Here is a 111,545-nt window from a genome sequence, read left to right as displayed (position 1 = left end):
TGCGTTGATTACCCTGATCCAGATTCTGCAGGTACTCGTCCAGGTCGTCTGGTGGATCCTCATCATCCAATTCATCCTGTCGGTGCTGATCGCGTTCAACGTCGTCAACATGCAGAGCGAGTTCGTGCGTTCGGTCGCGATGGCGCTCGACCGCTTGACGGAGCCGATGTACCGGCCGATCCGCCGCTACTTGCCGCGCACCGGCGCGATCGACCTGTCGCCGATGGTGGTGATCGTGATCCTCATCATCCTAGATATTGTGCTCGGCAATCTCGCCAGCCACCTGCGCTACGGCACGCCGATGTGAACGGAGCGGCGTGGACGACGCGCGACGACGGCATCCAGATCGCCGTCCGCGTGACGCCGCGCGGCGGGCGTGAGGCGCTGGTGCCGGGTACTGTGGAGTATTTCGCCGCGCGGGTCGCCGCACCGCCCGTCGACGGCGCCGCCAACGCCGCGCTGGTCGTGCTGGTGGCGCGGACGTTCGGGGTGGCGAAGCGTGCGGTGAGCGTGATCGCGGGGGAGAGCGCGCGGCTCAAGCGGCTGCGTATCCTTGGCGATCCGGTCGCGCTGGCGGCACGCGCAAACACGCTGTACGGGGTAGCACCATGAGCGCGAACATCATCGACGGCAAAGCTTTTGCCCTGGCCCTACGCGAACGCATCGCGGTGCAGGTCGCCGACTTCGTGACTGCGGCGGGGCGCAAGCCTGGCCTTGCGGTGGTGCTGGTCGGCGAGGATCCGGCCTCCTCGGTCTATGTCCGATCCAAGGGCAAGGCGACGCTTGCGGCGGGCATGGAAAGTTTCGAGCACAAGCTACCGGTCGATGTGTCGCAGGACGATCTGCTCGCGCTGGTCGATCGGCTCAATGCCGATCCGGAGGTGGACGGCATCCTTGTGCAGTTGCCGCTGCCCAGCCACCTCGACGAACTGGCGGTGACGACGCGGATCGACCCGGACAAGGATGTCGACGGCTTCCACCCGGTCAACGCCGGGCGGCTCGCCACCGGGCTGCCTGGCTTCGTGCCGTGCACGCCGCTCGGCTGCGTGATGCTGCTCAAGGATCAGCTCGGCGATCTGACCGGCCTCGACGCGGTGGTGATCGGCCGGTCGAACATCGTCGGCAAGCCGATGGCGCAGTTGCTGCTGAAGGAAAGCTGCACCGTCACCGTGGCGCATTCGCGCACGCGCGACCTGTCGAGCGTGGTCAAGCGTGCCGACATCGTCGTCGCGGCGGTGGGCCGGGCGGAGATGGTCAAGGGCACGTGGATCAAGCCCGGCGCGACCGTGATCGACGTCGGCATCAACCGCACCGCAACCGGCCTGGTCGGCGATGTCGATTTCGCCGGCGCGGCGAGCGTGGCGGGCGCGATCACGCCGGTGCCGGGTGGAGTCGGGCCGATGACGATCGCGGTGCTGTTGCGCAACACGCTCGTCTCGGCGGCGCGGCGTGAGGGCGTGGCGATCGACGAGGCGGCGCTGTGACCTTGGCGCCGCTGCTCGGTTGGTCGGGGCCGAAGACCGCAAGGGATGCGGAGATCGCCTTTTCGCAAGCCGCGCAGACGGCGGGAGAATGGGCAACGGGGTTCAACGTGCGCGCGCGCAATGGCTTCGGCGCGTCGGGTGGCGAGACGCTGCGCTGGCATGTCGCCGCCGATAACGATCGCACGCTCTCCGTCGAGGTGCGGGATGGAAAGCGCTATACCCGCGTGATCGCCGATGTCGTGGTGGCGCCGCGATGATCGAGCTGTTCGTCTCCACGCTCATCACGCTGTTCGTGGTGATCGATCCGTTCGGTTGTGCGCCGATCTACGCCGGTCTTACCGCCAACGCGACGCCGGTACATGCGCGTGCGATGGCGATCCGCGCGGTGGTGGTCGCGGCCGCCATTCTGGTGACGTTCGCACTGTTCGGTGAGGCGTTGTTGCGCGGGCTCGGCATCAGCCTTGCCTCGTTCCGCATCGCCGGCGGGATCATGCTGTTCCTGATCGCGCTGGAAATGGTGTTCGAGAAGCGCACCGAACGCCGCGAAGACCGCGCCGCCAAGGTCGCGGCCTCACCCGAGGTGGAGGATGTGTCGATCTTCCCCATGGCGATGCCGATGCTTGCCGGGCCAGGGTCGATCGCATCGGTGATGCTGCTGATGAGCCGTAACGAGGGCATCGAGCGGACCCTGGTGATCCTTGCGGCGCTTGGTACGATCCTGTTGCTGACGCTTGCCGCGCTGCTCGCGGCGGGGCCGCTGATGCGCGTGCTCGGCGCCAAGATCGAGGCGGTGGTGACGCGGATCCTCGGCGTGCTGCTCGCGGCGCTGGCGGTGCAGTTCGTGATCGACGGGGTGAAGATCAGCCTGGGGTGAGGGCGCGAAAGTCGCCCTCACCGGAACCTCAATAGGTGATCCGCCAGAGCCGCAGCGGCGATTTCGCCGGCAGCGGCAGTTGCTCCAGCCACGCCGGCACCTTGTTGTGCGCCAGCTGGTCGTAGAACCCGCCGCGCGCGCGCGCGCGGTACACGGTCGATTCCGCCATGTTCGGGCACACCAGCAGCAGCGTCGCGCCGTGACGCTTGGCGATCGCGCGGAACTCGGCGGGGCTGCGCGTAAAGGCGTGCTGCACGTCGAGGATGGCATCGCCGTTGCGGTGGTAGGGCCCGGCAACGGCATCGTGATGCGTCAGCACGATCAGCCGTGGCCCGAGATCGACGAAGGTGAAGATCGTCGCGGCCGGATAGCGGTCGAGCGGGCGCAGCGCATAGTTGCTGCTGCACGATCCGCCCGCGCGGTTCACCCTAGTGTAGCGCGCCGACGGCTTGGCGATCGGCAGGTAGTTGATGAGATAGCCCGCGAACGTACCCGATACGATCAGGAACGCCGCGACCGTGCCGGCCACCCGCACCAGCACCCAGCGGCTGCCGAGCAGATGCGGGAAGATCAGCCATCCCAAGGCCACCGCGCCCGGAACCGCGAGCAGCTGCGCGCCCGGCCCGGCGCGCGCCTGCCACAGCAGCATCAGCGCGGCGAAGGTGGTGAACAGCAGCACCGTTACCCAATTGACCAGCTTGCGGTCCCGCCGCGCCAGCCATGTTGCGACGATCGCGCCGATCACGCCGATGATCGGCAGCGTGACGACGGTGATCGCGTTGCGGAGCGGATGCTGGTAGATCGGCTTGGCCTCGCGAACATTGGCGAGCCAGGTCCGCGCCAGTTCGGGCGAGACCTGTTCGGGCCGGCCGAGGCATTGCGGGAATACCAGCGCAAAGCCGGCGGCGATCACCAGCGCGGCAACGATCGCCAGCGCCATCCGGACCGCACGGTTCTGCGGGGAGACCCGTGCGAGCAGGAACAGCAAGGCGCCAGCGACGATCATCACCGACAGCCATACCGGCGTCAGCGCGTCGCAGCGCAGTACGCTGTTGGCGTAGGAGGCGAACCCGGCATAGCCGAGCGCGGAGCCGCCCGACAGGCTCAGCGCATAGGTCGCCATGCGTGGCGCCTCGGCGCGATCCCACACCCAGCGCAGCGCGATGATGCCGCCCGCGCCCGCGCAGAATGGCAGCATTTCCAGCCCGATCGTCAGCGACACCGCGCTGGCGAGGCCGACGATCAGCCCCCCGCGCGGTCCCTTCGGGTCGGACAGGCCCGCCACCGTCAGGCTCAGCATCGCAAGTTGCCAGCCGTGATGGTCGATGCGTTCCGGCATGAACATCAGCATGGTCGCGGGGCAGCACAGCAGGAACACGATCGCCAGCGGCCACGCCAGCGGGCTGACCAGCCGCCGCACGGTGGCGGCAAGCCCGAGCATCGCGATCGACAGCGGCAGCAGCGGTGCGATGCCGCAGGCCAGTTTCTCGGCGAAGGGTACGCCGAAGAATGGGCGGAACAGCAGGATCATACCCGCGATCGGCAGATCGACGATCCGGCTCCAGTGGATGTTAAACCCGCCCGGCGGGTTCATCCGATATTGCCGCAGATCGTACCAGCCCTGGCCGTTCAGCAGCGCACGCACCTGCATCAGCCGCATGTTGTCGTCCGTGTCCGGCAGCAACAGGAACTGCATCTGCGCCCATCGATCGTGGAGGAACCACAGGCTCGTCAGCACCCACGCGAGCAGCGTCAGTCGCACCCAGTAGCGGTCGAGCAGAGTATCGGAGCGTGCGCTAACCATGCAAAAAGCTTTCCACGTCTATCTCTGCGCTCTACCGGGGGCGGCGCAAAGGGCAAGTGAACGTAATGACATTGGCAGGGCGGGTGGAAAGCGTGACGTCGAACCCGGTGTTCGGGCAGTTGATCCGCTTCGGCATCGCCGGGGCCGTATCGACGCTGATCTACTCGGCGGTGTACCTGCCGTTGACGATCTGGGTGTTCTCGCGTCACCACGCCGTCTACGCGGTGCCGTTCGCATTCGCGGTGGCGGTCACGGCGGGCTATTTCCTGCACAGCCGGTGGAGCTTCAAGGGCCACGGATCGGGCGAGGGCGGCCCTGCCAAGCAGGCCAAGTTCGTGATGGTGCAGGGTTCTGGCGTGTTGCTGAACGCCGCGATCACCTGGATCGGCACGGCGGTACTGGGCTTTCCGGCGTGGGTGCCGTTGCTGCCGGCGGTCGCGTGTGCGACGGTCTTCACCTTCATTCTCAATCGCTGGCTGGTATTCGGATAATGGATCGCATCGTTTACGACCGCATGGCGGCGCATGATTCCACCCACTGGTGGTATCGCGCCAGGCGCGACATCCTCGCCGATTATCTGACACGCGAGGGGCAGCTGCCGGCGCAGGCGCGCATTCTCGAGATCGGTTGCGGCACCGGGCACAATCTGCCGATGCTGGCCAAGTTCGGAAGCGTCGAGGCGATCGAGATCGATCCCGCCGCGCGCGAGATCGCCAGCCAGCGTCTCGGGCAGCCGGTGGGGAGCGCGCCATTGCCCACGCTGACCGGCGTCGAGCGGGGCGCATACGATCTGATCGCGGTGCTCGACGTCGTCGAGCATATCGAGGACGACGTGGCGGCGCTGAAGGCGATGGCGGAGTGCCTCAAGCCCGGCGGCAAGATCCTCATCACCGTGCCCGCGCATCAATGGATGTGGAGCGCGCACGATACCGTCAACCACCACCACCGCCGCTATTCCAAGGCGACGCTGGAGAAGGCGATCGCGGCGGCGGGTCTGAAATCGCGCAAGCTCGGCTATTTCAACTCGCTGCTGTTCCCGCTCGCCGCTGCGTCGCGGATCGCCGGGCGGCTGCGCGGCAAGGACGACAGCGACGATTCGCCGCCGCCCAAGCTGGTCAACAGTGTGTTCGAGACGATCTTCCGGTGGGAACGCCACCTCGTGGGGCGCGTGCCGCTGACGCCGGGCGTGTCGATCGTGACGCTGGCCTCGCCCCGGTAACGCGCGGGCAATCGCCCCACCCGGCGAAATGTGGTAGGGCGGCGGATGATTCCAGAAAGCACGATGTCCATGACCGACCAAACCTGCGGCCTCGTCGCCGTGCTCGGCGCGCCCAATGCCGGCAAGTCCACGCTCGTCAACGCGCTGGTCGGGCAGAAGGTCGCGATCGTCAGCCCCAAGGCGCAGACCACGCGCACCCGGCTGATGGGCGTCGCGATCGAAGGCGATGCGCAGATCCTGCTGGTCGACACGCCCGGCATCTTCGAGCCGAAGCGTCGGCTCGACCGGGCGATGGTGAGCGCCGCATGGGGCGGCACCGAGGGCGCGGATATCCTCGCGCTGGTGGTCGATGCCAAGGGTGGGCTGAAGGACAAGGTGACCGAAATCGCCGAGGCGATCGCCACCCGGCCGGAGCCGAAATATCTGATCCTCAACAAGGTCGATCTCGCCGACAAGGCCAAGCTGCTGCTCCATGCCGAGCGGCTGAACGGCCTCGCGCCTTTTGCCGAGACGTTCTTCGTCAGCGCTTCAACCGGCGACGGGCTGCCGGAGTTGAAGGCGCATTTCGCCAGGGCGATGCCGGCCGGGCCGTGGCATTACCCGGAGGATCAGGTCTCCGACGCAACCGAACGCGCGCTCGCCGCCGAGGTGACGCGCGAGCAGCTCTATCTCCAGCTCCACGCCGAACTGCCCTACGCCAGCGCGATCGAGACCGAGCAGTATAAGGAACGCGAGGATGGCTCGGTCGAGATCCACCAGCAGATCATGGTGGAACGCCCGACGCAGCGGGCGATCGTGCTTGGCAAGCAGGGCACCCGCATCAAGGAGATCGGCGCGCGCGCGCGGGCCGAGTTGAGCAACATCATGGGGCGGCCGGTGCACCTCTATCTCCACGTCAAGGTCCGGCCCGGCTGGGACGACGAGCGCGACATGTACCGCGAGATGGGGCTCGACTGGGTGGAGTGATCCAGGCGGTTTAGGGTGGTTCCACATCGGTCCGTTCCGCGCTAAACCCCTCAGATGACGGCTCCGCGTTTCGAGTTCACCATCAGCGCCACCGACGGCAAGGCGCGCACTGGCACCATCCAGATGCGGCGCGGCGAGATCCGCACTCCCGCCTTCATGCCGGTCGGCACCGCCGCCACGGTAAAGGCGATGAAGCCCGCCGACGTGCGCGCGGCTGGTGCCGACATCATCCTCGGCAACACCTATCACCTGATGCTGCGCCCCGGCGCGGAGCGGGTGGCGCGGCTGGGCGGCCTGCACGGCTTCATGGGCTGGGACCGGCCGATCCTCACCGATTCGGGTGGTTATCAGGTGATGAGCCTGTCCGATCTCACCAAGCGCGATGAAAACGGCGTCACCTTCAAGAGCCACCTCGACGGCACGCGCCACACGCTCAGCCCGGAGCGATCGATCGAGATTCAGCGGCTACTCGGCTCGGATATCGTGATGGCGTTCGACGAGCTGGTGCCGACCACCTCGACGCCGGAGGTGCAGGCGGCGGCGATGGCGCGTTCGATGCGCTGGGCCAAACGCAGCCGCGATGCCTTCGACGGCGGCGGGGCGCATGCCGAGAATGCCGCGATCTTTGGCATCCAGCAGGGTGCGCTCGACCAGACATTGCGTGGCGACAGTGCGGCGGCGCTGATCGACATCGGCTTCGACGGCTATGCGGTCGGCGGTCTCGCCGTGGGGGAGGGGCAGGCGGCGATGTTCGGCTGCCTCGATTTCGCGCCCGATCAATTGCCGCAGGACAAGCCCCGTTACCTGATGGGCGTCGGCAAGCCCGACGATATCGTCGGCGCGGTCGAGCGCGGCATCGATATGTTTGACTGCGTGCTGCCGACGCGCTCCGGGCGGACGGGGCAGGCGTTCACGCGCGAAGGGCCGATCAACCTGCGCAACGCCAAGTTCGGCGAGGATCAGGGCCCGCTCGATCCCGCCTGCGGCTGCCCGGTTTGCGCCACCTGGAGCCGCGCCTATATCCACCACCTCGTGCGTGCCGGCGAGATCCTCGGCGCGATGCTGATGACCGAGCATAACATCTGTTTCTATCAGGCGTTGATGGCCGATCTGCGCAGCGCGATCGCGGACGGACGGCTCAAGACCTTCGCTGATGCGTTCAGAGCGGCCTATAACCGGCAAAGGGAGAGTGTATCATGACCGACGAATCCGAGGAACTCAACGAAATCGCCGCCGCCGCCCGCGATGCCAAGCGCGCCCGAGAAGCGGCGGCGGATGCGACCGTCTACAACCGCGACCACTGGCCGATCGTACCGATCGCGATCGGTGTCGGGTCCGCGGCGATGACGGCGGCGTTCCTGTACGTGAACCGCACCCGCAAGAAGTGATGCCGCGCCCCGATTGACAGAGCCGCGCGCCGGGCCAAGGGTGCGCGCCTGACTTTCGGAGATGTCGATGCGCCTGTTTCGTGCCGCCCTCATGCTGGGCGCCGCCCTGCTCCCGCTCGCCGCGCATGCTCAATCCGCCGGGGGCGAGAGCGCAAAACCGAACCCGCCCTCGGCGACGCTGAAGCCGCTCGACTTCACCGAACGCACGCTGCCCAACGGCCTCAAGGTCTACGCAATCCGTGATACCGGCACCTCGAACGTGTCGGTGCAGGTGTGGTACAACGTCGGCTCGAAGGACGATCCCGCCGGGCGCTCGGGCTTCGCGCATCTGTTCGAACATTTGATGTTCAAGGCGACACGCAACCTGCCGCCGGAAACGTTCGACAGGCTGACCGAGGATGTCGGCGGGAACAACAACGCCTCGACCAGCGATGATTACACCGAATATCACGAGACGGTTCCCGCCAACCATCTCCAGCGGCTGCTGTTCGCGGAAGCCGACCGGATGGCGAACCTCGTGGTCGATCCGACCAACTTCGCCTCCGAACGCGATGTGGTGAAGGAAGAGCTGCGCGGCGACTTCGCGCGTCCCTACGGCAAGCTGTTCTCCGCCTACACTGCGGCGGCTTCGTACAGCCGGCACCCCTATGCGCGCTCGACGATCGGCAGCATCGCCAATCTCGACAGCGCCAGCATCGACGACGTGCGCGCCTTCCATGCGGTCTATTACCGGCCCGACAATGCCGTGCTGGTGGTGTCGGGCAATTTCGACCCGGCGCAGCTCAACGCCTGGGTGAACCAGTATTTTGCCCCCATCAAGCGTCCCGCCGGCAAGATCCCGCGCGTCACCGTCACCGAGCCGCCGCGCGCCCACGCGACGCGCTACACCGTGTACGAACCCAACACGCCGCTGCCGGCGGTGGTGATCGGCTATCCAGTACCGGCGGACAACGACCCCGACAATCCGGCGCTGACCGTGATGAACGCGATCCTGTCGACCGGCGAAAGCTCGCGGCTCTACCAGAGCCTCGTCTACCGCGATCAGCTCGCCGCGCAGGCGCAGAGCTTCGTGGATACCAAGCAGGGGCCGGGCAATCTGTTCGTGTTCGCGATGATGGCGGGCGGAAAGCCGGTCGCGGCGGGCGAGGCGGCGCTGCGGGCGCAGATCGCCAAGCTGCGCGATGCGCCGGTTACACCTGAGGAACTGACCGAGGCCAAGAACCAGATCCTCACCGCCGCCTTGCTTGGCCGCGAGACGGCGGAGGGCAAGGGCCGCGCGCTCGCCTCCTCGGCGATCATCGACGGCGATCCGCGCACGTCCGACCGGCAGCTCGCTGCGATCCAGAAAGTCACCGCCGCCGACGTGCAGCGGGTCGCGCGCAAATATCTGCGCGACGATGCGTCCGCGACGATCGTCTACGAATCGCCCGAGATGGCGCCCGCCGGTGCCAAGGGCGACACGATCGCCGTTGCCAATACGGTGCAGGTCGCCAACCTCGTCCCGCCCGCACATATCGACACGCCGGAACTTGCGCCGCTCGCCGACCGCATCGCCCCGCCGAAGTCCGGCACGCCAGTCGCCGCCGCGATCCCCAACCCGAACGAGTTCCGCCTCGCCAACGGTCTGCGCGTGGTGGTGGTCGAGCGGCATGCCCTGCCGCTTCTCAGCGCCGCACTGGTGACCACCGGCGGCGGCGCGGACGATCCCGCCACGCGTGCCGGCCTCGCCGACCTCACCGCCGATGTGATGACGAAAGGCACCACCACCCGCTCCGCCACGCAGATCGCGCGCGAGATCGAGGCGCTGGGCGGCTCGATCTCCTCCGATGCGGGCTGGGACGGCTCGGACGTGGCAGTGACGATCAAGTCCGATCAGGCGGGACCGGCGCTCGCCATCCTGGCCGACGTCGCGCAGCATCCTGTGTTCGCGGCAGAAGAGGTCGAACGCGCGCGTGTGCAGGCGATCGACGGTGTCAGCGTGACGATGAAGGATCCCGGTGCGCTCTCCGGTCTGGTGTCGGCGCGCGCGGTGTTCGGGAATGCGCCCTACGGCCATCCGCTGTCCGGCACGCCAGGCTCGCTCAAGGCGATCACGCAGGGTGACATTCGCCAGGCCTATGCCAAGGCATGGCACCCCGATACGGCTACGCTGATCATGGTCGGCGACATCACGCCCGCGCAGGCCAGGACGCTCGCCGAGAGCAACTTCGCCGCATGGGCGGCACCGGCGGCGGTGATCGCCCCCGCGCCGGTCGTGAGCGCATACCCCGCGCCGCGCGTCATCGTGGTCGACATGCCGGATGCGGGGCAGGCGGGTGTGGTGGTCGCACGGCCGGGCATCGCGCGCAGCGACCCCGAATATTATCCGGCAAGCGTGGCCAACGCGGTCTTGGGCGGCGGCTATTCGTCGCGATTGAACAGCGAGATCCGCATCAAGCGCGGCCTCGCCTACGGCGCGAGCAGCAGCCTCAACGCGCATCGCGGCCCCGGCACGCTGTCCGCCCGCACGCAGACCAAAAACCCGACCGCGCCCGAGACGGTGGCGATCATGATCGAGCAGATGAAGCGACTCGGTGCCGAGCCGGTGCCCGCCGCCGAACTGGAAACGCGCAAGGCGGTGCTGATCGGCGGGTTCGGCCGCGCCAGCGAGACCACCGGCGGTATCGCGTCGGTGCTCGGCCAATATGTGCTGGAGGGTGTGCCGCTCGATGAATTGAAGCGCTTTGTGCCGGCGGTGACGGCGGTCGATTCGGCGGCGGTGCAGAAGGCGGCACAAGACGTGATCGACCCGGCGCGGGCGAGCGTCGTGGTGGTCGGCGATGCCAAGCTGTTCCTGCCGGCGCTGAAGAAGGCGTATCCGCAGGTCGAGGTGATCCCCGCCAGCACGCTCGATCTCAGCAAGGCGGCGCTGAAATAGGCGTCACCTCGAATGAAAGGGGCGGGAGTTATCCCGTCCCAACCCTTACCCGCACCACCCCAGTGTTTCGCCACGGGACAGGTGCGAAATCGCAGCAGTCCGGTAACGCCTGATCGGCTAAGCGCAGCTGCGTGAGAGTTCGCCCCTTCCTCGATTCGCGGCGCGTGACGTGGGGGCATCTCGTCGGGGTGGTGCTGCTCGTGTGCTTGGCGGTGTCCGCGCACGCCGCCTACCGCGCGATCGCGGCGCAGGCGGCGCGGGCCGCACCGGCCACCACTCCGCCAGCCGGATACGAGGCGGAGGATCACTTTCCCGGCGCCGCGCTGATCTACGCCGCCGACCCCGTATCTGATCCGGCCGCCGCGCTCGCCGCACCGGGGAAGGGCACCACCGGCACGATCGCATTGCCCGACCTGCCGCTCCCACCCGAGGCGGCAACGACGCCCGCCACCGACGGCACCATCCACCCCGCCGCGCCGTTCAACATGCGCCGCGCCACCGCACTCGATCGTGGCCGCGCGCTCGATTGCCTGACCACCGCTATTTATTACGAAGCCGCGACCGAGCCCGATGCCGGGCAGCAGGCGGTCGCACAGGTGATTCTCAACCGCGTACGCCACCCTGCTTTCCCGGCGACGGTGTGCGGCGTGGTCTACCAGGGGTCCGAACATGCCGGCTGCCAGTTCAGCTTCGCCTGCGACGGCGCGATGCTGCGCGGGCAACCCTCGCGCAGCTACTGGTTGCGGGCGATGCGCGTGGCGGCGGCGGCGCTCGGCGGGTACGTCTGCGCGCCGGTCGGCCTTGCGACGCATTACCATACTTTCGCGGTAACGCCGGCGTGGAACCGCAGCATGGTGATGACGGCGGCGATCGGCGCGCATTTCTTCCACCGCTGGCAGGGCTGGTGGGGTACGCCCGCCGCCTTCCGGCAGATCTACGCGGGTGGCGAACCGGTGCCGGGGCCGCATCCGCGCACCGATCCGCTTCCGCTACCGGGTGTGGCGGCGCCAATCACGCTCGCCACCGCGAGCGCGCCGTTACCGCTGGCGCCTACGCCGGTGCCGCGCACGCCCGCCGCCGTGATCCAGCCGGCCTATGCGCAGAGCGGAACCCCCGTCGCGCCGGTGCCGAAGGAGGCGCAGCCGGGCGATTCGCAGATCCTCGACAAGTGGAAGGATTCGGGCAAGCCGCTGCAATAGCGGTTGCGCGTGTCGTCCGACCGGACCGTCAGCCCAGCAATCCGAGCAGCCGCACGCCCGCGTCGAAGTCCTGCCGCCGCACCGCCGCCGCCGCCTCGGCGAGCGGGTCGCGGCCCCAGCGATCCGCCTGAAAATCCTCGTCGACCAGCGCCGCGCTCCACACCGCCTCGGCGCTCGCCGCGCCTTCGGCCAGCGCCAGCGCCGCCACCAGCGACCCCCCGATCGTCACGACCGGCGATAACGCGGCCAGCTCGAATGGCCCCCGCGCCGCCACTGCCTCGCCCAGCCGTGCAAGCGTGGCGAGCGGTTGCGCGCGGTGCATGATGCCAATGACGATCTCGAAATGCACATCGTAGCGGTGCCGCGCCCAATCGAGCAGCGGGTCCCAAGCCGCCCGTTGCCGGTCGGCCAGCTCCTCCGGCGCGTCGGCGCGGTAACACAGCAGGTCGCTCTCCGCGTAGGCGGCCAGGCCGGCGGCGAAGGTGGCGGGGTCGGGTGCGATCCGGTCGATCGCGGCGTTGGACAGGCCGGTCAGCGGCATGCCGCGCGGGTCGACCGTCTCGCCGGACGCGCGCCATTCGTCCGCCACCGCGTCGGCGAGCGCACGCGTCGGCAGCAGCAACGGTGTGCGGCCGGGCGTGCGCAGCGGCTTGCCGTCGAGCCGCACGCCAAGCTCGGCATCGACCGATACGTCTTTCCAGAAGCGTTTCATCGCAGGTCGCCTTCCTCGGGCGGCGTGCGCCAGCGCCGCGCGAGCGCACGCGGCACCACCGCCATCATCACCAGCGCCGACAGCACCAGCGCAGTGCCGATCACCTTCGGCGGTAGCGTCGTCGCGCGCGCGATCAGGATCAGGCCGAGCACCGCGCCTGCCGCGCCGGCGATGCGGGTGCCGACCATCGCGAAATACCGTGCCGCGACGCTCACGCCGTCATCATCCCGACCAGCTCGGGCACACGCAGCGCCACCGCATGTGCACCGGCCGCGTGGAGATCGTCGGGGGTGTGGTAGCCCCAGCCGACGCCGAGCGCGCGCGTGCCGGCGTTCCGCGCCATCAGCATGTCGTAGCTGGTGTCGCCGATCATCACCGTGGTTTCGGGCGTCGCGCCCGCCTCGGCCATCGCCTGCTCGATCATCGAGGGGTGTGGCTTGGAGGGATGGCAGTCGGCGGTCTGGAGCGTGAGGAAGCGTGGCGTGAGACCATGCGCGGCGAGGATGTGGGTAAGGCCGCGATCGGACTTGCCGGTCGCCACGCCGAACAGCCAGCCATCCGCCTCAAGCTGGTCCAGCACGCCGACGATCCCCTCGAACAACGGCTCCTCGGCAAGCGTGCCGTTGCCGCGCATCGTCTGGAACGCGGTCTTGTAATCGGCGGCGAGCGCGTGGTGGTGCGCCGCCTCGGCCTGCGGCACCAGTGCCGCCATCGCCTCGACGAGGCTGAGGCCGACGATGCGCCGGATCGCGTCGCGGCTCGGAATGTCGAGCCGGTGCGCCGTGAACGTATCCTCCACCGCGCGGCAGATATTGGCCTGGCTGTCGACCAAAGTACCGTCGCAATCAAACAAGGCGAGCCGGTTCATGCGGAAAAATATCGCATCAGGGCCGCGCCGGAAACTGCATCAGCGTGGTCATCGTCAGGACCGGCTCGTCATGCTGGTTGGTGACGGAGGTGCGCATGGTGACCGTGCCCACCGGCTTGCTTGCCGAGCGGCGCACGGTGGCGATCTCGCGCCGCGCGAGCAGCGTATCGCCCGGCCGCACCGGACGCAGCCAGCGCAATTCGTCGATGCCGATGCCGAGCAGCGGCGTGTCCCCGAATGGATTGTTGGTGATGAAATCGCGCATCACCAGCGATGCGACGTGCCAGCCGCTGGCGATGATCCCGCCGAAGCGGCCGACCGCCGCAGCCGCCGGGTCGATGTGCATCGGCTGTGCGTCGTAGCTTTGCGCGAAGGCGATCACGTCCGCCTCGTCGATCCGGAACGGCGTGCCGGGCCAGGCATCCCCCGGCGTCAGATCGTCTAGGTACAGGCCGCTCACTTCTCCGGGGCACCCCGACGGCGGCGCTCGCCCTTGCGCTCCTTGCGGAAGGTCTTGGCGTGCTGCTTGGCCTGCTGCTTCTTCACCGCCTTGGAAGGTGGCGGCGGCGTGTCGAGCGGCATGTTGTCGCCGAGCATCTCCTCAAAGCCGAAATGCTTGAGGCTCTCGGCGAAGTGGCGTGGCAGTTCCGCCTTGACGTCGATCGCGCCGCCGTCGGGATGGTCGATGCGGAGGTTGCGGGAATGGAGGTGCATCTTGCGGCTGACGCCACCGGTGAGGAACGCCGCCTGACCGCCGTACTTGCCATCGCCGACGATCGGATGGCCGATCGCCGCCATGTGGACGCGGAGCTGGTGGGTGCGGCCGGTGTACGGGATCAGTTCGACCCAGGCGCAGGTGGTGCCGGCCAGTTCGATCACGCGGTAACGCGAACGCGCCGGGCTGCCTTCCGCCTCGTCGACATGCATCTTCTCGCCGCCGGTGCCGGGCTGCTTGCCGATCGGCAGGTCGATCGTGCCGTCCTCGATCGAGGGCACGCCGACCACCAGCGCCCAGTACGTCTTCTTGGCGGTACGTGAGGAGAACGCCTTGGCAAAGAACGCCGCCGCGCGGCTGGTGCGCGCGATCAGCAGCGCGCCGCTGGTATCCTTGTCGAGCCGGTGGACGAGTTTCGGCCGCCCCTCATAATCGTCCTGCAACGCGTCGAGCAGGCCGTCGACATGCTCGGTGGTCTTGGTCCCCCCTTGCGTGGCGAGGCCGGGCGGCTTGTTGAGGACGATCGCCTGCGCATCGCGGTGAATGACGAGTTCGCGCGCGAAGGCGATCTCGTCGTCGCTCAGCACCGGCCGTTCGCGCACCTTCGGCGCATCGGGCTTGGCGGCCTCGGCGGGCGGCACGCGGATCGCCTGACCCGCCTTGATGTGGTCGCCCGGCTTGGCACGCGCACCGTCCAGGCGGAGCTGCCCGGTGCGCGCCCATTTGGCGACGGTGGTGAAGCTGGTTTCAGGCAAATGCCGCTTGAACCAGCGATCGAGCCGGATGCCATCGTCATCCGCGCCAATGCGGAAGGTGCGGACGTCGTTCTCGTACTTCGGGTTCGCAAGTTTCGGCGTATCGCTCATGCCACGGCCCTTACCAGATAAAGCCCCGCAAACAGCGCGCAGACCGAGCCGATCACCGACACCAAAGCATAGCCGAACGCGAGCGCAAGATCGCCGCGCTCGATCATCGTCACGGTATCGAGCGAGAAGCTCGAAAAGGTGGTGAACCCGCCCAGCACGCCGATCGCGACGAACAGCCGCAGATGATCGGTCGCACCGCTCACGCGCGCCAGCATGGCGACGACCAGCCCCATCGCGAAGCCGCCGATCAGATTGACAGCGAGCGTGCCATACGGAAACCCCGCGCCGAACAGCGCGGTCATGCCGCGGCCGGCCAGCCACCGCCCGGCGCTACCGATCGCGCCGCCCGCCATTACCAGAAACACTTGTGTCATGGGCGTGCCGTTAGCGCGGATCGGCGGCAAAGAGAACCGTGGCGACAACCGCAGGCGTTATTTCAGATAGTGGTCGAACCACGCGACCGTGCGCTTGCGCAGATCGGTGACATGCGCGGGCAGGCGCACGCCGTGGCCTTCGTCCGGGTAGATGACGAGGCTGGTCGGCACGCCGAGATCCTTCAGCGCGTGCCAATATTCGGTCGATTGCGTCGGCGGCACCTCGATATCGCGCTCGCCGGCCCAGATGAACGTCGGCGTCTTCGCGTTCTTGATGAAGTAGATCGCCGAGGCATCCTCATACGCCTTGTAATCCTGGTACAGCGTCTTGCCGAAGAACGGCAGCATCCACTGGTCGATGCCGTTGGTGCCGTAATAGCTCACCCAGTTCGACAGGCCGGCGCCCGCGACGATCGCCTTGAAGCGGTTGGTCTGGGTGTTCGCCCACATCGACATAAAGCCGCCGTACGATCCGCCGGTGAGGCCAAGCCGCGCGTCGTCGACAGGCGCGACCTTCTCCACCGCATCAATGCCGGTGAGGATGTCGCGCAAGTCGCCGCCGCCGAAGTCACGCTTGTTGGCGGCGGTGAACGCTTCGCCCTGGCCATAGCTGCCGCGCGGGTTGGGCAGGAACACGTAATAGCCCGCAGACAGCAGGTTGCCCGGGCCGCCGTCCGCCGTCTGATAATAGGGCACGTTCGCCGCCGCCGGGCCGCCGTGGACGATCGTCACCATCGGCGCCTTCTTCTGCGGGTCGGCTCCGGCGGGGGCGAGCAGCCAGCCCTGTACGGTGAAGCCGTCGTTCTTCCACGTCACGCTGCGCACGGTGGCGATCGCGGGGGCGGCATCGTTATCGTGGGTGATCTGAACGGGTGCTGCGGCGGGGCCGGTGTAGATTGCGGGCGCGTGGGTGAAATCCTGTACGACCATAGCCACGGTGCGACCGTCCGCGCTGTAGGCGACCTTGGCGTCACCCGCGCTGAAGCTCGCCGGGCGTTTCCAGCCAATCGCGTCGGCGCGACTGCCGCCCACCATCAGCAAGCCGAGGTCCGCGCCACGAAGCGCGGTGCCGCGCAGGCCCGCGGGGGTCGGAACCAGCGAGGTGACGGTGTAGTCGGTGCCGGCGGTGAGATCGCGCGGGGTGCCGCCGGCGAGCGGTACGCTCCATACGTCGCCACCGACCGAGCCGAAGTCACTCATCAACCCGCCGATGTACGAAACGGTGCGCCCGTCCGGCGAAACGCGCGGGTAGTTGATCTGCGTGGTGGGCTTGGCGATGTTGGTCACCGCGCCGGTCGAGGCGTCGACCCGGTCGAGCGTCGCCACCCACCAGTTGTTGTCGCCGTTGCCGATCGCACTGGTCACGACGAAGCCGCTGCCGTCCGGCATCCAGTCATATTCGTAGATATAGCGGTTGGCCGGCGACAGCGGCGTCACCGCCGTAGCCGCGACGGCCGGGCCGGCCACTTCGAACAGGGCGATACGCTGCTCATCGCTCTTTTCGCCGATCTCGCCGACCTGCCGCACGCCCGCCTGCGCCGCGCCGGTCTCCTTCTGCGCGCCGGGCGTGACGAGCAGCGCGATCCGCCTGCCATCGGGTGAGAAGCGCGGATGCCCGGCGATGCCCGCGATCGTCGCAACGGTGTGCGGCGTCGCGCCGCCCTCCACCGCCAGCGTCACGGTGCCCGCCTTCTTGTCGCGCGCCAGCCACGCCAGCGTGCCGTTGGGTGCGAAGGTGAGGTCGGTATAGCTGCACGCCGGGCACGGATCGATCGTCCGCACCACCTTGCCGTCCTTTGCCGAACGGACCGTGATGACGCCGTGTGCATCGCCGACCGACTCGATCGACGCCACCCGGTCGCCGCGCGGTGCGAGCGCAAGGTCGGCATATTGATGGATCGGCGCAGCGGCGAACGCGGGGGTGGCGACGGAAGCCAGCAGGGCGGCGGCGAGAACAAGGCGCATGCGGAACTCCGGAAACAGCAGGGTTGGGCCAGCGGTGTAGGCGACCGTACGGTGGGCGTTTGCGCAGCGATCGACCGTTTCGCGCCGACAATCAAGCGGCTAGCGCGCTAATAGTCCTTGGACACGCGGACGTTGCCGCTCTGCCGGCCGAGCGTCGAAATCGTGGAGAGCACCGACAGCCAGCGCGTCACCTGAAACTCGACCTGCGTGGCGCTATAGCCCTGGCCATCGGTGATGATCTCCGCGAACAGCCGCCGCGTCACGTACTTGCCCGCCGCGACCGAGGTGCCGGCACCCGTCTGCGGATCGGCGGGCAGGATGCGCAACCGGTCCAGCCCCGCCACGCGGCGCACCGCGTTGATCGGATCGAGCCCGCCCTTGCCGTTCTGGAGCGCCGCCACCGCCGAGGCCAATTGCAACGCCTCGGGCGCGGACAAATTGGTGATCGACGTGCCAAACAGCAGGCGGGAGAGCAGTTCGTCCTCTGGCAGCGCCGGGTTGCTGGTGAACGAAATCTCCGGCTTCAGCGCCGGCCCGGTGACGCGGATCGTTGCCGACAGCCCGGTCGAATCGGCGTTGGCGGCAATGTCGAGCGCCGGGTTGGCGGGCACTTCGCCCTGGAACAGGATCTTGCCGCGATCGAGCTGAAACTCGCGCCCGGCAAACTGGTAATCGCCGCGCACCAGATCGGCGCGACCGGTGATGGCAGGGTTGTCGGGCGCACCGCCAATGTCGAGATCGGCCGACCATTCGCTGCGCAGGCCGAGACCCGTCACCAGCAGATTGTCGGCGGCATGGGCGTGTACCGCGAGCTTCCACGGCTTGGGCGGAGCGTCGTCCTCCTCACCGCCGCCGGGCAGGTTGATCTCACGGATGTTGAGTTGCGGCACCGCGCTGGCGGCGGTCGCCTGTCCCAATCGGTAGCGGCTCTTGGTCAGCGTGACCTTGCCGGCGATGGTGCCGCCGGCACCGTCCGACTTGAAGCTCAGCGGGCCGGTGACGGTGGCGGCGATATCGTCGCGGTTGATGAGCAGCGCGTTCTGCGCCTGCACCGCCAGATCGATGCCGAAGCCGTGGGCGGCGGCAAGATCGAAGCTGCCGGTACCGGTCACGCGCCCGCCCTTGCCGGCATCGGCGGTGAGTTTGTCGAGCACGAGGCGCGACCCGCCGAACCGCCCGCTCGCGACGACGTTGGTGAGCACGGTGCCGGTGGTCGCGCTCTCGATCTTGGCGCCATTCGCCTGCACCACGCCGCGAATGCGCGGGCTGTCGAGCGTGCCGCCCACGTCCGCGCCGATCGCCACCGGTCCGCTGAGGTCGAACAGTTCGATCCCGGTCAGCCGCCACAAAGTATCGGCGGGACCGTCGTAGCGAAGTTGCGCGAACAGCGGCGCCCGCGCGACGCGGGCGGCGAGGTCCGCGCCGGGGGCGAGCGTCAACTGCATCTGCGCGCGGCCGACCGTCCGGCCGCCGCTCGCCGCCACCGCGCGTGCCGCCGCCTTGCCGGGTTCGAGGATCCCGGCGATGCCGACATCGACCGGACGCGACGACAGAACGAGACCGGAGCGGGTGAGGCCGCGCACCGTCATGTTGATCCTGCCCGTAGGCGCGGCACCGTTCGACTGCACGAACGACAGCTTACCCGACGCTTCGCCGCCAAGGCCCAATCCCGGATAGCCGATGTCGAGCACCGACAGCGGCATCCTCGCAAGCGTGGCATCGACCGCGCTGCCGGTGCCGGTGAAAGTGCCGGACACATCCGCCGCGCCACCGGCGAACGCGAGTTTCGTCGGCGCGAGCCGCCAGCCATCCTCGGCGCGGGTGAACACGGCCGGGGTGACGAGTTGCAGCGGCTTGCGATCGACCGTGCCCTGCGCGGAGACGCTGTACCGATCGGGCGAAACCGCGATCACGCTCTGGATGCTGAACGCACGTCCGCGCGATCCGGCGATGGAGGCGCGGATCTCGCCGGTGCCGCCGCGCAACGCCGCGTGGATCGCGGTACGGCCGATCGTCAGCGCGCCGCGCCGGATGCCCGAAGCCGTCGCTGTCGCATCGATCGAGGTGCCTGCGGGATCGAGCAGCGCGACGAGATCGAGGTGGCCGCGTCGCACGCTCACCGCCTGCGCCAGCCGGGCGGCGGTGGCGTCGAGATGCGCCTCGATACGCTGGTGCGTATCCTGCGGGTGGAACAGCAGGTCGCCGCCGATACCGCCGCCGGTCACGCTCAGCTTGCCGTCGAAGCCGCCATCGACGATCGCGAGATCGCCGTGCGCATGCGTGTTGCTGACGTTGAGCTGCGCGATCGAGATGACCGCCTGACCGCCTTGCGGCAGCAGGATCATGCCCGCGCCGTCGAACGGCCCGAGCCGCGATCCGCCATGCGCGGAAAACGCGAAGCCCGCCGGCACCGGATCGAGATGCGCGACGACGTTTGACAGCCCCATCGCCTCGTTGGGACTTTGGAAGACGAGGTCGAGCGTCGGCTTGTCGATCTTGCCGTCGAGCTTGAGCGTGAGCGGGCCGTAGCTGTCCTGTCTGCCGACGCCTTCGAAATGGAAGGTGCCGTCGCGCCGCCGGATGCCGGCGCCGGTGATGCGGATCTGCGGTCCGGTCAGCACCAGATTGGTGAAGTGCAGCACGCCGTCGGTGGTGCGTTCGAGGTTGGTGACGATGGTCGGCAAGCCCCCGGCCAGCGAGCGGAAGAAGCCGTTGTCGAGCCGCAGCACCCGTGCGGACCCCTTGCCGATCACGCGGGTGCCGTGGCCGTCCGGGCCGGGCACGACGTGGAGCATGGAATTGACCTCGACCAGGCCGAGGCCGGGAATGAGATAGCGCGACAGACCGCCGTTGAGGCCGATTTCGAAGTGGCCGTTGGTGAGATCCACCACCAGCGACGCGCGGCCGTTGAGCTTGTCGGAGACCAGCCGCAGATCGTCGCCGGTGACGAGCTTGGAGGTGACGCGCAGAATGCCTTCGATCGACAGGTTGCGCAGGATGCCGCCCGCCACATCGCCAACCCCGGTGACGCGCGCCGCCGCGAGCCGGATTGGTACGATCACCGGTGCTTTCGAGAAATGCCCCTTGCCGGCGGCGCGGACAGTGTCGAATCCGGTATCGCCGAACATCATACGCTCCGCCGTCAGGCGGTACTCGAACGCGGCCGTTGCGAACGCACCGTCGAGGATCATGCGCAATTCGATGGCACGGCCGGACATGTTGGCGAACAAGACGGCGGGTTGCAGCAACCGCGCACGCACCCGCACGTCGCGGAACGCACTGGCCGCCAAGTCGAGCGCGCCCTCGCCGTGGATCGCAAGCGCGGCCGAGTGCAGGTCAAGCGCGCCGGTCAGCCGCCGGTCGGCGAGCGTGGCATCGCCGTTGACCGCGATGCGTGGCGCGGTCAGCCGTTGCACCTTGCCGTGTGCGAGCGGCGCGACGGTAAGCGTGCCAGCCAGCGTATAGGCGCCGCTGCGATTGCCAAGCGTGAGGTCGGCCAGCCGCGTCGTACCGACATCGGCAACCGCGCGCCCGCGCCACGCGCTCCAGCGACCGGCCCCATGCACGTCCGCCGCGATCGGTTGCGCGAAACCGATCGCCTTGGCGAGCACTCCGCTGGCGGTGCCGCGCGCGTGGAGGTCCATGCCGAATCGGTCGCGGTCGGGTTGCGCGTCGAGTTTGAGTCGCAGCGTGTCGCTGCCCGCTACCACCGCATCGAGATCGACCAGCGCGCGGCCGCCGCGAATGTCCGCATGGCCGAACAGACGGCCACGCCGCGGCGTGCCGGTGATGGCGGGCGCGACGCTCAACCGATCGACGCGCAGCGTGCCGATGTGGATGTCGAAGCCAGGCAGGATCGGGCCGGTGCGTCCGGTCGGGGTCGGCTGCGGCAGCTTGAACAGGCGCGCCTGCGGGATGATGAGACTGGTGATGTCGAGCCGGTTGTGCAGCCAGGCGAGCGGCGTCCAGTTCAGCTCAGCGCGCGGCACGTAGAGTACCAGCCCTTTCGGGTCGCGCAACCGGACATCGACCAACCGTGCGCGGCCGAACAGCGAGCCGTCGATCCGCCCGATGCTGTAGCGCAGCCCGTTGGCAGGGCGCAGCGCGCCGATTCTGTTGACGACGAAGCGATGGCCGATATCGGAATCGAGCGTGACGATACCCAGCGTCAGCACCGCGAGCAGCAGCGCCAGCGCGGTCACGATCCGCCGCTGCCAGCTTTGCCGTGGGCGCGGGGCGGGGGGCTCGTCCGATTCGATCGGAACGCGATCTTCGCTCAAAACGCCTGTCCCAGCGAGACGTACACCGCGATGCGTGGATCACCCCTCGCAGGGTTGACCGGCGTGCCGACGTCGATCCGGATCGGGCCGAAGTTGGAATAATAGCGCACGCCCAAGCCGGCGCCATAGCGGAAGCCGGTCAGCTTCGGCAGCGGCGTGGTGTAGATGTTGCCGCCATCGAAGAACGGCACCACGCCGAACGCGCCGAACGTCTTGACCCGCGCCTCAAGCGAAAACTCGCTGAGCGAGCGTCCGCCGATCGGATCGTTGTTCGGGTCGCGCGGGCCGATATCCTGATAGCCATAGCCGCGCACCGACGCGCCGCCGCCCGAATAGAAGCGCCGCGACGGCGCGATCGCATCGCGCGGCGCGCCGGCGATCGTGCCGAGTCGGATGCGGCCCGCCACCACCACACCCTTGGCCGCCTGCTTGTACGCGCTCGCATCGAATTGCAGCCGCGCATAGCCGAATACGTGATTCTCAAGCGACACCTCCGGCGACAACCGCCCAGCCAGCCGGAACCCGCGCGAAGGATTGAGCAGATCGTCTGACCCGTCGTAACTGAGCGTCGTCGGCAATGCGCCGATGAAATAGGTGCGCCGGCGCGGTGCGCCGGTCGAGAGGATCACGTCGCGTTCGTCCGACGCGGTGAGTTCGGACCCGATCGACCATGTCCATTTCTTCTGAAAGAAGATGTTGGTCTGCCGCTCCAGCGTACCGGTCAGCGATAGCGCCTTTGCCTCATAGGCGGTGCGCTTGAGGTTGGAGGCGGTCGCCTGGAACGTCAGCACCCGGTCGCGGCCGTGGAAGTTGTTGCGGCGATAGGTCGCGCCCGCCAACTGCTCCTGCGTGCCGAGTACCCCGCGCAGGATCAGCGCGCCTTCCGGCGGGAACAGGTTGCGGTGCGTCCAGCTCACTTCCGCGCGCGCGCCTTCGCCGGTGCCGTAGCCGAGTTCGCCCGCAACCGTGCGTGGCGGCGCCGGTTCGGTCGCGACAGAGATGTCGACGAGCGCGGGATCGACGTCGTCGACCGGCTTGATCGTCACGCTCGACACCAGCGAGGTCTGGATCAGTGCGCGGCGCAGATCGGCGAGCGCGGTATCGTCGAAGGGTTTGCCGGGCTCGAACCGGGCGATCTCGGCGATATGTGCGGCGTCGAACACCTGTTTGCCTGGCGGCACCACGACCTTGCCGAACAGGCGCGACGTTCCGGGCGCGACCGTCATCGCCAGCGTCGCGGTGTGGGCGGCATGATCCACCACGATCGCCGGATCGCCGACCACCGCGAACGGGAAGCCGCGTCTGCCGATGGTGGTCCGCAGCGCCGTTTCGCCCGCAGCGATCTTGTCTGCGTTGACCGGATCACCCGCCTTGATGCCGAAGGCGGCGCGTAACGCTTCCGCCTTGTCGCCGGTCGCATCCAGTCCGGTCAGGCTGACGCCCCCGAACGTGTAGAGCGCGCCCGGGTCTGCGTCGAGGATGACGAGCGGGCGGCTGCTTCCCGCTTCGACGCGGGTGGTGACGGCGGCGTCGTAATAGCCCTCGGCGCGCAGCAGACCCGTGAGCAACGCGGCATCCTCGCGCGCGCGCCGATCGAGTTGCGCGGCGTTGGCGGGCTGCCCGTCATGGGTGTTGAGCGTGGACAGCTGGTCGAAGCGTTGGTGGAGCAACGTCGAGGCGATGCCGTCGATGCCATCGATGCGGTACGTGTAGCGCGTATCGCCGGTCACCGCCTGTGGCTTGACATTGCTGTCGCCGCTGCCCGCGCCGAGATCGGGCCAGTCGACGCCGAGCCCCGGCAAGGGTGCAAGCGGCGAATGCGGATCGAGCGTTGGATCAGTTGGCGGTGCCGGGTCGGGCGGGGTTTGCTGCGCACGGGCGACCGGGCAGGCAAGCACCAGCAAAAAGGCGGTAGCGCCACACGCCGCGCCCCGCTGCCCGAGCGACAACGTCATGTCGGTTGTCCTAGCCCGGCAATCGTCCGCCCAACAAGGGCTTATCGCCCCGGATCCGTCTGGATCAGTGGACCGTGCCGACGGCGCGTTCAACCGACATCAAAACGATCAAACGCTCGATCTGGCGCCAGCGGCAGAAGTGGATGTGGTTGCCGAGATCGCGGCTGCGATCGGCACGCGCGGCCGCCTGAAACCCGGCATCGTCCCCGAACGCGGCGATCAGCGTTGCGGCATCGACGACATCGCGGCGATCCTCCAGCCATGGCAAATACGACATCGAAGATCCTTTTCGCAACCAACGCGCCGAACGCCCGTAACACGCGGCGTGCCAAGCGCGCTGAAACACGGCCGCGCGCGTGCGACGATGGTAAACGGCTCGATGCCGCGCCGTTCCGCCGGTCCCACGACGAGACTCTGGCGTCCGGCGACGGGACATGGCAGGGCGGTGCGATGACACCGGAACCCTCCAACAATCCTGCGGCGGGCGGCGTGCTGATCGCGATCGGTGCGATCGGGGGCGCGATGGTCGGGTTGTTCCTGGGCGAGCCGACCAAAGGTTTCCTGCTCGGCATCGGTGCGGGGATCGGCATGGCGATCGCGATCTGGGTGATCGACCGTAGACGGTGAGCTAGCGTAACGCGCGCGATAGCCAGACGACGCGGCCGACAATGTCGATTCGGTCGCCAGCCTGGTAGGCGACCGTCGGCGCGTCCGGATTGTCGCTGGTAATGTGCAATATCGTGCCGACGCGAGCGACCCGCTTCACCATCAGTACGCCGTCGAGCCGGATGACGAACACCGCCGCCTGATCCTGCACGCGCCGATCGCGCTGGTCGACCAGCATCAGGTCACCATCCTGGATCAGCGGCGCCATGGATGTCCCGCGCGCCCGGATCTCGGCCGCGTCTTCCGCCCGCACGCCGAGTTGCGCGAGCAGCCGCGTGTCGAAATATGTCGCGCCGAGCGCGCGATCCTCCTCGACAAGCGCGCCCGGCCCGGCCGAAGCCTCTACATCGAGCCGCCGTATCGTCGTCGTCTTCACCGCAGGGGGGTGCCCGCCAAGTTCGGTCTCGTCGACCCGGAAGAACGCTGCGAGCCGGCGTCGGTCGCTCTCGGCCAGAACACGCGGTGAACCCCGTTTCACATATTGCTGGAGATATGCGTCGTTGCGGCGAAGCATCCGCGAGAGCGCGGTATAGCTCTGCCCGTGTTCGGCGACCAACGCTGCCAATCGCGTCCGGGGATCCGGCGTCATCATGCCCGACCATACCCTAGGAAATTTCCTAGACAAGTTGGAAATGCAAGAACAGAACAAGAACATAAGCTGAGTCGAGGAGGCGGGCAGTGATGATTTTGCGAAAGATCGATCGGTATCTCAAGGCGACGTCAATGGCGCCGACGCGGTTCGGGCGCGAAGCGGTGCGGGACCCACGGCTAGTGCACGATCTGCGGCGTGGTCGCGAACCCGGCGCGCGTATGATTGCCCGGATCGAGGCATATATTGCGCAAAGCGATGCACGATGAGCCGCGGTCCCGATGCAGGTGCGCGGCTCGAGCGCGGGCTGCTCGCACACGCGGCCGGCGCCGGCTGTGCGGTGACGATCGTCGATGCAACCTGGGTGCGCTGGGCGAGCGCGACCTTCGCGGGTGCGCGACACACACTGTGGTTACAGGCAGCGACGAGTGCCGCGCTCGATCGCTGGCTCGCGGATGTGCCGGAGGCAGAAATCGCGCTGCGCGATCATCTCCTCGCCGATCTGGTGGTAACGGACATTGTGCAGACCGACGGCGTGGCGCGGATCACCGTCGAGGCGCTGACCGTCGAGGCGTGACCCTAATCGTGCCGGATCGAGATCGCACCGGTCCGGCACAGCACCTCCATGGTGCGTGCGAATTCGGTCATCAGGCCTTCCAGGATCGGCTCGAAACCGCCGCTCGTGATGATATCGGGTTGCGGTGTGACCCCACCGCGCGGATCGTCCACCAGCAGGCCGCGCGCTATCATCTTGGCCACCTGGCGACGCACCGTCTCGCGCGGCAGGCCGGTCGCCGAGGCGATCGCGTTGCGTGAGATCGGCACGACCCATTCCCGCGGAAGCGGCTCGATACCGCACATTTGCGCCGGAATGGCGCGTTCTCGCATTAGGCGTTGCACGTTCGCGACGGAAATCGTAAGGAAAATCAACGTCTCCGTCGGACCGAGGCTGGCGACTTCGGACACGGCACGGTGCATCGTCAGGAACTGGTTGCACAGTGCCGTCATCGCCACACGCCAGTTTTCGGCCATTTTAGCCGCATTGGTCGTAACGGTCGTTCCCATATGTCCCCAGCTACGCATTACGCCGGAGTACGTCCGGATCGGCCTAATTCCCCAGTCTGCGTAATCGTGATCGATTCGTAAACTAGGGGATTCTACGCAGCGTGTAACCTTGGCCAAGAACGGCAGGTGTCATCGGGACTTGCATAGGATCGCAGCTGCCGGAAGGCACTCTGCGATCCTATGCGCATCATCTGGGCGTAGCCGCGCTCACGCGCCAGACCGTGTTGCCGACGTCGTCCGCCACCAGCAACGCGCCGGTCTGGTCGGTGATCACGCCAACCGGCCTGCCATGCGCACGACCTTTCGCGTCGAGGAAGCCGGTCAACAGATCGACCGGCCGTACGCCCTTGGCCGGGAAGCCGTTGTCGCCGAACGGCACGTAGACGACCTTGTAGCCCGATGGCGGTACGCGGTTCCACGAGCCATGTTCACCGACGAACGCGCCGTTGGCGAAGTTCGCGCCGAGCTTGGCATCCCCGGCGAAGGCGAGGCCGAGCGCCGCCACATGCGGCCCAAGCGCATAATCCGGGCGCTTGGAATATTCCTGCAACGCCGGGTTCTCGGGCTGAACGCGCCGATCGGGATACCCGCCCCAATAATACCAAGGCCAGCCGAAGTGATCGCCAAGTTCGATCTGGCTCATGTAATCGGGCGCCAGGTCGGACCCCATCATGTCGCGTTCGTTGACGACCACCCACAGGCCACCACCCTTCGGCTCGAATGCCATGCCCTGCGGGTTGCGCAGGCCGGCCGCGTAGATGCGGAATGCCTTGTGGACCGGATCGACCTGGAGGATGTTGGCGCGATTGGTTTCGGCGTCGATGCCGTTGTCCGCGATGTTGCTGGACGAACCAACCGACACGTACAGCGATCCGTCCGGCGCGGCGAGCAGACCGCGTGCCCAATGGTTGCCGCCGCCGGGGTAGGTGACGACCGTCTCCGGCTTCGCGGTGATCTTGCTCTGGCCGGGGGTGAACGGCACGCGCACCAGCGCATCCGTGTTCGCTACGTATAGATAGCCGCCGGTCAGCGCCATGCCGAGCGGCGAGTTCAGCCCCGACAGCAACACGCTGCGGCTGTCCGCCACGCCGTCGCCGTTGGTATCGCGCAACAGCGTGATGCGGTTGGCCGAGCCGCTGTCCGCGCCGGCCGATCCGATCAGCAGGCCCATGATCCAGCCCTTGATCCCGCCACCTTTACGCGGCGGTGAATCCGTTTCCGCCACCAGCACGTCGCCGTTGGGCAACCGGTACAGCCAGCGGGGGTGTTTGAGGTCGCGCGCGAACGCCTGCACCTTAAGCCCCGCCGCCGGGGTCGGCATCGCGCCGCCGGTCCAGCCGATCGGCTTGGCGATGTCCGTCGTCGGGAACGTCTGGTTGCGCGGCGGCGTGATATCTGGCCGCCTGCCGGTCACCGCGTCGAGCGGCAGCTTGGCGACGTCGGGCCGGCTGATCCAATAGCCGACCGGGATCGCGACGACGATCAGGATCAGGACGATACGCAGGATGTGCTTGAGCATGGCCAATAGGTAAGCCGTGGGAGCGGCGCACGGAAGAGGCAAATCACCGCTTCCGTGCGCCGCCGTCCGCCCGGCATCCTGCGATCAGGTGAGATCGAACCGATCGAGGTTCATCACCTTCGTCCAGGCCTTCACGAACGCCGCGACGAACCCACCCTCGGCATCGTCTGTCGCTTAGGCTTCCGACAAGGCGCGAAGCTGCGAGTTCGACGCGAAGATCAGGTCGGCCCGTGTCGCAGTGTAGGTCTCCGCGCGGGTCGCCCGGTTGCGACCGATGAATGTGCCGTCTTCGCCCGCGCTCCACGTCAGTGTCGTGCTACTTTTGAGCAGATTGACGAAGAAGTCGTTGGTCAGCACGCCCGGCCAATCGGTAAACACGCCATGCGCGGCATCGCCGTGATTGGCGCCGAGCACGCGCAGACCGCCGACCAGCACCGTCATCTCCGGCGCGTGAGGGTGAGCAGTTGCGCGCGATCGACCAGCAGTTCCTCGCTAGACTGGGGATGCGTCTCGCCGTCGTAGTTGCGGAACCCGTCGACCTTCGGCTCCAGCGGCATGAAACTGTCGGCATCGGTCTGCGCTTCGCTCGCGTCGGTACGGCCCGGTGTGAAGGGAACGCTCACGGCATGGCCCGCCGCCTTCGCCGCCGCCGCGCAGGTAAGACCCGCTGCCGCTCAGGCGTCCTCATGTACCGGTTGCGGCGGATGCAATCGCAGCCGCTCGACCCGGCGGGTGTCCGCCTCAATCACTTCGATCGTCCAGCCGCTCGGGTGGGAAAGGCATGTCCCGACCTCGGGCACATGCCCTGCCAGCACCGCTGCCAGCCCGCCGATGGTGTCGATATCGCCATCGACCTCGGCCAGGCGCGGGTCGATCGTCTCGCCGACATCCTCCAGTTCGGCGCGGGCGTCCGCCTCCCAGCCGCCGCCGTCGATCGGCACCAGCAGCGCCGCGGGCGCCTCGTCATGCTCGTCCTCGATATCGCCGACGATCTCCTCGATCAGATCCTCGATCGTCACCAGCCCCTCGGTCCCGAAATATTCGTCGAGCACGATGGCGAGATGCACCCGTTTGGTGCGCATATCGGCGAGCAGATCGAGCGCGCCGCGCGACATCGGCACGTAGAGCGGTTCGCGCAGCAGGCCGGTGATCGTTTCCGGGTGGGGCGCGCCGGTGGCGAGGATGTTGAACACATCCTTGATGTGGATCATGCCGACGATCGTATCGAGTTCTGCCTTGTAGACGGGCAGGCGGCTGTGCCCGGCCTCGGCGAACAGCTTCACCACATCGGCGAAGCTGGTGCCTTCCTCGACCGCGATGATATCGGCGCGCGGCACGCCGATGTCGCCCGCGTCACGCTCCCCAAAGTGGAGCAGGTTGCGCACCATCTGGCGTTCCAGCGGCGACAGATCGCCGCTCGCGTCGGGCGCGGGATCGTCCTCGTGCGCGTCGATCGCATCCTCAAGCTGCGCGCGAAGCGATTCGTCGCCGGCATCGCCGAAGATCAGCGTCTTGAGGTTCTTCCATATGCTGCCCTCATGCTGGGCAGCGTCGCCGGCCTGCGCGCCGGTGTTGGTGCTACTATGGCCGGAACTGGGGCCGGAGCCGTTGGTACTTGAGCTGCTACTGGGGCCGTCAGCCATGGCGGTCGTTTCAGTCCTCGCGAATGAAATAGGGGTCGGCAAGGCCCAGCGACTTCAGCGCATCGATCTCGATCGCCTCCATCGCCTCGGCTTCGTCTTCCACCATGTGGTCATATCCTAGCAGATGCAGCGTGCCGTGCACGATCAAATGCGTGGCATGGTCCGCAAGCGTGATGCCGCGCTCCGCTGCTTCCGCCGCGCAGACGCCGTGGGCAAGCACGATATCGCCGAGCAGCACCTCGCCATCGTCGCTGTTCTGCCCGACCGATTCGAGCAGATCGGCCTGTATCATCGGGAAGGACAGCACGTTGGTCGGCTTGTCCTTGTGGCGGTATTGCGCGTTGAGCTGCTGCACCTCGGCATCGTCGGTAAGGCGCACCGACACTTCGTACAACGCCGGGGTGGTGAGGATATCCCCATTGGGCGTGCGCTCGATCGCGGCGGTGGCGGCGCGCAGCGCGAGCGTCTCCCAATCCTGCGCAGGCCAGACATCCTCGGCGGAGAGTGCGACGTCGATCATCAGCCGTCCACACCCTCATACGCCTCGACGATGCGGCCGACGATCGGGTGGCGCACCACGTCGCCCGCGCCGAAGCGCGAGATCGAGATGCCTTCCACGCCCTCCAGCCGTTTGACCGCGTCGTTCAGCCCGCTCGCCGCCATGCCGCCGGGCAGATCGGTCTGCCGGGGATCGCCGCACACCACCATGCGACTGTTCTCGCCGAAACGGGTGAGGAACATCTTCATCTGCGCGGGCGTGGTGTTCTGCGCCTCGTCGAGGATGATGAACGCGTCCGCCAGCGTGCGGCCGCGCATGAAGGCGATTGGCGCGATCTCGATCTCGCCCGAGGCGATGCGCCGTTCGACCTGTTCGGCGGGGAGACAGTCGTTCAGCGCATCGTACAGCGGGCGCAGATACGGATCGACCTTCTCCTTCATGTCGCCGGGCAGGAAGCCCAATTTCTCGCCCGCCTCCACCGCCGGGCGCGACAGGATCAGCCGCTGCACGCTGCCGGTGATGAGCTGCGCCACCGCCTGCGCGACGGCGATATAGGTCTTGCCGGTGCCTGCCGGCCCGAGCGCGAAAATGACATCGTTGTTCAGCAGTTCGCGCATGTAATGCGCCTGCGCGATGGTGCGCGGCACGATCGTCTTCTTGCGCGTGCGAATCATGATCTGCGGCGGGCTGCCGCGATCCTCGGCACGGATGATACCGGTGAGGGTGGGTTCCGCCGACATCGCGATCACCGCCTCGATCAGGCCGCTATCGACCATCTCGCCATGGGCGATGCGGTTGTAGAGCGCGTGGAGCACGTCGCGCGCGGAGGCGACCGATTCGGCGGTGCCCTCCAGCCCGACCTTGTTGCCGCGGGCGGTGATGTACACGCCAAGCCGGCTTTCCAGCAGCAGCAGGTTCTGGTCGAACTGGCCGAACAGTTGCGCCATCAGTTGCGGGCGGTCGAACACGACCTCCGCGCGGCTGCGTTCGCCGGCTTGGGCGGGGACTGGCTTTCGACTCATGCGGTTCCTTGGATTACGAGAGTGATGCGCGCGGTACGCCAGCGGGGGCTGCGATCGCCCAAGGCGGACCGGGGCTGGCGGCGGGGAGGGCGGTTACGCTGCATCCAGGCGGGAGTTTGGCAGATCACGACGCGGGGCGACAGAGGGAAAGCGCCACAATCGCCGCTGTTCGTGTTGAGCGAAGGCAGCGTTCGCCAGGCCACGGCAGACGCGAACCGTTATTTGGGTGCTGCTGCCGGCGTGACGACCTTTACGGCTTGAGTCTTGATCGGGGTAAGCAGGAAGATCGCCGCGCTGCCGAGGCCGATCACCCCCGCCATATAGTTCTTGCGCCGGATGTCGCCGATCCCGCGAACGATGCAATATCCGGCGGCAATGATCGCGCCGATGCTCCACAGCGCAAACGCCAGCATCAGCGGCGGAGCAATACGATCGACATGCCCGACAGGATGATTCGCACGCATCCCAGTCCAGCATAGAACCACAGCCCGATCGGCGTGCGACGCCAGCCGGCACGGCCATCGTCGGCAAGGAACAGCGCCTGGCTGTCTTCAGGCGGCAACATCGAGCTTTGCCCGCTGGCCGGTTTCATTCGCACCCTCATCCTTCACAATGACGCCGGTCACCGAATTGGGCCAGGCGGCGGCGATTTCCACGTCGACCAGATCGCCGATCGCGGCATCGCCCACCACGTGAACCGATTGCAGCCACGGGCTCTTCCCGATCAACTGACCCGGCAGCTTGCCGTTGCGCTCCATCAGCACGGTGCAGCGTGCGCCGACGGTGGCGGCGTTGAACGCGGCCTGATCGCGACCCAGCGTGGCTTGCAGGCGCTGGAGCCGCTCGTCCATCACTTGCGGAGCGACCTGATCCGCCATCGTCGCGGCCGGCGTGCCGGGGCGGGGCGAGTATTTGAAGCTGAACGCCTGCGCGTGGCGCACTTCGTCAAGCAGGCTGAGCGTGTCGGCGAAATCCGCCTCGCTCTCGCCCGGAAAACCGACGATGAAATCGCCCGACACCGCGATGTCCGGCCGCACCGCGCGCACCCGCTCGATCAGCCGCAGATACGATGCGCGGGTGTGGCTGCGGTTCATCGCGGCGAGGATGCGGTCGCTGCCCGCCTGCACCGGCAGATGCAGGAACGGCATCAGCTTGGGGATGTCGCGGTGCGCCTCGATCAACCCCTGCGTCATGTCGTTGGGATGACTGGTGGTGTAGCGGATGCGGTGCAGCGCGGGCAGATCTGCGAGCGCGGCGATGAGATCGTGCAGACCCTTGCCGTCGTCTTCCCAGGCGTTGACGTTCTGCCCCAACAGCGTGATCTCCTTGGCGCCCGCCTCAACCAGCGCCTTGGCCTCGTCCACCACCTGGCCCCAGCCGCGCGACACTTCGGCGCCGCGCGTATAGGGCACCACGCAATAGGTGCAGAACTTGTCGCAGCCTTCCTGCACGGTGAGGAACGCGCTCGGCGGCACACGGCGGCGTGCCGGAAGGTGACCGAACTTGAGATCGACCGGCATATCGGTGTCGAGCGCCGATTCGCCACGTGCCGCGCGCGCCACCAGCCCCGGCAGGTTGTGATACGCCTGCGGGCCGACCACCACGTCGACATGCGCGCGCCGCACGATCTCCGCGCCTTCCGCCTGCGCGACGCAGCCGGCCACCGCAATCATCGGATCGCTACCGTGGTCGCGTAGCGCGTGTTTGCGGATGCGCCCGATGTCCGAATAGACCTTTTCGGTCGCCTTCTCGCGAATGTGGCAGGTGTTGAGCACGACGAGATCGGCGGCGCTGGCATCATCGGTCGCGGTCATGCCCTGTTCGGCCAGCGTCTCGGCCATGCGGTCGCCATCGTAGACGTTCATCTGGCAGCCGAACGACTTGACGTGGAAGGTCTTGGGTGGAGATTTCATGATGGCCGCTTCATACTCCTGCGCAGCCTTACGCACAAATCATGGCAGGACAGGGGCTTGCTCAGCGCGTTGCGCCCAGGCGTCGTGGCCGATGAACGCGGGCACCGGGCCGCCGATGATGCCGCTCAACGCGACCTCAATCCGCCGCCGGCTTTCCGCCGCGATCGCCTTGCGGCCCGGAAAGTCGCGCGGGTGGAACGGTTCGAGGAAATGCACCACCACCGGGAAACTTCCCGCCCGCGCCAGCACGCGCGCGGCGTTGCTCTTGCCGCTTTCGTGGCCGAGCCAGCCGATCTCCTCGCCGACCGCGCCATAATCGATCAGCACCGGCTGCACCATAACGCCCGGCGGCGGCGGTTCGAGCACCTTGAGCATCGAGGTCTTGAACGGCAGCAGCGACCGGCCATCCTCGGTGGTGCCTTCCGGGAACACCGTGACCGACCAGTTTTCAGCGAGCGTATCGCGCAGCGTGTTGATCTGCCCCGCCACGCCCAAGCGGTTCTCGCGTTCCACGAACACGGTGCGGTTGAGTGAGGACAGCCAGCCGACCACCGGCGCATCGCGGATTTCGGCCTTGGCGACGAAGGCGGTGCCGCTTGCCCCGGCGATCGCGGGAATGTCGATCCAGCTCACATGATTGGAGACGTAGAATACGTCGCGTTTAAGCGGTACGCCCTGCACCGACACCCGCGCGCCGCTGATTCGCCCGGCGCCGCCCAGGAACAGGCGCGGCCACGGCGACGACAGCCGGAACAGCCGCCACAGATAATGCAGCGGCACGAACATCGCCGCGAGCCCGGTCAGCATCGCGATGCGCAGCCATAGCCGCAGCCTACCGGTGGCGGTCAGCGTCGGCGGGCGTCCGGCGGCGGCTGCAAGGCGGTCCTCACGCCGCAAGGCGGTCAGCCCTTGCGGTCGAGCGCGACGCCGTACAATTCCATGCGGTGATCGACCAGCCGAAAGCCCAGACGCTCGGCGATGGTCTTCTGGAGCAGTTCGAGCTCCGGATCGACGAACTCCAGCACCTTGCCGGTTTCCACGTCGATGAGGTGATCGTGATGCGCCTCGGGCGCGGGCTCGTAGCGCGATCGTCCGTCGCCGAAATCGTGCCGGTCGAGGATGCCCGCCTCCTCGAACAGACGCACGGTACGATACACGGTGGCGATCGAGATGCCGGAATCGATCGCGGAGGCGCGTTCGTACACGCGTTCGACATCGGGATGATCGTCAGCTTCGGAAAGAACGCGCGCGATAACACGGCGTTGTTCGGTGATGCGAAGGCCCTTTTCGTTGCAGAGGGCTTCGATATCAATCTTGCGCGGCATAATGGCGTTCTACGCGCTTCACCGCGCGGGATAAAGGCGCTTCTTCCGCGCGCATATGAAAAGAGCGGCTCCGACCGGTGCCGGTGCCGCCCGTTTCGGGTCGATCAGCGTGTCGCGGTCTTGCGACGCTTGGTGCCAAGACCGATCTTCTTCGCCAGCGAGCGGCGCTGCTCGGCATAGCTCGGCGCGACCATCGGATAGTCGGCGGGAAGATTCCACTTGGTCCGATACTGTTCGGGCGTCATCTGATAATGCGTCATCAGGTGACGCTTCAGCATCTTCAGCTTCTTACCATCTTCAAGGCAGACGATATAGTCCGGCTTGATCGAAGAACGCACCGAAACGGCAGGCTCCTGCTTCACTTCCGGCGCCGGCGCAGTGCTGCCGAGACCGGTCAGCGCACCATGCACGTTCGCGATCAGGACCGGCAGATCCGATACGGCTACGCTATTGTTGCTGACGTGTGCCGCGACAATGTCTGCGGTGAGCGTGATGAGCGTTTCTTGAAGTTCCAATTGTGCGTCCATTATTGACCTTTCGACCCTTATCTAAAGCTACTGTTGCCGTAGCCATCACAAATCTATTGACCCGTGCTCAAACGAGCGCAAGCAACAATTTGTTCATTAACTTCTCGTTTCAGGCCAATTCGCGACGGAAGGTAAAAGCATCAAAGGCTTGGCCGTCCGCGCCGCGATAGTATCGCTTGCGTTCCCCGACCTTGTTGAAGCCCGATTGGCTGTACAAAGCGATCGCGCCATTACCGTCGCGGACTTCGAGATGCAGGCTGATCGCGCCGCGCATGAGACTATCCGCCATCACCGACCGTAAGATCGCCGAACCAACCCCGCGGCGGCGCATCGTCGGCGCGGTGGCGAGCAACAGCAACTCGACCTCGTCGGCAACGATCCGCGCGATCGCAAAGCCGGCCGCTTCACCGTCGACCGACGCGATCGTCAGCCACACGCCGGGCATGGCGAGGATGCCGAGACACTGGCTGCGCGTCCATGCCTCGCCAAAGCGTGGGTCGAATGCTGCCTGCATGATCGCGTCGACCGTGCCGAGATCGGCGGCGCCACCGCTGCGCAGGTCGATGCGGTTCAGCGTCGTACTCACGCGGCGGCCGGCTTTGCGTCGGGTGGGCGACCGTACAGCGGCACCGCTGCGAGCGCTGTGAACGCGGCCGGCAGCAACAGCGCGTCGGCGGCGCACGGCAGCGCTGCGCCATCCGCGTGCGCCGGATCAAGCCCGGCGATCAGCCGCACGCCGCTGCCGACCGCGAAACGCGAGTCGATCCGCGCGAGTGCGACGTCGGGACGCAGCGAGGCGAGTTGGCTGGTCGCGCACAGCGGCGCGTCGAAGGTCTGCATGAAGACCTCGCCATGCCCGCCCTCGATAACGCTCGCAAGTGTTGCAATACCCGAATTGGCCCGGAACGCAGCGGCGGCAAGCAATGACAAAGAAGAATAGCCGGCAATACTTGCAGTCCAACCGAACGCGAGTGCGCGCGCCGCCGCCAGCCCGACGCGCACGCCGGTGAAGCTGCCCGGCCCGCAATCGACCAGAATATGCTGGGCGCGTCCGCCGTCCGGCAGGCCGGCGATCATCGGCAGCAGGCGCTCGGCATGACCGCGTCCGACCACTTCGTGCGCGGCGGCGACGACCGCGCCGTTCTCGATCAGGGCCGCCGAACAGGCCGCGGTCGCGGTTTCGATGACGAGCGTACGCAAACCGGCTTCAGACAATCCGGTTGAAAGTATCGAACGGCGGGCGCGGTGACCGGCCGTGCAGTGTTGCCGGATCGCCTACGCCGAGCGTGGCGATGAAGTTCGAGCTAACGTTGGGGGTGTCGGCGAAGAACGCCTTGTCGACGGCGGCGTTGTCGAAGCCGGACATCGGCCCAGTGTCGAAGCCGAGCGCGCGCGCGGCGATGATGAAATACGCGCCCTGCAACGAGGAATTGCGCAGCGCCGCGTCCCGACGCGCGGTCGCCTTGTCATCGCCCAGGAACCAGGCACGCGCATCGACGTGCGGAAACAGCGTCGGCAGTTGCTCGTGCCATTCGGCATCCATGCCGATGACGACGGCCGCCGGCGCCTTGCGGATCTTGTCGGCATTGGTGCCGCTCGCCAGCGCCGCCAGCTTTTCCTTGGACGCATCGCTCAGGCACCAGACCATACGCCCGGGCAGCGAATTGACCGATGTCGGCCCGAACTTCATCAGATCCCAGATCGCGTGAAGATCGGCCTCGGTCACCGGCGTGTCGGTATAGCCGTTATAGCTGCGGCCAGACCGGAAGATCGTGTCCAGCGCCTCGTCGGACAGCTTGGCGGCCATGAGATTTCCTTTCAAACGCAACCGCAGATCACGTGGCGGTCAGACCGCGCGCACCTCGGTGACCTCGGGAACGTAATAACGCAGCAGTTGCTCGATACCGTTCTTCAGCGTCGCCGAAGAGGACGGGCAGCCCGAGCATGCGCCCTGCATCTGGAGGAACACCTTGCCCTTGTCGAAGCCGCGATAGACGATGTCGCCGCCATCGTTGGCGACAGCGGGGCGGACGCGCGTTTCGATCAGATCCTTGATCTGCGCGACGATGTCGGCGTCCTCCGGGTTCTCGGCGAAATCGTCTTCGGCTGGAACGGAGAAACCGGCGGTTCCGACGGCGCGGAACAGCGGCATGCCAGCGCTGAAATGGTCGAGCAGCAGCGCCAGCACGTCCGGCTTCAGCATCCCCCAGTCGCTGCCGGGGCCGGCGGTTACCGAAATGAAGTCACGGCCGAAGAACACGCCGGTCACATCGCCGAGATCGAACAAAGCCTCCGCAAGCGGCGAGGCTTCCGCCTCTTCGGGCGTCGCGAAATCACGCGTGCCGGCATCCATGACGACCCGGCCGGGCAGGAACTTCAGCGTGGCCGGATTGGGCGTCGTTTCGGTTTCGATCAACATGGGCGACATGTGGCGCTGCGTGATGGCGGGATCAAGGCGTATTCGGGAAAGCTTGTCTTTCGCGGAGATGCCTCACGGCGGCATCAGCGCTCCGTTTGCTTGACCGTTTCGTTCCACATCCGGATGTTGTCTCGCGCGTCCTGAACGAATGCGGAGCGCCGGATCGCCCCCAGGCAGACGTCGGCGATGATCTTGCCCGGGTTGCGCAGCGGCCGGCGAAACTGGATCAGCAGCACGACCTGCGTGCCGCTCGTGTCGTTCCAGACTTCATGGGGATAGGTATCGTCGAACACCAGGGTCTCGCCTTCGGCCCAGCGCACCACCCGGCCACCGACCCGCATCCGCACGTCGCCGTCGCGCAGCACGATCAGCGCGAGGTGGCAGGTGATCAGCCCCTTGGTGACGCCTCGGTGGTCGGGGATATGCGCGCCGGGCGCGAGGATCGAGAAGAAGGCGGTGGCGAGACCCGGGATTTGCCGCACCGCCGCCGCCGTGGCCGGGCAGCGTGCGATATTCTCCTCGATCGGGTAGCCATAGCCCCACAGGAAGAACGTGCGCCACATATTGGCGCGCGCGATCGCCCGGTGGTCCGGCGAAATCGCTGCGAGGCAGGGTGCGGCCTGCCCCTGAAGTGCTACGCCGAGGGCCTCGTCACGGATCGCCTGCCATTGATCGCGGAGATGCGCGGTCCAGGCGAAGTCGCGCACATCGAGCACGGCATCGTTCGACACCAGCGAGGACGCCGCGATCACCCGGTCGAATATGCCGCGCAGGCGTTTGCCGAGCCGGATGACGAACGGTCGGTCGCGTTCGGCGCGAAGTGGGACATCGTTCGCCGGTGGCACGAGTGTCAGCACCCGCTCTCGGCGCGCCGGAATGGCATCGGCAGGATCGGCCATCGTCTGCCGCATCGCGTGACCGGGATCTGACTGTACGCGCACCACGCCTTCCGAAACCTCTCTCACGTTTCCCGCCTGCGCGGCGCGGCTGCTTTGCCGCCGATAGCGTTGCGGGATATTGCCGTTGTGGGTCGAAATCATGGCGTAGCGGGTGATTTGCAGGGGCGATTATGGTGCAAACGGGGCCGCTGGCGGTGATGCGCGAACGGCGCTAGGATCACGCCCATGAAGTTGCTTACGCGCGCCTCGCGCCTTCCGCTGATCGCCAGCCCCGTAATCGCCGGCATCCTCCTCGGCCTTTCCCCGGTCATCGCCGGCCAGACGCCACCTGCGGCGGCACCCGCTTCCGCCGGCATCGCGCCGGCAGTCGATCCGGCAAGCGCGATCGCCAGCCGCGATGCGTGGCTCTACAAGGGCAGCGATATCGCGCCCGATCCGGCTTGGCATTTCGGCACGCTCAAGAACGGCCTGCGCTACGCGATCCGCCGCAACGGCGTGCCGCCAGGCCAGATCTCGGTGCGGGTGCGTATCGACGCGGGTTCGCTGTACGAGACCGATGCCGAGCGCGGCTATGCGCATCTCATCGAGCATCTATCGTTCCGAGGTTCGAAATACGTGCCGGACGGCGAGGCCAAGCGCATCTGGCAGCGCATGGGCACCACCTTCGGGTCGGACACCAACGCGCAGACCACCACCACGCAGACGGTGTTCAAGCTCGACCTGCCCTCCGCCACGCCCGCCGGCATCGACGAGAGCCTGAAGATCATGTCGGGCATGGTGTCCGCGCCTAATATCACGCCGGAAGCGCTCAATGCCGAGCGCCCCGCCGTGCTGGCCGAACAGCGCGAACAGCCCGGCGCGCAGGTGCGCTATATCGACGCGCTCAACCACACGCTGTTCGCCGGGCAGCCGCTCGCCGACCGCTCGCCGATCGGCAACATCAAGACGCTGGAGGCAGCGACCGCAGCCAGCGTGAAGGCGTTCCACGACCGCTGGTACCGCCCGAGCCGCGTGATGATCTCGGTCGCTGGCGATGCCGATCCCGCCATGATCGAGTCGCTGATCGCCAAATATTTCGGTGGCTGGCAGGGCATCGGCCCCGCGCCCGCCGATCCCGATTTCGGCAAGCCCGATCCCAAGCAGCCGACCACCGCCACCATCGTCGAGCCGAGCCTGCCGCCGCGCATTACCATGGCGGTGGTGCGGCCGTGGGAGTTTCACGACGATACCATGCTGTTCAACCAGCAGCGCATGGTCGATCAGGTCGCACTGGCGATCATCAACCGTCGGCTGGAGGCGCGTGCCCGCGCCGGTGGCAGCTATATCGCCGCGCAGGCGGGCCTCGACGACCCGTCGCGTTCCGCCAACGTGACGATCGTGTCGATCCTGCCGGTCGGCGCCGATTGGGAGGCTGCGTTGCGCGACGTTCGCTCCGTGATCGCCGCCGCGCAGGACCATGCGCCGACCCAGGCCGAGATCGACCGCGAGCTCGCCGATCTCGAGGTCAGCTTCCGTACCAGCGTCGACACCGCCCGCGCCGAAGCTGGATCGAAGGAAGCGGACGACATGGTGCAGGCGCTCGACATCCGCGAGACGACCACCGCCCCCGATACGATCCTGAAAGTGTATCACGATGCGGTCGCCAAGAAGATGTTCAATCCCGCAGCCGAACTCGCCTCCACCAAGAAGGTGTTTCAGGGCACCGCCACGCGCGCACTGCTAAGCCTGCAATCGCCTGACGATAGCGCCACTGCAAAGCTTGCGACAGCGCTCAAGGCCAAGGTCTCGCCGGCTACTCTGGGGCGCGCCCAAGGGGCCGTGTCGTTCGACAAGCTGCCTGCGCCCGGCGGCAAGCCCTCCACCGTCGTATCGCGCGAGAAGGTGACGCGGTTCGGGCCGGACATGGACCTGACCAGCGTGAGCTATTCCAACGGCTCCAAGCTGATGGTCTATTCGACCAATGCCGAGGACAATCGCATCTATGTACGGGTGCGCTTCGGGCGTGGCTATAACGCGTTCCCCGCCGACAAGGCGACGCCGGCGTGGGCGGCTGACCTTGCGCTGGTGGAAGGTGGCATCGGCAAGCTCAGGCAGGGCGATCTCGACCAGATGACCGCCGGGCGGCGCATCGGCCTCGACTTCGATATCGAGGATGATGCTTTCTCTCTGTCCGGCCAAACCTCGCCGAGCGACTTTGCCGATCAGATGAAGCTGCTCGCCGCCGAACTGGCCGCGCCGGGGTGGGATCCGAACCCGGTGTTGCGTGCGAAGAGCGTCGCGCTCTCCGGCTATGCCGGCCTCGGCGCGTCGCCGGGCGGGGTGTTGACGCGTGATCTCGAACGGTTGCTGCGCGATGGTGACAAGCGCTGGGGCTCGCCCAGCCGCGAGCAGATCATGGCGCTGACCCCGCAGAGCTTCCGCGCCTTCTGGGAACCGCTGATGAAGTCGGGCCCGGTCGAGGTGCAGGTGTTCGGCGATATCCCCGCTGACGTCGCCATCGCCACCGTCGGCAAGACGATCGGCGCGTTGCCACCGCGAACCGCCAGCACCGCGACCCCGCCGCCGGTGCGTTTCCCCGCGCACGATACAACGCCGGTGGTGCTGACGCACGACGGCCCCGCCAATCAGGCGGCGGCGGTGATCGCCTGGCCAACCGGCAGCGGTATCGAGGGGATGACCGACTCGCGCCGGCTCGACGTGCTGGCCGCGATCTTCAGCGACCGGTTGTTTGACCAGCTTCGCTCACAGGCAGGCGCGAGCTACAGCCCCAACGTGTCGAGCACCTGGCCGATCGGGTTGCCAGGCGGTGGTCGCATGGTCGCGATCGGGCAGGTCGCGCCGGAGAACGTGCCGCTGTTCTTCAAGCTGTCGCGGGAGATCGCCGCCGATCTCGTCGCCAAGCCGGTCAGTGATGACGAACTGAAACGCACGATCGGGCCGATGCTGGAGGCGATCAAGCGCCAGTCGACCGGCAACCAGTTCTGGATGCTGCAACTGACCGGTGCATCGTATGACCCGCGCCGGATCGACGCGCTGACGCATCTGTACGGCGACGTTACGCGAATGACGGCGGCGGATTTGCAGGCGACGGCGCAGAAATATCTGGTGCCGGGCAAGGACTGGACGATGGACGTGGTGCCAAAGGCTGCGGCGGCGAAGTAAGGGGCGAACGGACATCCGCGCTGCCTTCCCGTTCCTGGCCCCTCCGGCGCAAGGGGGGGCTGTACCGCAGGTGCATGTACGGGACGAAGCGCATACCGCCGACGTTGCGTAACTGATCCCGGCTGCGGCGGGGAAGGGCTGATGACTAGGGGGGCGAGCGGTCTTAAACCGTAAAGCTCTCGCCACACCCGCACGCGCCCTTGGCATTGGGGTTCTGGAACACGAAGCCGGCGGCGAAATCGTCTTCAACCCAGTCCATGCGGCTACCGATCAGGTACAGGATCGAGCCACCATCGACGAACAGCGTGCCGCCTGGCGTGTCGATGCGTTCGTCGAACGGTTTGGCTTCCGTCACGTAATCGACCGAATAGGCGAGGCCGGAACAGCCGCGCTTCGGTGTCGACAGCTTGACGCCGATCGCACCCTCAGGCGCCTTCGCCATCAGATCGGCGATGCGGCCCTCAGCGGACGGCGTGAGGTTGAGCGCGGCGGGGCGGGGGCGTGCGACCGTGGCCATTACAGCATCCCCAGTTCGAGCTTGGCGTCGTCGCTCATCTTCTGCGGGTCCCATGCCGGATCCCACACCAGATTGACCTCGGCCGAGCCGACGCCCGGCACGGCGCCGACGCGCATCTCGACCTCGCCCGGCATCGATTCGGCGACCGGGCAGTGCGGCGTGGTCAGCGTCATCGTCACGACGGCGTGGCCCGCTTCGGTCACCTCGACGCCGTAGATCAGCCCGAGATCGTAGATGTTGACCGGTATTTCGGGATCGTAGATTTCCTTCAGCGCCTCGATCACGCCTTCATACAGCGCGCCGCCCGGCTCCCCCGGTGCGTCACCCTGCGGCTTCTGCGCGAGGAACCCGTCGAGATAATCGCGCTCGCGCGGCGGAGGCGTGGCATCGTCGACGCGCGCGCGCGGCGGCGTCTCGACCGCATCGACCTGTTCCACCGCGATGTTGCTCTGCTCGTTCATGCCGAAAACCTTACCCAAAAATCCGCGCAACACGCTCGATACCCTTCACCAGCGCCTCGATATCGGCCGCGCCGTTATAGACGCCGAAGCTCGCCCGCGCGGTGGCGGCGACGCCCAGCGTCTCCATCAGCGGCTGCGCGCAGTGATGCCCGGCGCGGATCGCCACCCGGCTCTCATCCAAGATGGTGCCGATGTCGTGCGGATGCACCCCCTCGATGCTGAACGAGACGATCCCCGCCGCATCCTCCGGGCCGAACAGCATCACCGAATTGATGCCGCGCAAAGCGTTACGCGTCTGGCGGACCAGCGCGGTTTCGTGCGCGTGGATCGCGTCGAGCCCGATGCTTTCCACATAATCGATCGCGGCATGCAGGCCGAGCGCACCGACGATGTGCGGCGTGCCCGCCTCGAACCGGGTCGGCGGCGGCGCATAGGTGGTGCGTTCGAAAGACACGCGGTCGATCATCGAGCCGCCACCCTGATAGGGCGGCATCGCGTCGAGCAGGTCAGCGCGGCCCCACAGCACGCCGATCCCGGTCGGGCCGTACAGCTTGTGGCCGGAGAAGACGTAGAAGTCGCAGCCAATCTCCGCGACATCGACGGCGATGCGCGGCACCGCCTGGCACCCGTCGATCAGGATCTTCGCGTCGACGCTGTGTGCGATCTCGGTGGCGCGCTTCGCGTCGAGCACCGAGCCGAGCACGTTGGAGACATGCGCGAGCGCGACCAGCTTGTGTTCGGGCCGGATCATCGCCGACATCGCGTCGAGATCGATGCGGTGATCGTGGGTGAGCGGAATCACGTCGATCGCAGCACCGACCGCTTCCGCCGCCATCTGCCACGGCACGATATTGCTGTGATGTTCGAGCATCGACAGCAGCATACGGTCGCCCGGCTTGAGCTGCTCGCGCGCCCAGTTACTCGCGACGAGGTTGATCGCCTCGGTCGCGCCGCGCACAAACACGATCTCGCCTTCCTGCGCGCCGATGAAGCTGGCGACGCGGCGACGGGCCGCCTCATAGGCGAGCGTCATGTCGGCGCTGCGCTGATACACGCCGCGATGCACGGTGGCGTAGCTGGTGTCGTAGCCGTGGCGAATCGCGTCGATAACCGCTTGTGGCTTCTGCGAGGTGGCGGCGGTGTCGAGATACGCCCAGCCCTCCGGGATCGCGGGGAAGTCGGCGACCACGTCGAGCGGGCGGGTGTCGGTGAGGACGCTCACAACATCCGCTCCAGCGCGGCCTGCGCGGCGGCCTCGACCGATTCGCGTTCGGCATCGTCGGCGATGCCGTCGAACACCGATCCGATGAAGGCGCGCAGCAAAAGCGCGGCGGCATCGGCGGGGGAGAGGCCACGGCTTTCGAGATAGAACAAAGCGGTCTTGTCGAGTTCGCCGACGGTGGCGCCGTGCGCGCACTTCACGTCGTCCGCGAAGATCTCCAGCTCGGGCTTGGCGTTGGCGGTGGCGGTGCGGGTGAGCAGCATCGCCTTTACGCTCTGCGAAGCATCGGTCTTCTGCGCATGGCGCGCCACCGCGACCTTGCCGAGATAGCTGCCGGTCGCCTGCCCGCCCAGCACCGAGCGGACCGTCTGGTTCGATGTCGCGTTCGGCTCGATATGGTTGAGCGTGGTGACGATCTCGAGCGTCTGGTCGCCGGTGCCCAGCATCGCCGCGCCGAGCTCGAAGTGCGATCCTTCGTGAGCCGTCACGTCGATCGCCACGCGACCGAGCTTGCCGCCGGTGTTGAGGACGTGGAACGTCGCGGTCGCGCCGGCGCGGAGGATCACGCGGTAATCACGGATCGCGGCGACGTCGGTGGCGGCATCCTGCACGATGACGCGGGTGATGCTCTCACCGGCGGGCACCTCGATCAGTTCGGGCGCGGGCAGCGGCCAGACCGTGGCGACCGCTTCAAGATCGCTGTAGCGCCACGCTTCGTCGCGGCGGGTGGGGAGGGCAAGCGCGTCCACTATGCCGCAACCTCGGCATAGCCCGCCGCTTCGAGTTCGAGCGCCAGTTCCGGCCCGCCGGTCTTGACGATGCGACCACCGGCGAGGACGTGCACCACGTCCGGCTTCACGTAATCGAGCAGCCGCTGGTAATGCGTGATGAGCAGCACCGCCTTGTCGGGCGCGCGCATGATGCGGTTGATGCCGTCGCCGACCGCACGCAGCGCATCGATGTCGAGGCCGCTGTCGGTCTCGTCGAGGATCGCGAAGCGGGGGTTGAGAATGCCCATCTGCACCATCTCGTTGCGCTTCTTCTCGCCGCCGGAAAAGCCGACGTTGACCGGGCGTTTGAGCATCTCGGCATCCATGCCGAGGCCCGCTGCCTGCGCCCGCGCGACCTTGAGGAACTCCGCGCCCGACAGCGGCGGCTCGCCGCGCCCCCGGCGCTGCGAATTGAGCGCCTCCCGCAGGAACTGCACGTTGGACACGCCGGGGATCTCGACCGGATATTGAAAACCGAGGAACAGGCCGGCGGCGGCGCGCTCATGCGGGGCGAGGTCGAGCAGGTCGACGCCGTTGAACGTCGCGGACCCCGCCGTCACCTCGTAACCGGGCCGTCCGCCCAGCACATAGCCGAGCGTCGACTTGCCCGCGCCGTTCGGCCCCATGATCGCGTGCACCTCGCCCGCACCCACGGTGAGGCTGAGGCCCTTGAGGATTTCTTTGCCGTCGATCTCGGCATGGAGGTTTTCAATTTTGAGCATTGTTCGGGATTTTTCCAGTTCGACGATATTCCGAGATTTCAGACTTCAACTCTTCAGCTAACTGCCGATCGTTTTCGTTTATCATCTCGTCGGATGTCTGTTCGCAGACGCCTGCATGGGCGCGATGGCCTTGCGAGCGGAGGTGCGCTTCGCCTTGCAGCCTTCGAAGCCCTGTCTAACGGCCAATTCAATCGACTTGGCTTTGTCTCTTTGGGCAACGATGGCGTGGTTCGCGACGCAGAAATCATAGTCTGAGAGGGCCTGCTCGCCTTTTGAAGAATTTGCGCCACTCATGGCGGAAAGGGCGAATACTATCGCGATCATCCCGCCGCCCCGGAGCGCACGAAAGCGATCAGTTGCCCATCGACGCAGTTTGCAAGCGCTTCGCCAGCGCGCTGGCCGCTAGCCATGCAATCGCGCGTGCTGACGCACGCCTGCCGGTCGATCGCCGCGTCGCCGCTGGAGATCGTCACCTCGCAGCCACGCAACCGGCCGTTGCGCGCGACTGCGGCGTGGACGCGCAACCGGCGCAACCGCTCGCCCGTCACCACCACGTCGGCGGGTACGTCGGCAGCCTGCGCGGCAAGGAGCGCCATGGCGAGCATCATCACCCGACCGAGCCTTCGAGGCTGATGCCGAGCAGCTTCTGCGCTTCGACCGCGAACTCCATCGGCAGTTGCTGTAGCACTTCCTTGGCGAAGCCGTTGACGATCAGCGCCACCGCCGCCTCCTGATCCAGCCCGCGCTGCATCGTGTAGAAGAGCTGGTCGTCGCTGATCTTGGAGGTGGTCGCCTCATGCTCGATCTGCGCGCTAGGGTTGCGCACCTCGATATACGGCACGGTATGCGCACCGCACTGATCGCCGAGCAGCAGCGAATCGCACTGGGTGAAGTTTCGCACGCCCTCCGCGCCCGCCGCCACGCGTACCAGCCCGCGATAGGTGTTGTCCGAGCGGCCGGCGGAGATTCCCTTCGAGACGATCGTCGAGCGCGAACCCTTGCCGTTGTGGATCATCTTGGTGCCGGTATCGGCCTGCTGGCGGTTGTTGGTGACCGCCACCGAATAGAACTCGCCGACCGAATTCTCGCCGTTGAGCACGCAACTTGGATATTTCCACGTCACCGCGCTGCCGGTCTCGACCTGCGTCCACGACACCTTGCTGCGCGCGCCCTGACACAGTGCGCGCTTGGTGACGAAATTGTAGATGCCGCCCTTGCCGTTCTCGTCACCGGGGTACCAGTTCTGCACGGTCGAATATTTGATCTCGGCATCGTCCAATGCGACGAGTTCGACCACCGCCGCGTGAAGCTGGTTCTCGTCGCGCATCGGCGCGGTGCAGCCTTCGAGGTAGGAGACGTAGGCGCCCTTGTCGGCGACGATCAGCGTGCGCTCGAACTGGCCGGTATTCTCGGCATTGATCCGGAAGTACGTCGACAGCTCCATCGGGCAGCGCACGCCTTCGGGAATGTAGACGAACGTCCCGTCCGAGAAGACCGCGCAATTCAGTGCCGCAAAGTAATTGTCATGCATCGGGACGACTCGGCCGAGCCACTTCTTCACCAGTTCGGGATATTCGCGGATCGCCTCGCTGATCGAGCGGAAGATCACGCCCGCCGCCTCAAGCTCCTTGCGGAAGGTGGTGGCGACCGAAACCGAGTCGAACACTGCATCGACCGCGACGCGGCGCGGCGGCGTGCCGCCCTCGACCCCCGCGAGCAGCTTCTGCTCCTCGATCGGGATGCCGAGCTTCTCATAGACCCGCAGGATCTCGGGATCGACCTCGTCGAGCGAACCGAGCTTGGGCTTGGCCTTCGGCTCGGCGTAGTAATACGCGTCCTGATAGTCGATCGGCGCGATGTCGAGCTTGGCCCAATCGGGCGACTCCATCGTCAGCCAGTGGCGATACGCCTTCAGCCGCCAATCGAGCATCCACTCCGGCTCGTTCTTCTTCGCCGAAATGAACCGGACGGTTTCCTCGCTCAGCCCCTTGGGGGCGAATTCCTGCTCGATGTCCGAGCTGAAACCCCATTCGTAGGTCTTGTTTGCAGCGGCGAAAGCGTCTGCGTTGCGGGTGGCCATTATGCTTCGATCCTCAGGTCATTCGCGTCGGACGCTTCGGCAGCGGCCGTGCCTTGCGGCGGGTGTGTCAGGCTGGCGAGGCTGATGTTCGCCAGAGCGCCACGCACCGCGCCGTTCACGGCGTTCCAGTGCGGCTTCATCTTGCAACTGTCGTCGATCTGGCAGTCATGCGATCGCGATTCGACACAGGCGGTCATCGCGATCGGCCCTTCGATCGCCTCGACGACCTCGGCAAGCGTGATCGCAGATGGCGGGCGCGACAGGCGAAAGCCGCCACCGGTGCCGCGCGTGCTCTCAATCAGGCCGCCGGCGGACAGCTTGCTGACCAGCTTCTGCACGGTCGGCAGCGGCAGCCCGGTTTCCTCAGCCAATACGGTCGCGTTGAGACGACCCGCACCGCCACACCGACGCGCGGCGGCCGTCATCATCACGACGGCATAATCGGCAAGGCTGGACAGGCGCATTTGCGAGCGGTTCTCAAATCGGAGCAGTTCGTTCCGATTGGGCATGTGGTCGCGAAGCGCCCTCACGTCAACCACCCGAAGAGAGTTCTTGGTTGGCTGCGCGCGGACAACAAACGTCGCAGCGACAAAGCTTGTCAGAAGTTGCGGGCGGCATGGGCGGTCGGGCGGTCGGGCGGTGCGACCTTGAACGCAGCGGCGGTGTGACACGGCCTATAAAGAAAGTGGCCCGGACGGAGTTCGTCCAGGCCATGAAGGTGCGGAACCCTGGTCAGAGGGCCCCTTGGGTCGCGCTTTTCATTGAGCAGAACCGCGCGGCTGTGTCGCGGACGAAAGCGACGGTTTTGGTGACACCCATCGTTCCGCAACAGGCTACCGCCGATAAAACCTCCATTTTGGTGAGATCTTCCGGCTTTGACGGTCGGTGCCGGCAGTGCCATCAGGCATTATGATCTTTTCCGCCACACGGCCCGTCCTGTTCGCGCTTGACGGCGAACGCGCGCATAATCTGACGATCGACGCCCTTGCTGCATGGGGTACGCTCGGCACGCCGTTCGGTGGCGGGCGTCACGATCCACGCCTTGCCACCCGCATTGCCGGGCTTGATTTCGCCAACCCGCTCGGTCTCGCGGCGGGTGTCGATAAAAACGGGCGGGCGATCGACGGGTTCTTCGGGCTGGGCTTCGGCAGCGTCGAGATCGGTACGCTGACGCCGCTGCCGCAGGACGGCAATCCCAGGCCCCGCCTGTTCCGGCTGGTGGAGGACAAGGCGGTGGTCAACCGCATGGGCTTTAACAACGGCGGCATCGATGCGGCGCTGCCGCGCGCGGCCAAGGCGAAGCGGCGCGGTGTGCTCGGCATCAACGTCGGCGCCAACAAGGACGCGAGCGACCGCATCGCCGATTACGTCCTGGGCGTCGGCAAGGCGGCGGCGGTGGCGGACTACGTCACGATCAACATCAGCTCTCCCAACACGCCGGGCCTGCGCGATCTGCAACATGGGCCAGCGCTCGCCGAACTGCTCGCCGCCGCGGACGCCGCACGACGCTTGCCGGGACGCCAGCCGCCATTGTTCCTGAAGGTCGCGCCCGATCTCGACCGGGCGGCGATCGACGCGATCGCGCGCGCCGCGATTGAGCACCGCATCGATGCGCTGATCGTCAGCAACACGACGATCGAGCGGCCGTTCGGGCTGACCTCATCCAATCGGGACGAGACCGGCGGGCTGTCGGGCGCGCCGCTGGCGCCGCTCGCGCGCACCCGGCTGGCCGATTTTCGCGCGGCGACCGGCGGGGCACTGCCGCTGATATCGGCAGGCGGTATCGCGACCGGGGCGGAGGCGTATCGCCGCATCCTGGCGGGCGCGAGCCTGGTGCAGCTCTATTCCGCGCTGGTGTACGAAGGGCCGGGGCTGGCGCGTCGGTTGTGCCGCGAACTTTCGGCGATCCTCGCGCGCGACGGCTTCGCAAATGTCGCTGACGCGGTCGGCAAGGGCTGAAACCGGGTTGTGCGTACGCCCGAGTACGTTACGTTTCGTACCCGATGAAGAAAACACTGGTCGCGCTCGCCCTGCTCCTGCCTACGCCTTTGCTCGCGAAAGGCTCGGTTGCGCCGTCGCCTGCGCACAAGCAGGGCATCGTCTCCGCCGCCGATCCGCGCGCGGCGCAGGCGGGTGCGGACATCCTCAAGCAAGGCGGCACCGCCACCGATGCGGCGATCGCGACGATGCTGGTGCTTAACGTGGTCGAGCCGCAGAACTCCGGCATCGCCGGCGGCAGCTTCATGGTTTATCACGATGCCAAGACCGGCAAGACCATCACGCTCGACGGGCGTGAGGCGGCGCCACATGCCGCCGATGCCAAATGGTTCTACGGCGACGACGGCAAACCGCTCAGCTTCAAGGATGCCTATCCGGGCGGGCGCAGTGTCGGCGTACCCGGCAACCTGCGCATGATGGCGGTCGCGCACCAGCGCTATGGCAAGCTGCCGTGGGCGACGCTGTTCGCGCCAGCGATCAAATACGCGCGCGACGGCTTCGTCGTGTCGGCGCGGATGCACAACGGCCTCGAACTCTACGGCCGCCATGTCGAGGCATGGGGCCGCGCGCACATGTTCACCCCCGATGGTCATGCCGTGATGACCGGCTCGACGTTCAAGAACCCCGAGCAGGCGGCGTTGTTCGACACCATCGCGCGGCGCGGGGTGGAGAGTTTCTATACCGGCCCGGAGGCGCAGAAGATCGTCACCGCCGTCAACACCGCCGAGCGCAACCGCTCTAAGATGACGCTCGGCGATCTGTCGACCTATCAGGTCAAGGATCGCGCGTCGGTGTGCGGCACCTATCGCGGCTACAAGATCTGCGGCATGGGGCCGCCCTCGTCGGGCGCGATCTCGGTGCTGATGATCCTGAAGCAGCTCGAACGCTTCGACCTTGCCCAACTCGGCCGGGCGTCGCCGGCGGCATGGCATCTCTTCGCCGAGTCCTCACGGCTCGCCTATGCCGACCGCGACATGTACGTTGCCGATCCCGATTATGTGCAGGTGCCGATCGCCGGGCTGCTCGACGCGAAGTACATCGCACAGCGGTCCGCGCTGATCTCGCCCGATCACAGCCTCGCCGCGATCGCGCCCGGCCTGCCCGCCGGCGCGCCAAAGCGTATCCGCGCGCCCTTGAGCGAAGTACCCGGCACCAGCGATCTCGCCACCGCCGACGCCGCCGGCAATGTGGTGGAGGTCACCACCACGATCGACGGCTATTTCGGATCAGGCATTTCGGTCGACGGTGTTTGGCTCAACAACGAACTGACCGACTTCGACATCGTGCCGGAGAAGGACGGCTATCTCGTCGCCAACCGGGTCGAGGGGGGTAAGCGGCCGCGCAGTTCGATGTCGCCGACCATCGTCTATGGTCCGGACGGCAAGGTCCGCCTCGCGATCGGCGCGGCCGGCGGCTCGACGATCATCGCGCAGGTGGCGAAGGCGATCATCGGCGTAATCGACTGGAAGATGTCCGCGCAGGAGGCGATCGCAACCGGACTGCTCTATGCGCCGGGCAAGAGCGCGGTCGCGGAAGCCGGCACCGAGCTGGAGGCGATGGTGCCCGCACTCCAGGCGCTCGGCGAGGATGTGAAGGTCGGGCCGCTCGGATTGAAGGCTAATGCGATCGAGCGGGTCGATAGTGCCTGGGTGGGCGCGGCCGATCCGCGTAGCGAGGGCGTCGCGGTCACGACCGACGGCACCGTCACGCAGATCGCGCGGCGCAGTAACGAACTGAACGGCGCACACGAATAATGATGCTGGGGACGGAACGTCCCGGCGCGACAGGGGTAGGTATAAAAGCGGCCCGATCAAGCGGTCGCGGGGGAGCAGGGATGCGCAAGCTCGAACATTTTCCGAATCTCGTGGCGATGTTCCTCGCGCGAGTATCGGAAAAGTCGGACGCGCCGTTTCTGTGGTACAAGCGCGATGGCGGCTGGATAGCGATCTCCTGGCGCGAGGCGGCGGAGCAGGTCGCCAGCCTTGCCGCCGCGCTTAAAGGGATCGGGCTGAAGCCGGGTGACCGCGTGATGCTGGTCGCGGAAAACCGCCCCGAATGGTGCATCAGCGATCTCGCCATCATGGCGGCCGGCTGCATCACCGTGCCGACCTACACCACCAATACCGAACGCGATCACGCGCACATCATCGAAAACTCGGGTGCGAGCGCGGTGATCGTGTCGGGCGCCAAGCTCGCCAAGGCCCTGCTGCCGGCGGTGATCCGATCCAGCACGATGCGCACGGTAATCTCCATGGAGGAGGTGCGCCCCGGCCAAACCGGCGCGCTCGCCTTCCACCGCTGGGGCGAGCTGATCCGCGATCATGCCAGCGCGCCCGAAACGATCGTGGCGAGCGCGACCCGTGCCGACACCGCGTGCATCATCTACACCAGCGGAACCGGCGGCGCGCCGCGCGGGGTGATGCAGCACCACGGCGCGATCCTGCACAACGTCGCGGGCACCTCCGCGATCATCGCCGAGGATTTCAGCTGGGGCGACGAGGTGTTCCTGTCGTTCCTGCCGCTCAGCCATGCCTATGAACATACCGCCGGCCAGCATCTCCCGATCGGTCTCGGCGGGCAGATTTATTATGCGGAAGGCATCGAAAAGCTCGCCGCCAACATTGCCGAGGTGCGCCCGACCATCATGGTGGTGGTGCCGCGCCTGTTCGAGGTGCTGCGCGCGCGCATCACCAAGGATGTCGAGAAGAAGGGCGGCATCGCACCGTGGCTGCTCGACAAGGCACAGGCGCTCGGCACAAAACGGTATCGGGGTACATCGACAGTGCTCGACAAGCCGATGGACCTGCTGCTCAACGCCACGCTCCGGCCCAAGGTCGCGCAACGCTTCGGTGGGCGGATCAAGGCGATGGTATCGGGCGGCGCGCCGCTCACGCCCGAAGTCGGCGTGTTCTTCCAGTCGCTCGGCATCGCCTTCCTGCAAGGCTATGGGCAGACCGAATCCGGGCCGGTGGTGTCGTGCAACCGCCCGGCGGCGGGGCTGAAGATGGACACGGTCGGTCCGCCGCTCGACGCGACCGAGGTGCGGATCGCGGAGGACGGCGAGATCCTGGTGCGCGGCGAACTCGTCATGCACGGCTACTGGCGCAACCCGGAGGAAAGCGCGCGCGTGTTGCAGGATGGCTGGCTGCATACCGGCGATATCGGCCTGATCGACGAACGCGGGCGCATCAAGATCACCGATCGCAAAAAGGACATCATCGTCAACGACAAAGGCGAGAACGTCGCCCCGCAAAAGGTCGAGGGGATGCTGACGCTCCAGCCCGAGATCGCGCAGGCGATGATCTACGGCGACCGCAAGCCCTATATGGTCGCGCTGCTGGTGCCGGACCCGGAGTGGACGCAGCAATGGTGCGCGATGAACGGCGACCCGTGCAATTTTACCCGGCTGGCCGAGAACAGCGAATATCGCACGATCATCGGCCAGGCGGTCGAGCGGGTGAACCGCGACCTGTCAGTGACCGAGCGAATTCGCCGCTACGTACTGGCCGAGGCGCCGTTCAGCATCGAGAACGAGCAGCTAACCCCCTCGCTCAAGATCCGCCGGCACGTCCTGCGCGACGTATACGGCGAGCGGCTCGACGGGCTGTATCGCGGCTGAACCGGACGTTTCACGGTCCGCCGCGCACGAGCGGTACCGTCGCGACTCGGCCAAAAAGGGGCGAGGTCCGAAAGATTTGCGACGAAGTGTTGGCGAATCGCTTCGACACTGCCGTACACAGGTTGCGATTTCCCCTACCAATCGTGTTTCCTTGGCCGCATAAGACCCTCGGACATTCAGGGCCGGGGGGTAGCAATACAGTTGCCCAGGCAAAGGCCTGCCAACGATGGGAGAAACGTCCATGAAGAAGTTCGTCACGATGTCGCTGATCGCCGTCGCTGTTCTGGGCGCAGCTGCTTGCTCGCCGAAGGCCGACACCACCAACGACACCATGGTCACCAACGACACCGTCGTTGAAGATTCGAACATGACCACTGTCGACGATTCGAACATGATGGATTCGAACATGATGGGCTCCAACGCGATGGATTCCAACGCGACGATGTCGAACGCGATGTAATCGTTTGTGGCCGGCGCGGCCTTTCGCCGCACCGGCCACAGCGCTATATTGACGTATGCCCGTTGCGACGGGATGAGTCGTTCCGGGTGCTCCCTGGACAGAACCTCAGGGTCCGGCGTGTTGCCGGGCCCTTTTTTATGCGCATTCGACTCCGGCCACCATCCTCACGGCAGCAGCACGGTCGATCCCTGCGTCTTGCCGGCCTCCAGCGCACGGTGCGCGTCGGCGACGTTCTCCAGCGCGAAGGTCTGGCCTATGGTGGCGGCGATCGCGCCTCGCGACAGCATCTCAAACACGCGCGCGATGCCGGCGCGGCGTTCCTCGGGCGTCACGTAGTAGTCGAACAGGGTTGGGCGCGTGACGAACAGCGAACCGCTGCGCGCGAGCAGGCCGAGGTTGACCCCGTCCACCGCGCCGCTCGCGTTGCCGTAGCTGACCACCAGCCCGCGCCGCGTCGTTGCCGCCAAAGATGCCGGCCACGTCGCCTTGCCGACGCCATCGAACGTCACCGCCACCCCGTCCGGCACAATCGCGCGCACCGCCTCGGCGGTATCGACCTCGCGGTAGCGGATGACGTGGTCGGCGCCGGCGGCCTTGGCAGTGGCGACTTTCTCCTGCGTGCCGACCGTGGCGATCACGGTCGCGCCGATCGCCTTCAACCAGCCGCACAGCAACTGCCCGACCCCGCCGGCGCCGGCATGGACCAACACCGTCTGGCCGGCCTGAACCCGTGCGCAGCGTTCGACGAGGAACTCGGTGGTGGCACCTTTCAGCATCAGCGCGGCGGCGGTGCGGTCGTCGATGTGCGTCGGCAGCTTGAACAGATCGCGCGCCGGCAGGTTGCGGGCGGTGGCATAGGCGCCGCGCGTCGGGCCGAAGGTGGCGACGCGGTCGCCGGGTGCGAAATCCGTCACGTCCGCACCGACTGCCTCGATGACGCCCGCCGCCTCGGTGCCAAGGCCGCTCGGCATGTCGATCGGGTACAGCCCGCCGCGATGATAGGTGTCGATGAAGTTCAGCCCGACCGCGGTGTTGCGCATCCGCACCTCGCCGGCAGCGGGTTCTGCCAGCGTGACGTCGCGCCACTGGATCACCTCGGGGCCGCCGGTGCGCTCGATATATGCGGTACGGGCCATGGTTCGTCCTCCTAGCGGGTTTTGTGATGCAGGGCGGCAAGGTCCGCCTCGGTATCGATATCGATGAGCTCGTCGGCACGCGTTACGATGTGCCGACCGGCGCGGATCAGGTCGCGCGCGCCCTGGTCGCCGCTCAGGCTCGCAAGCGTGTCGAAATGGGCTGCGCTGAACAGAGCGGGCGGGGACGGTCGCACGCCATCACTCGACGCGACGACCATGTTCGCGTTATCGCTCGCGTCGAACAACCGTTGAATATGCGCGGTCGTCACGCACGGCATGTCGGCGAGTGCGATCAGCACCGCATCGCAACCGTGCGATCGCGCCGCCGCGACGCCGAGCGCGACCGAGGTAGATGCGCCCTCAGCCGCGCGTGCGTTGAACAGCATTTCGAAGCCGTGCGCCGCATAGTCCAGTGCGGTACCGCCGCACACGGCTATGCGTGCGGCAAAGGGCAGGGGCGCCAGCGTGGTGGCAACGTGTAGCCCGAGCGGCCGACCGAACAGGTCGGCGGCAAGCTTGTCGGCCGCCCCGAACCGCGACGAGCGGCCGGCGGCGAGCAGCACCAGCGCGGTGCGCTCTGGCGTCAGCCGGTCACCGTCTGTCATTGAAGGCGGCAACCATCGCGGCGGCGATCGACAGCGCGATCTCGGCCGGGCCGATCGCGCCGATGTCAAGCCCGACCGGTCCGTCGATCCGGTCGAGGTCGGCCGCCTCCACGCCCGCCGCCGCCAGCCGTTCGCGCCGGGCGGCGTGGCTGCGCCGCGAGCCGAGCGCGCCGACATAGCAGGTCGGTCGGGCGAGCGCGGCGGTCAGCGCGGGGTCGTCGATCTTGGTGTCGTGGCTGAGCGTCACCACAGCGGTCGACGGGCCGGGGCCGAGTGCCTCGATCGCCTCGTCCGGCCAGCGGTCGTCCAGTGTCACGCCGGGGAAGCGTTCGGCGGTGAGGAAGCGCGCACGCGGGTCGATCACGGTGGCGGCAATGCCGAGTTCGCGCGCGAGCCCGGCAAGCGCCTGCGCGATCTGCACCGCGCCGACGATCAGCAGCCGGCGCGGCGGATCGTAGCGGTTGACGAAGGCCGCGCCCTCCAGCGTGCGCAGGCTGGACTGGCCGGTGTCGAGATCGGTCGACACGGCGAGCGCATCGCCGGCATCGCGCGCCTCGGCGATGCGGTCGAACAGTTCGGGATCGAACCCCTCGGCGCCGACCGGTTGCACCATCACCGCGATCTGCCCGCCGCACGGCAAGCCGACTTCCCACGCGGCATCGTCCGCCACGCCATATTCCTTCAGCGCGAACGGTGCGCCGGCGATCACCTCGGCGGCGGTGGCGAGGATGTCGCTTTCCACGCAACCCCCCGACACCGACCCCTCGAACCGGCCGTCGGCGTGAACCAGCATGTGGCTGCCGCGCGGGCGCGGTGCCGAGCCCCAGGTCGAGACCACGGTTGCGAGCGCCATCGGCGCACCTTTCCACTGCGTGGCGGCGGCGAGGACGGAGTCGTTATCGGCCATGCGCATGGCTCCGGCGGCTGGCGGTCGCGTTGATCTTCAAGCTGTCATGATCCTGTTGCATGGCGCGGACGCGCATGGAGCGCACCGCCTTGATGGGGACAACGCCTGTGATGATGATGGTTTCCGGCCTCGCGCCGCGCACGACACGCTTTTCGTGGCGGATGGTCGCGACTGCGGTCGCGTTGCTGCTGGCGCCGGTCACGGCGCGCGCGCAGACCGCGACGGTGCCGCGCCTCGATCCCAACGCGCCGCTGATCCTAATCGGCCACCGTGGTGCGAGCGGATACCGTCCCGAACACACGCTCGCCTCCTACGAACTGGCGATCGAACAGGGCGCCGATTTCATCGAGCCCGATCTGGTGCTGACCAAGGATGACGTGTTCGTCGCGCGGCACGAGAACGACATCACCGGCACGACCGACGTCGCCATGCACCCGGAGTTCGCCGCCCGCAAAACCACCAAGACCATCGACGGCGAAAGCCACACCGGCTGGTTCACCGAGGATTTCACGCTGGCCGAGCTGAAGACGCTCCGGGCCAGGGAGCGCCTGCCGCAGCTTCGACCCGGCAATGCCGAATATGACGGCCAGTTCCAGGTGCCGACGCTCGACGAGATCATCGCGCTCGCCAAGCGGCGGACGAAGGAATTGCACCGCAGGATCGGCATCTATCCCGAAACCAAGCATCCGAGCTATTTCGCCTCGATCGGGCTGCCGATGGACGACAAGCTGGTCGCACAGTTGAAGAAGGCGGGATGGAGCAAGCCGACCGACCCGGTGTTCATCCAGTCGTTCGAAGTGAACAACCTCAAGCATATCCACACGCTCACCGGGATCCGCCTGATCCAGCTGATGGATGCGCGCGGCGGTCCCGCTGACAAGGCGGCGCCCTCTTATGCGGCGATGGCGACACCTGACGGGCTGAAGCAGATCGCAACCTATGCCTATGGCATCGGCCCGGGCCTCGACATGATCCAGCACGGTGACGATTCGCCTTCCACGCTGGTGGCGGACGCACACGCTGCAGGCTTGCGGCTGCACCCCTGGACGTTCCGTGCGGAGAATTATTTCCTGATCCCCAGCTTTCGCACCGGCGCCACGCCAGCCACGCATGGCCGTCTTTCCGACGAAATTCAGCACTATATCAAACTGGGCATCGACGGCTTCTTCACCGACTTCCCCGATATCGGGGCATCGGCGCGACGGGCCGCCGCCGGGGAGTAAGTTTGGTCATGCGTAAGCTGTTGGTGTGTGTGTCTCTGGTTCCTCTCCTGGCGGGCGGCTGTGTCAGCACGGTCGCGCATGTCGTAACCGCGCCGGTGCGGATCACGTCCAAAGCGGTCGACTGGACAACCACCAGCCAATCGGAAGCGGATCGCAACTACGGCCGCAAGATGCGCAAGCAGGAGGCGAAGGAGGGCCGCGAACGCCGCCGCGAAGCCAACGAATGCCGCCGCCAACACGGGCAGAATTGCTGATCGGCTGTCAGGCTGGGGGCGCAGCGCCCGCAGCCTGAGAACGGCTGGCCGTTGACGCGCCCCGGTCACATCAGCGTGAACACGTAGACGCTATGCAGCACCGCTGCGTCGAGCTTCTCACGCATATCGGTGTCGGCGCGCGTCATCTCGCAGGCGAGCGGCGGCTACGTCCCGGCGAGTATGCCCGCCACCGCCAGCATTACTTCGGCGCGCCATTGCACGCCGAGGTGGCTGCTGCGCACCTCGATCGAGCGTGAGCCGGGCGCGTGGCAGATCTCGCCCGCGACCAGCCCGTCGCTGCGGCTCCAGATCGCGGTTTCCGGTACCGGCAACGGGGTGGCGGCAAGCGCCGCCTGCGCGACGACATGTTCGTCGTCGAGCCGGTCGCCGGTGAAAAACTCGAACTGCCGCCACACGTTGGTCGCCCGCGCGGAACCGGCGTAAGGCGAACTGATCGTGACCACCTCGCGCACCAGATCGGGGGCGCGGTGGGCGGCGATCCGCGCCATGATACCCCCCAGGCTAACGCCGATCAGCGTCACCGGCGCGCCCGTCTCGGTGTGAAGTGCGGCGATCCGCTCCATCAGCACCTCGCCCTCGCGCCCGATCGCCTTCGTGCCGAGGTTGCGGCCCAGCCCCCAGCCGTCCACGCGGTAGCCGAGCGTGCGCAGGAATCGTTGCAGCAGCGCATTGGAACGATCGGTGTTGACGAGGCCGGGCAGGATCATCACCGGCCGCCTGTCACCGCGCGGCGCCGTCTTCAGTCGGGTGCGCGCAGCGAGCAGTTCGGCCAGCCCGAACAGCCCGCGCGGCACTTCGGTGGCGTACAGAAACCGGGAGGGGGGCGGGAGCGCCGCTAGATCTTGAACCGCTAAATCTTGAACCATTGCATGACCGATGCCGCAAACGGCGTCCATGCACCAACGCGGACACCCGCATATCTTAACGCATCGCCAGTCCATGTGTTGCAGGTGCGGATCGCACTGTAGTGGCCGCGCCCGTCGTAGAAGGCGTCGGCGGTGAAGTAGCCGGGGCGATGCCAGCCGCTCTGGCCGAAGCTCGCGCGGATGAACTGCGCGAGTCGGCGGTATTCCTCGGGCCGCAAGATGATGACGCGGTTGTGCGCATCCGGCGCGGGGAAGGGCAGGTGGTCGACATGCATCACCGTCCGGTCGCTGCCGATCGCGGCGGCGAACACCGTGCCCGGCCGAACGTCCGCCCAGGTCGGCGTTTCCAGATAGAAGCCGCGCTCGCCCCAGCCGATCTCCACCGCCGGATAGCCGGCGTAGCGCGGATCGCGCAGGTGTTCGGGCCGCAGCAGTCCACGCCAGTCCACCCCTGCGGCGACCACCGGCACGATCAGCCCGGTGTGCACGCCGTTGCTCGACACCGCGATGCGGATGCCGTCTGCCGGCGCGCGCCAGCCGGCGTTGCTGGGGATCGCACCGCCGATCAGCCCGGCGGCGACATATCCGGCGATCAGCGCGACCACGCCGATCGCCACATTTCGTATCAAACGCCACCATTTTCGCGTCACGCTGCTTTCCCCTCCGCCGTCCCGCGTGTTACGATCTTTTCATGACCACCGATACGCTCCCCACGCACCCGCCCGAGGGCGCCGCCGCCGACTGGACCGTGCCGCAGAACTGGGATCGTTACACGCCGGAAGAACATGGCGTGTGGGACACGCTGTTCGCCCGGCAGGCGGCGCTGCTGCCCGGCCGCGCGTCGGATGCGTACCTGCGCGGGCTGGATGTGCTGAAACTGTCTAAACCCGGCATTCCAGATTTCGCGGAGCTGTCGGACCGGCTGATGGGGCTGACCGGCTGGCAGGTCGTCGCGGTGCCGGGACTGGTCCCGGACGACGTGTTCTTCGATCACATGGCAAACCGCCGCTTCGTCGCGGGCAGCTTCATCCGCCGCGCCGACCAGCTCGATTATCTTCAGGAACCGGACGTGTTCCACGACGTGTTCGGCCATGTGCCGATGCTCGCCGATCCCGTGTTTGCGGATTACCTCGAGGCGTATGGCAAGGGCGGGCAGCGTGCGGTCGGGCTGGACGCACTCAAATACCTCGCGAGACTCTACTGGTATACGGTCGAGTTCGGGCTGGTGGCGGAGCCGGAGGGATTGCGGATCTACGGCGCGGGGATCGTGTCGAGCTTCTCGGAAAGCCGGTTCGCGCTGGAGGATGCCAGTCCCAACCGCATCGCCTTTGACCTCGAACGCGTGATGCGGACCGAGTACCGAATCGACGATTTTCAGCAGAATTACTTCGTCATCCCCAGTTTCGAGGAGCTGCTGAGCGCGACCACGCAGATCGACTTCGCGCCGCTGTATCGGACGGTGCGGCGCCAGAGTGACCTCGCGCCCGGCGAGGTGCTGCCCGACGACGTCGTGGTGACGCGTGGTACGCAGGATTATGCGCGGGGCAAGGCGCTGGCCTGAGCCGCGCCGGTCGCCTGACCGGCGAAGCGCTGCGTCACAGCGACCTTGCAGCGGGATCTCGGCCTGCGGCGGGAAGCGGGGGCGAGAGTTAAAGCCTCACCAGCTGCCGAACCCCGGTGCATCGTTGGCGCCGCCCGGCCCGAGCCGTGTCACCCGCGCCGCGCCGTAGCGCGCGCGTTTGCGCAAGACCAACGTCGGCCAGTCGCCGATCGCGTTGGCGGAGACCGGCATCAGCCCCTGCCGGCGGTAAGCGGCGGTGACGGGCGCGGCCTGCCAGTCGAGCAGCCCGGCCACGACCAGCGTGCCGCCCTCGACCAGCGCCATCGCGATCGTCGGGGCCAGCCCGATCAGCGGTCCGGCAAGGATGTTGGCGATGATCAGGTCGTACGGCGCGCGGCCGATCAGCAGCGGATGCTCCAGCCCCGGCGCGGTGGCGAGCGCGAGCGCGCCGGGCCCGCTGCCGAGCGCCACGCCGTTGACGTGCGCATTCTCCTTGCTGATCGCCACCGCCGCCGCATCGATATCCGAGGCGGTGGCGTAGGCACGCGGCCACAGATGCAGTGCCGCAAAGGCGAGCAGTCCGGTGCCGGTGCCGATATCGAGCACGTTGCGGAAGCGTTTGCCTGCCACCTTCATCGCATCGAGCGCGAGCAGGCAGCCGGTGGTGGTCTGATGGTGACCGGTGCCGAACGCACGGCTGGCCTCGATCTGGAACGCGCGCGCGCCGTCGGGCACCGCGCCCTTGTTCGCGCTGGTGTGGACATAGAAACGCGCCGCCTGCACCGGCTCGATCCCCGCCTGGCTGAGCGTGATCCAGTCCTCGTCGGGCACGCGCTCCGCCTTGGCCTTCACGCCTTGCGAACTCGGCGCGAGCGCGCGCACCGCCGCGATCACCGCGCGGCCGGGCTTGCCGCTGAAGAACGCATCCAGCCGCCAGCTCGTCGGATCGTCCTCGATTTCCTCGCTGGTCAGGATCACGGGCGAGGGGTCGAACCCGGCCAAGCCTTCCCCCATGTCGATCGCCTCCGCCTCGTCGCGGGTGCACGGGATCGACAGCTTCCAGCTTTCGGTCGGATCAACGGACATAGCTGGCCCCGTTCACGTCGACCACCGCGCCGGTCATCGACGGCGGTGCCTCCAGCGCCAGGAACTTCACCGTCGTCGCCACCTCTTCGGGCGCGGCAACGCGGCCGAGCGGAATATCGGCGAGCAGCTTGTCGCCGCCGCGACTGGCGAGATAGTCCTCCGCCATGCCGGTCATGGTGAAGCCGGGGCACACCGCGAAGGCGAGGATGCCAGCACCCGCATACCCCCTAGCGATCGTCTTGGTCATCGCCACCATGCCCGCCTTGGACGCGGCATAATGCCAGTGCGCCGGGCTGTCGCCGCGATAGGCAGCGCGGCTGGCGACGTTGACGATGCGGCCCGGACGCCCGCGTGCCTGCCAGTGCAGCACCGCCAGCCGGCACAGTTCGGCCGAGGCGGTAAGGTTGACGCGCATCGTGCGCTCCCACTGCGCCACCCATTCGTCACCGTCGAGCGGACTGGCCTCGAACACGCCGGCGTTGTTGACGAGCACATCGATCGTGCCGAGCTGCGCGACCGCCGTATCCCATAGCGCCTGCGGCGCGGCGGGGTCGGCGAAATCCGCAGCGATCGTGCCGTTACCGCCGCGCGTCGCCTGCTTGGCGAGGGTGACGTCGGGCAGGTCGAGCGCGGTGACGATCGCCGCGCCGATGCCGCGCGACGATCCGGTCAGGAGGATGTTGGTCATGCGGCTTTTTAGAGCCGAATTGCGCCGAGTCGAGAGTGCGCGCCGCCCGTTCGGTCGCGGGCGGGGTTCGAACCCAGCCAGTGGAAGTCGGTAACGGCCCACCCCGGCTTCGCGCCGGGACGGGCTGCAATCGTCAGGCGGCGACGCGCGCCACGAAATCGGCGGCGCTGCTCTTGAGCGTGCCGAGCTTGCCCTCCAGCGTATCGAATCCGCGCCCGACCTGGTCGATGTCGGAGGCGACGTTCTCGGTATCCTCGCGGATGGTTGCGATGGTGTGCGACATCGAATCGGCGGCGAGCGCGGTTTCGTCGACGGCGGCGGTGATCGCGGTGACGGTCTGCGCCTGTGCCTCCATCGCGTAGCGGATGCGGTTGGCGCTTTCCTGCACTTCCGCCACGGTCGCTTTGATGCCGGCGTTGGTGTCGACGGTCGAGCGCGTCGCGGATTGAATCGCGGCGATCTTGGCGGCGATGTCGTCGGTCGCGCGCGCGGTCTGGCTGGCGAGCGATTTCACTTCCTGCGCCACCACCGCGAAGCCACGCCCGGCGTCGCCCGCGCGCGCGGCCTCGATCGTGGCGTTGAGCGCGAGCAGGTTGGTCTGCCCGGCGATGTCGCGGATCAGGCCGAGAATCGATTCGATCGACTTGGCATGATCCGACAGCGTTTCCGACATGCCGACCGCCTGGCTGGCCTGGCCGGACGCGCGCGTTGCGATTTCGGCGGCGGCTTCCACTTCGGTGCGGGCATCCTCGATCGCGCGGATCAGCCCGGCGGCGGTCTGCGCCGCCTCGCGCATCGCCATCGCCGATTGTTCGGCGGCGGCGGCGACTTCGCTAGTCTTGCCGAGCATCCCGCGCGTCGAGGCGGAGGTCCGCACCGAATGCGCGCGCAGCGTCACGCTGTCCTCGGTTGCACCCTCCACGGCGCGGGCAATGCCTTCGCGGAACTGCGTCGCGAGTCGTTCGCGGGCGTTCAGCAAGGCGTGTTCCTCGTAGCTGCGGTACAGCGACGCGGTAACGTCGCATTCCAGCGCGGAGAGCCGCAACAGCGCATCGACCATCGCCGGCAGTCGAGCGTCGCCGGATTCCAGCCGCTTCAGCAGCACCGACATCGCCACTCGATCGCTCGCGCAGATCATCGCGCGCAATTCCATCGGCGCGACATCGCCCTTCGCCGCGGTAGCGACCGAGCGTTCGATCGACTCGATCCACGCCCGGCCCACGGGATCGCAGAACCGGTTGCGCAGGAAGGTGCAGCCGATATCGATCATCTTTTCGGTTTCGCTACGGTCCCAGGCGCGGCTGTCGGGGAAGCAGCGCAGCCATTGTGCCCAATACGCCTCGGAAATCACCCGCACGTCGGGCTCCAGGACGTCCCATACCGCGCGGCAGGTCGCCAGCATCGTCGCGTCCATGTCAAACGCGCGCAGCCGTGCGCCGATATCGAACCCTGCTGCGAGGGTGCCGGGGGCGGGCAGGTCTTCAAGGTTCAAGCGGAGGACTCCGGTTGGTGCAACGGCTGCCCGTCGGGTGACGGGTGCTGCTGCCGGTCCTAAGCATGGCTGGTTAAGAGCGGGTTAGGGCGCCGCGTCATCCGGCGATTTCCTGTCGGCGGGCGCCGGGTGCAACTTCATATTGCGTCGCAGCGCTTGCATCGTGCCCCATGGGGACTAATACGACGCCGATAGCCCGCAAGAGGATTTCCGTCTTGGCCAGCCAACGACCCGCCGCACGTCCGTTAAGTCCGCATCTCAGCATCTGGAAATGGGGGCCGCATATGACGGTCTCGATTCTCCATCGCGTGACCGGCAGCGGCATGGCGACGGTCGGCTCGGTGCTGCTGGTCTGGTGGCTCGCTGCCATCGCAGGGGGTGCGAAGAGCTATGCGCTGTTCCACTTCGTGTTCGGCGAAGCGCTGGGCGGCGCGCTCGGCTACATCTTCGGTGTCGGCCTGACGCTGTCGTTCTTCCAGCATCTGGCAAGCGGCGTGCGCCACTTCATCCTCGATACGGGTGCGGGGTACGAGTTGAAGGGCAACAAGCGCGGCGCGCTGGCCACGTTCGTCTTCTCGATCCTCGCCACGATCATCTTCTGGGCATTCATGTTGGGGGCCAAATAATGGGTCGCGGGACTGAACTCGGTCGCGTTCGCGGCCTCGGCAGCGCCAAGCACGGCGCGCACCATTGGTGGAATCAGCGCCTGACGGCGGCGTCCAACCTGTTTCTGATGATCTGGTTCGTCATCGCCATCGCGCGACTGCCGGGCTATGATTACGCAACGGTTCGGCCTTGGCTGTCTTCGGCATGGGTTGCCGTGCCGATGGTCCTCCTTGTCATGTCGGTGTTCTGGCACTTCCGGCTGGGACTTCAGGTCGTGATCGAGGATTACGGCCATGCCGAGACGCGCGTCGCGCTGATGTTCGCGCTCAACTTCTTCGTGGTCGTGACCGCCGCGATCGCAATCTTCTCGATCCTCAAGATCGCCTTTACCGCCGGGATGCCGCTCTGATGGCCGAAGCCTATAAGATCATCGATCACACCTATGACGCGATTGTCGTCGGCGCGGGCGGCTCCGGCCTGCGCGCCACGATGGGCATCGCCGAGACCGGTCTGAAGACCGCGTGCATCACCAAGGTGTTCCCCACGCGCAGCCACACCGTCGCCGCGCAGGGCGGCATCGCCGCATCCTTGGGCAACAACACGCCCGACCACTGGTCGTGGCACATGTACGATACCGTCAAGGGCTCCGACTGGCTCGGTGACCAGGACGCGATCGAGTACATGGTGCGCGAGGCGCCCGCCGCCGTCTACGAGCTGGAGCACGCCGGCGTGCCGTTCAGCCGCAACGACAACGGCACGATCTACCAGCGCCCGTTCGGCGGTCACATGCAGAACATGGGCGACGGCCCGCCGGTGCAGCGCACCTGCGCCGCCGCCGATCGGACCGGCCACGCCATGCTCCACGCGCTCTACCAGCAGAGCCTGAAGTATGACGCGGACTTCTACATCGAATATTTCGCGCTCGATCTCATCATGGAGAACGGCGCCTGCCGCGGCGTGATCGCGCTGTGCATGGAGACCGGTGCGATCCACCGTTTCCGTGCGCACAGCGTCGTGCTGGCGACCGGTGGCTATGGCCGCACGTATTTCTCCGCGACCTCGGCGCACACCTGCACCGGCGACGGCAACGCGATGGTGCTGCGTGCCGGCCTACCGCTGCAGGACATGGAGTTCGTCCAGTTTCACCCGACCGGCATCTACGGCGCGGGCGTGCTCATCACCGAGGGCGCGCGCGGCGAGGGCGGTTACCTCACCAACTCCGAGGGCGAGCGCTTCATGGAGCGTTATGCGCCGTCTGCGAAGGATCTCGCCTCGCGCGACGTCGTTTCCCGCTCGATGGCGCTGGAAATGCGCGAAGGGCGCGGTGTCGGCGAGCACAAGGATCATATCTTCCTGCACCTCGACCATATCGATCCCAAGGTGCTGGCTGAGCGTCTGCCCGGCATCACCGAGACCGGCAAGATCTTCGCCAACGTCGATCTTACCCGCCAGCCGCTGCCGGTCACGCCGACGGTGCATTACAACATGGGCGGCATCCCCACGAACTATCACGGTGAAGTCGTCCACCTGCGCGACGGCAACCCGGATGCGGTCGTCCCCGGCCTGTTCGCGGTGGGCGAGGCGGCGTGCGTCTCGGTGCATGGCGCCAACCGGCTCGGCTCGAACTCGCTGATCGATCTGGTGGTGTTCGGCCGCGCTACCGGCCTGCGCCTCAAAGAGACGCTCAAGCCCAACACTGCGCACAACCCGCTGCCCAAGGGTTCGGAGGAGATGGCGCTGACCCGGCTCGACCGGTTCCGCAACGCCAACGGCAGCATCCCGACCGCGAAGATCCGCACCGAGATGCAGCGTACCATGCAGAAGCATTGCGCGGTGTTCCGCGACAACGCGCTGCTCGGCGAAGGCCAGCAGAAGATCGCGCAGATCTACGGGCAGATGCAGGACGTCCACGTCACCGATCGCTCGCTGATCTGGAACACCGATCTGGTCGAGACGCTCGAGCTCGACAACCTGGTCGCCCAGGCGGTGGTGACGATGGAAAGCGCCGCCAACCGCAAGGAATCGCGCGGCGCGCACGTCAACGAGGATTACCCGGACCGCAACGACGCGGAGTGGATGAAGCACACCACCGCGACGTTCGCAGGCTGGGGCGGTACCGGTGGCAAGGTCGAGATCGGCTACCGCCCGGTCCACGACTACACGCTGACGGATGACGCCGAGTATATCAAACCGAAGAAGCGGGTGTACTAAGGCACGCCGCGCAAGCCCGAGCAAAGCTCGGGCGCGCTATCAGCGGCGCGCCCGGCCGGCGCGGCCAAAGCCGCGACCGACGACGTGGGCTTTGCCCACGTCGCTGCCTGTAATTCAGGCGGTTTGAGGGGATATCGGATGCGCACCCGGCTCAGCATCTGCCGCCGCAAGGCGCGTTATGCATCCGAGGCCGACGCCCGCGCTGCCGCGTCGGCCGCGCCGTTCGTGCTGCTCCCCTATGCCTGCGACCGGTGCGGCCGGTTCCATCTCACCAGCCGCACCAAGGGCAAGCGCACCGCGCCTGCCCAGCGCTCATAGCGCTAAGTTACCGCGCCATTGCCGCCGATTGATCGACCGGCACCACCGGCAGCAACACCGAGCTCGCACCTGCCGCGCCGTGTTCGATCGTCACTGTCGCCGCCTTGTAGTCACCCGGCTTGGCGAGGAAGATGTTGGGCACGAAGGTCTGCGGATTGCGATCGTAGAGCGGGAACAGCGAGGACTGGACCTGCACCATGATCTTGTGGCCGGGCAGGAACTCATGGTTCACCGCTGGCAGGCGGAACTTGTATTCCTGGACCTTGCCCGCCGGAATCGCGGTCGGCTTGGCGAAGCTGTCGCGATAGCGGCCGCGGAAGATGTCGAGGCTGATCGGCAGTTCGTAGCCGCCCATCTTCGGATCGGTGGCGTTCTCCGCCGGGAACACGTCGATGATCTTCACCACGAAATCGCCGTCGGTGCCGGTCGTCTTGGCGAAGATGTCCGCCCACGGCACGCCCGACACGCGCACGGTCTGGGTCAGCACCGGCGTCTGGTACACCATCACGTCGGTGCGCCCGTCGACCGAGCGCTGGTCGGACACCAGCCAGTCGCCCCAGCGGCCGTCGTTGAAGTTTACCGGGCGCGGCAGGTGCGGCACCGGGTTGGCGGGATCGGACAGGTAGCTGTCACCCCCGCTCGCCGCCTTCTGGAACGAAAGGCCCTTGTCGGCCTGCAGATACATCGGCGTCAGCGGCGTCTGGCAATCCTTCTCGCACGACAGTGGCCAGCGTGAGAAACGGTCCCAGTGGTTCTCGCCCGTATTGTAGATCGCCGCCGCCGGCAGCGTCACCGCCGGGCCGTCCTTCAGATACTGGTTGAAGAACGGCAGCACCATGTCCTCGCGGTATTGCTGTGCGGTGTCGCCGTTCCAGTCGAACGCACCGAGGCTGCGGCCGCTGCGGTTGACCTGGCTGTGCCGCCACGGCCCCATCACGATGAAGTTGTTGGCACTCTTGCCCGCCTTCACCAGCGATTCGTAGCTGTGGATCGCACCCCACATATCCTCCTGGTCCCACAGCCCCTGTTCCCACAGGGTCGGGACGTCGGACGGGCTTTGTGCGAGCAGCTTGTCGAGCGCCTGCCCCTGCCAGAAAGCATCATAGGCCGGGTGCGACACCATGCGCTGCCACGCCGGCAACTGGTCATAGCCGGACTGCTTCGCCCAGTCGCCTGCCGAGACGTTGCGGAAATTCTCGTAATCGTCATACCCGCCAGAGCGCGGCGCCTTGCCCTTGCCCTTGTAGCCGGTCTGCGAGCCGATCCAGCCGATGTTGGCGAGCCGGAACGCGCCGTAGTGGAACCAGTCGTCGCCCATCCAGCCATCGATCATCGGGCTCTGCGGTGCGGCGACCTTCAGCGCGGGGTGCGGGTGGAGCAGTGCCATCACCACGGTAAAGCCTTCGTAGGACGAGCCGATCATGCCGACCTTGCCGTTGGACTGCGGCAGGTTCGCCTTGTTCACCAGCCAGTCGATCGTGTCGTAGGCGTCCGTCGTGTGATCGACCTTGGTGGGGTTGAGCGGGCCGATCGGCGGGCGGGTGACGATGTAATCGCCTTCCGAGCCGTATTTGCCGCGGATGTCCTGATAGACGCGGATATAGCCCGCCTTCACGAACATTTCGTCGGCAAGCGGCAGCGTGGAGAGTTCGTTCGGGCTGTCCATGCGGTTGGCACGACCCTTGGCGTTATACGGCGTGCGGGTCAGCACGATCGGCGCGTTGGTCAACCCCTTGGCATAGACGATCACGGTGTAGAGCTTGGTGCCGTCGCGCATCGGGATCATCACCTCGCGCTTGACGTAATCGCGCGCCGCCTCGGGCTGGGTGAACTTGGCCGGAATGTCGCCGCCGGCGACGGGCTGCGGCGGCGAGACTGGTGGGTTCTGCGGCGTGGTCGCCTTGTCCATCTGCGCGGCGGCGGGGGTGACCGCGCCCGACAGGGCGGCGGCGGTGGCGAGCAGCAGGAGCGATTTGGCGCGCATCGGCAGGGAATGACCTTTCATGAGGTGATGGTGACGGCGTAGAGCGGGAAGCAACTTTGTTTCAACTGTAATCCGCATTGACTTGGGGCTCGCGCGCGAGTGAGCATCGCCGCTTCTCCCGGCAGGATATCCCGATGCGTGTACGGCGTTCATTCGAGTGGCTTTTCGCGTCGGCGCTGGTGCTGTCGGTCGCGGCGTCGGCGCAAACCAGGGCGCCGGCCAAAAAGCCGGTCGCGGCCGAACAGGATGACGACGAATTCGGGCAATATACCGCGCAGGGGTTCCAATTCGAACATGCGCGCTCGCCCGAATGGCAGCTTGCCGAGCATCGCCGGCTCGACCGCGCGCTCGCCGGCGTGCAGCCGCAGCGCAAGGGCGTGGTCGATGCCTATGTGCTGGTGGCGGGGCTCGACAGCGATGCGGTGTTCGGGCGGGAAGCGCGCGAGGCGGCGAAGGTGCTGACGCGCCGCTACGACGCGGCCGGTCACACTATCGTATTGGGCGGACCCGATGGTCACGGTACCGACACGCTGGCGCGCGGCTCCCCCGACAATATCGCGGCGGCACTCGCTCGCATCGCCGAGGTGATGGACAAGAAGGAAGACGTGCTCGTCCTCTACACCACCAGCCACGGCGCGGATTACGGTATCGTCTATCAGGATGGCGACGCCGGTGTCGGCACGATCGCGCCGGTGCGGCTTGCGGCGATGCTCGACGGGCTAGGGATCAAGCGGCGGTTGGTCATCGTCAGCGCGTGTTACGCGGGCGTGTTCGTGCCCAAACTCGCCGAGCCGGACGGCGTGGTGATGACCGCCGCCGCTGCCGACCGCTCGTCGTTCGGGTGCGAGGCGGACAGCGACTGGACGTTCTTCGGCGATGCGCTCGTCAACCACGCACTGCGCAAGGACCAGCCGTTCGCGGCGGCGGCCAAGGAGGCGATCGCGACGATCGCCAAATGGGAGCGGCAGGGCAAATTGCGTGCCTCCAACCCGCAACTTGCGATCGGCGCGCGGGCGGCGCGGTGGCTGAGCGTGCTAGATCGCGGCGTGCCGAAGGTGGCGGGCACGCCGGTTGGTCGGCCCGCGACGAGCCTGTTCACGCGCAAGGGGCCATAGCGCACCGCTCGAAGCTGACGGGGCGCAACTCTACCAAACTGTCCGGCATGTGGAACTCACACTGCGCGCAGCGGTTACGCGCGCCATGAACGATATCCGCTACCCCCTGCTTGCCAAGCCGCACATACGTCTGTCCGGTACGATCGACGATGATATGTACACGCTGTTCCGCCAGCAGCTTGATGGCTGCCCACAGGAAGGGACGCTCGTCCTCGCGCTCACCACGCTCGGCGGTGACCCGGAGGTGGCGCGCACCATGGCTGACGATATCCGGCTGATCGCGGACTATACCGGTCGCGAAATCCTGTTCCTCGGCAAGGTCGCCGTATATTCGGCGGGCGCCACGCTGATGTCGGCCTTCCCGGTCGATCGCCGCTTCCTGACGCGGCGCACGCGGCTGATGTTCCACGAACGGCAACTCACCAAGACGCTCGAGATCAAGGGGCCGCTGCGCACCTGCGTCGCCACCATCAAGGCGACACTGCACGAAATCGAGGAGTCGATCCGCATCGAGGAGGAGGGCTTCCGCGATCTGGTAAGGGGCAGCCAGGTCGATTTCGAGACGCTGCGGGAGAAGGCGCCCTACAACTGGTATATCGAGGCCGAGGAAGCGCGCGACCTCGGCCTCGTTCTCGACGTGATCTGAAGCGACGATCTTACGCCGACAGGCCACCGTCGACGTCGATGGTAGTGCCGGTGATGAACGACGCCTCGTCGCTGGCCAAGAAGGCGGTGATCGACGCAATCTCGTCGGCGCGGCCGTAGCGGCCGATCGGGATCATCTGCGTGAACTGTGCCGCCATCGCGCCATCGGCGGGGTTCATGTCGGTATCGACTGGCCCGGGCTGCACGACGTTAACGAGGATGCCCCGGCTCGCGAGATCGCGCGCCCACCCGCGCGCCAGTCCCGCCACCGCCGCCTTGGACGCGCCGTACGGGGCGAGGCCGGGTGCGATCGCGCTGTGCGCATTGATGCTGCCGATGATGATGATGCGGCCGCCATCGCTGATGCGGGGCGCGGCGGCGGCGGTGCCGGCCTGCACGCCGGTCACGTTGACCGCGAAGATCCGCTCGAACGCGGCGTTGTCGCTCTGGTCGACCGGTGCCATCTCGAACACGCCGGCGTTGTGGACGAGGATGTCGAGCCCACCAAGCGTGTCGATCGCCTGCCCGATCGCGGCGGCTTGCGCGTCGGCGTTGCCGGCGTCGGCCTGGATCGCATGACCCTTGCGCCCGGCGGTGGTGATCGCCGCCACGGTCAGGTTGGCCGCGGCCTCGTTGCCGCCATAGGTGATGGCGACGTCGGCGCCTTCGGCGGCGAGTCGCCTGGCGATCGCTGCGCCGATCCCGCGCGAGCCGCCGGTGACGATCGCCTTCTTGCCTTCGAGTCTGTTGCTCATGGAAAACATCCCTATGCGCAGGCCCGGCACGAGACGGGTCTTTCCGCGCTGCGGCGAAAATGGGCGCGGCTGCGGTGCGATCAACGGGTCGCTCTGCTGGCGCTTCCCTTGTGTGAAGGTGAATGCGACACCATTTCAATATCTTGCCAGATGCAGCAAGTTTTCCTTGCGCAGGCGAAACCATTGCTGCTGCCGCACGGGTCTCGGCAGCTAATGTTTGCGACGCGGCGCGTGCTTGTGTAACGGCATGTGCAAAGCCCTTTGCGCCTCGGCGCACACCAGCCACGGGACACCGATTGTAATGGCCGAATTCTTCCTCCCCGCGAACAGCAAGCCCAAGGCGAACGGCAAGGTTCACGCAGCGGGCGCGGAGGCGAAACGGGTCAAGAAATTCAAGATCTACCGCTACGATCCCGACACCGGCGAGAACCCGCGCTACGACACGTTCGAGATCGATCTCGATTCGTGCGGGCCGATGGTGCTCGATGCGCTCATCAAGATGAAGTCGGAGCAGGATTCCTCGCTCACCTTCCGCCGCTCCTGTCGCGAGGGCATTTGTGGCTCGTGCGCGATGAACATGGACGGCAAGAACGGCCTCGCCTGCACGACGGCGATCGAGGATATTCGCGGCGACATCCGCATCACGCCGCTGCCGCACATGGACGTCATCAAGGATCTCGTCCCCGATTTCACGCACTTCTACGCGCAATATTCGTCGATTAAGCCGTGGCTGCAAACCGTCACCCCGCCGCCCGCCGGCAAGGAGCGGCTTCAGTCCCCGGAAGACCGCGAGAAGCTCGACGGCTTGTACGAGTGCATCCTGTGCGCGTGCTGTTCGACCTCGTGCCCGAGCTACTGGTGGAACAGCGACAAGTTCTTGGGGCCGGCGATCCTGTTGCAGGCCTATCGCTGGCTCGCCGACAGCCGCGACGAGATGACCGGTGAGCGGCTCGACGAGCTGGAGGATCCGTTCCGCCTGTATCGCTGCCACACGATCATGAACTGCGCGAACGTCTGCCCGAAGGGTCTCAACCCCGCCAAGGCGATCGCCGAAATCAAGAAGATGGAAGTCGAGCGCGCGCTGTAAGGTGACCGACGCTACGGGTGGTGCCTTCGCGGCGGTCGACGATCCCGATCAGCCCGGCTGGATGGTGTGGCGCGGCGGTGACCCGTCGACCTACAACGCCAGTTTCGGCGCGCTGTGGGTGCGCGTCGAGGCCGACACCGCGCGGGTCCGGATGCGGCCCGGTGCCGGCCACGGCAATTTCCACGGCGCGCTGCACGGCGGCGCGGCGCTGGGCTTCATCGACATCGCGCTGTTCGCGGGTGCCTACGCGCTCGGCGCACGCGGCGCGGCGAGCGGCGTGACGGTCGACCTCGCGACGCAGTTCATCAGCGCCGGCCGACTCGACCGAATGTTGGAGGCGCGGATCGAACTGCTCCGCGAAACCGGCCGGCTGCTGTTCCTGCGTGGTCTGCTGGTGCAGGAGGACGAGCCGGTGATCGCCAGCTTTACCGGCACCTTGCGCAAGGTCACGGCATGACCGGCGTTTTAGCTCGCTACAAAGCGCTCGTTGCCTCCGGCGAATTGCGCGTCGACGCCGAACAAGCTGCGGTTGCCGCGCGTTTGGATGCGTTAGCCGTCGCGCTGGAGGCGGTTCCGCGCAAGGGTTCCACGCTGTGGAAGCTGCTGGGGCGCAAGCCCGATCCGGTGCGTGGCCTCTATATCTGGGGTGGCGTCGGGCGCGGCAAATCGATGTTGATGGACCTGTTCTTCAACAAACTCGACATCCGTCGCAAGCGCCGGGTGCACTTCTCCGAATTCATGCTGGAGGTCCACCAGCGTATCGCCGCCGAGCGTAGAAAGGAAGTCGGCGACCCGATCGTCCCTGCTGCGCGCGGAATCGCCGAAGAAACGCGTGTGCTGGCGTTCGATGAGATCATGGTGACGAACAGTCCCGATGCGATGATCCTGTCGCGACTGTTCACGCAGTTGCTGGCCGAAGGCGTGACGGTGGTGACGACGTCGAACCGGACGCCCCGCGATCTCTACAAGGATGGCCTCAACCGCGAACATTTTCTACCGTTCATCGACCTGATCGAGACGCAGCTCGACGTGCTGACGTTGAACGGACCGGTCGATTACCGCCGTGATCGGCTGGGCGCGATCGACACGTGGCTGGTCCCCAACGGCGCCAAGGCTACCGACCTGTTATCGGGCGATTTCTTCCGTCTAACCGACTTCCCTGTCGAGGACCGGGCGCACGTGCCGGCCGAGGACATTCGGGTCGAAGGCGGCCGCACGCTGCATGTGCCGAAAAGCATCAAGGGCGTCGCGGTGTTTTCGTTCAAACGGCTCTGCGGCGAGGCTCGGGGTGCCGCCGATTATCTGGCAATCGCAAGACGTTACCATACCGTCATTCTAGTCGGCATCCCCAAGCTCGGCCCGGAAAACCGCAACGAGGCCGCCCGTTTCGTGGCGCTGATCGACGCGCTGTACGAGCACAAGGTCAAGCTGCTCGCCGCAGCCGACGCCGAGCCGGACCAGCTATACGAAAAGGGCGACGGCCGCTTCGAGTTCGACCGCACCGTCAGCCGGCTGGAGGAAATGCGTTCCGAAGACTATCTCGCGCAGGGGCATGGTTCGGCGGGGGCGACGTAGCCCATCACGGCGCATCTGTTACGATCCGCTCCACCTGTTATCCTGCCGCGCGAACACCGGGAGGATGCCATGCTCGTCACCACCACCGAGACCGTCCCCAATCACACGGTCCGCGTCACGCTTGGGCAGGTGTTCGGCGTCGTCGTGCGTAGCCGGGGCCTGGGCGGCAACATCACCGCTTCGCTGCGCTCGATCGTCGGCGGCGAAATCCCTGAATACACCCGGCTGATCGAGGACACCCGCCGCCACGCGATCGACCGGATGGTGCAGAACGCCACGCTGATGGGCGCGAACGCCATCGTAATGATGCGCTTCGACTCGGGCGAGATCGCACAGTCGATGAACGAGGTCGTCGCCTACGGTACTGCCGTCATCCTCGATCCGGCGCCTGAGTGATGCTGCGCACGCTGGTGCTCGTTGCGGCGATGCTGGCTTTCACCGCCGCATTGATCGTCGTGTCGTTCGTGCCGCTCCAGTGGCCGCTGCTGGTCTGGACCGGGGTGGCGCTGTTCGGCATCCTGTTCGAACGCGCGCGTTACGGCGCAGCGCGGCGACAGCCGACCGGCAGCACTTGGCGAGAGATGCCGGAGCGGTTTGTCGATGACGCATCGGGCCGCGTGATGGAGGTATGGTTCGATGCGGTGACTGGCGAGCGGCGTTACGTCGACACCGCCGAGCAGCATAATGCAACTGCGAATGATTTGCATTAATTAGCCTTCCCGGCAATCCTTTAGCGGTTGCCCTCTTCCCAAAACCGGCCTAAGCCGCGCCGCGTCCATAGTGTACGAGGCCGCGTGCGCGGTCTGAAACCGACTCCGGAAAGGATGACAATGGCCCGCAAGAAGATCGCGCTTATCGGCGCAGGCAATATCGGTGGCACCCTCGCCCACCTCGCCGCGCTGAAGGCTCTCGGAGACATCGTGCTGTTCGACGTGGTCGAAGGCGTTCCGCAGGGCAAGGCGCTTGATCTCATGCAGTGCGCGCCGGTCGAGGGCTTCGATGCCAAGATCACCGGCACCAACGATTATGCCGACATTGCCGGCGCCGACGTCATCATCGTCACCGCCGGTGTCGCCCGCAAGCCGGGCATGAGCCGCGACGATCTGCTCGGCATCAACCTCAAGGTGATGAAGGCGGTGGGTGAGGGCATCAAGGCCAACGCGCCGGATGCGTTCGTGATCTGCATCACCAACCCGCTGGATGCGATGGTCTGGGCGTTGCGCGAATTCTCCGGCCTGCCGCACGAGAAGGTCGTCGGCATGGCGGGCGTGCTCGATTCGTCGCGGTTCTCGGCGTTCCTCGCGGAAGAGTTCCAGGTCTCGATCAAGGATGTCACCAGCTTCGTGCTCGGCGGCCACGGCGATACGATGGTGCCGGTGATCGAATATTCGGCGGTGTCGGGGATCCCGGTGCCGGACCTCATCAAGATGGGTCGCTCCACGCAAGAGAAGATCGACGCGATCGTCAAGCGCACGCGCGGCGGCGGCGGCGAGATCGTCGCGCTGCTGAAGACCGGCTCCGCGTTCTACGCCCCCGCCACCAGCGGCATCGCGATGGCGGAGAGCTACCTGTACGATCAGAAGCGCGTGCTGCCGGCAGCGGTGCACCTCACCGGCCAGTATGGCATCGACAACCTTTATGTCGGCGTGCCCTGCGTGATCGGCGCGGGCGGTGTCGAGCAGATCGTCGAGATCGCGCTCAGCGATGAAGCCAAGAAGAACCTCGATGTGTCGGTCGACGCGGTCAAGGAACTGCTGGTCGCGTGCAAGGGCATCGACTCCTCGCTCAACTGATTTGCGGCGCGGGTCGCAGCGCCCGCGTCTAACTGCCTCGACACAAGGAACCGTGCCGCATGAGCATTCTCGTCGACAAGAACACCAAGGTCATCACTCAGGGCATGACCGGTGAGACCGGCAGCTTCCACACGCAGACCGCGCTTGCTTACGGCACGCAGATGGTCGGTGGCGTAACGCCGGGCAAGGGCGGCACCACCCATCTCGACCTGCCGGTGTTCAATACCGTGCTGGAAGCCAAGACCAAGACCGGCGCTGATGCCTCGGTCATCTACGTGCCGCCGCCCTTCGCCGCCGATTCGATCCTGGAGGCGATCGACGCCGAGATCCCACTGATCGTCTGCATCACCGAGGGCATCCCGGTGCTTGACATGGTCAAGGTGAAGCGCGCGCTGTCGGGTTCGAAGTCGCGGCTGATCGGGCCGAACTGCCCCGGCGTGCTGACCCCGAACGAGTGCAAGATCGGCATCATGCCGGGCAACATCTTCTCCAAGGGTTCGGTCGGCGTCGTATCGCGCTCGGGCACGCTCACCTATGAGGCGGTGTTCCAGACCACTAACGCAGGCCTTGGCCAGACCACGGCTGTCGGCATTGGCGGCGATCCGGTCAACGGCACCAACTTCATCGACGTGCTGGAACTGTTCCTCGCCGATGACGCCACCCAGTCGATCATCATGATCGGCGAGATCGGCGGTTCGGCGGAAGAAGAGGCGGCACAGTTCCTGCGTGACGAGGCCAAGCGTGGCCGCAAGAAGCCGATGGCCGGCTTCATCGCGGGCCGCACCGCGCCTCCGGGTCGTCGCATGGGCCATGCCGGTGCGATCGTCTCGGGCGGCCAGGGCGGCGCCGAGGACAAGATCGCGGCGATGGAAGCGGCCGGCATCAAGGTCGCCGACAGCCCCTCGCTGCTCGGCGAGACGCTGGTTTCGGTTCTGAAGGGTTAAGGCATGTCGCCCCGGCGGGATCGTCGGGGCGGCCACGGTGCGGGGCGTGGCAGGCGTGCTTATATGTGTTGACGGCTCCGGCCCTCCGCCGGCGGAATGAAGGATAGTCCGATGGGCTTCGAAGGCCAGGATTTCGGTGACATTGCAGCCGGCGTAAGCCCCGCATTTATCGATTCGCTTTACGCGCGGTACAAGACCTCCCCCGAAAGCGTCGAGCCGGCATGGCGCGGCCTGTTCGAGGGTCTCGACGGCGCCGCGCAGAGCCCGAGCTGGGAACGCTCGAACTGGCCGCTCGCCAGCACCGACGACCTTACCGCGGCGCTCGACCCCACCCAGATGGAGCCCGCGCCCAAGCCTGCCAAGGGCGGTGCTAGGCCTGCTGCGGCACCGGCCGCGCCGGCTTCGGAAGCCGACATCGTTCGCGCCGCCGCTGATTCGATCCGTGCGATGCTGCTGGTTCGCACCTACCGCGTGCGCGGTCATCTCGCCGCGACGCTCGACCCGCTCGGTCTCTCCAAGCGCGAGCTGCCCGCCGATCTGACCCCGGAATATCACGGCTTCTCGGGCGCCGACCTCGACCGCAAGGTCTATATGGGCGGCACGCTTGGCCTGGAATGGGCGACCGTGCGCGACATCGTCGCGACGTTGCGCGCCAATTACTGCGGGAACGTCGGCCTAGAATACATGCACATCGCCGATGTCGAGGAGCGTCGCTTCCTGCAGGACCGCATGGAAGGTCAGGACAAGGCGATCGAGTTCACCGACGTCGGCAAGAAGGCGATCCTCAACAAGGTGATCGAAGCCGAGCAGTGGGAGCGGTTCTGCGGCAAGAAGTACGTCGGCACCAAGCGTTTCGGGCTGGACGGCGGCGAAAGCATGATCCCGGCGCTGGAAAGCGTCATCAAATATGGCGGCGCGCTCGGCGTGCGGGAACTCGTGTTCGGCATGGCGCATCGCGGCCGTCTGAACGTGCTGTCGAACGTGATGGCGAAGCCGTTCCGCGTGATCTTCCACGAATTCGGCGGCGGGTCGGATAATCCCGACGATGTGGCAGGCTCGGGCGACGTGAAATATCACCTCGGCACCTCTACCGACCGTGAGTTCGACGGGATCAGCGTGCATATGTCGCTGGTCGCCAACCCGTCGCACCTCGAGGCCGAAGACCCGGTCGTGCTCGGCAAGACGCGCGCGATCCAGACGATCGCGGGTGATCTCGAAACGCACACCGCATCGCTGCCGGTGCTAATCCACGGCGACGCCGCGTTCGCCGGGCAGGGCATCGTTTGGGAGTGCCTCGGCTTCTCCGGCATTCGCGGCTACAACACGGGTGGTTGCCTGCACTTCATCATCAACAACCAGATCGGCTTCACCACCAGCCCGCAATATGCGCGCTCCTCCCCGTACCCGAGCGATGTGGCGAAGGGCGTGCAGGCGCCGATCTTCCACGTCAACGGTGACGATCCCGAGGCGGTGACCTTCGCCACCAAGATGGCGATCGAGTTCCGTCAGCAGTTCCACCGCGACGTGGTGATCGACATGTGGTGCTATCGCCGCTTCGGTCATAACGAGGGCGACGAGCCGGGCTTCACGCAGCCGCTGATGTACGCGCAGATCCGCCAGCATCCGCCGGTCAGCGAAATCTATGGTTCCAAGCTGATCGAGCAGAAAGTGGTCGATCGCGCCTGGATCGACGGTGCGGTGAACGACTTCACCACGCTGCTGGAAGGCGAGTTCGAGGCGGGCGCTTCGTACAAGCCCAACAAGGCGGACTGGTTCGCCGGTCGCTGGTCGGGCCTGCATGCCCCGGTCGATGCGGAAACCACGCGGCGCAGCGTCGAGACCGGTATCGAGCAGAAGCTGTTCGATTCGCTTGGTCGCACGCTCACGACCATCCCTGAGGACCTCACCGTTCACAAGACGCTGGCGCGTGTCATCGATGCCAAGCGCGAGATGTTCCGTAACGGTGCCGGCTTCGACTGGGCGACCGGCGAGGCGCTCGCGTTCGGGTCGCTGTTGTCGGAAGGATATGGCGTGCGCCTGTCCGGGCAGGACTCCGGGCGTGGTACGTTCAGCCAGCGCCACGCGGTGTGGACCGACCAGACCGACGAGCATAAGTATCGTCCACTCGAGACCATTCCGCATGGCAATTTCGAGGTGCTCGATTCGCCGCTCAGCGAATATGGTGTGCTCGGTTTCGAGTACGGCTATGCGCTCGCCGATCCGAAGACCTTGGTATTGTGGGAAGCGCAGTTCGGCGATTTTGCCAACGGCGCGCAGATCATGATCGATCAGTTCATAGCCTCTGGCGAGAGCAAGTGGCTCCGCGCCAACGGTCTCGTCATGCTGCTGCCGCACGGGTACGAGGGGCAGGGGCCAGAGCATAGCTCGGCACGGATGGAGCGGTTCCTGCAACTGTGCGCGCAGGACAATATCCAGATCGCGAACTGCACCACGCCGGCCAACTACTATCATCTTCTGCGCCGGCAGATGCACCGGCCGTTCCGCAAACCACTGGTGGTGTTCACGCCCAAGTCGCTGCTCCGTCACAAGCTCGCGGTTTCGAAGACCGCTGACTTCCTCGGCGACAGCCACTTCCACCGGTTGCTGTCCGATCCGTCGGCACCGGCGGACGCGGATGTGACGCGGCTGGTGCTGTGCACGGGCAAGGTCGCGTACGACCTGATCGAGGCGCGCGATGCCGCCGGCGACAAGAACACCGCGATCGTCCGTGTCGAGCAGATCTATCCGTTCGCAAGCGAGGCGCTGACCGCGCGGCTGAAGGCGATGCCGAACCTCGAAACGGTGGTGTGGGCGCAGGAAGAGCCGAAGAACAACGGCGCGTGGTTCTTCGTCGAGCCGTTCATCGAGGAGTGTCTGGTCGCCGCCGGTGGCATCGCGCAGCGTCCGCGTTATGCGGGCCGTGCGGCGTCGGCTTCGCCCGCCACGGGCTTGATGAAGCGCCACCTGGTCGAGCAGGGCGCGCTCGTCGCTGAGGCGCTTGGGCACAACGTACGTGGTGAAATCCGCCGCACACGCAAGAACTGACCGGAACCGCCGCGCCGCCGTTCGGCGCGTGGCGTACGATTGATGCAGATGGACCCCCGGCGGCGCCGGGAACGAGGAAGATAGTATGGCAACCGAAGTCAAAGTCCCCGTTCTGGGCGAATCGATCACTGAAGCAACGCTTGGCGAGTGGCTCAAGAAGCCGGGCGAGGCGGTCAAGGCCGACGAGCCGATCGCCAGCCTGGAGACCGACAAGGTGTCGGTCGAAGTGCCATCGCCGGTTGCGGGCGTAATGGGCGAGTGGGCAGTCAAGGTCGGCGATACGGTCGAGGTCGGCGCGATGATCGCGACGATCGAGGCGGGTGACGGCGCCGCCGCTGCTGCGCCGGCCGCCGCGCCGCAATCGGCCCCTGCCGCAACCGCCGGGCAACAGGCGCCCGCGCAGTCCAGCCCCAACCCGTCCAACAACGCGCCCGCCGCGCTGTCGCCCTCGGTGCGCCGCGCGGTTCTGGAGACCGGCGTGGATCCGTCGACCGTGCAGGGCACCGGCAAGGACGGCCGCCTTACCAAGGATGACGTGTTCGCCGCCAAGCCCCCGCCGGCCGCCGCCGCTGCGCCTGCACCCGTGGCGGCATCGGTCGCCGCATCCACGGGCCGCAAGGAAGAGCGCGTCCGCATGACGCGCCTGCGCCAGACCATCGCCAAGCGCCTCAAGGATGCGCAGAACACCGCGGCGATGCTCACCACCTTCAACGACGTCGACATGACGGCGGTGATCGAGGCGCGCGCCAAGTACAAGGACCTGTTCGAGAAGAAGCACGGCGTCCGGCTCGGCTTCATGGGCTTCTTCGTGAAGGCCGCGACGATGGCGCTGAAGGATATCCCCAGCGTCAACGCCTCCATCGAGGGCGATGAGATCGTCTATCACGATTACGCCGATATCTCGGTGGCGGTGTCGTCGCCGGGCGGCTTGGTCGTGCCGGTGATTCGCGATGCCGATCAAATGTCGGTCGCGACGATCGAGAAGACGATCGGCGATTTCGGCAAGCGCGCCAAGGACGGCACGCTCAAGATGGACGAGATGAAGGGCGGCACCTTCACCATCTCGAACGGCGGCGTGTTCGGCTCGCTGATGTCGACCCCGATCATCAACCCGCCGCAGGCCGCCGTGCTCGGCCTGCACCGCATCGACGAGCGGCCGGTGGTGGTGAACGGGCAGGTCGTGGTGCGCCCGATGATGTACCTTGCGCTCAGCTACGATCACCGCCTGATCGACGGCCGCGAGGCGGTGACCTTCCTCGTCGCGCTGAAGAACGCGATCGAAGATCCGACGCGCATCCTGATCGACCTGTGATCCTTTTCGCTACGTCGCGGTGACGCGGCGTGGCGGATGTAATTTGACCGGGCGATCACCAGATATTGCCTGACAACTGGGCCCCGGCGAAAGCCCGGGAGCGGAGATTGAAATGGCTGAATACGACTATGACGTTCTGGTGATCGGTTCCGGCCCCGGCGGCTATGTCGCGGCGATTCGCGCGGCACAGCTCGGGCTGCGTACCGCGTGCGTCGAGAGCCGCGAGACGCTGGGCGGCACCTGCCTCAACGTCGGCTGCATCCCGTCCAAGGCGATGCTGCATGCATCGGAATATTTCGACGCGGCGGCGAACGGCGCGATGGCGAAGATGGGCATCAAGGTGACACCCGAGCTCGACCTGCCGACCATGCATGCGCAGCGCCAGGATGCGGTGAAGCAGCTTACCGGCGGCATCGAATATCTGTTCAAGAAGAACAAGGTGACGTGGCTGAAGGGGCGCGGCGCTTTTGTCGATGCGCATACCGTTCAGGTCGGTGAACAGGCCGTTACCGCCAAGGATATCGTTATCGCGACCGGATCGTCGGTCACGGCGCTGCCCGGCGTGACGATCGACCAGAAGGTTATTGTCGATTCCACCGGTGCGCTTGAACTCGCCCGCGTGCCGGAGCACCTCGTCGTGATCGGCGGCGGTGTGATTGGCCTCGAACTCGGCAGCGTGTGGCGCCGGCTCGGCGCGAAGGTGACGGTGGTCGAGTATCTCGACCAGATCCTGCCCGGCTTCGATGGCGATGTGCGCAAGGAGTCGAACAAGATCTTCAAGAAGCAGGGTCTCGAGTTCAAGCTGTCCACCAAGGTCACAGCGGTTGCGGTCAACGGCGACAAGGCGACGCTGACGGTCGAGCCGGCCGCAGGTGGCGCGCCCGAGACGATCGAGGCGGACGTGGTGCTGGTGTCGATCGGTCGTCGGCCCAACACCGATGGCCTCGCGCTCGAGAAGGCCGGCCTCGCCACCAATCAGCGTGGCCAGATCGAGATCGATCACAGTTTCAAGACGTCGGTCGCCGGTATCTGGGCGATCGGCGACGTGGTGCCCGGCCCGATGCTCGCGCATAAGGCCGAGGACGAAGGTATCGCTGTAGCCGACAATATCGCGGGCCGGACCGGCATCGTCAATCATGACGTGATCCCAAGCGTGGTTTACACCTGGCCCGAGATCGCCGGCGTCGGCCTGACCGAGGAAGCCGCGCGGGAAACGGGTAGCGAAATCAAGGTCGGCAAGTTCCCGATGCTCGGCAACAGCCGCGCCAAGACCAATCACGAGCCGGACGGTTTCGTAAAGATCATCGCCGATGCCAAGAGCGACCGTGTGCTTGGCGTGTGGTGCATCGCGAGCGTCGGCGGCACGATGATCGCGCAAGCCGCGCAGGCGATGGAATTCGGCGCGACCAGCGAGGACATTGCCTATACCTGCCATGCGCATCCGACGCATTCCGAAGCAATCAAGGAAGCGGCGATGGCGGTGCAGGGCAAGCCGATCCACATCTGAGCGGCGCTCGAACGGCACGGAAGGCCCGCCCGGGATGGGCGTTCCGAACGAAGTCGGATTGGCCGGAGTGCAGGGTATCCTGTGCTCCGGCCTTTTCGTTTGTGACATGACGATCGGCAGCTGCGCTCCTGAGATGTTCGCCTGATCCAGAGAACAGGTCTGTCCAGAGCCGCCGGCGAACACATCCCGCAGCCACGGTTCGCAGCGTCCCACCACCGCCGTTCATTTTCGCACCATGCCGCGCTACACCGCGCCGATGCACACCGCGCTCGCTCTTCACTGGCAGGTTGGCCCGATCCTTCCGTGGCTGGATCTGTTCGGCATCGCGGTATTCGCGATCACCGGCGCGCTTGCCGCGACCGGGCGCGGACAGACGCTCGTCACCGCGACATTCTTCGCGCTCATCACCGGCGTTGGCGGCGGATCGGTGCGCGATCTGCTGATCGGCGTGCCGGTGTTCTGGGTCCGCGATCCGCTGGTTGCGGGCGTATGTCTCGGCGTGGCGCTGTTGGTGTGGTGGACGCCGGTGCGATGGTGGCAAGGCGCGGCGCTCGCCTGGCTCGATGCGATCGGATTGGCCGCTTACGGCGTGTTCGGTGCGGCCAAGGCGCTCGACTTCGGAGTACCGCCGATCCCGGCCGCGTTGATGGGCGTCATCACGGCGTGCGTCGGAGGCATCATCCGCGATGTGCTCGCGGGTGAGCCGTCAATCCTGATGCGACCGGAATTGTACGTCACGGCAGCCGCGCTGGCGGCGGGGTCGCACGTTGCGTTGGTCGCGCTCGGGGTGCCGCCCAACTTTGCCGCGCCGAGTGCGGCGATCGCCGGCTTCGCGCTCCGTGCAGCGGCGATCCACTGGCGAATCGCACTGCCGGCTTACGGTCGCGCGCGGTGACCGGCACCGCGCGCCAACGCGTCAGGCAGGGTGGCTGCCGCCGGCGAGGTAATCCATCTTGCCGATGCCGACGCCCTTCATGCGCAACAGGCTGTATGCGACGGTAAGGTGGAAGAAGAAGTTCGGCAGCGCGAAATCGGTGACGTAACTTGCACCAGTGAAGGTCAGTTCGGTGCCGGGCAGCTTGAGGATCACCTCGGCGTCCTCACGACCTTCGAATCCGGCGGGGTCGACGGCCTCCAGATAGCCTATCGTCTTGGTAATGCGTGCACGCAGTTCCGACAGCGTCTTTTCCTCGTCCGGCATCGCCAGCGGCGCGGACTGACCCACGCGGATCGCCGCGAACTTCGCAGTGTCGCAGGCGATCTGCACCTGACGGGTGAGCGGCAGCATATCCGCGATCAGCCGCGCCTCCACCAGTGAAGCCTCATCCACGCCGCAGTCGATCGCCTTGGCGAGCAGATGGTCGAGGTTCTTCAGGCCACGCACGAACATCGGCACGGTAACGGCATAGAGGCTTGGCATGCTTCGGTTCCCATCGTCTGCCACGGTTCCGGGATCGGCCCGCGGCCTGATCGCCACGTGGGGTTGCCCGGCGCCGCTCGCAAGGCGCGTCTCGCCTGGGCAGCACCGGCGCTTGCCTGATGCGCCATGCGCCTTATGGTGCGGCGATGACTCTCCCTTCCAAGGCGCGTGGCGCGCTGCGTGCAGCCACGGCAGCGCATCACGACCGGGTCGACGCCGTATTCTCGCACGCCGACCTGACCGATCGCGAAGGCTATGGTCGTTTCCTGCAGGCACAGGCCGGGGCTTACCTGCCGGTCGAGGCTGCGTTGGAGCACGCCGGCGCAGCGACGCTGGTGCCGGGCTGGGCGGCGCGGCGGAGGACGGGATTGCTTCGCTCCGACCTCGCCGCGCTCGGATTGGCGGTGCCGCGCGAAACGTCGGCTCTGACGTTTGACGGGGCTGCCGCAGTGCTCGGCGGCGTCTACGTGCTGGAGGGATCGCGGCTTGGTGGTGCGCTGCTGGCGCGGGGCGTTCCGGCGCACTTCCCGCGCGACTTCCTTGCTCCAGGTGATTCCGCCGGCTGGCGCAGCTTGCTAGGGATATTAGAACATACGTTAACTTCGGCCGGCGATATCGCGTCGGCAATCGAATCGGCGTCTCGCGTGTTCCTGCTGTTTGAAAGCAGCGGGCGTCGATATCTGAGGACGGACCTGCGTTGAACGATTTCGAAAAGGTCGATCTGACCAACTGCGACCGGGAGCCGATCCATATCCTCGGCGCGATTCAGCCGATCGGCTTCCTGCTCGCACTAACCGCCGACTGGATGGTCGCGCGCGCGTCCGCCAACACCGCCGATTTCATCGGTTTCGCACCGGATTACCTGATCGGCAAGCCGCTTGCGGATGTGCTCGATGCGAAGGTCATTCACGCGCTGCGCAATCGGACCGCGATGCTGCGGGGTGTCGACTCGGTCGAACGGATGTTCAATTGCGAGATCGTCAACGACGGCAAATGCTTCGACGTGGCGATCCACCTGTCCGGTGGACAGATCGTGATCGAGGCCGAGCCCGCCTCCAGCGAACACGGCGACGCCACCGGCATGGTCCGCTCGATGATCGCGCGGCTCGACCAGTGCGACGACATGGCGGCGTTCTACCGCGAGGGTGCGCGCCAGATCCGCGCGCTGGTGGGTTTCGACCGAGTCATGGTGTACCGCTTCGCCGCCGACGGTTCGGGCGAGGTGGTGGCGGAGGCGGTGCGGGCCGGGATCGGCAAGTTCTTGGGCCTGCACTATCCCGCCAGCGATATCCCCCAGCAGGCACGCGAACTCTACAAGCGCAATCTGCTGCGCATCATCACCGATGTGAACGCCGAGCCCGTCGCGATCGTGCCGCAGCGCGACGAGGCGGGGCGTCCGCTCGATCTCTCGCTGTCGGTGCTGCGATCGGTGTCGCCGATCCACATCGAATATCTCAAGAACATGGGCGTCGAGGCGTCGATGTCGATCTCGATCATTGTCGAGGGGCGATTGTGGGGGCTATTCGCCTGCCATCACTACGCGCCGCGTTGCCCGTCGTTCGAGCGCCGTTCGGTCAGCGAGCTGTTCGCGCAGATGTTCTCCATGCGGCTGGAAAGCCGCGAGCGGCAGGCGACGGTGGATTTCGAACGCCGTGCACGCGATATCTCGGACCAGTTGCTCGGCGCGGTCGCTTCCGACGAGACGTTGCTGAAAGACCCGGACTGGCTCGGCGACATCCTCACCCATGCGATCCAGGCGGATGGCGTCGGTGTGTGGATCGCTGGCAATCACGCATTTTCGGGCACCACGCCGCCGCTGGAGGATTTCCGCAAGATCATCCGCGCGCTGAACGGCACGGCGGCAGGCAAGGTGTTCGCGACCGACCATATTGCCGCGCTGGTGCCCGGTGCCGAGAGCTTCGCGTCGGATGCGGCCGGGATGCTGGCGATACCGATTTCGCGAAGCCCACGTGATTACGTGGTGCTGTTCCGCTCCGAACTGGTTCGCTCTGTCCGCTGGGGTGGCGATCCGCACAAGCCGGTCGAATATGGCCCGAACGGCCCGCGGCTGAGCCCGCGTGAAAGCTTCCAGGAATGGAAGGAACTGGTCGAGGGCCGTTCGCGTCCGTTCACCGCATCCGAACTGCGCGTCGCCGAGACGCTTCGCGCGACGCTGATCGAGGTGGTGCTGCGGCTCGCGGACGAGGCATCGGCCGAGCGCCAGCAGGCGAATGCACGGCAGGAACTGCTCATTGCCGAGCTCAACCACCGCGTTCGCAACATCCTCGGCGTGATCCGCGGGCTGATCCGGCAGTCGCAGCCGTCCGAGGAGCCGGTCAAGGAGTTCGTCAAGCTCATCGATGGGCGTATCCATGCGCTTGCGCGCGCGCACAACCAGATCACCGACGATCATTGGGGGCCGGCACCGATGCAGGCGCTGATCGACGCCGAGGCGGCGGCGTTCGTCGATGAACGCGACCGCGTGGAGTCCGATGGCGTGCCGGTGCTGCTCAACCCGCAGGCCTATTCGACGATGGCACTGGTGCTGCATGAGCTGGTCACCAATTCGACCAAATACGGCAGCCTGTCGGTGCCCGAGGGTCGCGTGCGGATCAGTTGGCGGCGCAATGCCGAGCAGGATCTCGTCATTCACTGGCAGGAGAGCGGTGGGCCGCCGGTGCAGGCGCCGACACGCCGCGGTTTCGGCACGACCATCATTGACCGTTCGGTGCCGTATGATCTCGGCGGCGCGGCGCAGATCGACTATGACGCGGACGGCGTTTCCGCGCAGTTCCGCATCCCGGCACGGCACGTGTCGGAGGCCAAGAGCGTGGCCGGGCCCGCAATCCGCTTTCCGCGCCTATCGATGGGTCACCCGCAGGCGGCGCCGCACAAAATGCTCGCTGGGCACGACGTGCTGCTGGTCGAGGACAGCCTCATCATCGCGCTCGACGCGGAAGACATCGCGACGCGGCTGGGGGCGAATACGGTCGCGACTGCCGCCACTGTGGAAGGCGCGCTGGACGCGATCGAGGCGCATCGTCCGCAGGTGGCGATGCTCGATATCAACCTCGGGGATCGCAACAGCTTCCCGGTGGCCGACCGGCTGCTGGATCTCGGCATCCCGTTCATCTTCGCGACCGGCTATGGCGAGCAGGCGCAACTGCCGATGGACCACCGTGGCCGTACCGTCGTGCAAAAACCCTATACGCTGGAAAACGTCGCGCGCGCGATGGACGAGGTGCTGGGGCAGCACCTCGGCGTGGATGCGTAGCGCAGCCCTTGCCACGTCCTTCCCCGGCGCCTTGCCGGGGAAGGGTGCGCGTCAGAAGCCGGCGCTGACCGAGAACAGCACCTTGCCCGACGCGATCGAGCGGCCATCCTTGGTGCTGGCGAAGTTGGGCAGCAGATACGCCGAATCGCGACGGCTGATGTCGGTGCCGACGAAGGCGATGCCCAGCGTGACCGGCGCGATCACGTAATCCGCCCCGACCAGGTAATCGACATAGTCGCCGGTCGGCGCAACGCTGGTGCCGTTGGGCCCGAGGCCGGGGTTGCCGCTCGAATAACCGACATGGCCCTTCACGGTCAGTGCCGTGCCGGGCACGCCTGCGCTGGCGTCGCCCCACACGTAGAAATTGTCTTCCTTGTCGCCGATCCGGCTCTCGGGCGTATTGCTCCAATTGCCGAGCGCCTGTTGTTCGGGCGCGTACGCCACGCCGACCAGCGCCGACACGGGACCCAAGGTGTGGCTGAGCTTGACGTAAGGCTCGGCGAAGTCGGTCTTGCTAGCGCCGCCGGGGTACATGTACCAGGTCAGCCCGACGTCGACCGTGGTGCCGCCGAAGCTGCGCTTGTAGCCGCCGATCACGTCGAGTTCCATGTTGGCGCCGCCGAACGTGCCCCAGCCGGCAAGGTTCGATCCCCACAAAGCGGCGTAGAAACCGCTCTCGTGGCTAGCGGTTAGTCCGCCCTGCACGGCGGCGTTCTTGTCGCTCTGCGAGACGCCGCGAAAGCGATAGTCGCTGACCAGCGCGATGCTGCCGGACACGGTGATCGGCTTTGGCGGCGCTTGTTCCTGCGCGAGCGCCGGGGTCGCCGCGCATAGAGCGGCGATGAGCGCGATTGCATATTTCATTTGGAAGACCTTCCCCCTGTATCGGTGAACGTCCCCGCCTGCACCTGCGATCGTGCCGCCTCTCGAATGACCGGGGCAGGCATCCGCCGCAAGAACCGCCTTGTCGCAGGGCGGCGTGGCCGGTGCATTGCCGCTTCGTGACGAAACGTGTCTGGGGGCGACGACCCGGTGTGGATCGCCGCCCCCAGTTCGGTTGCGCGGGCGGCCGGTGGCGTTACGCCGCAAGCCGTTCCAGATGCTTGGGCGAGCCGAGCAGCGTCACGTCGACACCACGCTTGCGCTGGCGGCCGAGCCACTCCCGCAGCAGTTCGGCGCAGCTATGGTCGATCGCCGGCACCTTGTGCAGTTCCAGCGTCAGCGGCTTGCCCTCGGGCAGTGCGTCCAGCGTCTTGTTGAGCTTGGGCACGCTGAGGAAGGTCGCCGCGCCATCAAGACTGACGTGGCTGCGCTCATCGTTATGCGCGGTCGCCACCTTGAGGTTGAGGCGGCGGACATGCGGGGCGAGTTCGACCAGCGACAGCGCGATCCCGGCCAGCACGCCGGTAAGCAGATCCGTCGTCACCACCAGCACGAAAGTCGCCACCCAGATCAGCGCCGGCAGCACGCCGTAGTGGCTGAACAGATGCGTGACATGCTTGAGGCTGATGAGCCGTGCGCCCGTCACCACCAGCACGCCGCCAAGCGCCGCCATCGGGATTTCGCGCAGCAGCCACGGCAGAAGCGCGACGAAGCCGAGGATCCACACGCCGTGCAGCACCGCAGACCAGCGCGAGGTCGCGCCCGCCTGTACGTTCGCCGAACTGCGCACGATTACGCCGGTCATCGGCAGTGCGCCGGCGGCACCGCACAGCAGGTTGCCGATGCCCTGCGCGCGCAGTTCCTTGTTATAGTCGGTGCGCACGCCGTCATGCATACGGTCGACCGCCGCCGCCGACAGCAACGTCTCGGCACTGGCGATGAACGCGATCGCCACCGCCGACAGAATCAGCGCCGGATCGGCTAGCGGCGACAGGAAGCTCGCGCCGGGCACCGTGACGGCGGCGGCGATCGATTCCGGCACGCTCACGCGCACCACGCCCAGGCTGGCGAGCCACGCCACCAGCGTCGCGCCGACCACGCCGATCAGCGCGCCGGGAACGAGTTTAAGCGCCGCCGGGCGCAGCTTCTCCCAACCGATCATCAGCGCGATAGTGAGCAGGCCGATGCCGAGCGCCACTTCGGTCGAGGTCATGTTGGTGGGGTCGAGACCCATCACGCGACCGGGGGCAGCGGCGAGGTTTGCGAGGCCGTTCGACAGCGGCTTCGCGTCGAACAGGGTGTGAAACTGCCCGACCACGATCAACGCGCCGATACCAGCGAGCATACCGTGCACGACCGCAGGCGAAATTGCACGGAACCAGCCACCCAGCTTGAAGATGCCCGCCGCCAACTGAAACGCACCCGCCAGCACCAGGATCGGACCGAGCGCGGACAGGCCATGATCGCGCACCAGTTCGAACACGATGACGGCGAGACCCGCCGCCGGGCCGCTCACCTGTAACGGTGATCCGGCGAACAGACCGACGACGAGGCCGCCGATGATGCCGGTGACTAGCCCCTTCTCGGGCGGTACGCCCGAGGCGATGGCGATGCCCATGCACAGCGGCATCGCCACCAGGAACACCACGATCGAGGCCGCGAAATCGCGGACCATCCAGCCCTGCGGGCGGGGCGCGGCGGCGGGTGTCACTCTGCGGCTTCGGGAAGAGTGAAGTTGGCGGCGAGACGCTGGCTGGCGGGATGCGCCACCGGCAGCGGCGAGCCTTCGCGCATCGGCACGAACTGCCCGGTCGTGCCGTCGAGGCCGAGCACCTGACCTTCATGGATATCGACCAGCCAGCCGTGCAGCGAGATCTGGCCGCGCGCGATGCCGGCTGCGACCGATGGGTGCGTGCGCAGATGCGCGATCTGCGCGACGACGTTCTCGAGCGCGATCGCGTGGACGCGCTCGTGCGGGGTGAGGTCGTGATAGCCGCCCGTCACGACGCTTTCCGCCGCTGCGGAGTGCTTCAGCCACGATGCCACGTTGGGCATGGCGGACAGGCCCGTCGGGTTCGCGACCGCCTTCATCGCGCCGCAGTCGGAATGGCCGCACACGATGATGTCGCGCACGCCGAGTGCCATCACGGCATATTCGACCGTCGCCGACACGCCACCGAGCATCTCGCCATATGGCGGCACGATGTTGCCCGCGTTGCGACATACGAACAGGTCGCCCGGGGCGGCCTGAAGCACCTGCTCGGGCACGATGCGCGAATCCGCGCAGGAAATCATCAGCGCCTTGGGACTTTGCCCGTCGCGGATCAGCTTGCTGAACAGGTCGCTCTGGGGTGGGAAATACGTCTTCTCGAAATCAAAGACGCGGCCGATTAGTTCGTTCATGGTCGAACTCCTTTGGAACGCGCGCACATGCGGTGCGCCTTGCCTTCCATGTACGGCCCGATCTTTGCCGCGCCGCAGCGTCGTGGTGACAAAGTGTTGCTTGAGCGCCTGTGCGGGAACGTCCCGGCATGCCGCATCTTTTGGTCACCCGGTATTTCAGCCTGCGCGCGTCGGCGAAGGTACAGGGACGAGGCCGGTCAGCGCGGCAGCGGCAGCGCGATCGTTGCCGCTAGCCCGCCCGCGGCGCGGTTCGTCAGCGTAAGCGCGCCGCCCTCGGCCTCGACCGCATTCGCGACGATCGCCAGGCCAAGCCCCATTCCCTTGGTATTGCGCGCACGCGCCTCGTCGAGCCGAACGAACGGGGTGAGTACGTCGCGCATCCGTGCCTCCGGTATGCCCGGCCCATCATCCTCGACGACGATGCGCACCGCCGCATCGTCGGATTCGATCCGAACCACCGCGCGGTCGCCGTAATGCAACGCGTTCTCGATCAGGTTCGATACCGCCCGCCGGATTGCCGACGCCCGCACACGCATCTCGAGGTGATCCGGGCCATCATAAGTGGCATCCATCCCGCGATCCGCGGCATTGTCGACGGCGGTTGCCACCAGCACGGCCAGATCGGTCAGTGCCGACTTCTCCGGGTCGTTCTGTCCGCCGAAGAAGGCGAGCAGCGAGCCGAGCATCTCGCTCATTTCCGCCACGTCCTCGCCGAGTTCGGCGCGCAGTTCGCCGTCGCGCACGCCCTCCAGCCGCAATTGCAGCCGCGCGAGCGGCGTGCGCAGATCGTGACCGACCGCCGCCAGTGCCTGCGTGCGGCCCTCGATCAGTTCATGGATGCGATCCTGCATTTCGTTGAAGGCGTGGATCAGGCTGCGGATCTCGGCCGATCCTTCTTCCGCGATCGGCGCACGCTGGCCGATGCCGACCTCTCGCGATGCACGGATCAGCACCCGCAACGGGCGCAGCGTCGACCGGATCAGCAACGTGCTCAGCACCGCCAGCAGGATCGCCGGCAACAGTGCGCGCAGGATACGGTCGTATGATGGGTTGAACGCGCTTGTCACGTCGCGCATCTGAAAGGTCATCCAGCTGCCATCGGTAAGCCGCAGGTCGCCGAGCACGGTCGATCCGTCCTGCTGAAGCGCGGGCAGCCGCAACCGCAGCGCCGATCGGGCGAGATCGGGCTCCCATGAGACGATCTGACCCTGCATGCTGCCGAGTTGCGGGCGGAAGGCGGAATGGTCGGGCTGGTTCGCACTCCAGCCAATCCGGTAACGATCGGTCTGCAACTCGCGCGCGATCCGATCGCGCTGCGCCTGTGGCCATTCGTTGAGGATCTTGCGCGAGACGACGAGATGCTCCGCCAGCCGGTGCGCCTCGTCCTCCCGCAGCGACAGTTCGGAGGCGCGTTCGTACAGCAACGTGCTCGCGCCGAACTCCACGCCGATCGTCAGCAGCAGGATCAGCAGCAGCCGCCCGAGCAGCCCGAGCGAGGCGTGACGCCGCAGGTTCAGGACCGCGTCACCCCTGCGCGCAGCATATATCCGATGCCGCGCACGGTGACGATCGGCGCCTCCTGTCCGGTCGCCGACAGTTTTCGCCGCAACCGGCTGACCAGAACGTCGATGCTGCGATCCGAACTGTCGCCCAGCCGCGTGCGCGACAGTTCGATCAGCCGTTCGCGCGCGATTACCCGCTGCGGTTGTGCGGTGAAGGTGGCGAGCAGATCGAACTCGGCGCCGGTCAGCTCGACCGTCGCGCCGCTCGCCGCGCGCAGTTCGCGGCGGGGGAAGTTCACGGTCCAGCCGTCGAAATGCGCCTCGTCCTGGCGTTCCGCGCCGACCAGCCCGTCGCCCGATCGCCGCCGCAGCACCGCGCGCACCCGCGCGATCAGCTCGCGCGTGCCGAACGGCTTGGGCAGATAGTCGTCCGCGCCGAGTTCGAGCCCCATCACCCGATCCTCCTCGCTGCCGCGCGCGCTGATGAAGATGATCGGCACGTCGCTCTTGCGGCGGATCTGGCGGCACAGGTCGATCCCGTTGGTGCCGGGCAGCATGATGTCGAGGATGACCAGATCGGCGGCCACATTGTCGAACGCGATCCACATTTCCGGTGCGGAGCCGGCGGTGTGGACGGTGTAGCCGTTCTCGCGCAGCGCCCGTGCGGTCAGCGTACGCAGCGGCGGATCGTCTTCGACGAGGATGATGTTCGGCTCGCTCATGCGGCCGCTCGGGGGTACCATGACATGGCCACGAACCTAGGCCTGCCGGCCCGCGCGATCAACGCCTGTGCCGCGGGTAGCAGCGGCACCGTGGCGAGGAGCAATGATTTGTAATGCGGCGGCAACTGCCGCGTACAGGCCCGGCCATGTTTCCTCACAATCAGGACCATCGCGGGCAACGCGGGGGACATATTTGAAGAGCATCGATTATCACGAAAGGCCTCCCGATGCTTAGCAAATTCGCGCTGCTCGCCCTGCCGCTGGCGCTTGCCGCCGCTCCTGCCGCCGCGCAGTCGCTTTCGGACACGCACCAGATGCGCTGGGCGCCCGCCGGCAAGACCACGCCGCTGGTCAGCTACCATCCGATCAAGCGTAGCTGCGCCAGCGCGCCGCTGCACCTGTCCGGCAAGACCCCGCACATGACCGCCGCGCCGATCTGCGCAAAGTCCGACACCAAGACCGAGGTCGCCGCGCGCGACTAAGGCATGATCCGCGTGCCGTCCTCCAATAGTTCGGGCCGGACGCGGAACGCCGTCATTGAGATGTGCACTTCGACCAGAAACGAGAAAAGCCCCGCGATCAGCAGCACCATCGCTAGGATGAACGACAGCGCCACCACCGTGCCCATGTGCAGCTTGAACAGCACCGCCACGAATAGGATCGCGACCACCGTGCATGTCATCACCGCGCTCGCGACGGTCAGCGTCAGGGCGCGGTTGATGACGGTCATGCGCTTGTCGAGCAGGCGCAGTTCGCGCACGTAGCGGCCGAGTTCCTGCCCGTCCGAACGTGTGTGCCGCGCCTCCAGATCGCGCGCGCGATCGATCACGCGCGACAGCCTGCCGGCCAGCACGTTCAGCAGCGCGCCGATGCCCGCCAGCATGAAGATCGGCGACAGCGAAAGCTGGATCGCCTGCGCGATCGTGTTGACGGGCGGCAAGGCGTGCGGGATCGCGTGCATGCGTCCTTGTGGGATCCACGTCGCCGATACGCAAGCGGGCTTGCAAGGCGGAACGGCGCACGCCAGTCTCGCCATCATGAAAGCGCGAACCACTCGGCGGCTCCGCCAGATCCATTTGTATATCGGCATGTTCTTCGCGCCGATGATCCTGCTGTTCGCGTTGAGCGGCGCGTTGCAGACCTTCCGCCTCAACGAACCGCGTGGCTGGGGTGGCACGCCGCCGACGTGGATGGTGTGGGTCGGCGCGATCCACAAAAACCAGTCCGCGCCGCGCGACAACGCTCGCCATGATGACCGCCACGACGACCATCAGGACGCCCGCCCCAAGCCGGCGCGGCCGCCCCAGACCGGCCCGTCGCCGCTGCCGCTCAAGATCCTCACCGTGCTGATGGCGATCGGGCTGTTCGCGTCGACGGTGATCGGCATGGTGATCGCTCTAAACCTGCGCACTTACCGTACCGGTTCATTGGTTGCGCTCGCGCTCGGCACCGTTTTGCCGATCGTCCTCCTCAAGCTGTAACGGACGATTTCCTCCGACCGTAAACCATTCGCGCGCGGCTATCCTATAATGTCTTGTGAGCACCCCTTTCCGGATGGGGCGTCTGTTTCGTCAAGCACAGGGAAAGTCGATGAACTGGTTCGAATCCAATGCGCCGATCCGGCTCAAACTGTTGATAGCGTTCGGCAGCTTCATCGGCTTGTTCGCGGCGAGCGCATGCGCGGTGCTGCTGCTGCCGAAGATGACCGCCTTTGGCATGGTACTCGGCGCGGGCGGTGTCGCGCTCGTGCTGTCTTATCTCTACCGTGACGCGATCTCGCGGCCCTATGTCGCTACTGTGGTGCGCATGGAGGGTCTTGCGGCTGGTGATCTCGAAAGCCCGATCGCCTATACCGATTATCATGACTGCGTCGGCCGGCTGACCAAGGCGATGTTCGCATTCCGCGCAGCGGCGCAGGAGCAGGTGTCGCTCAACCGCGAGGCCGAGAAGCATGCGGCGATCGTGCGCGGCATGTCCGACAATTTCGGGCGCCTGTCGCGGGGCGACCTGACCGCCGACATCACCGAGGATTATCCGCCCGCCTATGCGGCGCTGAAGACCAGCTTCAACGAAGCGCTGGCGAACCTTCGTGATCTTCTCGGTACGGTCACCGCCAGTACCGACAACATCCGCGTCGGTTCGCAGGAGATCGCGATGGCGTCGGAGGATCTCGCCCGCCGTACCGAGGGCAATGCCGCCAGCCTGGAACAGACCGCCGCTGCGGTGCAGGAAATCGATACGCGCCTGAAGGCGACGGCCGAGGCGGCGACCAGGTCGGTCGACACGCAGATGCAGGCGATGACGGCGGTGACCGAGGGGCGCGCCCGCACCGATATCGCCGTGCACGCGATGCACCGTGTCAGCGAATGCGCCAAGGGTATCGACGATGTGATCGAGGGGCTCGACAAGATCGCCTTCCAGACGCGCGTGCTGGCGATGAACGCCACGGTTGAGGCCGGCCGCGCCGGCGATGCGGGTCTGGGCTTCGCGGTGGTCGCCGATCTGGTTTCGGCGCTGGCGATGCGCGCGGAAGAGGAATCGAAGCGTGCCCGCAACCAGCTCAGCGCCACGCAAAAGGAGATCGGCGACGCGGTCGATGCGGTGCAGAAGGTGGAAACCGCCTTTTGCGTGATCGCCGCCTCGGGTGAAGAGGCGGCACACCTCGCCAGGCAGATCGCCAGCGACAACGATGCGCAGGCGAGCGCCATCACCCAGGTCAACAGCGCGGTCGGCAGCATGGACGAATCGACGCAGCAGAATGCCGCAATGGTCGAGCAGACCTCGGCCGCCGCACGCAACCTTACCACCGAAATCGCGACGCTGGCGGAAAATGCGAGCCGCTTTCAGATCGGTGCCGCATCGCCGGGTTCAGGTGCCGCGGAAACCGCAGCGCCCGTCCGGCGCACGCGCCCTGGGGTGGCGCGGGGTACCCGCGCGGTGCTGGCCTCACTCGCCGCGAGCAAGGCCGACCACGGCGACTGGTCGAACTTCTAGGGCGCGCGCCGCCGCTACGTGCTGCGCCTCACACGCGGCGGTAGCGGAAGTACCACACCTCGTGTCCCTGCCGCCGTGCCTTGCGCTCGTACCGTGTCTCGGGCCAGTCGGCAGGACGTTCCAGGAAGTCGCGCGCGCTGCCTGCCAGCCAGGTGAAATCGCGGCGCTGGTTCATCACCATCATCGACCAGCGGCAATAGGTCGGGTCGTCGGTACCGAGCCGGAACTCGGCGCCAGGCTTCAGTTTTGCGGCGATCAGGTCGAGCGGGCCGTGATTGACCATGCGCCGCTTGGCGTGTCGCGCTTTCCGCCACGGATCGGGATGGAGCAGATATAGCCGATCGAGGCTCGCGTCCGGCAACCGCTCGACCACCTCCAGCGCGTCGCCCATGTGCAGGCGTACGTTTTCCAGCGCACCGTCGCGAATGTGGTTGAGTGCGCCGACCACACCGTTCAGGAACGGCTCGCAGCCGATGAAGCCGTGATCGGGCCGCATCGCCGCCTGGCCGGCGAGATGCTCGCCCGCGCCGAAGCCGATCTCCAGTTCAAGCGGGCGATCCGCGCCGAACAGGGTCGCCGCGTCGAGCGGCTCCGTCTCAGGTACGCTCACGCGCGGCAACAGATCCTCGACCAACGCGGACTGGCCCTGGCGCAGCTTGTGCCCCTGGCGGCGGCCGTAAAGGCGGCGGATCGTGGCGGGGTCGTTCATGGTCGGCTCGGTCATGGTGGCTGGGGCGATAGCGAAGCGCCGCGGCGCCGTCACCCGCTTTGGAGACAATCGGCTGTCCAGCCGTTGCGCTTTCGACCAACGATAAGGACGGGGCTTTGGCGGACGAGACAGGCGATGTCGACGATCTCAAATCGGCGAATGCAAAGGAACTGCACCGCGCGATCAGGGAGGAGGGCGAGGAGGAGCTTCGCCGTCCACTGGCGTCGCTGTTCTGGTCGGGCATCGCAGCGGGGGTGGCGATCAACACGTCGTTGCTGACCGAAGGCGTGTTGCATCAGCACCTTCCCGACACGCCGTGGCGCGAGCTGGTCACAGCGCTCGGCTATCCGATCGGTTTCCTGATCGTCATCCTCGGTCGGATGCAATTGTTCACCGAAAGCACGATCACCGCGGTTCTACCGCTAGTCAGCGATCCCACGCGCGAATCCTTGCTGCGCACGCTGCGGCTGTGGGGGGTCGTATTGAGTGCAAACATGATCGGCACCGCGATCGGCGCGGCGACGATCGCCTTTGGTGGCCTCGGGTCGGCCGGTGCGCACGATGCGATGATCGCGGTGTCGCTGCCGATCCTCGATCATGCGCCGTTCGCGACGCTGATCAACGCCGTGCCGGCCGGGTTCCTGATCGCCATACTGGCGTGGACGCTGCCTAACGCACGCGAGCAGTCCTTCCTCGTCATCTTCGCGGTGACGTGGGTGGTGGCGATCTGTGGTTTCTCGCACTCGGTGGTCGGCTCGTGCGAGGCGTTCCTGTTGTTCTTCTCAGGGCATGCGGATGGCCTGCGCACCGTCTTCGGGCTGATCCTGCCGGCGATCGTCGGCAACCTGATCGGCGGGGCCGGCATCTTCGCGCTGCTCGCGCACGGGCAGGTGCGTGGCGAAATGACCAAGGAGGCGCTGAAGCAGAGAAAGGAAGAGCGCCGCCAGCGCAGGCTCGACCGCCGTGGCGCGAAGTCCGATCAGCATGGCTGAACCCGCGCGGGTTACTTGATGCTGCCGCTGTTGACCTGCACCGTGCGTTTCTTGCCCCATGTGCCGGTTTTAGACGCATAGGGTTCGTGCCGGACGATTTCGAACGCCTGGTCCGGCGACGGCAACCGGTCGCGAGCCGGATAGGCGGTGACGGTAGCGACATCGTCCAGTGCGATCGCCCAGGTCGCGGCGTTCGCACCCTTGTCGCTGGCGAGCAGTGCCGCCAGCGAATCCGGGCCGACCCAGATGCCGCGCCCGGCATCGTTGAGGGCGATCAGGTACGAATCCATGCTGCCGACGGGGCGGTAGACGCCGTGCTGCTCCAGTCCGGCATAATGGCCGGTATCGCGGCACCACGCCCGCGCCGGCTCCACCGGCGCATCCTTGCGCGGCTTTACGTCACGGCTGGCGCCAAACAGGCCGGCGAACAGGCTCGATGCCAGCGCGTTGTCACCCTTCACCGCATTGGCCTTGCCGCTGAAGGTGAGCGTCGTCGCGCAATCCGCGATCGGCACGGCGGCGGGTTGCGGCGTGATCTTGCGCGGCCAGCCAAGCGCGGCGATCGCACCGCGCAGCCGCGCGTCGATCTCCTCCGCGCCGATCGTGGTCGAGGAATAGCGCAACTCGACGTACCAGCCCGGCCCGAGCGGCAGATAGGCGAGCGCGGTGCTGCGGTACGGACCCTTCACCGGACGATAGCTTGCGATCAGTCCGCTCGCCGCGCTCTGCCCCGGCGGCGCAAAGGCGACCGGTGGCTTGGCGATGGTCACTCCGCCGTAGGCGGCGCGGGCTGCGACTACGCGGGCGGTGCGGTCGAACCACACCGGCACCGATCCGGTGACGTTGCGGAAGATGAAGACGGTGATGTCCTCGCTCGAATTCGATGTGCCGAAGTTGAAGGCTTCGTCGAGATGATCGGGCGCGAACGCGCGCGCGTCGAAGCGCTTGAGGCCATCGAGCGTCGTCGGGATGACAAGGCTGGTCGGTTCGTGCCGGTACGGCTTGTCTGCGGCGATCGCGAGGGGTGGGGGCTGCGTCTGCGCGGCGGCGGTGACGGGCAGTACCACGCCCGCCAGAAGAAAAGCCAAGATGATGCGCATGAAAAAGCCCCCCGGAAGCGATGTTCCGGGAGGCTAATGCAAGTTTACGCGAAGGGAAGGGGCTTTACGCCACCGCTGCCTTCAGCGCGTCGACCAGATCGGTCTTTTCCCAGGTGAAGCCGTCCGCATCCGGCTCGCGACCGAAGTGGCCATAGGCGGCGGTGCGCTTGTAGATCGGCGCATTGAGCTTGAGGTGTTCGCGGATGCCCTTCGGCGTCAGCCGGACGAGCTGGGGCAGGACTTCCTCGATCTTCGCTTCCGGCACGGTGCCGGTGCCATGCAGGTCGACATAGACCGACAGCGGCTCGGCGATGCCGATCGCGTAGGACAGCTGGATCGTGCAGCGCTTGGCGAGGCCGGCGGCGACGACGTTCTTGGCGAGGTAGCGCGAGACGTAGGCGGCGGAGCGATCGACCTTGGTCGGGTCCTTGCCCGAGAAGGCGCCGCCGCCGTGCGGAGCCGCACCGCCGTAGGTGTCGACGATGATTTTCCGCCCGGTGACGCCCGCGTCGCCGTCCGGCCCGCCGATTTCAAACGCGCCGGTCGGGTTGATGTAGATCGCGGTCTCGTCGGTGATGAAACCCTCGGGCAGCGTCTCGGTCAGCACGCCGGTGACGTAGCTGCGCAGTTCCTCGTACTTGGCAGGATCGGCATTGTCGCCCTGCAGGCAATAGCCCGGCGCGTGCTGCGTCGAGACGACCAGCGCGGTGGCGCGCACCGGCTTCTCGTTCTCATAGGCGAGCGTCACCTGGCTCTTGGCGTCGGGCTCGAGGAAGGGCGCGGCGCCCGAGTGGCGATCGGCAGCCATCCGCTCGAGGATCTTGTGGCTGTAGTACAGCGTGGCGGGCATCAGGCCGGGCGTCTCGTCGGTCGCGTAACCGAACATGATGCCCTGGTCGCCGGCACCCTCGTCCTTGTTGGCGCCTTCGTCCACGCCCATCGCGATTTCCGCCGACTGGCCGTGCAGGTTGTTGTGGAACGCGAACTTGTCCCAGTGGAAGCCCGACTGTTCGTAGCCGATTTCCTTGACGGTCTGGCGCACCGCCGCCTCGATCTCGGCAAGCGCGCCGTCGGCCCAGGCGCCGTTCTCGTACACGCCCTTGCAGCGGATTTCCCCGGCGAGCACGACGAGGTTGGTGGTGGTCAGCGTCTCGCAGGCGATGCGCGCATAGGGGTCCTTGCCGAGGAACAGATCGACCACGGTGTCGCTGATCTGGTCGGCGACCTTGTCGGGATGCCCTTCCGAGACCGACTCGGAGGTGAACAGGAACGAAGCGCGCATATCTTCACCTTTGCTGGCGCGGCCCCGCACGGCGGAACGGCGCATATAAAGCTTTCCTTATATGCCCTAACGGCGCGCCAAGCGGAACGCAACGGCCAACAACAGCATCGCGCCCGCGACCAGCATCGCCAGCCAGTTGCCAGCGCGTGCGAACAGCGTCGGCGGCAGCGGCGCGGGCAGCGGCAGTTCGACCGCGCCGCGCGTGTTCCACGGGATCGACGCCAGCACACGACCGCGCGCGTCGATCGCGGCGGAGACGCCAGTCGGCGTGGCGCGCAGCACCGGCAGCCCTTCCTCGATCGCACGCATGCGCCCTTGTGCGAGGTTCTGTTCGGGGCCGGAGCGGCTGTACCAACTGTCGTTCGAGGGGTTGAAGAGGAAGTCCGGGCGGAGCTTCGGATCGACGACCTTGCCGGAAAAGATGATCTCGTAGCAGATCTGGAAGCCCACCTTGCCAAAGCCGGGCAGCGTCATCGTGCGCGGCCCCGCGCCGGGCGCGAAGTCGAGATCGCCCGGCACCAGCCGCGACAGACCGATCGCCGACATCAGCGGACGGGCGGGGAGATACTCGCCCCAAGGCACCAGATGCGCCTTGTCGTAGCGCCCCAACAGCGACGCACGCGCGTCGATCGCATAGACAGAGTTGGTGGCGCTTTTCAGGTTGCCGGCCGCGTCGAATTGCAGGCCGTTGCCGCCGCTCAGCACGATATCGTCCGGCCCGAGCGTCGCGGCGATGCCGGAGCGCACCAGGAACGGTGCGCCACGGAAGTAGTATTGCGGCGGATAGCCATCCTCCACGTAGAAGCGCAGCGCCCCTTCCGGCCACAGGATCAGGCGCGGGGCGGGGCCGGGCTTGCCACCAAGGTTTTGCAGCGCGCGCAGGTTGGTTTCCGGGTAATCGTCACGCGGGCGCTGTTCCTGATCGAGATCGGGCTGGACGATGCGGACGCGCGGGGCGTTGCGGGCAGGGGCGACCGGCGTCGTCGGCATCACGATGACGCTCAACGCGGCCAGCGCCAACGCCGCCAGCGTACCCGCCGCGAACCGCCAGCGGCGCGTGGCCAGCAACGTGAGCGCGCCCGCCGCGAGGATCGAAACGCCCGACAGCGCATAGGTCCCGACATACGCCAGCAGCGCGGACACGCCGGGCAGCGGCAGCCAGATCTCGGCGAGCGGATTCCACGGATAGCCGGTCAGAAGGGTGCCGCGCAGATACTCGGCTGCGATCCAGGCGGCGGCGAAGATCAACACAAACCCTGCGTCGATCTCGCGCCGGCGAAACCGCCACGCCGCGGCCGCCGCCAGCATCGGATAGATCGCCAGGTACAGTGACAGCAGCAACGGCGCGAGCGGGCCGAGCCAGTGCGGCATCGCATCCTGATAGGTGAACGCTTGCGCGATCCACATGTTGCCGAATGTGAAGTGGGCCAGCCCGAACAGCCAGCCGCGCCACAGCGCCGCGCGGACCGTCGGTGCCTGTTGCACCAGCCACAACCACGCGGCGAAGCAGGCGAGCGTCACCGGCCACCAGCCCCACGGCGCGAACCCCAGCACCGAAAGCGCACCGAGCAGCAAAGCCGGAAGCGCCGGTCGGCGAGTGACGATGGCGTTGGTCACGATACGTTTTCCTTCGTCCCGGCAGCACATGAGGCGGGCGCCCCAAGCTGCGGCTATGCGGAAGGTACGATGCGCGGACAAGCCTGCGTAACGCGGGTGACGAACACGCCGATCCGCGCTATCGTACCGTCATGCCGCGTCCGTTCCACCTCGCCTTCCCGGTCCACGATCTTGCCGCCGCGCGTGGATTTTACGGCGATACGCTCGGTTGCGCGGAGGGGCGCAGCGCCGACACATGGATCGACTTCGACCTGTTCGGCCACCAGATCGTCGCACATCTCGATCCTGCCGCGAAGGCGGTGACGGTGGCGAACCCGGTCGACGGCCATGACGTGCCGGTGCCGCATTTCGGCGTGGTGCTGACCATGGCGGACTGGCAGGCACTTGCCGATCGGCTGCAGACGGCGGGTACACGTTTCGGTATTGCGCCGCACATCCGCTTTGTGGGGCAGCCCGGCGAACAGGCGACGATGTTCTTTTATGATCCAAGCGGAAACGCTCTAGAGTTCAAGGCGTTCGCCGACGATGCGATGCTGTTCGCGACATAACGTCCGCTGATGAAGGTTTCCTGATCCATGGCCGATCCGATTACGATGGACATTCCGCACCAGCACTCCCGCGCCGAGATCCGTGCGCGGCTTGAGCAGGGCGTGCAGAAGGCCACGACCATGCTGCCCGGCAGTTCGGTGACGGAGCATCGCTGGGATGGCGACACGCTGCACTTCACGATCGTCGCGATGGGCCAGCGCGTGTCGAGCCGAGTCGAGGCGCTCGATGACAAGGTGCACGCGGTGATCGACCTGCCGCCGCTGCTGCGTCTGTTCGCTGACAAAATTCGCGCAAAGCTCGCCAAGGAAGGCCCGAAGCTGTTGGCTTGATTCAACAATCGGTTGAAAACGGGCGTGGGTGCGTGTAGGGCGCACCGCTTGCGGCGCGAGCTTTGGCTTGCGACGACCGATTTCTATTGATCCGGAGTTCGAGCTTTTTATGCAAATCATCGTTCGCGACAATAACGTCGACCAAGCGCTGCGCGCCCTTAAAAAGAAGCTGCAGCGTGAGGGCGTTTATCGCGAGATGAAGCTCCGCCGCCATTACGAGAAGCCCAGCGAGAAGCGCGCTCGCGAGCGTGCAGCCGCCGTGCGCCGCGCCCGCAAGCTTGAGCGCAAGCGCCTGGAGCGTGACGGCGCGCGGTAAATGCCGCTCGCGTTCGCGCCTTTGACCGTCGATAGTATAACCTGATCTGGTGCGCCGTGCGCCGGACGATCCCCCGGGGACAGCCAATGTCGATCACCGCCGTACCGATGAAACCGATCCGTCGGAACATCCTGGTTTATGTGTGGGTCGGCATCGCGCTGGCCTTCGTGGCGGCAGCGGCGCTCGCGATGCAGGCGCCGGTCGATCCGGTCACCGCGTTCCTCGCCAAGAACCGCCACGCCAAGGGTGTTGTAGAGACGCCGTCTGGCTTGCAGTACAAGGTGTTGCAGCCGGGGCAGGGCACCGAGAAGCCGACCGACACCGACGTCGCGCTGGTGAATTACGAAGGCAAGCTGCTCGACGGCACCACCTTCGACAAGTCGCAGCAGCCTACGCCGATGCCCGTCAGCGGTGTCGTGCCGGGCTTCAGCGAGGCTTTGAAGCTGATGACCAAGGGATCCAAGTACCAGTTCTGGATCAAGCCCAGCCTCGGCTATGGCGCCGAAGCCAAGGGGCCGATCCCGGCGAATTCGGTACTGGCCTTTACGGTAGACCTGCTCGACTTCATTCCTGAAGCCACGCTGCGCCAGATGCAGATGCAGCAGCAGATGCAACAACAGCAGATGCAGGGCGGAGCGCCCGGCGCGATGCCCCCCGGCGCAGTCCCGCCAGCGCCCGGCCATTGATCGGACGCTGACCACCTCCGCGCTCGCGCTCGAAGCGGATCTGAGAGCCACGAGCGTTTGCTCGTGGCTCTCGTCGTTTGGGCGTGCCAGAAACGTTCTGCCGGCATGCCCAGCCTACGGCGCGGCATTGTGCCGACACACTTCGCTCTGGCGTAGACGGGAAAGGCGGCTTCTACCGCGATGGTGATGCTATTACGCTACCGGGAGTGCCGGCCGGTGCCTCATCATCGGCACAGTGTTCAGCGGTAAATGGCGCCCGGCGGCACGTGTCGCGCGACGCCTGCCCATCGACCGGCCTTGCGGTCCATCATCCGCATATCGCCAGCACAGCGTGTCGCCATGATGTCGCCGCTATCTCGGTGGCGCTGCGTCGCGACGCACGCCGGATATCGCCGAACCTTCGTGTAACTCCGGCTCGCAGCTTCTAGCCTCGGCAGTCTTCGGTCACGCGCTCGATTTCTGCCCAGGCCGGTACGACCAAAGTGCGGACACCGGACTGCTCTACCGTGAAACGCCCGCGGCTGAAGCCCATCGCATCGAGCAGCGAATCGCGCGGCGTGATCGCCACCGCAAGATATGGCGGGTTGCCGCCGGTCGGGGTGAAGTTCAGCGTGCGCGCGGTGCTGGTGGTGCGGATCGTCACCGGCGCGGCCGGGCCGCTGCCCGCGCGCGACAGGTACACCATCCGCGCCGCCGTGTCGCAGCGCAGCGTCACCAGCGCGTCGCTGCCGGGCACGCCGTATAACGCGATCGAACCACGGGCATCCTGCCGGTACACCCAATCCCCCGGCGTCAACGGCACGTCACGCCAGTCGCTTGCGGCGGGCGGCGGTGGCGGCGGTAACGGCACCGGGGTCCGAACTGGCGCTCGGATCGGCGCAGGCGCAGGCGCGGGGCGGGGCGATGGTGGCGGAGCCTTCGCCACGCAGCCCGCAAGCGAGACGAGGCAAAGGCCGACTAGGAAACGTGCGCGCATGCCGCACGCTATGCGGCAGGCGGGCGTCCGGCTCAACAGGCTGCGTGCCGCTTCGCCGATGAAATGTCGCACCCGCACGTTCAGGAACCGCGCGCTGCGCCACCCGTTACGACTCCGACACGTAAAAGGGCTCCCGCATGACCGATCAACCCGCCACGCAATTGCTGATCTCCTCCAACCGCTCGGACGCGATGAAGGTGCGCAGCCGCGATGGTGAACGCGTTGGCACCGTTCACGCCTTCATGGTCGACAAGCGCAGCGGCCATGCGCTGTACGCGGTGCTGACGATCGGGGGTTTCCTCGGCATGGGCAAGGCGTTCTACCCGCTGCCGTTCAGCCTGCTCGACTTCGATCCGGTGTCTGACAGCTATGTCGTCACGATCGACCGGCGCGTGTTGGAAGGTGGCCCGAGCTGGGCCAACAACGCGCCCGATTTCGATCAGGCCTATGCCGATCGCGTCGCGAGCTATTATGCCGTCCCGAGCGAGAACCTCGCGGTGTAAATCTTGCTGCCGCCTGGCAAACTAGCGGGTGGCAACATTACCCCCCGACTGATGTCACTCGATGCCGAAGATACCGGTGAGCATCAGGCGCGAGGGTGTGCGCTGCGGTAGACGTCGAGCAGGTGCGCCGCATCGACAGCCGTATAGATTTGCGTGGAGCCGAGGCTGGCGTGCCCCAGCAGTTCCTGCAATGCGCGCAGATCCGCGCCGCGCCCGAGCAGGTGCGTCGCAAAGCTGTGGCGCAGGGCGTGCGGGGTGGTGCGCTCCGCCAGCCCGAGCTGCGCGCGCGCCGTCTGCACCGCGCGGCGGATAAGCCCGGGCGCGAGCGAACCGCCCTTGGCACCGCGAAACAGCGGCGCATCGCGCGCTAACGCATAGGGGCAAAGCGAGACGTACGTCTCGACTGCCGCGTGGACCTGCGGCAGCAGCGGTACCATCCGCGTCTTGCCGCGCTTGCCCGTCACCACCAATGTCTCGCCAAGCGGTAGCGCCGCCCCCGTCAGCCCGACGGCCTCGCCGATCCGCAGGCCGGCACCGTAGAGCAGCAGCAGGACCGCAAGATCACGCGCGCCGATCCAAGGCTCGTCGCGCGCCTCCGCCACCGTGTCGGCGAGTGCGATCGCCTCGTCCGGAGAGATCGGACGCGGCACGCCCTTCTTCACGCGCGGGCCGGAGAGTCGCGGCGCCGCGACACCCACAAAGGCCAGAAAAGCGCGTACTGCGGAAAGTTCGCGCGCGGCCGAGGCGTTGCCAAGCCCCGTGCCGGTCTCCGCGCCGCGCCGCGCGGCGAGAAACGCGCGTAGATCGGTCGCAGTGATCTGCCCGAGCGCCTCTCGCGTCACCGCAGCACCCCAATGGCCTTGCAGGAACGCCATCAGCCGCTCCGCCGTCGCCTGATAGGCGCGCACGGTATGCGCCGACCGCCGCCGGTCGCGGGCCAGATGCTCGGCAAAGGCGATGGGCAGGATCATCCCCGCTGCCTTACCGCAAACCGCCGCAACCGCGAAGTGGGACGCGACAGTCGCGTTTTGCCGCGCCGGTCCCTAGATACGTGGCCACCATGTCCCGTGCCCGTGTCCTCGTCATGAATTCCGCGCTTGGCCCGCTCGACTACCGCGTGCCGCACGGCATGAGCGTCGAGCCGGGGTCGGTCGTGGTTGCGCCGCTTGGCCCGCGCCAGTTGCTCGGCGTGGTGTGGGAGGCCGACCGGATGCCCTCCGATGCGGAGGTCGGCGACAATCGTTTGCGCAATCTGATGGGCGTGCTGCCGGTGCCGCCGCTCGCCGCGCCGCTCAGGCGGCTGATCGAGTGGACCGCGAACTATTATCTTGCGCCGCCCGCCGCGGTCGCGCGGATGGCGCTCGCCTCCACCTCGGCGCTGGAGGGGGCGAAGCTGGTCACCGAATACCGCGCCACCGGTGATGTGCCGGACCGGCTCACCCCGCAGCGTGCCCAGGCGCTGGAGCGGATCGGCGCGCATCAGGGGCTGATCCGCGAACTCGCCACCATCGCCGACGTATCCGACGCGGTGATCCGGGGCTTGGTAAAGACCGGCGCGATCGAGCCGGTGTCGGTGGATATCGACCAGCCGTTCGCGATGCCCGACCCTGCACACGGCGCGCCCGCGCTGTCGGCGGACCAGCGCGAGGCGTCGGCGCGGTTGGTCGCGGATGTCGTGGCGGAGCGGTTCCAGCCGACCCTGCTCGACGGTGTGACCGGTTCGGGCAAGACCGAGGTGTATTTCGAGGCGGTGGCGGCGGCGATCGCGGCGGGGCGGCAGACGCTGGTGCTGCTCCCCGAAATCGCGCTGACCGAGCCGTTCCTCACGCGCTTCGCCGCCCGCTTCGGCTGTGCGCCGGTGGCGTGGCATTCGGGCTTGCGGTCTTCCCAGCGGCGGCGGGCATGGCGGCAGATCGCCGACGGTCAGGCGATGGTAACGGTCGGCGCGCGCTCGGCGTTGTTCCTGCCCTATGCCAATCTCGGGCTGATCGTGGTCGACGAGGCGCACGAGACTAGCTTCAAGCAGGAAGACGGCGTGCATTATCACGCCCGCGACGTGGCGGTGATGCGTGGCAAATTTGAGGGCTGCCCGGTGATCCTCGCCTCCGCCACGCCCGCGATCGAGACGCGCCAGCAGGTCGCCGCCGGCCGCTATGCCGAGGTCAAGCTGCCCGGCCGCTGGGGTGCGGCGGAGATGCCCGCGATCGAACCGATCGACCTGATCGCCGAACCGCCCGAGCGGGGCAAATGGCTGGCACCGCGTCTGGTCAAGGCGCTCGACGAGACGTTGGCGCGCGGCGAGCAGGCGCTGATGTTCCTCAACCGGCGTGGCTATGCGCCGCTGACCTTATGCCGGACCTGCGGGCATCGTTTCCAATGCCCGAACTGCACGTCGTGGATGGTCGAGCACCGGCTGGTGCGGCGGCTCGCCTGCCATCACTGCGGCCATGCCGAGCCGGTGCCGCGCGTCTGCCCGGAATGTTCGACCGAGGATGCTTTGGTACCGGTCGGCCCCGGCGTGGAGCGCATCGCCGACGAGGTGCGCGCGCTGTTCCCGGAGGCGAAGGTGGCGGTGGTCACCTCCGACACGATTTGGTCCCCCGCCAAGGCCGCCGAGTTCGTCGGCCGGATGGAGGCGGGCGATATCGACATCATCGTCGGCACGCAGTTGGTGACGAAGGGCTACCACTTTCCCAACCTGACTTTGGTTGGCGTGATCGACGCCGATCTCGGGCTGGAGGGCGGCGACCTGCGCGCGAGCGAGCGGACCTTTCAGCAGATCATGCAGGTGTCCGGCCGCGCCGGGCGCGGCGCCAAGCCCGGCCACGTCTACCTCCAGACCCACAGCCCGAACGCGAGCGTGATGCGCGCGCTCATCACCGGTGATGCCGAGGCGTTTTATGCCGCCGAGACCGAAAGTCGGCGCGAGGCGGGGGCGCCGCCGTTCGGGCGCTTCGCCGCGATCGTGGTATCGAGCGAGGATCAGGGCGCGGCGCAGGACACCGCCAAGGCGATCGGCCGCGCCGCGCCCAAGATCGAGGCGATGGAAGTGTACGGCCCTGCGCCCGCGCCATTGGCGATGCTGCGCGGGCGACACCGCTTCCGCCTGCTCGTGCACGCGCGGCGCGCGCTCGACGTGCAGGATGTGATCCGCAGTTGGCTGGATGGGGTGGTCTGGTCCGCCAAGGTGCGGGTGGTGGTGGACGTTGATCCGTATAGCTTTCTGTAAGGCGCGCTCTTACGCTTGAAGCGCACGGGGGTGCATTGGGGGGGGGGCTGCGATGATTCGACGGTTGATGGCGCTGTGTCTGGCATGTGTACCGGCCGCCGCGCACGCCGACTGGTACGAGGCGGATTCGAAGCATTTCGCGGTGTTCTCGAACGACGACCCCAAGCATCTGCAATCCTATGCCGAACAGCTCGAGCGTTTCGACAAGGCGATGCGGGTGTTTCGGGGCGTCGATGATCCGCCGGTGCCACCGGTCGCGCGCGTCACGGTGTACGTCGTAAAGGATATCGCGGAGATCGAGAGCCTGGCCGGGCCGAACGTCGCGGGCTTCTATCGCCCGTCGGTAAGCGGTCCGGTCGCCTTCGTGCCGCGCAGCGCAACGTCGAAAACGCACATCACCGGCTCCCGCCTGTTTACCGGCACCAGCGGCGGCGCTTACGATCTGGATGGCGATTCCGTGCTGCGCCACGAATATACGCACCATTTCATGTTCGACACTTATCCGACGATGGCATTGCCGTACTGGTTCGTGGAGGGCTTTGCCGAATTCCATGGCACGGCGACGTTCGGCGCGGACGGATCGGTGACGTTCGGCGCGCCGCCCGCGTACCGCGTACGCTCGCTGATTGACCGGAATGCCTTGTCGGTGCGGGATATGCTCACGTCCGACTCGCGCAAGATCTACATGGACGAGGTGAGCGAAATCTACGGGCGCGGGTGGTTGCTGATCCACTACCTGACGTTCGAGCCGAGCCGTCGCGGCCAACTCGGGGCGTTCCTGCAAGCGCTCAATCAGGGCAAGACGCCGATCGAGGCTGCCAAGGTGTTCGGCGACCTCGACCAGCTTCAGCGCGAACTGGCCAGGCAGATCAGCGCGGCCAAGGTGGACGTGCGTACCATTCCGGCGAGCGCGATCACCATCGATGCGGTCAACGTTCGCAAGCTGGGTGCGGGCGAGGCGGCGAGCATGCCGGCACGAATCCGCAGCAAGGCTGGCGTGGACAAATCGAGCGCGCCCGGCGTGCTGGCGCTGGCGCGCAAGGCCGCGACGCTAGTGCCGGACGACGCCGCGGCGCAGCTCGAGCTTGCCGAAGCCGCGATCGACGCGAAGGATAACGCGACCGCGCTCGCCGCCGCCGATCGCGCCATCGCGATCGCCCCCGCCACCGAAAAGGCGTTCGTGTTCAAGGGCCGTGCAGAGCAGGAACTCGCAAAGGCGGCCAAGCGGAGCGACGTCGCGACATGGAGCGCGGTGCGCCGCAGCTTCGCGCAGGCCAACCGCCTCCAGACCGAGGATCCCGAACCGCTGATGCTCTATTACCGAAGCTTTGCGGCGGCTGGTCAGGCGCCCACGGCAAACGCCAAGGCTGGGCTGTACCATGCGCTTGACCTGCTGGCGGACGATCCGCGCCTGCGGTTCGACGTGGTGTTCCAGCGGATCGCGGATGGTGAGTATCCGGCGGCCAAGGCAGCGCTCGCGCCGATCGCCTACGCGCCCAGCCACGGCGCCAGGTTCACCACCTTTGCCGCCGACCTTTCGACCGCGCTCGACAGCGGCGACAAGACGCGGATCGACACGGCGTTGGCCGCGCTCAAGGAGCAGCGCGACCGCCACGAGTCGGACAGCTAATCGCGCGAAACGCGCCGGGCGATCGGGGCAGGTGGCCGCTTTTGGGCTGTCCTGCCGCGTCGCTTCCTGCCAGAAAATACCGCGATGACCGTTTCAACCTTCCTCGTCGCCGCGCGTACCGTCCGTATCGATCGGCTGATCGTGATGCTGGCAGTCGCGCTCCTCGCCGCGCTTGCCCCCGCCCGCGCTGACGATATCTCCGCCTCGGCACGCGGCGTGGTGCGGGTCGTCACCATCGCGATGGTGGATGGCGAGGTGGTCGGCTTCGGTCACGGCAGTGGCTTCGCGATCGCGCCCAACCGCATCGTCACCAACGCGCATGTCGTCGAGGTGGCGCACCGCTACCCCGGCAACGTCGTGGTCGGCGTGGTCCCATCGGAGGGGACCAAGAGCTACGAGGGCAAGGTGATCGCGTTTGATGCGGCGCGCGACCTTGCCATCATCGAGTTCACCGGCGCGCGGCTGCCGCCGGTCGCGCTCTACAGCGGCCCGGTCGAGGAGGGTAGCGGCGTCACCGCGCTCGGCTACCCCGGCAACGTCGATCTCGCCACCGCGCAATCCTCCACCGACTATATTCACCCGCTTACGCCGGTACGGACCGAGGGCACCTACTCCGGGCGGCGGTCGATGTCGGGTACGCAGGTGCTGCTTCACACCGCCGCGATCGCACGTGGTAATTCGGGCGGGCCGTTGCTCGACCCGTGCGGACGGGTGCTTGGCGTGAATTCCGCGATCACGCAGAACCAGGATGGCGACAGCAGTTTCGGATTTGCCATCGCCGACAGCGAACTGACCGCGTTCCTCGCCGCCGCAAAGCAGCCGTATGCGGCGGTCGGCCTGCCGTGCACCAGTTTGGCCGACACGCTCAAGCGCGACAGCGATGCCGATGCGCAGGCGATCGCGCAGGCCGATGCCGCGAAGCGTGATGCCGCCGCCCGCGCCGCACTCGCGCATGAGGCGGCGCTCGCCAAGGCGCGCGCCGATGTCGAGAACAACCGTGAGAATGTGATGGCGCTCGCCGCCGTGCTGCTCGTCGCCGGTGCGCTTGCGGTCGGTGCGGGCGGGCTGCTCGAAGTACGGTCGCAGCGGCGCTGGGCGATTGGCGCGGGCGCGTTCGGCGTGCTGCTGATGGTCGCGTCCGCCGTCGTGTTCTTCAATCGTCCGACCGGCGACCCCGTGCTGCCCCCCGACACCACGCCGCTCGCCACGCCGACCCCGCTCGCGCAGGCGGCGAGCGGCAAATTGCTTTGCTCGGTCGTGGCCGAGCGTAGCCGCATCGTCTCGTCCTCGACCGATCCCGTCAAGCTCGACTGGGGGCGGGACGGGTGCATGAACGGCCGTACGCAATATGCGGAGAACGGTGCGCGGTGGGAGCGTGTTCTCGTGCCTTCGGAAGAGCAGACCGTGTCGCTGCTGCAGTTCGACCCAGCGACCGGCAGCTATACCGCGCTGCGCTATTTCCTCGGCGCGGACCAGATGGACGCGGTGCGGAAGATCCGCGCGCAGGTGCCGCTCAAGGCGTGTTCGGCCGATCCCGCTGCGCGCGCCAGCCTGGCTACCCAGCAGGCGGCGGTGCGGGCGGCGCTACCGTCCAGCCCCAATGAGAAGATCGTTTACCACTGTACCGCCGATACGACGCCGTAACGCTGCTCGGCCTTACTGTGCATACAGTTGGTGCGCCGCGTCATCGGCGATCAGGCTGAGATAAGTCTCGGTCGGCGCGATGTCGTGCAGGTGCGTCATCAACGCGGCGTGCGTGAACCTGTGGGTCCGCTTCACCGCGCGGTCCACGATCTGGCAGAACAACGCACCGGACGGCCCATGCGACGACGCCCGCGACGGTGTTCTGCATCCCGCCTCGGCAGCGGCAATGCTGCGCGGGGTCATTCCGACGGCAATATGCAGACGGCGAGAATCGCCTGCGCGGGTGTCGCGTAGGCGAGTGCCGAGCGTTCGCCCCGCTGGCCGATCCGTCAAGCCGGTCGTTTACCGCGTTCCGTCGATCGCGGGAGCGAGGTTGGCGCTGGACAAGTAGCGCGGCGCAACTCTTGCGTGTGAAGCCTGTTCGTAGACATAGCCTGCGTTCAGCACCGCCTGATCGCCCCACGCCGTCGCGATGAACGACAGTCCGACTGGCAGCCCCTTCACGAGGCCCATCGGCACGGTAAGGTGCGGGTAGCCCGCCACCGCCGGCAACTGGCTCGCGCTCGGCCCTTCGCTGCCGTCGCCGGACACGGTGTCGCTCAGCCACGCGACACCGTAGGTCGGGGCGACCAGCAGCGTGGCGTTCGCCTGCGCCAGCATCGCATCGATCCCCTCCTTGCCCGCAAGCCGCCGCGATTTCGCCAGTGCGCCGAGGTACTCAGGGTCGCTCAGGCCATGCGTCCGTTCGGCGGCAAGGAAGAACTCTTGCCCGAAGAACGGCATTTCCGCGGCCTGATTGGCATCGTCGAACGCGATCACATCGCCGAGCGTGCGCGTCTTTACCGCCGCCGGCGTGGTGGCGAGATAGCTGGCGAGATCGGCCTTCAACTCGGTGTGCAGCACCGCGCTTTCCGCCTCGCCCAGTCCGTCGAGCTTGGGCGCGTCGACATCGATCAGCACCGCGCCTCGCGCCTTCAGCACGGCAAGCGCGGCGGCATAGACCGGCTTCATCGCCTCGGGCATGTCGGGATGCAGCACCGCGATCCGCACGCCCATCAGCGATGCGGCAGCAAGTTGTGCGGCAAAATCGTGGACATGCGCGTCCGCTGCGCGCGTGGCGGTGTCGGCAGGGTCGCGACCGACCATTCCGCCGAGCAGGATCGCCGCGTCGCGCACGCTGCGCGCCATCGGGCCGGGCGTGTCCTGACTGTGGCTGATCGGCACGACATGCGTGCGGCTGACGAGGCCGAGCGTCGGCTTCAGTCCGACCAGCCCATTCATCGCCGAGGGGCATACGACCGAGCCATCAGTTTCGGTGCCGACGCCCGCACCGGCGAAGCTCGCCGCCACCGCCGCGCCCGTCCCGC

The 111,545-nt window shown here is 66.7% G+C and carries 114 protein-coding genes and 1 pseudogene (1 of these 115 cut by a window edge); 53 read left to right on the top strand and 62 right to left on the bottom strand.

The window, feature by feature from the left end; translation table 11 throughout:
- Nucleotides 1–4: 4 nt before the first annotated feature.
- From L8F97_RS06860 to L8F97_RS06840, 5 genes are read left to right on the top strand one after another with little or no spacing between them, the layout of a single operon-like run.
- The gene (locus L8F97_RS06860) at nt 5–307 is read left to right on the top strand and encodes a YggT family protein (RefSeq protein WP_242147842.1); all 303 of its coding nucleotides are present in this window, start codon (nt 5–7) and stop codon (nt 305–307) included.
- The gene (locus L8F97_RS06855) at nt 304–612 is read left to right on the top strand and encodes a DUF167 domain-containing protein (RefSeq protein WP_242147840.1); all 309 of its coding nucleotides are present in this window, start codon (nt 304–306) and stop codon (nt 610–612) included. The genes L8F97_RS06860 and L8F97_RS06855 overlap by 4 nt, the downstream gene beginning before the upstream one ends.
- Nucleotides 609–1,484 (top strand): bifunctional methylenetetrahydrofolate dehydrogenase/methenyltetrahydrofolate cyclohydrolase FolD, encoded by an 876-nt coding sequence (folD, locus tag L8F97_RS06850; protein ID WP_242147838.1) that lies wholly within the window; start codon nt 609–611, stop codon nt 1,482–1,484. The genes L8F97_RS06855 and folD overlap by 4 nt, the downstream gene beginning before the upstream one ends.
- Entirely contained in the window at nt 1,481–1,741 is a 261-nt protein-coding gene (locus L8F97_RS06845) for a hypothetical protein (protein WP_242147836.1), read from the top strand. The genes folD and L8F97_RS06845 overlap by 4 nt, the downstream gene beginning before the upstream one ends.
- Nucleotides 1,738–2,358 carry a MarC family protein gene (locus L8F97_RS06840; protein ID WP_242147834.1) on the top strand — a complete coding sequence of 207 codons (621 nt, stop codon included), beginning with the start codon at nt 1,738–1,740 and terminating at the stop codon, nt 2,356–2,358. The genes L8F97_RS06845 and L8F97_RS06840 overlap by 4 nt, the downstream gene beginning before the upstream one ends.
- Nucleotides 2,359–2,386: 28 nt before the next feature.
- On the opposite strand, the gene L8F97_RS06835 is transcribed toward L8F97_RS06840, so the two are convergent.
- Nucleotides 2,387–4,162, bottom strand: coding sequence for an AcrB/AcrD/AcrF family protein (locus L8F97_RS06835; protein ID WP_242147832.1), 1,776 nt, complete (start codon nt 4,160–4,162; stop codon nt 2,387–2,389).
- Between the two features lie 65 nt (nt 4,163–4,227).
- Between L8F97_RS06835 and L8F97_RS06830 the strand changes: the two genes are divergently transcribed.
- The 7 genes from L8F97_RS06830 (at nt 4,228) to L8F97_RS06800 (ending at nt 11,851) form a co-directional block, all read left to right on the top strand.
- On the top strand, nt 4,228–4,653 hold the full coding sequence (locus L8F97_RS06830) for a GtrA family protein (protein ID WP_242147830.1): 426 nt from the start codon (nt 4,228–4,230) through the stop codon (nt 4,651–4,653).
- Nucleotides 4,653–5,381, top strand: coding sequence for a class I SAM-dependent methyltransferase (locus L8F97_RS06825; RefSeq protein WP_242147828.1), 729 nt, complete (start codon nt 4,653–4,655; stop codon nt 5,379–5,381). The genes L8F97_RS06830 and L8F97_RS06825 overlap by 1 nt, the downstream gene beginning before the upstream one ends.
- A 69-nt stretch (nt 5,382–5,450) precedes the next feature.
- Nucleotides 5,451–6,347, top strand: a complete 897-nt coding sequence (gene era, locus L8F97_RS06820) for a GTPase Era (protein ID WP_242147826.1) — start codon at nt 5,451–5,453, stop codon at nt 6,345–6,347.
- Nucleotides 6,348–6,401: 54 nt separating this feature from the next.
- On the top strand, nt 6,402–7,547 hold the full coding sequence (gene tgt, locus L8F97_RS06815) for a tRNA guanosine(34) transglycosylase Tgt (RefSeq protein ID WP_242147824.1): 1,146 nt from the start codon (nt 6,402–6,404) through the stop codon (nt 7,545–7,547).
- Nucleotides 7,544–7,735, top strand: coding sequence for a hypothetical protein (locus tag L8F97_RS06810; protein ID WP_242147822.1), 192 nt, complete (start codon nt 7,544–7,546; stop codon nt 7,733–7,735). Before tgt ends, L8F97_RS06810 begins: the two co-directional genes overlap by 4 nt.
- A 67-nt stretch (nt 7,736–7,802) precedes the next feature.
- Entirely contained in the window at nt 7,803–10,652 is a 2,850-nt protein-coding gene (locus L8F97_RS06805) for a M16 family metallopeptidase (RefSeq protein ID WP_242147820.1), read from the top strand.
- Nucleotides 10,653–10,783: 131 nt separating this feature from the next.
- Nucleotides 10,784–11,851 (top strand): cell wall hydrolase, encoded by a 1,068-nt coding sequence (locus L8F97_RS06800; protein ID WP_242147818.1) that lies wholly within the window; start codon nt 10,784–10,786, stop codon nt 11,849–11,851.
- Nucleotides 11,852–11,879: 28 nt separating this feature from the next.
- Here the strand turns inward: L8F97_RS06800 and L8F97_RS06795 are convergent, their stop codons facing one another.
- From L8F97_RS06795 to L8F97_RS06750, 10 genes are all read right to left on the bottom strand, one after another.
- Entirely contained in the window at nt 11,880–12,563 is a 684-nt protein-coding gene (locus L8F97_RS06795; protein ID WP_242147817.1) for an ATP12 family chaperone protein, read from the bottom strand.
- Nucleotides 12,560–12,778 (bottom strand): hypothetical protein, encoded by a 219-nt coding sequence (locus tag L8F97_RS06790; protein ID WP_409929013.1) that lies wholly within the window; start codon nt 12,776–12,778, stop codon nt 12,560–12,562. Before L8F97_RS06790 ends, L8F97_RS06795 begins: the two co-directional genes overlap by 4 nt.
- Nucleotides 12,775–13,431 (bottom strand): HAD-IA family hydrolase, encoded by a 657-nt coding sequence (locus L8F97_RS06785; RefSeq protein WP_242147815.1) that lies wholly within the window; start codon nt 13,429–13,431, stop codon nt 12,775–12,777. The genes L8F97_RS06790 and L8F97_RS06785 overlap by 4 nt, the downstream gene beginning before the upstream one ends.
- A 16-nt stretch (nt 13,432–13,447) precedes the next feature.
- Entirely contained in the window at nt 13,448–13,891 is a 444-nt protein-coding gene (locus tag L8F97_RS06780) for a MaoC family dehydratase (RefSeq protein WP_242147813.1), read from the bottom strand.
- Nucleotides 13,888–15,012, bottom strand: a complete 1,125-nt coding sequence (locus L8F97_RS06775) for an RluA family pseudouridine synthase (protein ID WP_242147810.1) — start codon at nt 15,010–15,012, stop codon at nt 13,888–13,890. The genes L8F97_RS06780 and L8F97_RS06775 overlap by 4 nt, the downstream gene beginning before the upstream one ends.
- Nucleotides 15,009–15,386 carry a fluoride efflux transporter CrcB gene (crcB, locus tag L8F97_RS06770; RefSeq protein ID WP_242147808.1) on the bottom strand — a complete coding sequence of 126 codons (378 nt, stop codon included), beginning with the start codon at nt 15,384–15,386 and terminating at the stop codon, nt 15,009–15,011. The genes L8F97_RS06775 and crcB overlap by 4 nt, the downstream gene beginning before the upstream one ends.
- 57 nt (nt 15,387–15,443) lie before the next feature.
- Entirely contained in the window at nt 15,444–17,351 is a 1,908-nt protein-coding gene (locus L8F97_RS06765; protein ID WP_242147806.1) for an alpha/beta hydrolase family protein, read from the bottom strand.
- A gap of 107 nt (nt 17,352–17,458) precedes the next feature.
- Complete coding sequence (locus L8F97_RS06760) at nt 17,459–21,631, bottom strand: translocation/assembly module TamB domain-containing protein (protein ID WP_242147805.1); 4,173 nt, start codon at nt 21,629–21,631, stop codon at nt 17,459–17,461.
- On the bottom strand, nt 21,628–23,586 hold the full coding sequence (locus L8F97_RS06755) for an autotransporter assembly complex protein TamA (protein ID WP_242147803.1): 1,959 nt from the start codon (nt 23,584–23,586) through the stop codon (nt 21,628–21,630). Before L8F97_RS06755 ends, L8F97_RS06760 begins: the two co-directional genes overlap by 4 nt.
- A gap of 64 nt (nt 23,587–23,650) precedes the next feature.
- Nucleotides 23,651–23,863 (bottom strand): hypothetical protein, encoded by a 213-nt coding sequence (locus L8F97_RS06750; protein WP_242147801.1) that lies wholly within the window; start codon nt 23,861–23,863, stop codon nt 23,651–23,653.
- Here L8F97_RS06750 and L8F97_RS06745 point away from each other — a divergent pair.
- The gene (locus tag L8F97_RS06745; RefSeq protein ID WP_242147799.1) at nt 23,848–24,213 is read left to right on the top strand and encodes a hypothetical protein; all 366 of its coding nucleotides are present in this window, start codon (nt 23,848–23,850) and stop codon (nt 24,211–24,213) included. The genes L8F97_RS06750 and L8F97_RS06745 overlap by 16 nt on opposite strands.
- Nucleotide 24,214: 1 nt before the next feature.
- On the opposite strand, the gene L8F97_RS06740 is transcribed toward L8F97_RS06745, so the two are convergent.
- Nucleotides 24,215–24,844: a helix-turn-helix transcriptional regulator gene (locus L8F97_RS06740; protein ID WP_242147797.1), complete on the bottom strand. Its 630-nt coding sequence runs from the start codon at nt 24,842–24,844 to the stop codon at nt 24,215–24,217.
- A gap of 262 nt (nt 24,845–25,106) precedes the next feature.
- Between L8F97_RS06740 and L8F97_RS06735 the strand changes: the two genes are divergently transcribed.
- The gene (locus L8F97_RS06735; protein WP_242147795.1) at nt 25,107–25,418 is read left to right on the top strand and encodes a hypothetical protein; all 312 of its coding nucleotides are present in this window, start codon (nt 25,107–25,109) and stop codon (nt 25,416–25,418) included.
- 2 nt (nt 25,419–25,420) lie between these two features.
- Here L8F97_RS06735 and L8F97_RS06730 read toward each other — a convergent pair whose 3' ends face one another.
- The 17 genes and pseudogenes from L8F97_RS06730 to L8F97_RS06650 form a co-directional block, all read right to left on the bottom strand.
- Nucleotides 25,421–25,873, bottom strand: coding sequence for a hypothetical protein (locus L8F97_RS06730; RefSeq protein WP_242147793.1), 453 nt, complete (start codon nt 25,871–25,873; stop codon nt 25,421–25,423).
- A gap of 220 nt (nt 25,874–26,093) precedes the next feature.
- Nucleotides 26,094–27,425, bottom strand: a complete 1,332-nt coding sequence (locus L8F97_RS06725) for a PQQ-dependent sugar dehydrogenase (RefSeq protein WP_242148281.1) — start codon at nt 27,423–27,425, stop codon at nt 26,094–26,096.
- A gap of 84 nt (nt 27,426–27,509) precedes the next feature.
- Nucleotides 27,510–28,075 (bottom strand): annotated as a pseudogene (locus L8F97_RS06720) (peroxidase family protein); the annotation flags it as partial.
- A 24-nt stretch (nt 28,076–28,099) separates the two neighbouring features.
- Nucleotides 28,100–29,068, bottom strand: coding sequence for a hemolysin family protein (locus L8F97_RS06715; protein WP_242147791.1), 969 nt, complete (start codon nt 29,066–29,068; stop codon nt 28,100–28,102).
- Between the two features lie 10 nt (nt 29,069–29,078).
- Nucleotides 29,079–29,588, bottom strand: coding sequence for an rRNA maturation RNase YbeY (ybeY, locus tag L8F97_RS06710; RefSeq protein WP_242147789.1), 510 nt, complete (start codon nt 29,586–29,588; stop codon nt 29,079–29,081).
- A complete protein-coding gene (locus tag L8F97_RS06705; protein WP_242147787.1) occupies nt 29,588–30,589 on the bottom strand; it encodes a PhoH family protein in 1,002 nt (333 codons plus the stop codon). Before L8F97_RS06705 ends, ybeY begins: the two co-directional genes overlap by 1 nt.
- 218 nt (nt 30,590–30,807) lie before the next feature.
- On the bottom strand, nt 30,808–31,002 hold the full coding sequence (locus L8F97_RS06700) for a hypothetical protein (RefSeq protein WP_242147786.1): 195 nt from the start codon (nt 31,000–31,002) through the stop codon (nt 30,808–30,810).
- Nucleotides 31,002–31,154, bottom strand: a complete 153-nt coding sequence (locus L8F97_RS06695) for a hypothetical protein (RefSeq protein WP_242147785.1) — start codon at nt 31,152–31,154, stop codon at nt 31,002–31,004. Before L8F97_RS06695 ends, L8F97_RS06700 begins: the two co-directional genes overlap by 1 nt.
- On the bottom strand, nt 31,141–32,502 hold the full coding sequence (gene miaB / locus L8F97_RS06690) for a tRNA (N6-isopentenyl adenosine(37)-C2)-methylthiotransferase MiaB (RefSeq protein WP_242147783.1): 1,362 nt from the start codon (nt 32,500–32,502) through the stop codon (nt 31,141–31,143). The genes L8F97_RS06695 and miaB overlap by 14 nt, the downstream gene beginning before the upstream one ends.
- Nucleotides 32,503–32,541: 39 nt before the next feature.
- Nucleotides 32,542–33,399: a lysophospholipid acyltransferase family protein gene (locus L8F97_RS06685; protein WP_409929012.1), complete on the bottom strand. Its 858-nt coding sequence runs from the start codon at nt 33,397–33,399 to the stop codon at nt 32,542–32,544.
- A 5-nt stretch (nt 33,400–33,404) separates the two neighbouring features.
- Nucleotides 33,405–33,827: a Fur family transcriptional regulator gene (locus L8F97_RS06680; RefSeq protein WP_242147781.1), complete on the bottom strand. Its 423-nt coding sequence runs from the start codon at nt 33,825–33,827 to the stop codon at nt 33,405–33,407.
- Nucleotides 33,828–33,931: 104 nt separating this feature from the next.
- The gene (locus L8F97_RS06675) at nt 33,932–34,354 is read right to left on the bottom strand and encodes a MucR family transcriptional regulator (RefSeq protein WP_242147779.1); all 423 of its coding nucleotides are present in this window, start codon (nt 34,352–34,354) and stop codon (nt 33,932–33,934) included.
- A 109-nt stretch (nt 34,355–34,463) separates the two neighbouring features.
- Entirely contained in the window at nt 34,464–34,940 is a 477-nt protein-coding gene (locus tag L8F97_RS06670) for a GNAT family N-acetyltransferase (protein ID WP_242147777.1), read from the bottom strand.
- Nucleotides 34,937–35,554, bottom strand: coding sequence for a tRNA (adenosine(37)-N6)-threonylcarbamoyltransferase complex dimerization subunit type 1 TsaB (tsaB, locus tag L8F97_RS06665; protein ID WP_242147775.1), 618 nt, complete (start codon nt 35,552–35,554; stop codon nt 34,937–34,939). Before tsaB ends, L8F97_RS06670 begins: the two co-directional genes overlap by 4 nt.
- 7 nt (nt 35,555–35,561) lie before the next feature.
- On the bottom strand, nt 35,562–36,161 hold the full coding sequence (locus L8F97_RS06660) for a malonic semialdehyde reductase (protein WP_242147773.1): 600 nt from the start codon (nt 36,159–36,161) through the stop codon (nt 35,562–35,564).
- 39 nt (nt 36,162–36,200) lie between these two features.
- Complete coding sequence (locus L8F97_RS06655) at nt 36,201–36,773, bottom strand: NifU family protein (protein WP_242148277.1); 573 nt, start codon at nt 36,771–36,773, stop codon at nt 36,201–36,203.
- A gap of 83 nt (nt 36,774–36,856) precedes the next feature.
- The gene (locus L8F97_RS06650; protein ID WP_242147770.1) at nt 36,857–37,813 is read right to left on the bottom strand and encodes an aspartyl/asparaginyl beta-hydroxylase domain-containing protein; all 957 of its coding nucleotides are present in this window, start codon (nt 37,811–37,813) and stop codon (nt 36,857–36,859) included.
- An 84-nt stretch (nt 37,814–37,897) separates the two neighbouring features.
- On the opposite strand from L8F97_RS06650, the gene L8F97_RS06645 reads away from it, so the two are divergent.
- Nucleotides 37,898–40,834: a M16 family metallopeptidase gene (locus L8F97_RS06645; protein ID WP_242147767.1), complete on the top strand. Its 2,937-nt coding sequence runs from the start codon at nt 37,898–37,900 to the stop codon at nt 40,832–40,834.
- A gap of 163 nt (nt 40,835–40,997) precedes the next feature.
- Here the strand turns inward: L8F97_RS06645 and L8F97_RS06640 are convergent, their stop codons facing one another.
- The 8 genes from L8F97_RS06640 to L8F97_RS06605 all read right to left on the bottom strand — a co-directional run bounded on the left by L8F97_RS06640 (nt 40,998) and on the right by L8F97_RS06605 (nt 47,070).
- Complete coding sequence (locus L8F97_RS06640; protein ID WP_242147765.1) at nt 40,998–41,351, bottom strand: HesB/IscA family protein; 354 nt, start codon at nt 41,349–41,351, stop codon at nt 40,998–41,000.
- Nucleotides 41,351–41,812: an SUF system Fe-S cluster assembly protein gene (locus L8F97_RS06635; RefSeq protein ID WP_242147763.1), complete on the bottom strand. Its 462-nt coding sequence runs from the start codon at nt 41,810–41,812 to the stop codon at nt 41,351–41,353. The genes L8F97_RS06640 and L8F97_RS06635 overlap by 1 nt, the downstream gene beginning before the upstream one ends.
- 10 nt (nt 41,813–41,822) lie before the next feature.
- On the bottom strand, nt 41,823–43,034 hold the full coding sequence (locus L8F97_RS06630) for a cysteine desulfurase (RefSeq protein ID WP_242147760.1): 1,212 nt from the start codon (nt 43,032–43,034) through the stop codon (nt 41,823–41,825).
- Nucleotides 43,031–43,783: a SufD family Fe-S cluster assembly protein gene (locus L8F97_RS06625; RefSeq protein WP_242147758.1), complete on the bottom strand. Its 753-nt coding sequence runs from the start codon at nt 43,781–43,783 to the stop codon at nt 43,031–43,033. Before L8F97_RS06625 ends, L8F97_RS06630 begins: the two co-directional genes overlap by 4 nt.
- Nucleotides 43,783–44,526: a Fe-S cluster assembly ATPase SufC gene (gene sufC / locus L8F97_RS06620; RefSeq protein ID WP_242147756.1), complete on the bottom strand. Its 744-nt coding sequence runs from the start codon at nt 44,524–44,526 to the stop codon at nt 43,783–43,785. Before sufC ends, L8F97_RS06625 begins: the two co-directional genes overlap by 1 nt.
- 320 nt (nt 44,527–44,846) lie before the next feature.
- Complete coding sequence (locus L8F97_RS06615; RefSeq protein ID WP_242147754.1) at nt 44,847–45,137, bottom strand: hypothetical protein; 291 nt, start codon at nt 45,135–45,137, stop codon at nt 44,847–44,849.
- Complete coding sequence (gene sufB / locus L8F97_RS06610) at nt 45,134–46,606, bottom strand: Fe-S cluster assembly protein SufB (RefSeq protein WP_242147753.1); 1,473 nt, start codon at nt 46,604–46,606, stop codon at nt 45,134–45,136. The genes L8F97_RS06615 and sufB overlap by 4 nt, the downstream gene beginning before the upstream one ends.
- Entirely contained in the window at nt 46,606–47,070 is a 465-nt protein-coding gene (locus L8F97_RS06605) for an SUF system Fe-S cluster assembly regulator (protein ID WP_242148276.1), read from the bottom strand. The genes sufB and L8F97_RS06605 overlap by 1 nt, the downstream gene beginning before the upstream one ends.
- Before the next feature lie 445 nt (nt 47,071–47,515).
- Here L8F97_RS06605 and L8F97_RS06600 point away from each other — a divergent pair, with 445 nt between their 5' ends.
- The 4 genes from L8F97_RS06600 (at nt 47,516) to L8F97_RS06585 (ending at nt 52,683) form a co-directional block, all read left to right on the top strand.
- Complete coding sequence (locus L8F97_RS06600) at nt 47,516–48,565, top strand: quinone-dependent dihydroorotate dehydrogenase (protein ID WP_242147751.1); 1,050 nt, start codon at nt 47,516–47,518, stop codon at nt 48,563–48,565.
- 44 nt (nt 48,566–48,609) lie between these two features.
- The gene (gene ggt / locus L8F97_RS06595) at nt 48,610–50,358 is read left to right on the top strand and encodes a gamma-glutamyltransferase (protein WP_242147749.1); all 1,749 of its coding nucleotides are present in this window, start codon (nt 48,610–48,612) and stop codon (nt 50,356–50,358) included.
- 80 nt (nt 50,359–50,438) lie between these two features.
- Nucleotides 50,439–52,223: an AMP-dependent synthetase/ligase gene (locus L8F97_RS06590; RefSeq protein ID WP_242147746.1), complete on the top strand. Its 1,785-nt coding sequence runs from the start codon at nt 50,439–50,441 to the stop codon at nt 52,221–52,223.
- Nucleotides 52,224–52,464: 241 nt separating this feature from the next.
- Nucleotides 52,465–52,683 carry a hypothetical protein gene (locus tag L8F97_RS06585; protein ID WP_242147743.1) on the top strand — a complete coding sequence of 73 codons (219 nt, stop codon included), beginning with the start codon at nt 52,465–52,467 and terminating at the stop codon, nt 52,681–52,683.
- A 164-nt stretch (nt 52,684–52,847) separates the two neighbouring features.
- On the opposite strand, the gene L8F97_RS06580 is transcribed toward L8F97_RS06585, so the two are convergent.
- From L8F97_RS06580 to L8F97_RS06570, 3 genes are read right to left on the bottom strand one after another with little or no spacing between them, the layout of a single operon-like run.
- Nucleotides 52,848–53,819, bottom strand: a complete 972-nt coding sequence (locus L8F97_RS06580) for a quinone oxidoreductase family protein (protein WP_242147741.1) — start codon at nt 53,817–53,819, stop codon at nt 52,848–52,850.
- 11 nt (nt 53,820–53,830) lie between these two features.
- The gene (locus tag L8F97_RS06575; RefSeq protein WP_242147739.1) at nt 53,831–54,424 is read right to left on the bottom strand and encodes a nucleotidyltransferase family protein; all 594 of its coding nucleotides are present in this window, start codon (nt 54,422–54,424) and stop codon (nt 53,831–53,833) included.
- Nucleotides 54,411–55,331 (bottom strand): XdhC family protein, encoded by a 921-nt coding sequence (locus L8F97_RS06570; protein WP_242147737.1) that lies wholly within the window; start codon nt 55,329–55,331, stop codon nt 54,411–54,413. Before L8F97_RS06570 ends, L8F97_RS06575 begins: the two co-directional genes overlap by 14 nt.
- Before the next feature lie 161 nt (nt 55,332–55,492).
- Here L8F97_RS06570 and L8F97_RS06565 point away from each other — a divergent pair, with 161 nt between their 5' ends.
- Both L8F97_RS06565 and L8F97_RS06560 read left to right on the top strand, forming a co-directional pair.
- Nucleotides 55,493–56,554: a glycerophosphodiester phosphodiesterase gene (locus L8F97_RS06565; RefSeq protein ID WP_409929018.1), complete on the top strand. Its 1,062-nt coding sequence runs from the start codon at nt 55,493–55,495 to the stop codon at nt 56,552–56,554.
- Between the two features lie 8 nt (nt 56,555–56,562).
- Nucleotides 56,563–56,808: a hypothetical protein gene (locus tag L8F97_RS06560; RefSeq protein ID WP_242147733.1), complete on the top strand. Its 246-nt coding sequence runs from the start codon at nt 56,563–56,565 to the stop codon at nt 56,806–56,808.
- A gap of 164 nt (nt 56,809–56,972) precedes the next feature.
- Here the strand turns inward: L8F97_RS06560 and L8F97_RS06555 are convergent, their stop codons facing one another.
- Together L8F97_RS06555 and L8F97_RS06550 are read right to left on the bottom strand one after the other, a co-directional pair.
- The gene (locus L8F97_RS06555) at nt 56,973–57,695 is read right to left on the bottom strand and encodes an esterase/lipase family protein (protein ID WP_242147731.1); all 723 of its coding nucleotides are present in this window, start codon (nt 57,693–57,695) and stop codon (nt 56,973–56,975) included.
- Nucleotides 57,680–58,312: a TIGR02117 family protein gene (locus L8F97_RS06550; RefSeq protein WP_242147729.1), complete on the bottom strand. Its 633-nt coding sequence runs from the start codon at nt 58,310–58,312 to the stop codon at nt 57,680–57,682. The genes L8F97_RS06555 and L8F97_RS06550 overlap by 16 nt, the downstream gene beginning before the upstream one ends.
- A 74-nt stretch (nt 58,313–58,386) precedes the next feature.
- Here L8F97_RS06550 and phhA point away from each other — a divergent pair, with 74 nt between their 5' ends.
- Nucleotides 58,387–59,256, top strand: a complete 870-nt coding sequence (gene phhA / locus L8F97_RS06545) for a phenylalanine 4-monooxygenase (protein ID WP_242147727.1) — start codon at nt 58,387–58,389, stop codon at nt 59,254–59,256.
- Nucleotides 59,257–59,352: 96 nt separating this feature from the next.
- Here phhA and L8F97_RS06540 read toward each other — a convergent pair whose 3' ends face one another.
- The 3 genes from L8F97_RS06540 to L8F97_RS06530 all read right to left on the bottom strand — a co-directional run bounded on the left by L8F97_RS06540 (nt 59,353) and on the right by L8F97_RS06530 (nt 62,507).
- Nucleotides 59,353–60,342, bottom strand: coding sequence for a 50S ribosomal protein L11 methyltransferase (locus L8F97_RS06540; protein ID WP_242147725.1), 990 nt, complete (start codon nt 60,340–60,342; stop codon nt 59,353–59,355).
- Entirely contained in the window at nt 60,332–61,030 is a 699-nt protein-coding gene (locus tag L8F97_RS06535; protein ID WP_242147723.1) for an SDR family NAD(P)-dependent oxidoreductase, read from the bottom strand. Before L8F97_RS06535 ends, L8F97_RS06540 begins: the two co-directional genes overlap by 11 nt.
- A 133-nt stretch (nt 61,031–61,163) precedes the next feature.
- Nucleotides 61,164–62,507, bottom strand: coding sequence for a methyl-accepting chemotaxis protein (locus L8F97_RS06530; protein WP_242148274.1), 1,344 nt, complete (start codon nt 62,505–62,507; stop codon nt 61,164–61,166).
- 230 nt (nt 62,508–62,737) lie between these two features.
- Here L8F97_RS06530 and sdhC point away from each other — a divergent pair, with 230 nt between their 5' ends.
- The 4 genes from sdhC to L8F97_RS06510 all read left to right on the top strand — a co-directional run bounded on the left by sdhC (nt 62,738) and on the right by L8F97_RS06510 (nt 65,657).
- Nucleotides 62,738–63,148 carry a succinate dehydrogenase, cytochrome b556 subunit gene (sdhC, locus tag L8F97_RS06525; protein WP_277924783.1) on the top strand — a complete coding sequence of 137 codons (411 nt, stop codon included), beginning with the start codon at nt 62,738–62,740 and terminating at the stop codon, nt 63,146–63,148.
- Nucleotides 63,148–63,537, top strand: coding sequence for a succinate dehydrogenase, hydrophobic membrane anchor protein (sdhD, locus tag L8F97_RS06520; RefSeq protein ID WP_242147719.1), 390 nt, complete (start codon nt 63,148–63,150; stop codon nt 63,535–63,537). Before sdhC ends, sdhD begins: the two co-directional genes overlap by 1 nt.
- Nucleotides 63,537–65,339, top strand: coding sequence for a succinate dehydrogenase flavoprotein subunit (gene sdhA, locus L8F97_RS06515; RefSeq protein WP_242147716.1), 1,803 nt, complete (start codon nt 63,537–63,539; stop codon nt 65,337–65,339). The genes sdhD and sdhA overlap by 1 nt, the downstream gene beginning before the upstream one ends.
- A 138-nt stretch (nt 65,340–65,477) precedes the next feature.
- Nucleotides 65,478–65,657, top strand: a complete 180-nt coding sequence (locus tag L8F97_RS06510) for a hypothetical protein (protein ID WP_242147714.1) — start codon at nt 65,478–65,480, stop codon at nt 65,655–65,657.
- A 7-nt stretch (nt 65,658–65,664) separates the two neighbouring features.
- Here L8F97_RS06510 and L8F97_RS06505 read toward each other — a convergent pair whose 3' ends face one another.
- Complete coding sequence (locus L8F97_RS06505; protein WP_242148272.1) at nt 65,665–67,641, bottom strand: CocE/NonD family hydrolase; 1,977 nt, start codon at nt 67,639–67,641, stop codon at nt 65,665–65,667.
- Nucleotides 67,642–67,775: 134 nt separating this feature from the next.
- Here L8F97_RS06505 and L8F97_RS06500 point away from each other — a divergent pair, with 134 nt between their 5' ends.
- Both L8F97_RS06500 and L8F97_RS06495 read left to right on the top strand, forming a co-directional pair.
- Nucleotides 67,776–68,756 carry a C13 family peptidase gene (locus L8F97_RS06500; RefSeq protein ID WP_242147712.1) on the top strand — a complete coding sequence of 327 codons (981 nt, stop codon included), beginning with the start codon at nt 67,776–67,778 and terminating at the stop codon, nt 68,754–68,756.
- An 85-nt stretch (nt 68,757–68,841) separates the two neighbouring features.
- Complete coding sequence (locus L8F97_RS06495; RefSeq protein ID WP_242147710.1) at nt 68,842–69,402, top strand: ATP-dependent Clp protease proteolytic subunit; 561 nt, start codon at nt 68,842–68,844, stop codon at nt 69,400–69,402.
- 10 nt (nt 69,403–69,412) lie between these two features.
- Here the strand turns inward: L8F97_RS06495 and L8F97_RS06490 are convergent, their stop codons facing one another.
- Complete coding sequence (locus tag L8F97_RS06490) at nt 69,413–70,156, bottom strand: SDR family NAD(P)-dependent oxidoreductase (RefSeq protein WP_242147708.1); 744 nt, start codon at nt 70,154–70,156, stop codon at nt 69,413–69,415.
- Between the two features lie 301 nt (nt 70,157–70,457).
- Here L8F97_RS06490 and L8F97_RS06485 point away from each other — a divergent pair, with 301 nt between their 5' ends.
- From L8F97_RS06485 to L8F97_RS06435, 11 genes are all read left to right on the top strand, one after another.
- Nucleotides 70,458–71,243 (top strand): succinate dehydrogenase iron-sulfur subunit, encoded by a 786-nt coding sequence (locus L8F97_RS06485; protein ID WP_242147706.1) that lies wholly within the window; start codon nt 70,458–70,460, stop codon nt 71,241–71,243.
- Between the two features lies 1 nt (nt 71,244).
- A complete protein-coding gene (locus tag L8F97_RS06480; RefSeq protein ID WP_242147704.1) occupies nt 71,245–71,700 on the top strand; it encodes a PaaI family thioesterase in 456 nt (151 codons plus the stop codon).
- Nucleotides 71,697–72,818 carry a cell division protein ZapE gene (gene zapE / locus L8F97_RS06475; RefSeq protein WP_242147701.1) on the top strand — a complete coding sequence of 374 codons (1,122 nt, stop codon included), beginning with the start codon at nt 71,697–71,699 and terminating at the stop codon, nt 72,816–72,818. Before L8F97_RS06480 ends, zapE begins: the two co-directional genes overlap by 4 nt.
- Nucleotides 72,819–72,887: 69 nt before the next feature.
- The gene (locus L8F97_RS06470) at nt 72,888–73,214 is read left to right on the top strand and encodes a YbjQ family protein (RefSeq protein WP_242147699.1); all 327 of its coding nucleotides are present in this window, start codon (nt 72,888–72,890) and stop codon (nt 73,212–73,214) included.
- Entirely contained in the window at nt 73,214–73,528 is a 315-nt protein-coding gene (locus tag L8F97_RS06465) for a hypothetical protein (protein WP_242147697.1), read from the top strand. The genes L8F97_RS06470 and L8F97_RS06465 overlap by 1 nt, the downstream gene beginning before the upstream one ends.
- 120 nt (nt 73,529–73,648) lie before the next feature.
- Nucleotides 73,649–74,611 carry a malate dehydrogenase gene (gene mdh, locus L8F97_RS06460; protein WP_242147695.1) on the top strand — a complete coding sequence of 321 codons (963 nt, stop codon included), beginning with the start codon at nt 73,649–73,651 and terminating at the stop codon, nt 74,609–74,611.
- A 59-nt stretch (nt 74,612–74,670) separates the two neighbouring features.
- A complete protein-coding gene (sucD, locus tag L8F97_RS06455; protein ID WP_242147693.1) occupies nt 74,671–75,555 on the top strand; it encodes a succinate--CoA ligase subunit alpha in 885 nt (294 codons plus the stop codon).
- 111 nt (nt 75,556–75,666) lie between these two features.
- Complete coding sequence (locus L8F97_RS06450; RefSeq protein WP_242147691.1) at nt 75,667–78,600, top strand: 2-oxoglutarate dehydrogenase E1 component; 2,934 nt, start codon at nt 75,667–75,669, stop codon at nt 78,598–78,600.
- Nucleotides 78,601–78,685: 85 nt separating this feature from the next.
- Nucleotides 78,686–79,912, top strand: coding sequence for a 2-oxoglutarate dehydrogenase complex dihydrolipoyllysine-residue succinyltransferase (gene odhB, locus L8F97_RS06445; protein ID WP_242147689.1), 1,227 nt, complete (start codon nt 78,686–78,688; stop codon nt 79,910–79,912).
- A gap of 112 nt (nt 79,913–80,024) precedes the next feature.
- Complete coding sequence (gene lpdA / locus L8F97_RS06440; protein WP_242147687.1) at nt 80,025–81,419, top strand: dihydrolipoyl dehydrogenase; 1,395 nt, start codon at nt 80,025–80,027, stop codon at nt 81,417–81,419.
- A gap of 256 nt (nt 81,420–81,675) precedes the next feature.
- The gene (locus L8F97_RS06435) at nt 81,676–82,314 is read left to right on the top strand and encodes a trimeric intracellular cation channel family protein (protein WP_242148270.1); all 639 of its coding nucleotides are present in this window, start codon (nt 81,676–81,678) and stop codon (nt 82,312–82,314) included.
- Between the two features lie 21 nt (nt 82,315–82,335).
- On the opposite strand, the gene L8F97_RS06430 is transcribed toward L8F97_RS06435, so the two are convergent.
- Entirely contained in the window at nt 82,336–82,839 is a 504-nt protein-coding gene (locus L8F97_RS06430; protein ID WP_242147685.1) for a DUF1993 domain-containing protein, read from the bottom strand.
- Nucleotides 82,840–82,985: 146 nt separating this feature from the next.
- Here L8F97_RS06430 and L8F97_RS06425 point away from each other — a divergent pair, with 146 nt between their 5' ends.
- Both L8F97_RS06425 and L8F97_RS06420 read left to right on the top strand, forming a co-directional pair.
- Complete coding sequence (locus L8F97_RS06425) at nt 82,986–83,540, top strand: biliverdin-producing heme oxygenase (RefSeq protein ID WP_242147683.1); 555 nt, start codon at nt 82,986–82,988, stop codon at nt 83,538–83,540.
- Entirely contained in the window at nt 83,537–86,113 is a 2,577-nt protein-coding gene (locus L8F97_RS06420) for an HWE histidine kinase domain-containing protein (protein WP_242147681.1), read from the top strand. Before L8F97_RS06425 ends, L8F97_RS06420 begins: the two co-directional genes overlap by 4 nt.
- A gap of 51 nt (nt 86,114–86,164) precedes the next feature.
- Here the strand turns inward: L8F97_RS06420 and L8F97_RS06415 are convergent, their stop codons facing one another.
- From L8F97_RS06415 to L8F97_RS06395, 5 genes are all read right to left on the bottom strand, one after another.
- Nucleotides 86,165–86,977 (bottom strand): TorF family putative porin, encoded by an 813-nt coding sequence (locus tag L8F97_RS06415; RefSeq protein ID WP_242147679.1) that lies wholly within the window; start codon nt 86,975–86,977, stop codon nt 86,165–86,167.
- 214 nt (nt 86,978–87,191) lie between these two features.
- Nucleotides 87,192–88,670, bottom strand: coding sequence for a SulP family inorganic anion transporter (locus tag L8F97_RS06410; RefSeq protein WP_242148268.1), 1,479 nt, complete (start codon nt 88,668–88,670; stop codon nt 87,192–87,194).
- Between the two features lie 32 nt (nt 88,671–88,702).
- Nucleotides 88,703–89,398, bottom strand: coding sequence for a carbonic anhydrase (locus L8F97_RS06405; RefSeq protein WP_242147677.1), 696 nt, complete (start codon nt 89,396–89,398; stop codon nt 88,703–88,705).
- 197 nt (nt 89,399–89,595) lie between these two features.
- On the bottom strand, nt 89,596–90,909 hold the full coding sequence (locus tag L8F97_RS06400) for an ATP-binding protein (protein ID WP_242148266.1): 1,314 nt from the start codon (nt 90,907–90,909) through the stop codon (nt 89,596–89,598).
- A 2-nt stretch (nt 90,910–90,911) separates the two neighbouring features.
- Nucleotides 90,912–91,622 (bottom strand): response regulator transcription factor, encoded by a 711-nt coding sequence (locus L8F97_RS06395; RefSeq protein ID WP_242147675.1) that lies wholly within the window; start codon nt 91,620–91,622, stop codon nt 90,912–90,914.
- Between the two features lie 227 nt (nt 91,623–91,849).
- Here L8F97_RS06395 and L8F97_RS06390 point away from each other — a divergent pair, with 227 nt between their 5' ends.
- The gene (locus L8F97_RS06390; RefSeq protein ID WP_242147673.1) at nt 91,850–92,104 is read left to right on the top strand and encodes a hypothetical protein; all 255 of its coding nucleotides are present in this window, start codon (nt 91,850–91,852) and stop codon (nt 92,102–92,104) included.
- Here the strand turns inward: L8F97_RS06390 and L8F97_RS06385 are convergent.
- A complete protein-coding gene (locus tag L8F97_RS06385) occupies nt 92,101–92,583 on the bottom strand; it encodes a DUF2721 domain-containing protein (RefSeq protein ID WP_242147671.1) in 483 nt (160 codons plus the stop codon). The two genes, L8F97_RS06390 and L8F97_RS06385, sit on opposite strands and share 4 nt — an antisense overlap.
- Between L8F97_RS06385 and L8F97_RS06380 the strand changes: the two genes are divergently transcribed.
- Together L8F97_RS06380 and L8F97_RS06375 are read left to right on the top strand one after the other, a co-directional pair.
- Nucleotides 92,582–93,103, top strand: a complete 522-nt coding sequence (locus tag L8F97_RS06380; protein ID WP_242147669.1) for a hypothetical protein — start codon at nt 92,582–92,584, stop codon at nt 93,101–93,103. The two genes, L8F97_RS06385 and L8F97_RS06380, sit on opposite strands and share 2 nt — an antisense overlap.
- A gap of 109 nt (nt 93,104–93,212) precedes the next feature.
- Nucleotides 93,213–94,616, top strand: a complete 1,404-nt coding sequence (locus L8F97_RS06375) for a methyl-accepting chemotaxis protein (RefSeq protein WP_242147667.1) — start codon at nt 93,213–93,215, stop codon at nt 94,614–94,616.
- A 28-nt stretch (nt 94,617–94,644) separates the two neighbouring features.
- On the opposite strand, the gene trmB is transcribed toward L8F97_RS06375, so the two are convergent.
- Nucleotides 94,645–95,325 (bottom strand): tRNA (guanosine(46)-N7)-methyltransferase TrmB, encoded by a 681-nt coding sequence (gene trmB, locus L8F97_RS06370; protein ID WP_242147665.1) that lies wholly within the window; start codon nt 95,323–95,325, stop codon nt 94,645–94,647.
- Nucleotides 95,326–95,441: 116 nt separating this feature from the next.
- Here trmB and L8F97_RS06365 point away from each other — a divergent pair, with 116 nt between their 5' ends.
- Entirely contained in the window at nt 95,442–96,317 is an 876-nt protein-coding gene (locus L8F97_RS06365; protein WP_242147663.1) for a formate/nitrite transporter family protein, read from the top strand.
- Between the two features lie 11 nt (nt 96,318–96,328).
- Here L8F97_RS06365 and L8F97_RS06360 read toward each other — a convergent pair whose 3' ends face one another.
- The 3 genes from L8F97_RS06360 to lnt all read right to left on the bottom strand — a co-directional run bounded on the left by L8F97_RS06360 (nt 96,329) and on the right by lnt (nt 100,316).
- On the bottom strand, nt 96,329–97,417 hold the full coding sequence (locus L8F97_RS06360; protein ID WP_242147661.1) for a hypothetical protein: 1,089 nt from the start codon (nt 97,415–97,417) through the stop codon (nt 96,329–96,331).
- A 64-nt stretch (nt 97,418–97,481) separates the two neighbouring features.
- Nucleotides 97,482–98,699 carry a methionine adenosyltransferase gene (gene metK / locus L8F97_RS06355; protein WP_242148264.1) on the bottom strand — a complete coding sequence of 406 codons (1,218 nt, stop codon included), beginning with the start codon at nt 98,697–98,699 and terminating at the stop codon, nt 97,482–97,484.
- Between the two features lie 66 nt (nt 98,700–98,765).
- Nucleotides 98,766–100,316 carry an apolipoprotein N-acyltransferase gene (gene lnt, locus L8F97_RS06350; protein ID WP_242147659.1) on the bottom strand — a complete coding sequence of 517 codons (1,551 nt, stop codon included), beginning with the start codon at nt 100,314–100,316 and terminating at the stop codon, nt 98,766–98,768.
- Nucleotides 100,317–100,447: 131 nt separating this feature from the next.
- On the opposite strand from lnt, the gene L8F97_RS06345 reads away from it, so the two are divergent.
- The 4 genes from L8F97_RS06345 (at nt 100,448) to L8F97_RS06330 (ending at nt 102,196) form a co-directional block, all read left to right on the top strand.
- Nucleotides 100,448–100,864, top strand: a complete 417-nt coding sequence (locus L8F97_RS06345; RefSeq protein WP_242147656.1) for a VOC family protein — start codon at nt 100,448–100,450, stop codon at nt 100,862–100,864.
- Nucleotides 100,865–100,891: 27 nt separating this feature from the next.
- Nucleotides 100,892–101,194, top strand: coding sequence for a polyhydroxyalkanoic acid system family protein (locus tag L8F97_RS06340; protein WP_242147654.1), 303 nt, complete (start codon nt 100,892–100,894; stop codon nt 101,192–101,194).
- Between the two features lie 109 nt (nt 101,195–101,303).
- Nucleotides 101,304–101,510, top strand: coding sequence for a 30S ribosomal protein S21 (gene rpsU / locus L8F97_RS06335; protein ID WP_034160206.1), 207 nt, complete (start codon nt 101,304–101,306; stop codon nt 101,508–101,510).
- A gap of 86 nt (nt 101,511–101,596) precedes the next feature.
- The gene (locus L8F97_RS06330; protein ID WP_242147652.1) at nt 101,597–102,196 is read left to right on the top strand and encodes an FKBP-type peptidyl-prolyl cis-trans isomerase; all 600 of its coding nucleotides are present in this window, start codon (nt 101,597–101,599) and stop codon (nt 102,194–102,196) included.
- Between the two features lie 424 nt (nt 102,197–102,620).
- Here the strand turns inward: L8F97_RS06330 and L8F97_RS06325 are convergent, their stop codons facing one another.
- The gene (locus L8F97_RS06325) at nt 102,621–103,172 is read right to left on the bottom strand and encodes a hypothetical protein (protein ID WP_242147649.1); all 552 of its coding nucleotides are present in this window, start codon (nt 103,170–103,172) and stop codon (nt 102,621–102,623) included.
- A gap of 137 nt (nt 103,173–103,309) precedes the next feature.
- Here L8F97_RS06325 and L8F97_RS06320 point away from each other — a divergent pair, with 137 nt between their 5' ends.
- Complete coding sequence (locus L8F97_RS06320; protein ID WP_242147647.1) at nt 103,310–103,675, top strand: PRC-barrel domain-containing protein; 366 nt, start codon at nt 103,310–103,312, stop codon at nt 103,673–103,675.
- 83 nt (nt 103,676–103,758) lie between these two features.
- Here L8F97_RS06320 and L8F97_RS06315 read toward each other — a convergent pair whose 3' ends face one another.
- Nucleotides 103,759–104,646 (bottom strand): tyrosine recombinase XerC, encoded by an 888-nt coding sequence (locus L8F97_RS06315; RefSeq protein ID WP_242147645.1) that lies wholly within the window; start codon nt 104,644–104,646, stop codon nt 103,759–103,761.
- An 89-nt stretch (nt 104,647–104,735) separates the two neighbouring features.
- Between L8F97_RS06315 and L8F97_RS06310 the strand changes: the two genes are divergently transcribed.
- The 3 genes from L8F97_RS06310 to L8F97_RS06300 all read left to right on the top strand — a co-directional run bounded on the left by L8F97_RS06310 (nt 104,736) and on the right by L8F97_RS06300 (nt 110,178).
- Nucleotides 104,736–106,904: a primosomal protein N' gene (locus L8F97_RS06310; RefSeq protein ID WP_242147643.1), complete on the top strand. Its 2,169-nt coding sequence runs from the start codon at nt 104,736–104,738 to the stop codon at nt 106,902–106,904.
- A gap of 52 nt (nt 106,905–106,956) precedes the next feature.
- Nucleotides 106,957–108,534, top strand: coding sequence for a hypothetical protein (locus L8F97_RS06305; protein ID WP_242147641.1), 1,578 nt, complete (start codon nt 106,957–106,959; stop codon nt 108,532–108,534).
- Nucleotides 108,535–108,618: 84 nt separating this feature from the next.
- Nucleotides 108,619–110,178, top strand: a complete 1,560-nt coding sequence (locus L8F97_RS06300) for a S1C family serine protease (RefSeq protein WP_409929011.1) — start codon at nt 108,619–108,621, stop codon at nt 110,176–110,178.
- 12 nt (nt 110,179–110,190) lie between these two features.
- Here L8F97_RS06300 and L8F97_RS06295 read toward each other — a convergent pair whose 3' ends face one another.
- A complete protein-coding gene (locus tag L8F97_RS06295) occupies nt 110,191–110,421 on the bottom strand; it encodes a hypothetical protein (protein WP_242147639.1) in 231 nt (76 codons plus the stop codon).
- A gap of 99 nt (nt 110,422–110,520) precedes the next feature.
- Nucleotides 110,521–111,545: the 3' portion of an amidase gene (locus L8F97_RS06290; protein WP_242147637.1), read on the bottom strand. The gene runs 550 nt beyond the window's last position; 1,025 of the gene's 1,575 nt are visible here — the last part of the coding sequence; the start codon falls outside the window, past its right edge; its stop codon occupies nt 110,521–110,523.

It is taken from the genome of Sphingomonas sp. BAUL-RG-20F-R05-02, from assembly GCF_022662305.1.
Taxonomy (GTDB): Bacteria; Pseudomonadota; Alphaproteobacteria; order Sphingomonadales; family Sphingomonadaceae; genus Sphingomonas.
The sequence above is the reverse complement of the archived record's forward strand: the minus strand, read 5'-3'. Positions and strand labels throughout refer to the sequence as shown.

Excerpts from the sequence above, each read along its gene's own strand:
- folD (WP_242147838.1), top strand. The coding sequence starts at position 609 with ATGAGCGCGAACATCATCGACGGCAAAGCTTTTGCCCTGGCCCTACGC.
- L8F97_RS06840 (WP_242147834.1), top strand. The coding sequence starts at position 1,738 with ATGATCGAGCTGTTCGTCTCCACGCTCATCACGCTGTTCGTGGTGATC.
- L8F97_RS06835 (WP_242147832.1), bottom strand. The coding sequence starts at position 4,162 with ATGGTTAGCGCACGCTCCGATACTCTGCTCGACCGCTACTGGGTGCGA.
- L8F97_RS06830 (WP_242147830.1), top strand. The coding sequence starts at position 4,228 with ATGACATTGGCAGGGCGGGTGGAAAGCGTGACGTCGAACCCGGTGTTC.
- L8F97_RS06825 (WP_242147828.1), top strand. The coding sequence starts at position 4,653 with ATGGATCGCATCGTTTACGACCGCATGGCGGCGCATGATTCCACCCAC.
- era (WP_242147826.1), top strand. The coding sequence starts at position 5,451 with ATGACCGACCAAACCTGCGGCCTCGTCGCCGTGCTCGGCGCGCCCAAT.
- tgt (WP_242147824.1), top strand. The coding sequence starts at position 6,402 with ATGACGGCTCCGCGTTTCGAGTTCACCATCAGCGCCACCGACGGCAAG.
- L8F97_RS06810 (WP_242147822.1), top strand. The coding sequence starts at position 7,544 with ATGACCGACGAATCCGAGGAACTCAACGAAATCGCCGCCGCCGCCCGC.
- L8F97_RS06805 (WP_242147820.1), top strand. The coding sequence starts at position 7,803 with ATGCGCCTGTTTCGTGCCGCCCTCATGCTGGGCGCCGCCCTGCTCCCG.
- L8F97_RS06795 (WP_242147817.1), bottom strand. The coding sequence starts at position 12,563 with ATGAAACGCTTCTGGAAAGACGTATCGGTCGATGCCGAGCTTGGCGTG.
- L8F97_RS06785 (WP_242147815.1), bottom strand. The coding sequence starts at position 13,431 with ATGAACCGGCTCGCCTTGTTTGATTGCGACGGTACTTTGGTCGACAGC.
- L8F97_RS06775 (WP_242147810.1), bottom strand. The coding sequence starts at position 15,012 with ATGAGCGATACGCCGAAACTTGCGAACCCGAAGTACGAGAACGACGTC.
- crcB (WP_242147808.1), bottom strand. The coding sequence starts at position 15,386 with ATGACACAAGTGTTTCTGGTAATGGCGGGCGGCGCGATCGGTAGCGCC.
- L8F97_RS06765 (WP_242147806.1), bottom strand. The coding sequence starts at position 17,351 with ATGCGCCTTGTTCTCGCCGCCGCCCTGCTGGCTTCCGTCGCCACCCCC.
- L8F97_RS06755 (WP_242147803.1), bottom strand. The coding sequence starts at position 23,586 with ATGACGTTGTCGCTCGGGCAGCGGGGCGCGGCGTGTGGCGCTACCGCC.
- L8F97_RS06745 (WP_242147799.1), top strand. The coding sequence starts at position 23,848 with ATGGCAAATACGACATCGAAGATCCTTTTCGCAACCAACGCGCCGAAC.
- L8F97_RS06750 (WP_242147801.1), bottom strand. The coding sequence starts at position 23,863 with ATGTCGTATTTGCCATGGCTGGAGGATCGCCGCGATGTCGTCGATGCC.
- L8F97_RS06740 (WP_242147797.1), bottom strand. The coding sequence starts at position 24,844 with ATGATGACGCCGGATCCCCGGACGCGATTGGCAGCGTTGGTCGCCGAA.
- L8F97_RS06735 (WP_242147795.1), top strand. The coding sequence starts at position 25,107 with ATGAGCCGCGGTCCCGATGCAGGTGCGCGGCTCGAGCGCGGGCTGCTC.
- L8F97_RS06730 (WP_242147793.1), bottom strand. The coding sequence starts at position 25,873 with ATGGCCGAAAACTGGCGTGTGGCGATGACGGCACTGTGCAACCAGTTC.
- L8F97_RS06725 (WP_242148281.1), bottom strand. The coding sequence starts at position 27,425 with ATGCTCAAGCACATCCTGCGTATCGTCCTGATCCTGATCGTCGTCGCG.
- L8F97_RS06715 (WP_242147791.1), bottom strand. The coding sequence starts at position 29,068 with ATGGCTGACGGCCCCAGTAGCAGCTCAAGTACCAACGGCTCCGGCCCC.
- ybeY (WP_242147789.1), bottom strand. The coding sequence starts at position 29,588 with ATGATCGACGTCGCACTCTCCGCCGAGGATGTCTGGCCTGCGCAGGAT.
- L8F97_RS06705 (WP_242147787.1), bottom strand. The coding sequence starts at position 30,589 with ATGAGTCGAAAGCCAGTCCCCGCCCAAGCCGGCGAACGCAGCCGCGCG.
- L8F97_RS06700 (WP_242147786.1), bottom strand. The coding sequence starts at position 31,002 with ATGCTGGCGTTTGCGCTGTGGAGCATCGGCGCGATCATTGCCGCCGGA.
- L8F97_RS06695 (WP_242147785.1), bottom strand. The coding sequence starts at position 31,154 with ATGTTGCCGCCTGAAGACAGCCAGGCGCTGTTCCTTGCCGACGATGGC.
- miaB (WP_242147783.1), bottom strand. The coding sequence starts at position 32,502 with ATGAAATCTCCACCCAAGACCTTCCACGTCAAGTCGTTCGGCTGCCAG.
- L8F97_RS06680 (WP_242147781.1), bottom strand. The coding sequence starts at position 33,827 with ATGCCGCGCAAGATTGATATCGAAGCCCTCTGCAACGAAAAGGGCCTT.
- L8F97_RS06675 (WP_242147779.1), bottom strand. The coding sequence starts at position 34,354 with ATGGACGCACAATTGGAACTTCAAGAAACGCTCATCACGCTCACCGCA.
- L8F97_RS06660 (WP_242147773.1), bottom strand. The coding sequence starts at position 36,161 with ATGGCCGCCAAGCTGTCCGACGAGGCGCTGGACACGATCTTCCGGTCT.
- L8F97_RS06655 (WP_242148277.1), bottom strand. The coding sequence starts at position 36,773 with ATGTTGATCGAAACCGAAACGACGCCCAATCCGGCCACGCTGAAGTTC.
- L8F97_RS06650 (WP_242147770.1), bottom strand. The coding sequence starts at position 37,813 with ATGATTTCGACCCACAACGGCAATATCCCGCAACGCTATCGGCGGCAA.
- L8F97_RS06645 (WP_242147767.1), top strand. The coding sequence starts at position 37,898 with ATGAAGTTGCTTACGCGCGCCTCGCGCCTTCCGCTGATCGCCAGCCCC.
- L8F97_RS06640 (WP_242147765.1), bottom strand. The coding sequence starts at position 41,351 with ATGGCCACGGTCGCACGCCCCCGCCCCGCCGCGCTCAACCTCACGCCG.
- L8F97_RS06635 (WP_242147763.1), bottom strand. The coding sequence starts at position 41,812 with ATGAACGAGCAGAGCAACATCGCGGTGGAACAGGTCGATGCGGTCGAG.
- sufC (WP_242147756.1), bottom strand. The coding sequence starts at position 44,526 with ATGCTCAAAATTGAAAACCTCCATGCCGAGATCGACGGCAAAGAAATC.
- sufB (WP_242147753.1), bottom strand. The coding sequence starts at position 46,606 with ATGGCCACCCGCAACGCAGACGCTTTCGCCGCTGCAAACAAGACCTAC.
- L8F97_RS06605 (WP_242148276.1), bottom strand. The coding sequence starts at position 47,070 with ATGCGCCTGTCCAGCCTTGCCGATTATGCCGTCGTGATGATGACGGCC.
- L8F97_RS06600 (WP_242147751.1), top strand. The coding sequence starts at position 47,516 with ATGATCTTTTCCGCCACACGGCCCGTCCTGTTCGCGCTTGACGGCGAA.
- ggt (WP_242147749.1), top strand. The coding sequence starts at position 48,610 with ATGAAGAAAACACTGGTCGCGCTCGCCCTGCTCCTGCCTACGCCTTTG.
- L8F97_RS06590 (WP_242147746.1), top strand. The coding sequence starts at position 50,439 with ATGCGCAAGCTCGAACATTTTCCGAATCTCGTGGCGATGTTCCTCGCG.
- L8F97_RS06585 (WP_242147743.1), top strand. The coding sequence starts at position 52,465 with ATGAAGAAGTTCGTCACGATGTCGCTGATCGCCGTCGCTGTTCTGGGC.
- L8F97_RS06580 (WP_242147741.1), bottom strand. The coding sequence starts at position 53,819 with ATGGCCCGTACCGCATATATCGAGCGCACCGGCGGCCCCGAGGTGATC.
- L8F97_RS06575 (WP_242147739.1), bottom strand. The coding sequence starts at position 54,424 with ATGACAGACGGTGACCGGCTGACGCCAGAGCGCACCGCGCTGGTGCTG.
- L8F97_RS06570 (WP_242147737.1), bottom strand. The coding sequence starts at position 55,331 with ATGGCCGATAACGACTCCGTCCTCGCCGCCGCCACGCAGTGGAAAGGT.
- L8F97_RS06565 (WP_409929018.1), top strand. The coding sequence starts at position 55,493 with ATGGTCGCGACTGCGGTCGCGTTGCTGCTGGCGCCGGTCACGGCGCGC.
- L8F97_RS06560 (WP_242147733.1), top strand. The coding sequence starts at position 56,563 with ATGCGTAAGCTGTTGGTGTGTGTGTCTCTGGTTCCTCTCCTGGCGGGC.
- L8F97_RS06555 (WP_242147731.1), bottom strand. The coding sequence starts at position 57,695 with ATGGTTCAAGATTTAGCGGTTCAAGATCTAGCGGCGCTCCCGCCCCCC.
- phhA (WP_242147727.1), top strand. The coding sequence starts at position 58,387 with ATGACCACCGATACGCTCCCCACGCACCCGCCCGAGGGCGCCGCCGCC.
- L8F97_RS06540 (WP_242147725.1), bottom strand. The coding sequence starts at position 60,342 with ATGTCCGTTGATCCGACCGAAAGCTGGAAGCTGTCGATCCCGTGCACC.
- L8F97_RS06535 (WP_242147723.1), bottom strand. The coding sequence starts at position 61,030 with ATGACCAACATCCTCCTGACCGGATCGTCGCGCGGCATCGGCGCGGCG.
- sdhD (WP_242147719.1), top strand. The coding sequence starts at position 63,148 with ATGGGTCGCGGGACTGAACTCGGTCGCGTTCGCGGCCTCGGCAGCGCC.
- sdhA (WP_242147716.1), top strand. The coding sequence starts at position 63,537 with ATGGCCGAAGCCTATAAGATCATCGATCACACCTATGACGCGATTGTC.
- L8F97_RS06510 (WP_242147714.1), top strand. The coding sequence starts at position 65,478 with ATGCGCACCCGGCTCAGCATCTGCCGCCGCAAGGCGCGTTATGCATCC.
- L8F97_RS06505 (WP_242148272.1), bottom strand. The coding sequence starts at position 67,641 with ATGCGCGCCAAATCGCTCCTGCTGCTCGCCACCGCCGCCGCCCTGTCG.
- L8F97_RS06500 (WP_242147712.1), top strand. The coding sequence starts at position 67,776 with ATGCGTGTACGGCGTTCATTCGAGTGGCTTTTCGCGTCGGCGCTGGTG.
- L8F97_RS06495 (WP_242147710.1), top strand. The coding sequence starts at position 68,842 with ATGAACGATATCCGCTACCCCCTGCTTGCCAAGCCGCACATACGTCTG.
- L8F97_RS06490 (WP_242147708.1), bottom strand. The coding sequence starts at position 70,156 with ATGAGCAACAGACTCGAAGGCAAGAAGGCGATCGTCACCGGCGGCTCG.
- L8F97_RS06485 (WP_242147706.1), top strand. The coding sequence starts at position 70,458 with ATGGCCGAATTCTTCCTCCCCGCGAACAGCAAGCCCAAGGCGAACGGC.
- zapE (WP_242147701.1), top strand. The coding sequence starts at position 71,697 with ATGACCGGCGTTTTAGCTCGCTACAAAGCGCTCGTTGCCTCCGGCGAA.
- L8F97_RS06470 (WP_242147699.1), top strand. The coding sequence starts at position 72,888 with ATGCTCGTCACCACCACCGAGACCGTCCCCAATCACACGGTCCGCGTC.
- L8F97_RS06465 (WP_242147697.1), top strand. The coding sequence starts at position 73,214 with ATGCTGCGCACGCTGGTGCTCGTTGCGGCGATGCTGGCTTTCACCGCC.
- mdh (WP_242147695.1), top strand. The coding sequence starts at position 73,649 with ATGGCCCGCAAGAAGATCGCGCTTATCGGCGCAGGCAATATCGGTGGC.
- sucD (WP_242147693.1), top strand. The coding sequence starts at position 74,671 with ATGAGCATTCTCGTCGACAAGAACACCAAGGTCATCACTCAGGGCATG.
- L8F97_RS06450 (WP_242147691.1), top strand. The coding sequence starts at position 75,667 with ATGGGCTTCGAAGGCCAGGATTTCGGTGACATTGCAGCCGGCGTAAGC.
- odhB (WP_242147689.1), top strand. The coding sequence starts at position 78,686 with ATGGCAACCGAAGTCAAAGTCCCCGTTCTGGGCGAATCGATCACTGAA.
- lpdA (WP_242147687.1), top strand. The coding sequence starts at position 80,025 with ATGGCTGAATACGACTATGACGTTCTGGTGATCGGTTCCGGCCCCGGC.
- L8F97_RS06435 (WP_242148270.1), top strand. The coding sequence starts at position 81,676 with ATGCACACCGCGCTCGCTCTTCACTGGCAGGTTGGCCCGATCCTTCCG.
- L8F97_RS06430 (WP_242147685.1), bottom strand. The coding sequence starts at position 82,839 with ATGCCAAGCCTCTATGCCGTTACCGTGCCGATGTTCGTGCGTGGCCTG.
- L8F97_RS06425 (WP_242147683.1), top strand. The coding sequence starts at position 82,986 with ATGACTCTCCCTTCCAAGGCGCGTGGCGCGCTGCGTGCAGCCACGGCA.
- L8F97_RS06415 (WP_242147679.1), bottom strand. The coding sequence starts at position 86,977 with ATGAAATATGCAATCGCGCTCATCGCCGCTCTATGCGCGGCGACCCCG.
- L8F97_RS06410 (WP_242148268.1), bottom strand. The coding sequence starts at position 88,670 with ATGGTCCGCGATTTCGCGGCCTCGATCGTGGTGTTCCTGGTGGCGATG.
- L8F97_RS06405 (WP_242147677.1), bottom strand. The coding sequence starts at position 89,398 with ATGAACGAACTAATCGGCCGCGTCTTTGATTTCGAGAAGACGTATTTC.
- L8F97_RS06395 (WP_242147675.1), bottom strand. The coding sequence starts at position 91,622 with ATGAGCGAGCCGAACATCATCCTCGTCGAAGACGATCCGCCGCTGCGT.
- L8F97_RS06390 (WP_242147673.1), top strand. The coding sequence starts at position 91,850 with ATGCTTAGCAAATTCGCGCTGCTCGCCCTGCCGCTGGCGCTTGCCGCC.
- L8F97_RS06380 (WP_242147669.1), top strand. The coding sequence starts at position 92,582 with ATGCGTCCTTGTGGGATCCACGTCGCCGATACGCAAGCGGGCTTGCAA.
- L8F97_RS06385 (WP_242147671.1), bottom strand. The coding sequence starts at position 92,583 with ATGCACGCGATCCCGCACGCCTTGCCGCCCGTCAACACGATCGCGCAG.
- L8F97_RS06375 (WP_242147667.1), top strand. The coding sequence starts at position 93,213 with ATGAACTGGTTCGAATCCAATGCGCCGATCCGGCTCAAACTGTTGATA.
- trmB (WP_242147665.1), bottom strand. The coding sequence starts at position 95,325 with ATGAACGACCCCGCCACGATCCGCCGCCTTTACGGCCGCCGCCAGGGG.
- L8F97_RS06360 (WP_242147661.1), bottom strand. The coding sequence starts at position 97,417 with ATGCGCATCATCTTGGCTTTTCTTCTGGCGGGCGTGGTACTGCCCGTC.
- metK (WP_242148264.1), bottom strand. The coding sequence starts at position 98,699 with ATGCGCGCTTCGTTCCTGTTCACCTCCGAGTCGGTCTCGGAAGGGCAT.
- L8F97_RS06345 (WP_242147656.1), top strand. The coding sequence starts at position 100,448 with ATGCCGCGTCCGTTCCACCTCGCCTTCCCGGTCCACGATCTTGCCGCC.
- L8F97_RS06340 (WP_242147654.1), top strand. The coding sequence starts at position 100,892 with ATGGCCGATCCGATTACGATGGACATTCCGCACCAGCACTCCCGCGCC.
- rpsU (WP_034160206.1), top strand. The coding sequence starts at position 101,304 with ATGCAAATCATCGTTCGCGACAATAACGTCGACCAAGCGCTGCGCGCC.
- L8F97_RS06330 (WP_242147652.1), top strand. The coding sequence starts at position 101,597 with ATGTCGATCACCGCCGTACCGATGAAACCGATCCGTCGGAACATCCTG.
- L8F97_RS06325 (WP_242147649.1), bottom strand. The coding sequence starts at position 103,172 with ATGCGCGCACGTTTCCTAGTCGGCCTTTGCCTCGTCTCGCTTGCGGGC.
- L8F97_RS06320 (WP_242147647.1), top strand. The coding sequence starts at position 103,310 with ATGACCGATCAACCCGCCACGCAATTGCTGATCTCCTCCAACCGCTCG.
- L8F97_RS06315 (WP_242147645.1), bottom strand. The coding sequence starts at position 104,646 with ATGATCCTGCCCATCGCCTTTGCCGAGCATCTGGCCCGCGACCGGCGG.
- L8F97_RS06310 (WP_242147643.1), top strand. The coding sequence starts at position 104,736 with ATGTCCCGTGCCCGTGTCCTCGTCATGAATTCCGCGCTTGGCCCGCTC.
- L8F97_RS06305 (WP_242147641.1), top strand. The coding sequence starts at position 106,957 with ATGATTCGACGGTTGATGGCGCTGTGTCTGGCATGTGTACCGGCCGCC.
- L8F97_RS06300 (WP_409929011.1), top strand. The coding sequence starts at position 108,619 with ATGACCGTTTCAACCTTCCTCGTCGCCGCGCGTACCGTCCGTATCGAT.
- L8F97_RS06295 (WP_242147639.1), bottom strand. The coding sequence starts at position 110,421 with ATGACCCCGCGCAGCATTGCCGCTGCCGAGGCGGGATGCAGAACACCG.